Source organism: Salipiger sp. CCB-MM3 (assembly GCF_001687105.1).
Lineage (GTDB): Bacteria > Pseudomonadota > Alphaproteobacteria > Rhodobacterales > Rhodobacteraceae > Salipiger.
Map to the genome: position 1 here is coordinate 112,697 of NZ_CP014597.1, position 115,343 is coordinate 228,039.

The following is a 115,343-nucleotide window of genomic DNA, read 5'->3' on the forward strand; positions in this document are numbered from 1 at the left end:
CGTCGGTGGTCCGCAAGCAAGGACGTCACTATTTTCAGCGGTGTAGCACGACGGGGCCGAGGAAATGGTCCCACACCGGCAGATGGGCTGCCGAACAGAAAGGACCAAGCTATGACCGCAACTGCAACAAACACTCCAAACGTTTCCAGCTCGAACAGCCTGACGGATGCCCTGCGCCGCTTCGGCCGCCGCATGATGATCAGCCGTGAGCTGACCGCACTCAGCTCTATCCCGCCGCACCTGGTGGACCGTGACGTGATCGCTTCGCGTCAGAAGGCACTTCGCGACGAGTTCCAAGCTCTCTGATTTTTAGAGGCTCAGGTATCGACTGAAAGACTGCGCTGGGCGTCCTCGAGGGGGCGCCCTTGTTGCTTTCTGAGGTATTTGAGATGAGGCGATCCCAGATCAGGCTCCAGGCCGCGGAGGCAGGCTCATAGTGACCCGGGACATTCGTGCTTCTTCGTGAAGCTTCTCAAGCTTCTCCGCATCGGTCCCATCCGCGTAGACCGTCTCCTCGATCATCTCGAAGATTTCCTCGAGGTGGAACGCCCGGCGCGTGAGCAACTCCAGCGGCCCTTCAAGGTTGTTGATCTGCTCACGGATTTCCCGCGCAGCTGCGCGGCTTCCTTTTTTCGTCACGTGTAGATTTCCTTTCTCGTTCTCCGGCACGAAGCTCACGGTGAAACTTCCTGAATTCTGTATTCCCGCTGTTTTCCGGTTTGCTATGGGTGCGCGCCGGCCGGCTACTCCGCGCCATGTGCAAGGTCACGGGACGCAGATCGCGGGTCTCCGAAGAAGACTTTCTATGCTGCCGACTTCCAAGCGAGAACCGTGCGCATTGCCAGATCAGCGACCTCTTCGCGGCTCATCAAGCCGGTCTCCATCGCTTCATCCAGGTCTTCTTTGAGCAAGCGCCCCGTTGTCTCTTCCGCGTTCGCACGGAGGCCACGTTCGATTGCCAGCTCACGAATGTAGTCGCTCATATCGCCTTCTTTCTCCTATTGGCGGCCTACTCACCGACGACAGTAAACGATCGCCGGCTGACTGCCCTGTTAAGGACGCCCGCACCGATTTCTCGGCTGCACAGTGCCAGCGGTTTCGGCCGTTATTTCTTCAGATGCCGGTCGCAAGAAGTTCTCGATGACCGAGCTCGTCCGCTTGAGGTGCGGCTTGCCTTCCTCCGCCGAGCGCGCCCAAGGCTTCCTGGAGATCACGCGCAATTCGGTGGTGCAGGGTTCAGTAGACGTAGGTTTTCAGAGAGGCATACTCACCGGTGAAGATTTCGCCGGTTTCCGGATCGTAGGGAGAGAGCTTCTTCACGATATCCGTGTGACGCCCGCGCTCGTCATTGCCATCTTCGATCTCGGCGACGACGAGTTCAGCCGGGATCCGCGTCGGGTTGACTGTCAGTTCGATCGCCCCCGTGCTCGAGGCACGATCCCAATAGTTTCGCGGCAGCAGGTTGTCGGCAGCATCCCAAAGCACGTCACGGGGCTCGTGCTCCCAGCCATCTTGGAAGCAAGGCCAGTGGCTACCGGTCATTTTCCAGTTCTGGTGCTTGTGGGCTTCGGTGATCGAAGTCCAGTGGGTCCCGCTCGGGGTGAAAAGCGTGTCGATATAGAAGGTCTTGTGGTTCGCGTCCCAAAGCTCCTTGGTTCCGTCGTCGCCGAAGCCCCAGAAGCTCAGGCGGAAGTCAAAGCCGAGCCAGGCGCAGACGGGTTTTCCATCGACGCCCTTGCCAGAATACGCCGCACGATGCGCCAGCTGAAGGCGATGCATAACCATTCCGATCAGACGAAGTTCGTCTGCGATACGGTGAGCAAGAGGAGACTGGATCTTGAGACGATCAGGGATAGAGGCTTGCGCTACGGTCACGGGCAATCCTTTCTGTTAAGGATAGAATGCAGCAGCGCCCAGGTGGTGTCAACAATTGAAGGATAAACATCTGCCTTTTCTTTCAAGAGCATATTCCAGCCCCTCCGCAGGCGGTGCCTTTTCCGGTCAGGCGGACAGTGGTTTCAATCTACAACTGAGCGGATTTTTCGGGGCTATCTCGTTAGACGTCAGAGCGAAAGGCACTGCTGGGCACTAACCCCCGCCCCTACGAGTGAGCGGTTTTTCAGGCTGTCTGCAGGGCGCCCAGCGCTTGTCCGTCATCAAATAATTTGGGACCCGGAATGCTCTGCCGGTCAGGAGGGTCTGGCTCATACTGTTCGAGGTTAGGCCGCCTGAGTTCGGTTGAGCAAGCGGCGCTGGCGGATGGTGTCGGACTTGATCCTCCTTCGTTCGGCTAAGATGGCTTTGGCGCGACCGAAGTAGACGTCGGCCGGGGTGACGTTTCCGAGGCTCTCATGGACGCGTTGATGGTTGTAGTGGTCGACGAAGGTCTCGATCGCGGCCTCGAGTGCGCCGGGGAGGTAGTGGTTCTCCAGCAGGATGCGGTTTTTCAGGGTCTGGTGCCAGCGTTCGATCTTGCCCTGCGTCTGCGGATGATTGGGGGCCCCGCGCACATGCTCCATCTGCTTGTCCTCCAGCCAGATTGCGAGATCGCCTGCGATGGAGGACGAGCCGTTGTCGCTGAGAAGTCGTGGTCGGTGTAGCACGGTCGGCTGGTCGCAACCGGACGCCTCCAGCGCGAGCTGGAGTGTGTCAGTGACATCTTCGGCTCGCATGGTCGTGCAGAGCTTCCAGGCGATTACATATCGGCTGAAGTCATCCAGGATGGTGCTCAGATAGTACCAACCCCAACCGATCACCTTCAGGTACGTGAAGTCGGTCTGCCAGAGCTGGTTTGGCCGGCTCGTCTTATCGCGGAACTCGTCCGCAGCCTTGACAACGATGAAGGCAGGGCTCGGGATCAGGTCGTGCGCCTTGAGGATGCGATACACCGAAGCCTCTGAGACAAAGTACTTCTTCGTATCTGTGAAGCGCACCGCAAGCTCCCGTGGAGAGAGTTCGGGCTCCTCCAGCGCCAAGCCGACCACATCCTGCCGGACATCATCAGGGATGCGGTTCCAGACCCGACCCGGGTGGGGTCGGCGATCCTCGAGACCGGCCTCGCCAAGGGATCGGTATCGGTCGTACCAACGATAGAAGGTTGTCTTCGGAATACCGAACATCTCCAGCGTGCGCGCCGCGGGCAGATGTGATCTCTCGACGAGCCGGATAATCTCGAGCTTTTCGGATGCAGGGTACCTCATTCGTGGTCTCCCCCATCCCCGATCATACTTTTTTTGAGCAGCCGATTCTCAAGGGTGGCCTCTGCCAAGGCCTCCTTCAGCGCGCTGGCCTCAGCCCGCAGGACCTTCACTTCCGGGCTGCTCGCCTGGCGCGCTGTGTCACCAGCAAGCCGCTTCTTGCCGGCCTCGAGAAACTCTTTGGACCAACTGTAGTACAGGCTCGTCGCAATCCCCTCGCGCCGGCAAAGCTCGGCTATGCTCTCCTCGCCGCGAAGGCCCTCAAGCACGATGCGGATCTTTTCCTCCGCCGAATGCTGTTTGCGGGTGCGTCGGCGGATGTCCTTCACAACCTTCTCGGCGGAAGGCTTAGGTGTTCCGGGTTTATGTCTCATCTCCACTCCTTGGTGGTTACGATGAGCCAGAAACCCTCCTTTCCGAAATCAATTCAGATGTCCCATAGGCGCTGACGCCGGACACTCGACAAGCTCATCGACGAGCTCGCCAAGGGCAAGGCCATGGAGAAGATCCTCCGGGCACCGTAGGGGATCTAAGGCCGAAGTGCTCGCTCAGAGATTTTCATCCTCAAACTGCCGGGCGACTTTGTGGTACATCGCGGCAAATTCCGGATCGGCATCCAACTTTTCCTGAAGCTTCGCCTCATGCTCCTCGATCTCCCGTTGTATCTGCGCCTCATCCTCCTTCGCCCACTCCCTAGCGCGCTCCGCATACTCTTCGTTGAAATTTCTCATCCTCTCGTTTACCTGATCCAGCCCTGCATTTAGACGATCAAGCCCACCTTCGATCGACGCCAGCACCCCAGGGGTCGCAGTCTTCGCCTCGCCAGGCTCCAAGGGCACGTATTTCCTCGGCGTCAAAGCACGCGCTCGAGCTTTCTTGGCCAACCAGATGGAGCGCGCCTTTCGAAGCTGAGCAATTGTCTGCGCGGGATCGTACAGAGCGGTCTTCGCCGGCAGGCGTAGAATTTCATAGCCCGCGGCCGACAACGTTTGGTCCCGCGCTGCATCCCGTGCAACAGCTTCGGGTGAAGAGTGCCAACGCGCGCCATCGACCTCGACGATCAAACCACCATCAACAAGGAAATCGAGCCGGTAGTTCGGGACTGGAACCTGAAGGTCGAGCGTCAGTCCTTTGCCACCGAGCCTGCCGTTGACAGGCTTTAGGTCGAATGCAGCCACCATCGCATCCAGAAAGGCCACCTCGGCGGGAGACTCGCAAACATTCTGAAAATGGCGAAGCCAATCGGGATCCGCTTCTGTAAGTCGCTCGAGCTTGCTAGGCGTCTTCGGCTCCACCTGATCTTTCGGTCGGAGCCAGGCTGTGCATCCCCAGATGACGACGAGTTGGAGTAGAATGAGAGGAGAGGCAAAAACAAAGGCCAGGGTGAACGCTGTCCAGGCAAAGGCTACGTAAAACAACCAGTCAGGCTTCTGAAAAGCCGCCCCGAGCACCCTCGCTGCCACCAGCGACAGTGCGATCATCGCTTGAAAGCCTAACACCGCAACTGAAAGCGCTGACATCCCTCAAACTGGCACCGCCGAAAATCTTCACTCACCAACACCGGCAATGTGTCCATTCTAAGGAGCCTGGCAATGTTTACGCCCTACCTGCTTCTCTGGAACCTGACCCCCGATGGACCTCCGATCACCACTCCTTCCTCCGCCCTGCTTCCAGTCACGCAGGGCACGATGAAAGCCATGCTAAAGGTCGCGCTGACTGAAGAAGAGCGAGTAGGCGCCGACTTGATGAAATGGTGGGCCGGAGATGGTGCCGCTCGAGTTCTAGCTCAGGAAGGCGGTGCTCTCCTGCTGGAGCGCGCTGTCGGCTCCTCCTCTCTCACAGAGATGGCACAGAGAGGCCAGGATGAGGATGCCACTCGCATCCTATGCCGGGCGGTGGCCGACCTTCACGCACCGCGGGAGGCGCCTCTTCCGATGTTGACGCCTCTGGGCACATGGTTCAGGGCTCTGGGGCCCATGGCGCGCCAGCGAGGCGGCGTCTGGACCCGCTGCCATGAAGCCGCTGAAGAACTGCTGTCGAGCGGCCAGGAGGCCGTTCCGCTGCATGGGGACATACACCACGGGAACGTGCTCGACTTCGGCTCAAGAGGGTGGTTGGCGATCGATCCCAAGGGTCTGCTAGGAGAGCGCGGCTTCGATTACGCCAACATCTTCACCAATCCCGACCTCGCAGAACCAAATTACCCAGTCGCGACCGATCCCGACATTTTCGCGGCCCGCCTCGCGATCGTGACCAAGATGTCGGCCCTCCCCCGGCAGCGCCTACTGAAGTGGATCGCAGCCTGGTGCGGACTGTCGGCGGCCTGGTTCTTTGGAGATGGAGAGGGCGCGCCGGTAGACCAGAGGATCGCTGAGATGGCGATTGGGGCGCTGAAAGGTTGACGCATACTTGCTCGATCCAAAGACTTCCTTATCGCGATGGTCGCCGTTCGATCCATCTGCACTCTATCGTTTCGTCAAACCAGGTGCAGCTCTGATAAGTCTCCATGAGGTGCCATCGGCGATCAGCCCGATAGCTGAAACGACCATATGCCCTTCCTTTGCTTCCCGTGACGGCCTGCATGGCCTCAGCGACATCACCCATGGTACCTGAGCCGTTCATGGTCGTGTTAACGAAATATCGGCAGAATGCGTCGCCTTCCTCTGATCTCACACACTCCTCGAGCCTGACGCCATTGACCTCCACGCTGAAGCTGCTGGAGTTGTATTTGCCGAACCCGGTCCAGATACAATTCAGGGCTTCGATGTTGTTGCTGAGCTGACCCCATCGAGTGGTCCGGGTTAAATGCTAATGCATGGTCGGCCTTCGATCTATGGGGATGAAGGTCTCCGGTGCCGGTGTCCGATATCCAAGAGCGCTATGCGGCCGAGCGGTGTTGTAGTGCTTTCGCCATTGTTCGATGAGGATTTGCGCCTCCCTCAACGAGTAGAAGACCTCGCCATTGAGGAGTTCGTCCCTGAACCTGCTGTTGAAGCTCTCGCAATAACCGTTCTCCCAGGGTGACCCCGGCTCGATGTACGCGGTCTTCGCCCCCACCAGCTCGATCCAGTCGCGCACCTTCTGCGCGATGAACTCCGGGCCGTTGTCGGACCGGATGAACCGCGGCGGGCCGCGCTGGATGAAGAGATCGGTCAGGGCGTCCAGGACATCGGTGGAGTTCAGTCGCCTGTCGACACGGATCATTAACGCCTCCCGCGTATATTCATCGAGGATGTTGAGCGTCCGGTAGGTCCGGCCGTCACTGGTCCGGTCCTGCACGAAGTCGTAGGACCAGACGTGGTTGGGGTGCTCGGGCTTCAGCCGCACGCAAGAGCCATCGTTCAGCCAGAGCCTGCCGCGCTTCTTCTGCTTGTGTGGGACCTTGAGCCCTTCGCGCCGCCAAATGCGCGCCACCCGCTTGTGGTTCACCTGCCAGCCGGCACGCCGCAGCAGCACGGCGACCCGGCGGTAGCCGTAGCGGCCATACTCCCGGGCCAGATCGATGACGTCGGCGGTCAGCCGCGCCTCGTCTTCCCGGCCCTGTGGTGGCTTGCGCTGCGTGGAGCGGTGTTGGCCGAGCACCCGGCAGGCCCGGCGTTCGGAGATGCCGAGTGTCTGGCGCACATGCTCCACGCATTCGCGGCGGCGCGAAGGGCTTAGAAGTTTCCCTGGGCAGCCTCGGTCAGGATCAGCTTCTCGAGCGTCAGGTCAGATACCGCCCGCCGCAGCCTCAGGTTCTCCTTCTCGAGTTCCTTCAGCCGCGACAACTGTGCCCGGTTCATCCCACCATACTGCTTCCGCCACCGGTAAAAGGTATGCTGCGATATCCCGATCTGCCGCACCGCATCGGCCATCGACAGGCCCTGGCCATGCAACACCTCGACCTGACGCAGCTTGGTGACAATGTCTTCCGGCTTCTCACGCTTTCCAGCCATTCCGTAGTCCTCCTGTTCGCCGAAATCCTATCGGATTTCAGGCTTCGTGGGTGGACCACTTCAAAGGGGCTGGCTCAAGACCCCCATCTCCGCCCGCAGGTCATCCAGTGAAACCACATTCTTGGTCATCGCATACTTGCTGATCCAGGTGTCCTTCCCCGCCCCCGGCAACCCGCACATCAGGATAACGAAGGAGCGGAAGCTCTCATGCGCCTCGAAGCCAAGTTAGCGGTCCTGCTTTTCGAGGTACTCGAGGCGGGTCGTGTCGTTCGGGAAATCCCGCGGCACACCAAGGCACCCGGACTCTGAAAACATCATCTCGGCGAGATCGATGTTGTCTAGTACACGCTGGGCGTCCTGGCAAATGCGGCCGTGGATGTCGTGCCGCGCATGAAGACATAGATCGGCTGTGTTGCAGGTGAGCGAGATCTCGATCGCCTTCTTCTCGGGGTCGTCTCGCTCGAGCAGCCAGAAAGGGGCCTGGTGATGCTCGATCAGCCCGCAGACTTCTTCCCGCCAGCGGAATTGGGCCCCCGCTTCCATCAGGAAACGTCGAGCGATATTCATGCCGGTGCGTGAGTGCCCACGGGATGAGATGCGACCGTCCTCGTCGTAGACAGTCGTCGCTGGCTTCCCGACATCGTGCAGCACCGCGGTCCAGAACAGCATCTCTCGGCGGTTTTCAGGAAGTCCCCGCCAGGCTTCATCTGCGACCAGGCTTTCGACGACGAGCTTGGTGTGCGTGAGGACATCCCCTTCAGCGTGGTGAAGAGGAGACTGCTCGGTCGAGCGCATGGCCTCGAACTCATCGAAAAGGATGGCCTCAATGCCGGGCCAGTCGATCATGAAATCTCCGCTGGCGGTAGGTGCCAGCGAGCGCAGGTGTTGGAAGCTTGTTCTCATTGCTCGAATATCCTGAAATTCAGCAGGAGCCTACATCTATCCTTCTTTCAAGTCGAGATCGCCCGGTGTCACTCAACCATTTTCGCGATCAAGGCGCCCCAGGTTGCACACCAGACTGCAAGAAATCCGCACGCAGCGAGCGAGAATGACGCTAGTGCTCGAGCATCTACAGGGCGGGTGATCACATCGATGGGCGTATGAGAGCTCATAATCTGTATCCTTTTTTCGGCAACATCGACTGTACGGAATGTCCATTAATCCGAAATTAAGGGCGCCAGTTGCAAACAGCCGCACACTTTCTTCGTGTACGAAAAAGGAATACCGATATGAACGACGACATCACGGCACATGAAATCGCGCAAGAAAACACCGAGCGTCTCGGAGAGCTCTTCGAGATGCTGCGCGAGGTTCGCGAGAAGGGGCTGATTTACTGGGAGCCGAACACATCTCGCGGGGCCGACAACCTACGCGAAATGCTAGCTGGCATTGACAGGTTCATGGCTGCAGCGGTCCACGATGTCGATCAGGCTATCGACAAGACCACCGAGCTGCTTCGTGATGCGCGTGACAATGGCCTCATCTACTGGGAGCCGAACACGGACCGAGGCGCTGAGCGAAAGTCAGACATGGTGGCTCGGATCGACGCGCTGATCGAGCCCGCGCCGGCACCTGGCCCGAGGATGTGAGGCCATTGTCACGCGCAAAGACCCCGGCACAGACCCTCGAGGCGATGATCGATTGCTGCCATGCGCTCAAGGACTCCGATGTCCTGCGCATGGCGCTCCCTGGTCATGGCGTAACTCTGAATTTTCTGACGCACCGGCTCGATCGCCACATCGCCGAAGAAAACGCCGAGCCCACTGACTACCGCCTCAAGGGCATCACCGAAACTCTTCGGGAAGCGCATGAGCTACTCGAGCTCTGGGAGCCAAAAGAGCAATCTGTGGAAGCTACTCTGCGCTACATGGCGGTTTTCCTGATCGAGACCTCGAATAAGCCTGCGTTCAGGCCGGCGCTGCCCCGGGCGCCCACCATGTAGGAGTCGTGAGCAGCTACGATTTCAGAACCTGATCTCCCAGTCCTCCGGCGTCTCCTCGGGCTGAGCCGCTTTCTCTTCCGCTATCTGGCGATCGCGCTCCATTTTGGCGAATACTTCCTCTCGCGTGCGTGGTCTACTTTGAATAGCGCTGGCCCCCCCTTCTGCAAGATCGTCACGGAGGATCGTCAGATACGGAATTTGTTCCTTCCAATAATCGATGCCATGCTGGTCTGGCTCGCTGGGTATGGCGCGGATCGTTCGCATAGACTGGTTGATGATGTTGGCGCAAAGCTCATGGGTTACGTCCGGCGCCCATCTCGCATACCTAAGAGCCCGATCAAGATCGCCTAGTCCGCACCGCGGATGGTGCCCGACCTTCAAGCGCATGTCAGTGATCTTCTGAAAACTGTCGGCGCGCGCGTCATTGGGCAGATCGTTGCCTTCATCAGAGGCAAAGACGGCTAGCGCCTTCAGCCGCGGTGGGGCGAAATTGTTGTCCCCGGTGATCGCGATGCCGTGTGCCCTTTGCTGCAACGCCTTAAGCCGCTGCATGTCATTTCCGGCAATGTCATAAGCCCGCATGTATGCTGACTCCGCTCGAACGTAGTCCTCCTTCACGCGCTTGGCCTCAGCCTGCATAAGAGCGATCTCGAACTTCTGTGAGGCGCCGTCGCCCAGGATATTGGAGATCTTCTTGATGCGATCCAGCGCAGGCATCACTACCGGCCGTGGCTCTCCGTAATATTCGTCCGGTCCACTGAGCACGATCTGACGGCCCCTTGGGACCACATACCGTTCCAGGGAACCGCGATCCAAGCAATTCTGGCTTACCCTAAATTCTCGCTGCCGCAAGATCTTGAGTAGGTCTTCGATGTCCGTTTGCACGTCACCGGGCAGCCCGAGTTTATGGACCTTTCCGGCGGCCATTATCGCGCCGTCCCAATCCCAATCACGCCCGCATAGCGCCATTTCGAGGTCGCGCACAGGCGCCAACTTTTCAGGCTCGATCCCAATCTCCGGGCCTGACAGCTGCGCCTTGGTAGCCACCTCTGCAGCCAGATCACCTATGCCGGTCAAAGCTCTCGTGTCGCCAGTCAATATCCCCATCTCTGCTCGTAGCGCGGGATCATTGAGCGAGGAGTTCTCCACTAGTTTATGCAGGGACTCCCATGCAAGGTAAGCGTCGCGTGTTTGCGGGGGAAACATAGACAGAGCGACCTTTGCATCGAGCCAAAGGTTTAACGCCTTCCCGTAGAGGTCGGCTTCACGAATACGCTCGTTTTCCCGGGGCTTGTTCCAGATAGAGTTCGCCGCATCGAAGGCCTGGCGCTCCCTCAGCTCCTTGATCGAAGAGAAATCCCGGTCGGCGAGGAAGTCTTCGGCCAAGGCCTTGTAGGCATTCCGGTACCCTCTGGGGTCTGTATAGCGCAGGATCTGGACTTGCATGATGCGAAGTCTCGTCTGATCGACGACTTCGGCAGCCTCTACCCGCTCGGCGAAATGCTTTTCCAGCTGACCAGAAGCTCGCTCGCAGATCTTTGGCTCGCGGCCTTCGAAGTCTCGAAGTAACGCTTCCCTTACTTCATCCGTGACTGATGCCATCCCGCCAGCTCTCTCGCAAATTTGGCTCGATGTCGAGAAGGTCTCCCAGTCCGCGGCACCCACATACGAGGGGTACTCAATTTTCAGGAAGTTGTAGGTTTCCTCGTCAATCGGCATCACGAGAGACAGGAGCCCAAGGCGGTTTCGCTCTGTCGCCGACATGAAAACGAGTGGGTCGATCTCAGAAGTGGCCGCTTCTCCCATAGCTTTCAGTGCCACCAAGCGGTTCTTGTCACCCCCGTAATCGAGGTACCGGTTCTTAAGCAGTTCGAAATGAGGAGGAAAGCCGCTCGAGATTTTGACGATCAGTCGCTTGGCCGTTTCATCCACAATACCGGCGTCCTCTAGGTAAGTCTCGACCTCGTGGTCATAGACCGGATGCAGCTTTGTAAGCAAACCAGTGACATTGTCGAACCCATGGTCCTCCCAAGCCGGGATTTCCTTGCCTGAAATGATCCACTGCGTTCCCTTGGTCTCCTGAATGAGGTCTCTTAGCCACTGGTCGTCTCCCAGTTGCTCGAGGCTGTCGACCATGAAAGCGATCGTGAGCTCAGGCCGGCGCGTTTTCAGCCGCTGAATATCCAGCGCCAGGATATCAGGTAGAAGCTCTCGTATTTGAGTGTTCGGCATCTTCTGCAGACGCGCGAGATCGACCTTCACGTCGTGGGTCTTGATCTTCTTCACCGCCGCTTCGGCCAGCTTGAGAACGGTGCTCTTGAGAAACTTCGCGCCTGGAATTTCGCCGATAAGGTCACCCATCGTCTCTTTGACGAGCTCTCGGTCTCCAACCCAGGACAGCAACTCGTCGCCAATCTCGTTGAACTGCGAGTTGTAGATTCGCGGGTACTCTTCTTGGATATCCTTGTGAGGGTTGCTCTCCTTAAACAGAATGGCCAGGGCCGCGTCGAAGCACGGGAAAGCTGCCAAATGCTCTGACGCCAAGCTTACCCTTATTTGCGCAAGGGCCCGCTCAGGAGTACGTCGTTCTGGATCTTTAAAATCGACATGACCGACCGCCCACTCGGTCTTGTGATCGAGCCGCTCCTGCTTCATCTCAGCTCGGATATCCTCCAAGAACGCAGTCTTCCCGATGCCGGTCTTTCCGGAGAGAAATGCCAGAGCGTACTCATTTTCCCTCGACTGTTCCCACAGGAATTCTTGGATGCCCAACTTTTCAAAGAAGCGCCCAGCGAGCCCTTTCCTTGGTTGGTAGTTGGCAAATCTATTTCTTGGCTGCATCGACATCTCCCCCCGCTTTCATAAGAAGATGGCCATCAGCAAGCAAGCGAGTTCGCCACTTCTTGCCCTTCCTATGCTGCCAGCTTTTCATTGATCCTGTGCGACGCCCGCTCGGTAGCCCGGGTGAACTCACCCTTGCTGAACCGCTGGACACCGTTGTGAGCTGCGCAAAGGGCCGCTACGCCTTCCCAGTCCCTACCGAGAGCCTCGAGCCAGGAGCAGAATTCATCCAGGGCGCCGTCGTGTGTTTTCAGAGCCTTTTTCAGAGTTGGGTGCAGGAGGAGTTTTGGAATTCTTCGACGAAGGACCGGCGGGACCGGTAGCACGTTGAAGGTGTCGTCTACGTGCAGGGCGCCGCTTTCAGGGTGGTAGGCCAATAACGAGCCCGCATGGACGCTTTCGTCGGCAGAGATGTAGTCGATCCCCTGAGGCAGGGAGAACAACAGATCCTCTTCGAATTGGCCGACAACCTCGGGGCTTTCGACTGCCTCCCCCTCCCACGGGACGCCTGGGCACACGCGGCGGTGCCTTTCAGAGCCGTAGAACTTGGCGCCAGGGAAGTCTCTTGCCATGGCGTCGCAGTGCAGCGTGTGAAACGGATGCAGGTTCAGAACGGCGTCCACCAAACGGCCATCGTCGGTGAGACCCATGACTTGGTCTTTGATCTCACCGTTCAGCGTATAGCTATCGAGGATAAGGAAGCGACCCGACTTCTTGCGCACGATCGATACGTGGGTGCCAATGTTGAGAATGCCGCCGATTTTCATCGTGCAACGCACGTTCCAGAACCCGTGCCCCAGGTTCACCAATCTGCGTGTCATCTCCTCATCTCCTTCCCTACAGCCGCAAAAATCGAACGCAGCTACCTTAAGGAGGTAGCGCTCAACGCCCTTGGGACGACTTTGCGATGGCCCTCGAGACGCAACCTCGGGATCGCGACATCGGTCCCTTGTGCCCCCGCTCACTGGTCGTTCGGCTAATATGTGCCTGCTGGTTTGCCCGGTGGCATGAGAACGCTACCTCAAGCCGCGATCGTGTTTCACCGCCACTCACGGGACCGCTCTGGAGAGAGCGCCCATGTTGGTTGAGGAGCTCTCTCCTTTAACTCTCGCGACCGCTGCCTCGTAACGTGCAATCTCGACGCTTCACATCAGATTGAAACCGGGCGCCGGAGCAATGTGCTATCTCTTTGCTCAAGGGCGGCGCTGCATCCCCCAGATGATCGTGGCTTCCGCGATTTCAGCGTCCCCTCGAAGCGCGCTCATAACTCTCTTGCTGGGCGCGCTTCACAGGAACGTTCTAGCCCACTATCGTTCACAGCTGCGTATTGACCAGCGGCTTTGAACGCACGTGCCTGTGCCAACATTGACACAGAGATCGAAAGTAAATGCTCTTAAAGCTCTGATAGCATTGTAGTTTGGGCGCCTCCTCGCGAAACAGGACACCCAAACAACTACGAGCATTATTATGAATAACAGGTTTGTTTCCGCCCTCGCTCTTACTGCAGCACTCCTCCCGGTGGGGGCTGCGTCCGCGGCGGAATACTCGGCTGCCGCAACCCTCGGCTACGCACATAGCGACCTGGAGGGACTCGAACTCGACACGACTTCGCTCGACCTCTCTCTTGACGCACAGGCTACCGAAGCTCTGTCTTTCGGCATCGATGTAGCTCTGAGCAAGTCGAAACCAGAGGACGGAGAAGACTTCAATCTGCCGAGCTTCATGGCCGACATGGAGTACCGCTTCGGCAATGGCTTCTCTGCAGGGATTTACGCAGAGCGCTTCACTCTCGATACCGACCTGCTGCTCGGCACCGACATTGACTTCGATAGCTATGGCGTCACCGCAGGTTATGCGCGCGCAAACTACAAGGTAGAAGCTTTCTACGGCGAGACGGTTACCGATCCTGAATTGGATGACGTCACGATCCAGGACTTTGGAATCCTCGCAGCGATGGCGCCGAACTCGCAGTCGAGCATTGCTGCACGCTATGTGCGCAGCAACGCAGAAACCGATGGCACTAACGAAGACTGGGAGGCAATTGAGCTCGCAGGCACATACCAGATCAACGATCCCTGGGCCGTCTTCGCCGGAGCATCTTTCGGGCAGATCGACTCTCTTTCGCTGGACGTAGACACATACGGCTTTGGCGTGAGCTACAATCTCGATGCTGTCAGTGAGATTCCCGCTACCTTGTCGTTGGAACTCGCCCGAACCACACTTGATGTAGACGGCTATGGTGGCGATGCCGATACCGTTCGCGTCGGTGTGACTTTCCCGCTGGGCGCTGGCGGAGCAAAGCTCCCCTTGAACAGCGTTGCCGGCGCGGTTCAAAACGGTCGCCACAGCGCGCTCTCGAGCGCAGCTCTCGCGGCATTCTGAACCTTTCTTAGAAAACGATATGAGGTGTCTCTGCATTCTTGGAGAGACACCTCTGCTCCAACACTCGGTCGATCTTCACCCGAAATGTGCACGCTTCACGGCACCCCCCGGGCCCTTACGAGACGGCATGCTTGCTCGCCGAAAACGCCCCAGATACCCGTGGCCCCGAGCTTACTACACCACTCCGGAACGGCTCAGAGGGGCCGCGCACCTCTAAATCCCCAACGGTGCGTGCCCCTCTCTTAGCTCCTCGACGGGGCGTCAGAGATCTTCGATGAGAATGCACTGGCTCGCTGTTTAGCGCGTTCATACACATCTCGTCTGAGTGAGATCAGCACTCTCCCACCCGGCAAGCGTTGCTTATGGAACACCTTTCGTTGCCGTTCCCGTCCAGACTGCGCTCTGAAAAATACCATTTCTAGCATTGCCTTGTATCCGCCTTCATTGTGACCGAAGGTAGCCCACCAATGTGAAGACAACGTCACCTGACGCACTTCTGACACTTGGCAGAAACTCGGAGCTTGTTTTATCTTCAGAGGTAAGGAGGCACCGCATCAGCAAAGTCAGGGGACTATCTCTTGGATACTGCAAATGACGCGCAATGGGCCGGCATAGCCGGCGTAGGTAGCTACACATGGTGGATCGAAGACGACGCGCTCGAGTGGAGTGCCGGGCTTCTCGCACTTTACGGTCGGACATCTCCACCTGAAAATATCACCGCGTTCGTGAAGCTCATTCATCCCGATGACCGCCCACGCATCCGCGAAGAACTCGAGAGCGTGCTCGCGTCCGATCGCGACTACCAGTCGGAATTCAGAATCCTTCTTCCCAATGGCCAGGAGCGCATTGTGCTCGACCGCGGCGTGGTCCTGCGAGACACGACTGGGAAGCCGGTCGCCGTAAAAGGCCTCGAAACTGACACGACGTTCGCTGGCCGCCACGCAAGTACTCCATCTGCTGACAACGACGCATTCAGAGCACTCGAGATGCGGGTCACGAGGGCCGATGCTGTTCTCAAGACTGTCTTCGATGCGGCACCTGTCGGCTTGGGTGTTTGGGATCGAGACTTCCGCTTCGTGCACATCAACCGGAAACTTGCTGAGATGAATGGTCTGCCAGCCGCAGCACACATCGGGCGAACCGTCCAAGAAATGCTACCGGACCTCGATGATCACGCAGGCATCCACGAAATTTGGACCCAGGTCTTGGAGACTGGCGAGCCCAAATCAGACATCGAAGTCAGCGGGACAACTCCGGCGAACCCAGGCGTGACACGCCATTGGCGGGAGCATTTCTTTCCGGTGACGTCTCCAGACGGCGTCATAGGCGTGGCGGCGATCGCCGAGGATGTTACCGAGAGCAAGCGGGCCACTCAGCAGATCGACACGCTTTTGCGAGAGCTGAACCATCGTTCGAAGAACATGCTCACCTTGATCAGCGCGATCGCACGTCAAACTGCGCGTAGCCATCCCGACGACTTTCTCAAACATTTTCAGGATCGGCTATCTGCCATGGCTGCCGCCCAGGACTTGTTGCTGACCGGAACAGCTGGCGTTGTCGACATGGAAGAGCTCATGCACTCCCAGCTTCGTCCAGTCATCGAGGCGGCCGAAGCCCGTGTCAGCCTCAGCGGCGATGGGCCGATCACAATCGCCGCATCAAAAGCGCAGACGCTTGGGCTGGCGCTGCACGAACTCGCGACGAACGCGATGAAGTACGGATCACTGTCTGAAGAAGATGGTGAACTTGCAGTGTCGTGGAGCCTCGGCCCTGACGGGACTATCACGGTGGAGTGGAAAGAGCGCCTCGGTCCGATCGTAGCCCCGCCGAAGGCGAGAGGTTTCGGCACCAAGCTCATCGAGACGATGGTGCCCAGCCTCATCGACGGCAACGCAGTCACAAACTACGATCCCGAAGGCCTCAGCTGGACTTTAACGTTCGGCGCCGACCCGACAATTCAGAGCCCTATCGAGTAGCCCGTGCTAGAATGCCTCCGTATTTCCACAAGAGGCATTCGCGCGATTGATGATATTCCAGCCCAAGAACGCCGGGAGCATGCTCTGCACGGCCGTGCTGCTTTTGCCGATGAGAGCTGAGGCCGATCTTCTTTGCCCGGGTACCCTTGTCACCGCCCGAGCGCCGGCAGAGTCCGCTGTTGAGGAGCGCATCTGCGCAGTAGTTGTCGAAGCCGCCGCGCAGCTCAACACTTGCGGACTGCCGATCACGCGCCCTGTCCAGATCTTAGTGATCGACGGCAGCTTGGGAGATGGGTGTGTGGGTCTCTATCACTGCGGTGAAGACCTTATCGAGGTGCTCGCGCCCGATCGGCTCGAGGCCAATCGTTCACGCGACGGCATATTCGATGCGGTGCCAACCGATAGGTTCTTCGACAGCATTATCGTGCATGAGTTGGCTCACGCAGCGCACGACGCGCTCCCATGCCCTAGTGGCCTGTGCCTCGCTACCAGCGAGTATCTGGCGTACAACAGCCAGATAATGAGCCTGGAACCTGATGATCAGCGGGCGGTCATGGCAAGGATCGATATGGAAGAGACCGTAAAGCACGATGAGGTCAACGCCGCGATCTTATTCTTTAAGCCAAACGTCTTTGCAGCTCGCGCCTGGGCACATCTCAACCAGCGAGACGATCCGTGCGAGTACCTCCGCCACGTCGCGAACGGGGTCTTCACTTTCGACCGAGAGAGACCCTAGCACCGAAGGAATCAAATCATTGTACCGAGGAGCGTCACCTACTCGCAGTAGGTCTTGATGTAGTCATCGAGTTCATCGAACACAGTTTGCCCGACGAGCTCTGGGATCGTGAAGGTCGCTTCACTGAGCGACGACCTACGATGCACGTTACCTCCGCACAGAGTGATTGTCTCCGACGTGAGGCTGGAGATATCTGGGCGCCCTGAGAGAATGAATTCGGTCGTTTCGCCGTCAACCTGTGCGGAGAGCTTACCGACCGAACGCAGGTTGATATCCGCGCTTTCGCTCTTCAGGTCGCCGGAGGCCTCGCAAGTCCCCATAGCCTGCAGAACATAGGACAGCTTGCACTCGTTGATCGTCACCATAGAGACGGACGACTTGCCGCGTGTCGTCAAATCTCGGCCCAGCTTCGTAGAGGCCAGATACTCTTCACCGAAGTTTTCCGCGAACACGGGGACAGGTGCCGCCATAGCCATAGCAGCAGTGAAAATTGCCCATTTTTGCACGTGGACCCTCAACAGCGTTTTATTGTTTCGGCTTAGCTAACTCACAAATAGAACACGGTCAAAGCGATTAAGCTCCCGTTTCCTCAACCGAAGGTGAGCGTGGCGTGAGAACGACATTGTAAGACATCTTACTCTGCGGCAGCTTCGACGAGGTTCTCGGGTGAGGCGTGGCCGGTGCCGATCGTGTCGCTGATTTCGCAAAGTATCTGCTCAAGGAACCACTCGGTGAAGTGCTCGAGATAGCACAAAGACAGGTTACCACGGCCGTCCCTGTCCCCTTGTCGCGGGGTGTCCGCAAGAGCCATCTCTTCGTGGTACCGGCGGTCTTGATTTTGCCCCTCGCACAGGGCGTAACTGATCGACCACGGGCTGCGGTTGCATAGGCCAGCACGCAGCATCATGGCATGGGTCATCAACCGCGCCACGCGGCCGTTGCCATCCTGAAATGGGTGGATGTAGCTGAACCGGTGATGAGCAGCGGGGATGGCAAGGACCTTGCCGCGGTCGCCGGAGGTCAGTCCACGGTACCGCTTTTGAAAATGGGCCATGAAGTCAGGCACGCAATGCGGAGACGGCGGCAGATGGCGGCCTACGCTCACGTGGAAAAGGCGGTACTCCCCGGGGATCACATCTTGGTCGTCTAACTCCCGCATCGAAACAGGCATGCCGTAGTAGAGCTTGCGATGGACCTCACGCAGGAAGTCGGCATCTGTCGGCGCAGGGAGTTGCCCGCGATCATGCAAATCATCAATCCAAGCTTCGACATCGATGTGCGCGATCGCCGCTTGAGCAAGGTCCGCCTCCCGCCCGTGAAGGCTCTCGCCGCTTAGAGCCCGAGTGATCAGAAAGATCGGGACGTCGATGCCCTCAAGCTTCAACGAGAAGTGCGCATTCATCACCCTGACTTCGCGGCGCTCATGTTCCAGCTCAGCGCTGCTCGGCGCTGGGCGGACGGCCTTTTGCAGCATCAAAGCCAGGTCGACAGCAAGCTCGAGGCGCTCGGGAATCTCTTCCTCGAGGCCACATGGCTCCATTCGGCCTGGCGTCTCCATCACGTCTCTCCTGCCTCGTTCGCGCCCCTTCAACATGGAGCAACTCGTTTCTGGGGCGCTAAGGCCGGCCACATTCGCGAGAATCTAGACCAGGTCATCTGTGCCTTCAACGACGCGTTTACGGGATCGGCGGCATCCGGGAAGCGGCCCTACAGGACACCTTGTGAGGGCGGCCCTGCCACTTTCGGTTCAAGCACCCTCCAGGTCGTCCGGTTACCGTAGATGCGGGCGATCTCCGCGCCATCGCTATCGTCCTCAAGATCGTAGATGCAGTAGAAAGCGACATCCCTGCAGACCGCCTCCAATCCCAATGAAAACCTGTTTTGACTTCGGAAAAATGTGGACCAGCCTATCCTGACTTGCGCGCAGGTCAGCTCAATGTGCGCGCAAGTCAACATACTTTGCCTGCAAGTCAACTAAGGTCGAGACAGGTTGCCTTTTTGCGATACCTATCCTGATATCCCCGATACCTAGCTTGTGTCTTGCGATACCTAGCTCATCATTTTTCTTACGACTGATTTTCAGAGAATGAGGGAAATGAGGCTTCCAGCGACATTTTCAGAGTTTTGAGCAAGCGAAAGTACATGCAAGCATTGGACTGAGCCGTTGCACGGCAATGACGCCGGATCACACCAGAGAACAGCCATAAACAGGGAGAAGCAGAATGCTCCGCCGCTCGCAGTCGCAGGAGGCTGTTATCAGACCCGATCAGAGGTCAAAAGTCACTGGTCGCTAGAAGCGCCCGGAGGTCCTCCCGCGGTAAAGGCGGAGGGCCGAATGGCTTCCTAGGGCGCGCAATGGCTGCTCTGAAATGCCTGCCCGGCTCTCGCTGCGGAGCTCCTTATTTATATGGCTTCTTCGATTTCGCGTAAGGATTTTCGAGAGCTTCGTAACAAAGATGTTGAAACCCTCATGAGTTAGCTGGCCGAGGCTGCCTACTTCAGATCGATCTCAACATCTTTGTTACGAAATTAATCATCCGCGGTACTTAGTTAGCGAGTAATGGGGAGAGACCTACCAAAATAGAATTTTAGAGGCCCACTGGATAAGCACAGCTATCCATCACCTCCCCGAAGGGATGCTGCTCATCGCACGTCCCTTTCCATGACAGAAGTCATTCCAAAGGACAAAACGATTTCACATCGAAAGGAGCCCAGACGATGTCTGACCCACAAGACCCAAAAGGGTCCCAAACGGCCCGCCCAAAGGACGCCCCAGGCACAGGCCGCGCCGACGGCACCCGCCCCAAGGCCCAGCAGGCCCCCACCGCCTCCGGCACCAGGGACACCGCCCCGCCGTCCCGGCACGGCTCCAAGCCCAAGCTTGGCGGGCTCACCCTCCGGCCAACCCGGAAGGCCCCGGCCTCCTCCAATGTTGACACCCCCAGCCCCGCTGACGCCAGGCTCCCAACATCTTCCAATGTTGACACCAAACAAGCCCGCCCCGCCGGCCGCGGCTCAGGCTCCTCCAATGTTGACACATCTGGCCCCTCCTCCGCCAAGGCGCGGCCTCCGACAGCTCCAATGTTGACACCCAAGGCACTGGGCAGCGATCGACATCGCCGACACCCGAGCGACCGAGGCCTGTCCTCTCGAGCCTTAAGTTCCCTGGCAGTACCAGCAGCAAGGCTCCCACCGCCACGGCTCCACTCGATCCCTCAAAGCCACCCGGGCCTGATCCCGACGTGCTGGCACGAGTGAAGGCATCCAAGAAGAAACTGGAGGCAGCCCACAAGGACCTCGACCAGTCGGATGGCGCCACGCCCTCAATGAAGTCGCCCAGCGCACAGGCGCGGGAGAACACTACCGTGTCTAAAGCGACGTCCTCCCAGTACCTCGACCGCGGCCGCATGCTCATCAATCGCTACAAACGACAGCAAGGGCTTCCGCAAGACTACGATGACTTCTCGGCGACCGAGTTCGTTGCATGGCTGATCTCCAACAAGCCTGACCTGAAGTCGTCGACATGGCGCGTCTACCGACAGGCCGCGTATCACACGCTTATGGGGAAACCGGACCCGGACATCGATGTGGCTCTCGACATGCTCGACAACGATATCGTCGAAGGGGACGAGGCCTCCGGAAAGCGCAGTGGTAAACAAGACCGCCTGGCCAAGAGGACGTCGGCCATGAAGGAGAAGAAGTTTCCGAAGGCGGAAATGGACATGGTCTTCGCTTACCTGCAGTACAAATCGCGCTCGAAGATGGCGCCGATCCTGCGGGATTGGCTGGAGGCTACAGTTCACACTGGTCTTCGCCCCGTTGAGTGGAGGGCCACCGCTTTTCAGAGCTACCAGGACCCGAAGACCAAGCGTCGCTACTGCTGGCTCTATGTTCTAAATGCCAAGGCGACCAACGCGCGGGGCAACGGCGTCGTCCGAACCCTGGATCTGTCTGAGCTCCCTTCGCCGATCATGAACGCAGTCGCCCGCATGTCCAGCCGTGGTCTCGAGTGGCATGAGGAGGGTCGCTTCGACAACGTGAAGTCCCAGGTTGGCCAGCTGCTCTACACGATCGGCGAGGACATCTTCCCGCGGCGCAAGAAGCACTTCTCCCTCTACAGCTGCAGGCACCAGTTCGTGGCCAACATGAAATCGGTCCTCGAGCCGGCGGAGGTCTCGGCGCTGTCGGGACATGTGGTAACCAGAACAGCTCGTGAGTTCTATGGACGGGCCCAGTCGGCTTGGGGGATCGACGACATTGGACCGCATGCTCGACCGATCGCCGAAGAGGTTGCGACCGTTCAGCAGTCTGCAGACTTCTATGAAGCCCGGATCGAGAACCTGAAATTGGCTGGCGTGCTTCACGGGAACACAAACTCTGAATTCCCGAGTTAGCGGAGATCAGATAAATTTGGTTTGCATGCAGATCTGCGCCCAGGTGCATCGTTGCGCCCGGGTTCGCCGGGCCCGCTGATACCAACGCGATCTTCCACCGGCCGCATTTCGACTTCACGCTTGTGGAAATGGGTTATTTACTCATAATCCAGTTTTACTTGATGAGTATTATCAGGAGTATTTCATGAGTACCTCGCAGATTTTACGAGCCTTCCTCATCGCAGCTTGCAGCAGCCTATCTTTCACTGCTCAAGCTGAAGTACCTGCAAATATCAGGATCGGCCTGGGCCACCAAGTGATCACTACCGGAGGCCGCGTGAGCTTGGATGAATTTCTTGAATTGAACAGGGATGGAGCTGATCCTGCAAATCTCATGTCGCTCTCCGAGTCCTTGAGGCCGTGTCAGAAACCAGGGTACATTGTGGACATCGGAGGCGTGCCTGTGCCCGATGAACGTGCGTTCGAGGAGATCGTACGCCTGTCTGCGCTATTTGCCGGCAGTGCCCACATTACCTGTGAGATCGGCGCGCAGAGAGCATCAGCGGTCGTGAACCCGGTGATCGAAACCCGAGGCGCAACCGGTGATTGGCTGATCGACGTCAAACCATCTCCAGATGTGTTGAGCGACCTACTCGCTTTGAGCATGGAAACAGCGGTCGACTACGGCATCAACATGGGTGAGTGGCGAACTGGCGATGATCCTGACAAGATCGTATTTCTCGAGAATGGCCGGGAGAGCAGCGCCTATGAGGTACGCGACGATCACTTTGTTGGGTCGCTATTTGGAGAAGATGCAGAAGATCAGCAACTCCTCGTTGAAATTGTGAAGGCAATGGGACATGAGCCTAAAGTCGTCACAAAACTAGCTCCAGATGACTTCCCCGTTGAGATTACGTTCAGCGCGATCGACCCATTCACTTTCTTTCTCGACCTCAGGAACCACCTAGGAAATCTCTTCGCGCTGCGTTTCGTACACTCGAACTACCACATGATTGCCACCGGCCATGATCTCGACAGGATGGAAGGAAAGTCGAACGGACCAGAACCGACCCGGCAACAAATTCTCGAGGAAGCACTCCGCAACTTCGAGAAGTTGGCTGAGTTGGCCAAGTGAGGCCTGAACCACTAACTGGGAACTCGTCCTAGAACTAGAGATCGCCACCGCTCACCAGGCCGTCCCCGTCTATGAAGCCCGGATCGAGAACCTGAAATAGGCTGGTGTGCTTAACGGGAACACAAACTCTGAATTCCCAAGCTGATTATGACCCCAATGAGGCAAGGTTTTACGAATAATTTACGCGCAGAGCGTTAAGCGATTCTCAGGGTATCTGTGAGTGGTGATTGTGTGAGTGCCCTGCCTTTTGGGAAACTGGCGGAATTTTTCTTCGCTACCAGAGGGGATATCGCATTTTCGGATTTTCCATCGCCCCCGTCTCGGTCATTGGCCAAGGCGGGGGCTTTTTCATGAAGTACAGGCTCTCAAGCGAACCCACCAAACCCCATGAAGCCCACAGTCGGGTTGCTCCCGTCGCGACCGACCTGACAGCGCCATGGGGCACCGCTTGGTCCAATCCGCATGTAGACCAGGCTACCCGTCTGCGAGTTGGCGGACCCCACAACCCTCAGCTTGCCCGAGGTTTCAGTTGCGAGCTTCGCCCGGCATGCCTTCTCGGCCGCCTTGCTTGCTGCATGACTGCCCTCGACAAAGGGTGGACCTGGAAGTGGCTGCATTTGTGGCCCGCTTGGACCACAGGACCCTAGAGCGGCCAAGAGCCCCGCGGCGATCACACCCCCAAAAATCTTCATCCCTACACCTTTCGTTAACGGGTACGATCGCATCGTGAAATGCATGAGCCCAGCTCGCAACAGACTTGGGGGCTTACCGCGACACTGAGAGGCTATCCGCCGAGGCTGGACATCGGCCGACGCACTCGAGAGCTTTGGCGTGCAAAAGATCTGAGGGGACACTGGATCGATATGACGAAAGACGACGACACCAAGAACCAAGATACCCAAGCGTTCGATCTCAAGTCTGGGAGCACGGACGCCAAGACGATCTCCGCGTACTACGACAAGTGGGCCTCGACCTACGACGAGACTTTGAATTCCTGGAACTACCGTACGCCTTCTGACGCGGCCAAATTGTTGGCGCCGGAGCTCGAACCAGGCGCCTTTGTCTTAGATGTCGGATGCGGAACCGGCCTTTTCGGTGACGCACTGGCTCGCGGCGGTGATTTCAGGATTATGGGCATGGACATCTCAAGGGGCTCGATTGAGATGGCGAAGTCTCGTTGGCTGTACGACGGCTTCATCGAGCATGATCTCCAAAATCGCCCCTTGCCTGTGCTCGATAACGCGATGGATGCAGCCGCCTGCGTGGGGGTCCTGACTTACGTCGAGGATGCAGGGGCGCTTCTGCAAGATATCTGCCGATGTGTCCGACCAGGCGGCAGCGTGATCTTCACTCAGAGAACCGATCGCTGGGAGATGCTCGATTTCGGGAAGACAGTAACCGCGATGGAGGACGCAGACATTTGGGACGTCGTGAAAATCACAGACCCCATGAACTATCTTCCCGGACACGAGGATTTTGGCGATGAAATCAAAGTCCACCACGTGCTCTGCAAGGTCCTGTGACATTCCAAGAAGAGCTCCAACGGCCGCGAAGAACATCACGCGACATCACGGCGGCGTGATCTCAAACAATATGCCTGAGGCATAAAGACTCTGAAAAAATGGTACATTGGTTACCCACTTTCAGGATCTGGGTAACGAAACGACCATTTTTTCAGGGTGCATTTTTAGGGTGCGTGATCTCCCATTGGAGATTTAGGACCCTGAGCTGGGGATGGTCGGAAGCCGGTTATAGCCGGGCTCGCAGATGGAGCCCTCGCAATCTTCCTGAGGTGCGTGTGAATGTGGATTTCAGCGAGCAGCCAACGACAAACGGAACTCGCCACCGTCCAATTCAGAGATTGAGACCTTACGCTGACAAGGCTTCATCGCTCATCGAACTTTTCAGGATCAGAGCTTGGGAGGGAACTTAACATTAACGGACAGACCATCGCTTCCGTCGACAGTCAGCGTCGCATCATGCTGGAACGTTAGCGTTCGGATCATGCGCCATCCCAATGAGTTCGAACGCTCCGGTCGCTCAGCGCCGTCTGGAAGGCCTACCCCGTTGTCAGAGACCATCATCATAAGGCCAGTCTCGAAATCGCCGGAAACAGTGCAAGTGATCGTACCTGTGTCTCTCCCTACGAACGCATATTTGTAGGCATTCGTGACCAGTTCACCAACGATCAGGCCGATATCGATCGCAAGCTTGCTTTCCATCCGCAGAGGCCCGCAGTTCACTTTGATGTCGACACGGAGGCTGTCGCCGCTGAAGGCGCGCTCGGCATTCCTGGCGACCTCACTCAACATCTCATTAAGGTCGATCTCACCGGACGCGGCAGCCCTCTGCATCAACTCGTGCGCCTTTGCCAGAGAGCCAACTCTGATCTCCAACTCACCCAATACCTGCTTGGTCTCGTCTGCTTCGGCCTGAGACTTGCTCATGCGTACCAACGCAACGATGAGAGCTAGATTGTTACCGGTGCGGTGATGCAGCTCTTGCATAAGGAGCTCGTGATCCGCCAGGCTTTCCGTCAACTCTCGGTTCTTCTCAGCAAGCTCTGCTGCAGGGTCTTTGGATTTCAACTCCGCCAAGGCTAGCGCGGCCTTATCGACGAGGTTTGAGCAATCGACCTTACAGTCCGCGGATTGGAACGCGGCATCGATACGCGTCCCTTCACTGCCAGTCTTCACGTCGAACCGCGATGCGATCCTTTGCACCCCTCGCAGACCGAGCCCCATGCCTGTCGACGAAGAGGAGGCCCCCTCGGGGTCTAGGTACTGATCAGGAATGCCGGTACCTTGGTCCGAGACCGTTACTCCCAAAGCTGGCCGCCCTCTGAATTCAACGATTGAGAAGGTCGCTTTCCCTCTGTGGCCGTGCTCGATCGCGTTGCGGCCAAGTTCGACAACTGCAGTGACCGCCCTGGTTCGTTCGAAGTCTCTGAAATTCAGGACCCCCGAGAGCACCCGGGAGACTTCTCGGAGGCGCGAGATGTCCTCCGACTTTTCGAGCACGACTGTCGTTAGCTTAGAAGATTTCAACGCTCAGGCTCCTGCGTAACCCTCAAGACTATGATGCTGGCATCGTCTCGCCCCCGAAACGCCCGATCGAGGAAAAAGCCGGCAATCAGCAGTGGGCTCTTTCTGAGAAGGCCTGGTGGAAAATGCGCTTCTCTCAAAGTCTTCAGACCGTCGCTGTGCAAGATGACGAGATCGTTCGCCATCAGTTCCAAAGTCTCTTCGTAGCCACGCGTGGGCCCGGCTCCGATGCGCCCATCCCGAACGGCCATGCGTTGCACGCCTGTTTCACCGATACGGATCGTTGAGATGTTGCCAAGGCCCGCGTAGCTCATCACCATTTGCGGTTGGGCGACGTGGACGATGGCCGCTACTGCCCCACGCCTTCCAACCAGCTTTTCAGTGATTTGCCGCATTGTCTGGCCAGGCTCCGCCGAGAGGCCTCCGGCTGCCCAAGCAGCCTCGAAAACTTCTTCTGAGGCCGCGGCCGCGTCCGGACCATGCCCCAAACCATCGCACATCAGGATGTCTGTCGCGCCTTTGGTCTCTCTGATCAGAAAGTCGTCACCGCACTGCTGCTCCAAGGGATGGCAAACGCGCAGTCCTGCCAACTCGATCCCCGGTGCGGTAGGCCCAGCTGCTGCAGAAAACGTGCAAACGATCGTTGTCCCGAAGTCAGGCGAGCTGAAGATGTCGAACGTGTCGGAGAGCCTTCTGATGGCACCTAGTCCAAGGCCCGCAGAGTCGGTGCTGCTCTCGCCATCCTGGAACATCCGGTCTGCGTCCGAGATGCCAGGCCCTTTGTCGGTGAACACCAGCGCAACGCTTTTCTGGCCCCCTCGTTGGACGACATCGATCAGAGCGCGGCCGCGATCCGCATAGCGAAGGATATTCGTTGTGGCTTCGGTCGCGACGATGGCCAGCTCGTCGATGCGGACTTCCGACAACCCAATCTCCTGGCCATGTCTTCGCGCCAGTCGCCTCACGACAGCAACGGCACTTCGGTCGTCGATCTCAACCCATTGGTTCATAACTTCACGCTCATCGAAACGATGGTACCTTCCCCGGGCGTGGACCGGATATCGAAGCCATGCGATAGACGTTTGGCCCCACCCAATCCGCGACCAAGTCCACCGCGGGAAGTGTAACCATCGGACATCGCCAGTGAGATGTCTTCGATACCAGGACCCTTGTCCCGGCACTCGACAACCAGATATTCGTTGCGCTTGTCGAGATAAATCGAAATCTCGCCCCCGCCACCGTGCACAATCGCGTTTCGTGCGATCTCACTGACCGCCGTCGCAAAGCGCGTGACGCGTAAAGTGGATGCACCACGATCTTTCATAAAGCGAGCCACTGCTTGGCGCGCTGCAACAACGTCCCTACTGACCGCAAGATTGATCGACGCCAGCAGGGGACCGTTCGGCTTCCCCTGCAGATCAGTCACGTCTTAGCTGAGACAGAGCATGAGTGAGGCTGAGCGCTGTTCGGACTTCAGGCAAGTACATGCCGAGTTCCACGAGCGTCACCGCCACCGCCGGCCGCATGCCTACCACGTAGGTCTCCGCTGCCAGAAGCCTGGAGATACCGGCAAGCTGCGCGATCACGCGACCAACGAAGGTATCGACGATCTCGAGCGCACTGATGTCTAGGATGACGCCCTTCACGTCATCCTTCGCAATGCGGTTCGAGAGTGTTTCTTGGAGATCCACGATTTCAGTGTCCGTGACATCGTCCTGGATCGACACGAGAAGGGCGTTCTCGACCAGGTTTATCGATGTGACACCCGACACGTCAGGAAGCCTCTGTGGTCTTGATGACGTATCCGACTTTCAGAAGGGCATCGGACAGGGCGGTTCGGATGCTCGATCGGGTGGACACGGTACCAACATCAATGCCGAGCTGAACCATGGTCTGAGCAATCATCGGGCTGATACCACTGATGATACACTCCGCTCCCATCAGTCGCACGGCAGCGGCCGCACGCAAGAGGTGCTGAGCAACCTGGGTATCGACCGTTCCAACCCCAGTGATATCCATGATCACCACTTCGGCCTGACGTTCGAGAATGGTTTGCAGAAGGTTCTCCATGACCTCCTGGGCGCGGGCGGAGTCCAGCGTGCCAATCAGAGGCAGCGTGAGGACACGGTCCCAGAGCTCAACGACCGGGGTTGAGAGCTCGAGCATCTCCTGACGCTGACGCTCAATGATCTGATCGCGCTCGGCGATGAAGATTTCATTCGTGTAGATCGCGAACGCATCGACCAGCCGGGTCACAAGAAGGACATCACGGATAAGGATCGATTGCTCGACGTCCGGCATGGCTTCCAAGCGCTTGAAGAGCGGAGCCTTAAGAGCCAACACGAAAGTGGCCATCTCAGTCGGGGTCACACCGCGGCTTACACGTTCCTTGCTCACGTCAGCCAGCACTGCACGTAGATCGGCCCACTCATCGTCATCGAGACTGAACTCTTCGTTCGCAACGCCTGAGCGGACGCCTTTCGAAAACGCCTTAAGGAGCTCTTGGTTCTGCGTCCGGCTTTCCGCATCTGAGAAGAGGTCAGACCGCTTCACCCCTTCTTTGACCTGTGTTCCAAGCCACTCTTCCACGACCCCCGAGAAGTCATTGTCGAGGATGGTCAGTATGTTCGCCGTCGCAGATTGCGGCATCGTAGCCCCCAGCGCTGAATGATTACGCAGATAAGCCAGTTAAGGGTCAGGGAGTCAACGTCGATACCGCGTCCTCTGAGTTGAAAGTCTCGCAAGATCCGAGGCTTAGACATGCATCTTAAAGGCCGGAAAACTTGAGAGCTTAATTTCCTGAGTGTTTGCATGACGAAAGGGGTCTGCAGCGTGCCCCGCGCCCCATCAACCGCGCTCTTCGTGTCCCTTTGAGGCCACATTGTGTGATAAGCTGCGCAAGCGTGGAACCAAATGGCGTTTCACGTTGCCGATGTGGGACCCAGGTACGACGGGAGGAGGTCATACGTAATGGGAAAGCGAAAAGACAAAACCTCAATCAAGGACCGGCACAAAACTGCACCCGGGCCCGCGGTCTTCCCGACGCCATTTCTGATTATTGCTGGCTATGGGTTGGCAATCGCAATAGCGATCATCGCATCACATGCGCTTCTTGACCTATGAGCGCACACGCGAGGCCCAGGAAGCTGCTTCTGACGATTTTCAGGATTTAGCCTGGGAGAGCCGGATCGAGGGTTTGCAGCCGCTTGAGAGCTCCAATCAAGGTGCCCGGCGCCACTGGCTTCATGCAGCACTCAGCGTCGGGGAACGTGTTCGTTATGTCGCCCTTCACGAGGTGCCCCGAGTGAAAGATGATGCCGACGCCCATTTCTTTAAGCTGATCTGCGACCGGAAAGACCTCACCGTCTGCCAAGCGCACATCGAGCACCGCAAGGTCGGGCTTCATTAACGCCAACGCGGACATGGCTTTAGAGACCGAAGGGTAAGACCCGACGACGTCGAATCCGGCATCCTCAAGGATCATCTGGAGGTCGAGGGCCACGAGCGCCTCATCTTCGCAAATCAGAACTTTGGTCATTGCGGCGGCTCTCTCTCAATGCTCGACATATTATGTCACATAAGCCGGTAGCCCTGCGGTTGGTTCCCAAGTATGTCGATCGCAGGCCCAAATTTTCAGAGAGTTGCAGCCTGGCATCAGCTCTGCGCCCATCGTGCAGGCCACCGAGGCGAACGCGAAGCGACTTTCTCGAAAGCCTAGTGCGGCCTGATCAGCCTGTCGGATAGCGAATGCGACGTCACCCTGCACACGAAACACTGGGAGTGTGAAGGTCCGACAGGAGACCCAGGCGCAGGGTCGGACATCGCATTCAATCCAGAGGTAGCCTGCCCTCTTAGGCGACGGTCGGCACCGCCAAAACGGCGCCGGCATAAGCACTGTCGGTCCATCGAACGCGATTGGGAGGTGCGGGGCGTGCTCCTGGGGATACGAACACGCCCCTTAGGGGACGCCGCGAGGGCCCAATTGGGGAATTGGGGACTGGCCCTGAGCGACGAGTGTCTAACAATCTAATGAAATTGCTTGTGACGCATTGATCGTCCGCAACCAGAGAGGGATTCGCAAGGCTAAATTGACCTAAGGTCACCTTTCATTTGCGAACCAGGGCAAATGAGCACCCCGCAATTGCACGTAAAGCTGCCGAAGTGTCGTGTCCCGATCCATCCTCACCACGGTCGTATCGATATCTCGCTCTGTCATCCTAAACGAGCTCGTCAGGAAATCCATGAACTGCTGAGAAGCGATGGCGTCCGGAGAAATGACTTCTGAAACCCGAGTGTTGTACCGGTAGGTCCGCCGCTCCTTCTTAGCCAAGCGTTCGATTGAGGCCACGAACTCGTGGAAAAAGGGTGGCTCCCACCTCCTCCTGCCTTTGGTGTTCTCACCCCTGTAATTTTCAGAGTTCTCATCCAGCGGCTGGCTCAGGATCTCATACATCTCGCCCAGCGTGGAGCTCCCGTCGAACCGAACCAGCCGCACGATCTCTTCCTCAGTCCTGTCGAAATGCGTCTGCAGAAATCGGGAAAGTACGCATCCGTCGATCATTTGCGGGCTGATAACATAGTCCAAAGTCGTGGTCTCTTTGAAATGCCCAGGCCGAACCGCGGCAATCGTCTGGAGCGAACATATCATTTCGTCGAATGCGAGCATCAACCGGAGACCTTCTCAACCTAACAGACCGGTCATCCTAAGCATGCCGGGAAGAATGACCAGAGCTGGTCCTGGTGTGCCCGAGAAAGAGCCTGCCTGCGGGGAGCATTGTCCATCGCAGGCAGGCCAGATTCCTCACCAGAACGAGATCAAGATCGCGGCCATTCCGGCAGCCAGCACCGCTGCCCAAAGGCGCACGTCCATCAATTTGTTTCCGCCCGTAGCATCAGCGGCCAAGGAATTTTTGGCGCGCCAGATTACGTCTTCCGCCGGAGGTTCTGTGGTGGGGAACAGCACAGACAGCCCCCAAAGGACCAGGCAGGACAGCACAGTCATGGCAACCACCGTCACGGTGTAGTGCAGCGGCCAGAGGTCGAATTGACCCAGCACGAAGAGCAGAACGCCCAGCGCATGCATTGAGAGCAACGTCATGAAGGCAGCCTTCTCGCTCATCTTCGAGCTCAAAGCCCCCAGGAAATAGACGGCGACGATCGGCGGTACGATGATCGAAAACGCCTGCTGCAAGTAGGACCAGATGCCGCCGGCATACTGAATAAGCGGAGCGACGATCACAGCAACAAGCATGAATGTCAGGGTGCAGATCGTGCCGTACTTGCGGCTGGTCTCGGGGCTCACTGGGTCTTCCGGCCGGGTGACAAAGTCATGCACGACAAGGGTCGACGAACTATTCAGGGTCGAGTCCACGGTAGACATGATTGCCGCCACCAAGCCCGAGAGCACCAAGCCGGTCAGACCCGCGGGCAGGATTTGAGTGATCATGACAGGGAACACCATGTCTTGCTCGGGCACATCCGGAAGCAGCGGAACCGCCATCGCTCCCGGGAGCACCATGATGAAGAGCGGCAAGCATTTCAGAAGGCCGCCGACAATAGCGCCACGCTGCGCTTGCTCGAGCCCCTTCGCCCCAAGGACGCGCTGCACGATGTATTGGTTGGTGACCCAATACCAAAACCCGAGGATCCACACGCCAAAGAGAAGACCCGGCCAGGGAAGGTTAGGGTCGTCCCAAGGTTTGATCAGATCGAGGTGCCCATCTGGCAGCGCTTCCCGGACGCTGTCCCAAGAGAACCCAAGCGATTGGAACATCAGGAAAGCGGTTATCGCACACCCGACGATCAAGACGACTGCCTGGAGCACATCGGTGTAGACCACGGCCTTCAACCCACCGGTGGCTGCGTATCCGCCAGCAAATACACCGATCGTGATACAACTCACCCATAGAGGGACGTCCGGGAAGAAGGTGGTCATCACCACTCCGCCGGCGTAGAGGCCACCGGCCGTATCTACGAGCACTGTGAAGAGGACGGTGAGCCCTGAAAAGTAGAGCCGAACACGCCGCGAATATCGGCGATCCAGCCACTCAGGCGTCGTGGTGATTTTCGATTTCAGGTAGAGCGGCGCAAAGATGAACGCCAAGAAGAGAAGCGGGATGCCCGACATCCACTCAAAGGCGGAGGTGGCGATGCCCGTGGCATATGCCGACCCAGTCAGGCCAATGATGGTCGTGGTCGAAATATTCGATGCGAAAAGTGAAAAACCAATGGCTGGCCAACCTAGGGACCTTCCGGCCAGAAATAAGTCTTCGCCTGTCTTGGTCTTGCGTGACACGTACACGCCGATGGCGAGCACGATGATGACGTAGAGTGCGATGACCGCCAAATCTAATGAGGAAATCTTCGACTGAACGGATTCCACAGTGGTCTCCTTTGTGTACTAGCATCGCTCACCGACCAGACGCAGACTGCGGTCTTCGGCTTCAGGGCCCTCTGCTACGCTGGCAAGGAGCGATGACATTTTCAGTGATTAGAAAGCCCTGCTTTCTCTGCGTGCCGGCCCAGATGTCTGATTTTTGACTGCCGGGGACTTGCGCCTGCCAGGCTGCTTCGTGGAGCCTTTTGCATTCTCGTTAATGTCCGCTCTGCGATGGCCAGCAGGATCGATCTGTTGGCTCCTCTGATCGATGACATTGTCGGCGGCATCGCGATGCTCGCGTGAGTTGGTCGCCGGAAGCTCTGACATGTGCTTTCTCCCTTGGGTTGAAACGCCACAGGTCAACGCATTGTAGCTCTATGTGTTCCAAGGCCTTGCGGGCCTCCATCGGAGCCGATGGTTCGAACTCCCACACCTCACAAACAGAAAGCCCGCCGGAGCGGATCTCCGACGGGCTCAAATTCAGGATGTTTGTCGTCTTCAGGCGATGGCGGCCTGATCGTGCTTCTCGCGATGGATCGAGACGGCCTCGAGCAGCAGCTCTGGGTCTTCACCCGCCGGGCAGACCCGCTGGGCGATATCGAAATCGGACATGCCGCGTTGGAGGAGCTGCTCGATGGCGGTGGACTGCTCGGTGCTGAAAATACCCATGTGAAAGTTCTCCTTTTTTGTGCCCAGACAAGGCAGCACCAGTAGGGCGACGAATATCGTCCACTGGCAGATGCTAGATGTAAGGGTGTCCACCGGGGCAGCCGATGGGAGCCCTTTGTTAGCACAAACAGAGAACTCCACCAAGACCTTTCGGCGCCTACCCGAGAGAAACGCTCAGTTCCGGAGGCCGCTTATCCGGTCCTCTCTAAAACGACAGGAACTGGGTCTCCTCGTCTGCCGTTGGAGCTTCGCTGAAGTCGGCTTCATCTGGGATCCGACCGAAGGCAATCTTGGCGCCGACGTAACCTCCGGAAATCTCGTCCTGCGCGCCTATGGAAAGGGCTTTCGCACCGTGAAGCCGGCGCAGGTCGTCCATCAGGTCGCTCAACTTCTCCCACTTCTCGCGTGAGGCACCGCCTCTCTCCTCATTAAGCGCGCCGCCGAAGAGGTCTCCAGTGATTTCAGCATCCGAGGCCAGGCCGTGCAACATGACGCTGACAGCGCGCGGTGCGAAGGGCAGCGATCGGCGGGCCTCACGCAACCCCTTAGACAACGAGCGAATGAAGGTGTGATCGTCCCGTGCCGCGGTGAAGCTATCATTCCAGGTCCATCGAGCGTCATCAGGCCCGCGTCCTCCCCGGAAGCTCAAGGTGAGCTTGGAAGCGCGCAGGTCGTCACGCCGCAACCGTCGGGCAGCGCTCAGGAGGAGTTGTCGGGCGCAGGCTTCCACCTTTTCGGGCGTCCTGGCATCCCGAGGTAGCTCTCGCCCGTGTCCATACATGCTTTTCTTCGTCTCTGGGCGTTCGGCGTGGAAACCGTGAAATTCATTCCAGAAACGCTCCCCCTCGACATTGCCCCAGATTTTCCGCGCTTGCTTAGGTGCGAGCTTCCACAGGTCCTCGAGACCATAGACCCCTGCGGCGGCAAGCCGGGACCCAATGCCTTTCGAGATGCCCGGCAGGTCATTGAGATCGAGATGAGACAAGCACCCTGGGAGGTCCCGCGCCTCGATAAGCGCAAAGCCATCCGGCTTGTTCATCTCGGCCCCCACCTTAGCGAGCAACTCAGTCGGCGCCATGCCGATCGAGCAGGTGAGCGCGGGACTGAACGCCTCTGCCAATGCAGCCTTGATGCGATCGGACAAGCCCCTGCCCTGCGCCGCCTCGCTTGGAGAGAGGTGACAGACGACTTCGTCGATGGAGCGCACGTGCGCCACGGGGAGAATGCTTCCGATGACCTCGAGAATACGTTTGTGCAGTCGGACGTACGCGTCGTGCCGTGCGATCACAAAGATCATATCCGGGATGACCTCGCGCGCCTCACGGATCGAGGCACCGGATTTCACCCCCCGCCCTTTGGCCTCCCGGCTAACCGCGATGCAGCTCGTATGCGGTGAATCCAGTGGAACCACACCCAAGGGGCGGCCTCGCAGGCTCGCGTTGAAGTGCTGCTCCGCGGAGGCGAAGAAGCTGTCGAAGTCGAGGTACAGGCGTTCGACCTTCGGCTGGCCACTGATCCCTTCTCGCTCCGTCATTTCGATCCCCTTCCAACGCACTGATATAGGTCGATGCTGTAGCTCGACGGAGGTCCAAACGTTAGCCCTCCAGCGAAATGCACCTACATGTTAAACCGAAGAAGCGCACGGCGAGGATGAGGCCATGGACGACGACACAAAGGCCTCTGAGAAGCTTCAGGTCTACTATGACGGCTCCTGTCCGCTCTGCAGCGCTGACAGCATCCCCTAGCGGCAAGGGGGCAACTTATAAGCCTAGCGCCGGCACTTGCCCGTCTGACCGGCTCCATGCAGAATGTGTCCGTGGTTTTCTGATTTCGCGTTTGACGGGATGCAAACATGCAAAAATTCAAGTTGGTAGCGGTTGCATTCACACTCTTGGCTATGACCGGCCCCTCATTTGCCCAAGAACGCTCAATCAGCAACCTCGATCAAATCCAATTGGCGCAAGCCTACTCCTGCGGGAAGACATGTGGAAAAGTAAGTAGTTGCCGAGAAGCCGTCTATCAGTGGTGCGTCTGCGGCTATAGTCGCGCCGACGGAGACAACGACGGCATACCTTGCGAAGCAGTTTGCGGGCAAAGTACCCCCACGACTCTCGAACGCATCAAGGCTTATAAGCGTGAGCTTGGGTGCAGGTGACGGCCCAAGCGCGACCTTAGCATTGCATTGCCTAGGCCGGTGAAGCGGACCTTCATCGCGAGACCATTGGGCGACCGACGAGCGGACGAAGCCGCCATGGCCACTTAAATGGCCAACTTCCTCTTTTTCAAGCAACTTGCTAGGCATACGCATCACCTCGCAGCAAATGCAATGCAGTGGCACGCTGTTTAGCGTTTAAAGGATATCCCAGACTCCAAGAGAAATCGCATTTGTTGCAAAGCCGGTCAAAAGTGGTGCGAACGTAGTCAATACAAACGTAAAATCGTTCAGTATAAATGGCTGGATTCCATTCAGTTCAAGATAAGTACTGACTTTAACCTTGTCTGTTGATGCGCGCACCCGAGCAAACTCATATATTTGAAGATTTTTGACCAAACAAACCGGTACAAACGTAAACAAGATTATGAAACTGTAACTAAGCCCCCAATAAGCTGAGAAAGATAGCATAAACTGAGTGAACTCAATCATCTCCGTTTGGCTCGTCATGCCAGTTCGCACTACGTGATGCCAAGAAAAAATAAAGATCATCGCAGATGATATTAAGAGTGAGGATAGATAGAAGCAGAATCTTACAGCCAATAGTTTCTCTCGAATAACAATGCACGCATTCTCAGGATCAAATATCTCAAAGTTCTTCACTATCAGAGAAATGGTTGAAAGCGCCAAGCTGACGGCGCCACAGACCACAGACATTAGAGCAATAATATACAGAGCGATGAAAGCCGAGCTCGGTAATTTCCAATCCTGAATTAAAGCAGGCTGTGCGTATTCCGCGAAGAACCCAAAAGTCAACCTCACAAAGTGACCGAAACCAATTACATAGCCAAAAAGATTGTACCCAACGAATAACATGCAAAGCAGCGTAATAGCGGCTGCGAAGAACCGCGTTTCTTTTGCGTTTGAGGATATAAGCCGCAAGTTATGAATTGAAGCTACGGCGGCAGTGAACAAAAGCTGTCCGGCGTCAGCGCCCATGGGACATCTGAATTGATTTCGGAAAGGAGGGTTTCTGGCTCATCGTAACCACCAAGGAGTGGAGATGAGACAGAAACCTGGAACACCCAAGCCTTCCGCCGAGAAGGTTGTGAAGGACATCCGCCGACGCACCCGCAAACAGCATTCGGCGGAGGAAAAGATCCGCATCGTGCTTGAGGGGCTTCGCGGCGAGGAGAGCATAGCCGAGCTTTGCCGGCGCGAGGGGATTGCGACGAGCCTGTACTACAGTTGGTCCAAAGAGTTTCTCGAGGCCGGCAAGAAGCGGCTTGCTGGTGACACGGCGCGCCAGGCGAGCAGCCCGGAAGTGAAGGTCCTGCGGGCTGAGGCCAGCGCGCTGAAGGAGGCCTTGGCAGAGGCCACCCTTGAGAACCGGCTGCTCAAAAAAAGTATGATCGGGGATGGGGGAGACCACGAATGAGGTACCCTGCATCCGAAAAGCTCGAGATTATCCGGCTCGTCGAGAGATCACATCTGCCCGCGGCGCGCACGCTGGAGATGTTCGGTATTCCGAAGACAACCTTCTATCGTTGGTACGACCGATACCGATCCCTTGGCGAGGCCGGTCTCGAGGATCGCCGACCCCACCCGGGTCGGGTCTGGAACCGCATCCCTGATGATGTCCGGCAGGATGTGGTCGGCTTGGCGCTGGAGGAGCCCGAACTCTCTCCACGGGAGCTTGCGGTGCGCTTCACAGATACGAAGAAGTACTTTGTCTCAGAGGCTTCGGTGTATCGCATCCTCAAGGCGCACGACCTGATCCCGAGCCCTGCCTTCATCGTGGTCAAGGCTGCGGACGAGTTCCGCGATAAGACGAGCCGGCCAAACCAGCTCTGGCAGACCGACTTCACGTACCTGAAGGTGATCGGTTGGGGTTGGTACTATCTGAGCACTATCCTGGATGACTTCAGCCGATATGTAATCGCCTGGAAGCTCTGCACGACCATGCGAGCCGAAGATGTCACTGACACACTCCAGCTCGCGCTGGAGGCGTCCGGTTGCGACCAGCCGACCGTGCTACACCGACCACGACTTCTCAGCGACAACGGCTCGTCCTACATCGCAGGCGATCTCGCAATCTGGCTGAAGGACAAGCAGATGGAGCATGTGCGCGGGGCCCCCAACCATCCGCAGACGCAGGGCAAGATCGAACGCTGGCACCAGACCCTGAAGAACCGCATCCTGCTGGAGAACCACTACCTCCCCGGCGCACTCGAGGCCGCGATCGAGACCTTCGTCGACCACTACAACCATCAACGCGTCCATGAGAGCCTCGGAAACGTCACCCCGGCCGACGTCTACTTCGGTCGCGCCAAAGCCATCTTAGCCGAACGAAGGAGGATCAAGTCCGACACCATCCGCCAGCGCCGCTTGCTCAACCGAACTCAGGCGGCCTAACCTCGAACAGTATGAGCCAGACCCTCCTGACCGGCTGAGCATTCCGGGTCCCAAATTATGTGATGACGGACAGGCCAATGATGCGGACATTCACTGCGAGAGCACTGGACGGCAGGCTCGCGGACTTTCCGGCCATTCGGCGATTAGCTGGTGCAATTGCAGTATGACGAAAGAATTACTCGCAGCCGCAGCAAGCGGGGTTCTGCGCCGCAGCGCAGATCACGATAGCGGTCGTTCAACGCCGCACCAAACCCGGGAGCCTAAACCCACCATTCGCTGCGCCTTGCCGCAGCGCCGCCGATGCGGACTCTGCGAACATTCGCTGCATTGCGGCAACTCTTCCCCTGGAATGGAGAGTGTCGCTTTCGCTTACGCTTGGGTGCTCGGAGGTGGCAAAAGAACCGCCCACCAAACAGAGCATCAAAACTGATGCCAACTTGGAATTTAACTTGACGCAACAGCTTCGGTATCGCTCCGGCATCCCGCTTGCCCTCCCGGCGAGCCCCTCAAGATATCGGAGTATTCCATGCCTATCGGAGTCTGGGCCCTGACGGCCGCGGCGCTCGCCATCGGAATGGCGGAGTTCGTGATCGTCGGCATCTTGCCCCAAATCGCGCGCGACACCGAGGTGAGCCTCGCCACCGCCGGTCTCACCGTCAGCATCTACGCTCTGGCGGTGGCTGTCGCCGCCCCTCTTCTCACCGCCGTCACCGGGCGGTTCGACCGCAAGAAGCTCGTGCTCGGGCTGATGGTGCTGTTTGTCATCGCCAACACGCTCTCGGCCCTCGCGCCGACCTTCGGCACGCTGCTGATCGGCCGCATCCTGTCGGGCGTGGTGCAGGGCGTCTTCTACTCGGTCGCCACGGTGGTCGCCGCACAGCTGGTGCCCAAAGAGAAGGCCGGGCAGGCTATCGCCACCATGTTCACCGGCATCACCCTGTCGCTGATCTCCGGCGTGCCGGTCGGCACGTTCATCGCGAATTATTTCGGCTGGCGCGCGACCTTCGTCGCTGTGACCGGCATCGGCGTGCTGTCCTTCCTCGCGCTGGCCTGGCTGCTGCCGCGCAACATCGAACGGCCCGCGCCCTCGTCCTTCCTTGAGCAGATGTCGGTGGTGCTGAAGCCGCGGCTGGCGCTGCTCTTCGCGATCACCCTCGTTGGCTATGGCGGCTCTTTCGTGGCCTTCACGTATCTCTCGCCGATCCTCGAGCAGTTCACCGGCATGTCCCCGAACGGGATCGGCACGCTGCTGTTCTTCTACGGCGTCGCCGTGGCGATCGGGAACCTGATCTGTGCCCGTATCGCCGACCGCGTTGGCGCCATGCCGGTGCTGCTTGGCATCTATGGCGTGATGGCGCTGGCGCTGCTGCTGCTGATCCCCTTCGCCGGCAACCTGATGACGGTCGTTCCGCTGGTGATCATCTGGGGCATCGTCGCCTTCGGCTCGGTGTCGATTCTACAGCTCTACGCGGTGAACCAGGCCAGCCTGATCGCCCCGCGACTGGTGAACGCGACGTCGAGCATGAACATCTCGGCCTTCAACCTCGGCATCGCGCTTGGTGCGGGCGGCGGCGGCTGGGTTGTCGATCACCTCGGGCTTGGGATGACCGGGCCGGTGGCCGGGATTGTGGTGCTGGCGGGCCTCGTGCTGGCGCTGATCAGCGCGCGCGTCGACCGCCGCCATTGTGCCGCGCTGCGCGCCGGGAACGGTGGTACCTGTCCGGACGAGGTTGCGGCCTGATCGGCAACACCCCGCAAGCAGCGAAGCGGCGGCCCTATGCGGCCGCCGTTTCCGTGTTCAGCGCCAACTGCCGCAGCGTTTCCAGCAGCGGCGACGGATCCTCGCGCCGCCAAGCCAGCGCCACGCTGAGCGTCGGTGCAGGCTCCTCGAGATCGACGATGCGCATGTCGTCGCTGGTGGCGCAGTCGATGCGATTGGTGACGAAGCTCACGCCCATGCCTGCCTCGACGAGGCACAGGCAGGTCTGTCCCTCGGTGCAATCCTTCACTTTCGGCCGGAAGCCCGAGACCGCACAGGCGCGGATGATCTCGTCATGCACGCCGGGGTTTTCCGACCGCGGCGGGATGATGAAGGTCTCGCCCGCGAAGGCCGAGAGCGGCATCGGCCCGAGGCCGAGCGATTTCAGATGCGGGTGGTTCGTCGGCACCGCAAGGCGCATCTGCTCGGAGTGAATCTCCCGCACCTCCAGCGCGTCATCCGCCGCCGGGGCGAGCAGGAAGGCGGCGTCGATCTCGGCGGCCAGCAGCGCCTTCACCTGCGCATCGGTGGGCAGCTCGTGGATCGACACGTCGATCCCCGGATGCGCCTCGCGGAAGCCGCGGATCACCGCCGGGAAAACCGTCTGCATGGCAAGCGGCGTCACCCCGATGGCAAAGCGCTTGCTCTCTTCGGCGATGGCGTGGCGGACGGCACGCTGCACCTGATCGAGATGCGCCAGCAGCCCCTCGGCCTCGCGCCGCAGCACCACGCCGGCGGCGGTCAGCGCGACGCGGCGGGTGGTGCGGTCAAAGAGCTTCACCCCCAGCTTGTGCTCGAGCTGGGCGATGGTCTTGGTCACCACCGGCTGGCTCATGTTCAGCTGCTCGGCGGCCCGGTTGAAGTTCAGCGTCTCGGCGACCCGCACGAAGCAGCGCAATTCCTTGATTTCCATGGCGCCCTCATTGATGCGATATGAGAATATATGGCGATAGCGTATTAGAACTTAATCATTCGCCTTTGGGGCATATATGACCGCCGTAGCAACAAACGGCAAGGTCATGCACAGAAGACTCATCATCCTCGGCTCCGGCCCGGCAGGCTATACGGCGGCGATCTACGCGGCCCGCGCCGGGCTGTCGCCGCTGCTGCTGACCGGGCTCGAGCCCGGCGGACAGCTCACCATCACCACCGACGTGGAAAACTACCCCGGCTTCGCCGACCCCATTCAGGGCCCCTGGCTGGTCGAGCAGATGCGCGAGCAGGCGCTGCGCATGGGCACCGAGATCGTCACCGACATGGTGACCGAGGCACGGCTGACCGGCAAGCGCACGCTCAAGGGCGACAGCGGCACGACGTATAGCTACGACGCGCTGATCATCGCGACCGGCGCACGGGCAAAATGGCTTGGCCTGCCGTCGGAGACGCATTTTCAGGGCGGCGGGGTTTCGGCTTGCGCCACCTGTGACGGGTTCTTCTACCGCGGCCGCACCGTGGTCGTGGTCGGCGGCGGCAACACCGCCGTGGAAGAGGCGCTGTTCCTCGCGGGCATCGCCGGGCGGGTGATCCTCGTGCATCGCCGGGACAGCCTGCGCGCCGAGAAGGTGCTGCAGGATCGGCTCTTCGCCCACCCGAAAATCGAGGTCATCTGGAACGCCGAGGTTGCCGAGATCATCGGCACCGAGACCCCGCGCGTGGTCACCGGCGTGATCCTGAAAGACCGGATCGCGGGCACGGTGGAAAAACTCGACGCCGAGGGTGTCTTCGTGGCCATCGGCCACAGCCCGGCGACCGAGCTTTTCAACAACCAGTTGCCGCTCAAGCCCGGTGGCTACCTGCGGACCAAACCCGGCAGCACCGCGACGGCGCTGCCCGGGGTCTTTGCCGCCGGTGACGTGACCGACGACCAGTTCCGTCAGGCGGTGACCGCCGCCGGACAGGGCTGCATGGCGGCGCTTGAGGCCGACCGCTACCTCGCGGGGCTGCCTCTCGACCTCCCGGCCGAGCCCGCCTCGGCCTGACCCAATCCCAACCCAAAGTTCAAGCCAATGGAGACAGACATGGCAGATGTAACGACGCTCGATACGAGCAATTTCGATGGCTTCATGCAGGCGCCCGGCACCGTGAAGGTGGTGCGCTTCTGGGCCACCTGGTGCCGCCCCTGCATCGCGCTCGAGCCGACCTACAACGAGGTCGCGGGCGAGATGAAGGACAGCGCCAACTTTGGTGAGGTCGACATCGACCTCGCTCCCGAGATCGCCGGAGCCTTCGGCATCCGCTCGGTGCCGACCGTACTGGTGTTCAAGGACGGCAAGCCGGTCGACATGGTCGTCGGCCTGAACCCCAAAGACAAATACACCGCCGCCGTGAAGAGCGCGGCGTAAGAGGAGTAGAGCAAATGGCTGATATCAAAATGACCTCCACCTGGACCGGTGGCTTCAAGGGCGAAGGCAAGATCACCGGCGAGGGCTGGGACGTGGGCATCGGCATCCCGACCGAACTCGGCGGCAGCGGCGCGGGGGCCGACCCCAAGTCGCTCTTCACCGCCTCCACGCTGGCCTGCTTCACCGCCACCCTGCGCGCGATCACCGAGGGCAAGAAGGTCCCGGTCGAGACGATCTCGGTCGACACGGACGCCCAAGCCGGTGACGACGATTTCGCGATCCGTCACGTGGCGCGCGTCACCCTGACAGCAGGCTCGAGTGATGCGGACACCGCGGCCGCCGAGGCGGCCATCGAACGGGCCGACGCGATCTGTGCCGTCGGCAACATCGCCCGCAAGGCTGGCGTAACCATCGCGGTCGAAGCAGACGTGCGCGTCGCCGCCTGAGGCCGCGCCGCTCTGACCGGTCCCGGCCTCGCGCCGGGACCGGCATGCACACGAGGCGCTCCTTTCCCGGTTCAGCCAAACAATACCCAGGAGGCTTTCATGCCCAAGATCGACATCTACACCTCGCCCTTCTGCGGCTACTGCTCGCGCGCCAAAATGGTGCTCGACAAGAAGGGTGCAGACTACACGGACATCAACATCATGGTGGTTCCGGAGGGACGCCGCGAAATGCTGTCGCGCTCGGGCGGCGCCCACACCGTGCCGCAGATCTTCATCGGCGACATCCACGTCGGCGGCTGCAGCGAGCTTCTGGCGCTCGAGCGGGCCGGAAAGCTGGACGCACTTCTGGAAGGCTGAGCCAGGCCTGCCGCGGGGTCGGCGACTGATCGAAAATCGCAATCAATCGGAGCGCCGGAAAGAATTTATCTTTTGCCGCCCCGACCGATACGCCTGTGCCGCTGCGGCACCGTTCCTGTTTCCCTGTGGAGAGTTCCCATGACGTTTGACCTCATCACCTTCGTCCTCGTGGTCGGCATCGGCGCGACCATCGCGCTTGACCTCTGGGGCCTCATCACCGCGAAGATCGGTTGGATGCCCGGCACGCATTGGCCCTCGGTGGGGCGCTGGCTGCTGGGCATTCCCGCGGGCCGGCTGGTGCTCGACGGCGGTGATGACCGCGCGCACAGTGTGGGCGAGGTCCTGACCGGCTGGGTCTTTCACTATGCCATCGGCATCGCCTATGCGGTCATGTTCCCGCTCTTTTGGGGCGTTGATTTCATCTCCGCTCCGACCGTGTTTCCCTTCGTTTTGATCGGGGTGATCATCAGCACACTGGCCGGTCTCGTCATCCTGATGCCTGGCATGGGCGGCGGCATCTTCGCGCGCAAGCTGCCCAACGCCGGGGCGATGATGACCTACGTGCTCGTGGCGCATGTGGTCTTTGCCATTGCGCAATACCTGCTGGCGCTGCTGGTCGCCTGAAGATGTGCCACGCAATTGAGGGACCATTTCCTCGCCACTCAGGGCAGAGCGGCGGAGCGATTACGGAACTTCCTACCGTCCGCTGCGGTCGCACAGTTCTTGCCGAGGCGAAGGTCGCAAAAGGGCTCGAAGCCCGCGTCGGCACGTAGTTCCTCGCACGTCCGGCCTCGGCTGGCGAACGGCGTGCGCCGTTCGCCGATGGTATCAAATGTCGACCGACTCCGCGATGCTCAGAGCATCCTCAAGTTCAACGCCCAGGTACCGGACCGTACTGTCCACCTTGGTGTGACCGAGCAGGAGCTGGACCGCGCGAAGATTGCCTGTTTTGCGGTAGATTTGTGCAGCCTTGGTGCGCCTCAGCGAGTGCGTGCCGTAGCCGCTCGGCTCGAGACCGATCGCCGTCACCCACTCTCGGACGAGCCGCGCGTATTGTCGCGTCGAAATGTGCGGCCTGGCATGAAACCGGCTCGGGAACATGAAGGCGCAGCCGATCATCTCCGGCCGCTTCACCCACGCCGAGATCGAAGCTCGGGTGTTTTCCGTGACTTCAAACTGAACGGGGCGGCGCGTCTTGCTCTGGATGACCGATACGCGTTCGCGGACACGATCGCCGACAACGAGCTGGGCGACCCTCAGACCGACGAGGTCGCAGCCCCGCAACTTGCTGTCGATGGCGAGATTGAACAGAGCGAGATCGCGAAGGTTGCTCGCGAGTTCGAGGCGCGCTCGGATCGCCCAGACCTGTTTCGGCAGCAGAGGCCGTTTCTGGCCAACGAGCCTACCACGGTTCCAAGGGCGTCGCTTCGGCTTGATGGCGGGGAGTTGGATTCTGGACATGAGACTTTCTCCATCCGTCCCTCCCGGCCCAGGCGTCGACATCGCGTGACCCCTAGATATTAAGCGATGTCGCGAATGACCGGTGAAGAAGATTGGCTCCGGGCCGCCGCCGCCGCACTGCCGCATGTCTGCACCGAGCCCAGTTGTGCCATTGCCCAGCTTTGTGTTTGCTGCAAATGCATTCTGCGATTGCAAAGCCAGAATTCACCCATTCGCCTCGACTGGGCGCTCTGAGAAGTGGTTCTCTGTCATGAGAGCATAGGTGGTCAGGGGGCAGACAGACCAGCCAACTTTGGATGTACTGTATGTCAGACCACGCATTGTGAAAGATCGTCGATCAGAACGCCTTGCCAGCAGTTAGAATAGGTCGAGTGAAAGCCAAAACCCCTACAGTCGGACAACTCCGGAGCGCCATGTGTGGCTCCCTCAATTCGTCATGCCCCGAAGTGACGAAGCTTGACAGACCGTGGCACGCTCCGTACCTCGGATGTCAATTCGGAAATTCCCGAAATGAGGGCTGGGATGATAGCGACGCCGATAGCAACTGAGGTGGATTTCAATGCGCCGGGCAAGCAGCAGGGCTACCTGCGTGTCCCGCATTCGGTGCATCGCTCGGCCTATGGTTGGCTGCCCATTCCGATCACGGTGCTCCGCAACGGGGACGGACCGACGCTGGTGATCACCGCAGGCGTCCATGGCGATGAATACGAAGGGCAGATCGCGGTCGCTGAATTGGCGCGCGACCTGCAGCCCGAAGACATCCGGGGTCGTCTGATCCTTCTGCCGATGCTCAACTTTCCCGCCGCCGAGGCGGGTACACGGGTCTCGCCGCTCGACGAGGGCAATCTCAATCGGCTGTTTCCCGGGGACCCAAAAGGCAGCCCCAGTCAGATCATTGCCCATTGGCACGAGGAGGTGCTGATGCCGCTGGCCGACTATGCGGTCGATCTGCATTCCGGAGGCTCTTCGCTGCTCTATCCCGCAACCCTGCTGCGCGGGCCGGCGCATAGCCCGGAGGAGGCCGAGGCGCTGGCGCGGCTGCAGGAGGCCTTCGATCTGCCCTATGCCTGGGTCTTCACCTCGGGCGGTGGGCGCCGCAGCACGGCAAGGACTGCCATGGGCGCCGCGAACCGAAAGGGCGTGGTCAACGTCATGGCAGAGCTGGGCGGCGCTGGCGCGGTGACCCCTGACGTGCTGGCGCTTACGCGGCGGGGCCTTCGGCGCATTCTGCACGGCCTTGGCATGCTTCCGGGATACACAAAGGATGCGGCGCGGGGCACGCGCGAACTCAATGCACTGGGCTCGATCTACGCCTATGAGCCGGGCCTTTTCGAGCCGCTGAAAGACATCGGCGCGTCAGTCGCCGAAGGAGAGACGATCGCCCATATCCATCATCCAGAGACGCCGAGCCGGATGCCCACCGAGGTGGTCTCGCCTTTCACGGGGCTGGTGCTTTGCCTGCGGGCCATGGCGCAGGTGCGGCGGGGCGACGCGCTCTATCAGATCGCCAAGGAGGCGACGTCTGCATGAAGGTGCCGTTCACGCTTGATGATGTCCGCCGCGCTGCCGAAGAGCTGAAGGGCGTCGCGCTCCGCACGCCCGTGCTCGAGAACCCGGATGTGAACGCCATGCTGGGCGGGCGACTGCTGCTCAAATGCGAGAACCTGCAGCGCACCGGTGCTTTCAAGATCCGCGGCGCCTATACCCGCATGCGGAGCCTCTCAGCCGAAGAAAGGGCGCGCGGCGCGGTGAGCTATTCATCCGGCAACCACGCGCTCGGGCTCGCCAAGGCGGCGCAGATGCTGGAGTCTTCGGCGGTCATCGTCATGCCCTCGGGCGCGCCGCGCGCCAAGATCGACGCGGTGCGGGCCATGGGCGCCGAGATCGTGACCTACGACCGCGACACCGAAGCCAGCGCCGATGTGGTCGCGCGCGTGGTGGAACAGAGCGGGCGGATCGAGGTGCCTCCGAGCGCGCATCCACAGGTGCTTGCGGGGGCTGCGACCGCGGCGCTGGAACTGTCGGAGCAGGCTGGGCCGCTTGATGCCGTGGTGATCCCTTGCGGTGGCGGCGGGCTGACAGCGGCCACCGCCGGTGTCATGGCCGAGGCGGCCCCCGGTTGCGCGGTCTATGCCGCCGAGCCAACGCTCTTTGATGACACCAAACGCTCGCTCGAGGCGGGCGAACGTCTGGCCAATCCGGTCGGGCAGCGCACCATCTGCGACGCGATCATGACGCCGATCCCGGGCGAGCTGACCTTTGCCATCAATCGCGAGCTGCTCGCGGGAGGCGTCACAGCAACCGACGACGAGGTACGCGCCGCCATGCGCTTTGCCTTCACCCATTTCCGCATCGTCGCGGAGCCGGGCGCTGTGGTCGGTCTTGCGGCGATCCTGGCCGGGCGGGTGCCGGTCCAAGGGCGCTCTATTGCCACGGTCATCACCGGCGGCAACATTGACGCGCAGCGCTATGCCACGTTGCTCGGGGAGGACCCGCTGGATGTATGATTTCGACACAGAGATCGACCGCCGCGCCGTGCCAGCGCTGAAGACCCATCGCATCGTGCTGGGTGAGGATGGCAGCGACCTCTTCCCGGGCGGCGTCGCCGACATGGATTTCCCCGCCGCGCCCTGCGTGCAGCGGGCCATCGCCGAGCGTGCGGCGCATGGCATCTTTGGCTACGAGGCAGTCCCCGACGGGCTGATGCCCGCGCTGACCGGCTGGCTGGCGCGCCAGCACGGCTGGCAGGTCGATCCCGTCCACATCCTGCGGGCGCCGAATGTGCTCAATGCGCTGGCGATGGCTGTGAACGCCTTCACCGATCCCGGTGACGGCATCCTGATCCAACCGCCGGTCTTTTTCGATTTCGCCGACATCATCCGCGAAAACGGCAGGCGCATCGTCGAGAACCCGCTGCTGCTGCAGGGCGGGCGCTACGAGATGGATTTCGATGGTCTCGAAGAGGCCGCCCGTGATCCGGGCACAAAGCTGCTGCTTCTGTGCAACCCGCACAACCCGGTGGGACGTGTCTGGACCCGCGCCGAGCTGACCCGGCTGGGCGACATCTGCCGCAGGCACGGCGTGCTGGTCGTCTCCGACGAAATCCATGCCGACATCACTTTGCCGGGGCATGGCTACACACCTTTCGCCTCCCTGTCCGAAGCGGATGCCGCGAACAGCGTCACCTGCCTGTCGCCCGCCAAGAGCTTCAATCTCGCCGCCTGTTGCTCGGCCTTCACCGTGATCCCCGACGCGGCGCGCCGCCGTGCGCTGCAGGCCGCCAATTCGGCGCTGACGGTGAACAAGAACAACGCCTTCGCCAATGTCGCCATGGAGTCGGCGTGGCGCGAAGGAGATGGCTGGCTGGACGCGGCGCTGGATTATATCGCGGGAAACCTCGCGCTGGTGCGCGGCGCGCTCGCGGGCAGCCCGGTCAAGCTGATCGAGCCCGAGGGCACCTTCCTGCTCTGGCTCGACTTCCGGGCGCTGGGTCTTTCGCCCGAGGCGTTGCACCTGTGGCTGCGGCAAGAGGCTGGCTGGGCGATCACCCGCGGCGTTTCCTTCGGGCCGCAGGGCGCGGGCTTTGGCCGCCTGAACATCGCCTGCCCGAGATCACGACTGGCGCGGGCGCTCGATAGCATGGACCGTGCTCTCGCGGGTTTCGCATCGGACTCGGATAGCGCCAGGAGCCAAAACCCGCCTTAAATGCGCTGCACGTTTCTCGGCTCCGCCTGTCCCCCACACACATGAATTACCAAGCAGGCGGAGAGAACGGCCGCAAAGTCCCGCACTGCCTGCCTCGGACCGTCGGAAATGCTGCGGCCTGCATAAACGACCGGCTCGGTGAAGCTGCAGTGCTGCGCTGCCGGTCGGCATGGAAGACAGCAAAGGGCCGAGAGCGACGGGCGCGGCTGCCTGCCATGTGTAGCGCTCGCTGCTTTGCCACAAGCCTGCTCCGAGTCCAACGCGGACTTTTCTGTGCGGCTCATAGTCTTCTGAGCACCGGGGCGTCGGAACCGCACTGCCGGAGGAAGACCCCGCCGCGTCGACGTGTTGGCCGTGCGGGGCCGAATTCATTAGATTGACTTCATTCCTACTGCCCGAGAACTTCCAACAGGACCTCGCCTGCCGCTCCCGAGGGCGGCCTCGTTCCGGCGATTGTCGCCAATGTCAGCGCCACATCCACGGTATGCACCCTCCGCGAGACAACCTCCGGTTCTACGCCGAACCCGGCAAAGAGGATCGGCACGAAGGTATCATAGCGCCAGGGCGATCCATGGGTGACCGTGACCGAGAGCCCGTCCATGTCATTGATGAACCATTCGGGCTGGAACACCACGTAGATGTCGCCCGACCGATCCGGGTGGTAGTTGTTCAGCACCGCCCGCATGAGCGCGTTGTCGGGCACAGAGCCCTCGCGCAGCCGCGAACTTGGCACGGCGTATGCCACCCCTTCGAAAGCCACCAGTTCCTCTGCGATCGCGGTTTCCAGGGCCACCTGGTCAACATCGGGAGCGTTCCGCGCGGCCTCGGAGAGGAGCAGGTAGGGGTGGTCGTAGCCTTCGATCAGCGGGCCGCTGATCCCAAATCGTTCCTTGATGCGGGTCACAGCCGGAGCGGTGTCCCATTCGCCCGGGGTCACGTAGCCGCCCATCATCCCGAGCGATGTCAGATAGCCCGGCGCTTCCGGTGCGCCGTGATCTGCGGAGAGAACGATCAACGTGTTCTCCAACCCGACCTCCGCATCGACATAGGCGAAGAGGTCGGCCAGCGTCCGGTCGAGCTGCAGGAGGTTGTCTTCGGATTCCAAGCTCGAGGGGCCGAAGAAGTGGCCAGCATAGTCCGTCACCGAGAAGCTGACCCCCAGAAAGTCGGTAATCTCGTCATCGCCGAGACCCTCCGCGTCGATCAAGGTCTTCGCAAACTCGGCGGTGATCTGGTCACCCGAGGGGCTGAGCGTCAGCAGCGTGGTGAAATACTTGTCCTCCGGCGAGCCCAGAGGATGAGGGAAGGTGCGTCCGAAACCGGCGAAGTCCGGCTCCCACTCCTGATCGTCGTTCTCACCGAACATGTAGGTGTCGATGGGGTTCAACAGCTCCCAAGCTTGGCCGCCGTAGCTCTGCGGCATTTCCTTCGCATTCCATGCGTCGACCCAATCGGGGTAGCTGTCGTAATAGTAACTGCTGGTCACGAATTGACTGGCCGATTTCGAGAACCAGAATGCCTTGCCGGTATGCCCGGCCATCGAGACCGCGCCGCGATCCTTGATCGAAACGCCGAAGACTTTCGCCTTGCCATTGGTTTCGACCGACAGTTCATCCCCGAAGGTGGAGGTCAGGATCGTGCGCGGCGAGCGCCCGTCGCTCTTGGCTGCCCGCTGCGTTGGGTCGATCTCAGTGGATGCATCGACATCTGCGCCGCTGGTCAGGATCGAATAGTCCGGGTCCTCGATGTTGTAGACGGTCCGCCCGGCTGCCCGGTCAAACCAGAGGTTACCGATCATGCCATGCGCGGAGGGCGTGGCGCCGGTGGCAAGCGTCGTGTGCCCGACGATGGTCTCGGTATTGGCGTGGGTGTGATGCGCGTTGTTGTAGTGAATGCCTTGTTCGAGAAGGTAGCGAAAACCTCCGGCACCAAGGCGGTCGAGGTAGCGCGTGGGCAGATCGCCTCGCAACTGATCCACGGTGATCTGAAGGATCAGGCGTGGCTTGCTCTGGGCGAAGGCAGGTCCAACGAGCGCAGCGGTTCCGATCAACAGCGCGCAGGCGGTTCGGGAGATTCTGGTCAGCTGTGCCATGGTTCCTCCATCCCTCAAAGCACGGTGTCCCGAAAGGATACAGGATCTCGAATATTTATGTTGGCGTTTTCATCTCCTCGGCCCGCCCACCCACGCGAGTGGTGATCGCACTCATCCTTCGCCATTAGGTTGCCGCTGACTGGAGGCTTGTCTGCACCCTTGAGGTGATGTGGCATTTTAGGGTTGCTCGTCTGGACCCGTGATCGACCTCGGTGCAATCGGACCAGTGGCCAAGAGCCGACTCCGGGCGCGGCAAACACGTACCAGTTTCGCCCGCGCCGAGCGTCGCCTTCGAGAAGCTTTCGCGGCCGCAGGGGCTACGGGTGCGTTGGAGAAGGCCATCCTCTCAGGGGCCGCTCGAGCGCTGAGGTTGACCTGAGTCAATGCGGGGCCTCATGCATTCTGGCTTATGAATGTGGAGGGTGTGCAGTTGCGGAGCAGAGGAGGTTCCGTTGCATGTCCGTTCATTCCGAAGTCAGCGAGGAGGTGGAAAAAGAACCTAAGCAGTGACCGCTGCGAGACCTCCTTTTGCATAACGTCCAAAATCGTCAGAGCCGTGGCGTTGGACGAGCGCTGGAGTGAACCGGGCCCTGGTGGCTGGCGCCGGGTGATGGGTTCCCGATACGAAGGGCAACCACCGCAAGGACCGCCGAAGATTTGACTGTGCATATTTTTCAGTAACTTGGCGTCGAGCTCATGTCTCTTCAGGGGAGCAAGGCGCGCACATCTTTTCCACGCAAGATTGAAATACGTCATTCGAAGAGGAGGAGAGAATGATGGTTCGGAGAGATTTATTGGCGATCGTCGTGGCGACGATGTCGCTCGGCGGATCACCGGCATTCAGCCAGGATGCCGAAAAGCCCAATTTCCTTGTGATCTGGGGCGATGACATTGGCGTCTGGAACGTCAACGCCTACAGCCGAGGCATGATGGGCTATGACACGCCCAATATCGACCGTCTCGCCGCCGAGGGGGCGCTGTTCACCGACAGCTATGGCGAGCAGTCCTGTACCGCTGGCCGCGCCGCCTTCGTGACAGGCCAGTCGGGGTTCCGGACGGGCCTTCTGAAGGTCGGGCTGCCCGGGGCCAAGGAGGGCCTGCAGCCCGAGGATGTGACTATCGCGGAGCTGCTCAAGCCGCATGGCTACGTGAGCGGCCAATTCGGGAAGAACCACCTCGGCGATCTCGACGAGATGCTTCCGACAAACCACGGCTTCGACGAGTTCTTCGGCAACCTCTACCACCTGAACGCCGAGGAAGAGCCCGAGAACCCTGACTACCCGCAAGGCGCGGAGTTCCGGCAGAAGTTCGGCCCGCGCGGGGTGATCAAGTCCTCGGCCGATGGCGAGATCGAGGACACTGGACCGCTGACCAAGAAGCGCATGGAAACCGTCGACGAGGAAACGCTTGCCGGGGCCATCGACTTCATGGAACGCGCGGTCGAGCAGGACAAGCCGTTCCTTTTGTGGTGGAATTCCACCCGCATGCACATCTGGACCCACCTGCAGCCGGATTTGCAGGGCGTAACGGGACAGGGCGTCTATGCGGACGGGATGGCAGAGCATGACGGTCATGTGGGCCAGCTGCTCGACAAACTCGATGAGCTTGGCATCGCCGACAATACGGTGGTGATGTATTCCACCGACAACGGGGCAGAGAAGATGTCCTGGCCCGATGGCGGCACATCGCCCTTCCGGGGTGAGAAGAACGAGAACTGGGAGGGCGGCTACCGCGTGCCTCTGCTGCTGAAGTGGCCTGGCGTGATCGAGCCGGGGACAGTCTACAACGACATCATCAGCCACATGGACTGGATCCCGACCTTCCTCGCCGCCGTCGGCGATACCGAGATCAAGGACGAGCTCAAGGCTGGCAAGACCGTCGGCGACAAGGAGTTCAAGGTTCATCTCGATGGCTACAACTTCCTGCCCTACTTCAAGGGGGAGGAGGAGGCCGGGCCGCGGCACGAATTCCTCTATTTCTCGGATGACGGCAATCTGCTGAACCTGCGCTACGACGACTGGAAGGTGGTCTTTGCCGAGCAGCGGGCCGAAGGCTTCGACGTCTGGGCCGAGCCTTTCGTCAACCTGCGCCTGCCGAAGCTGTTCAACGTGCGTATGGACCCCTTCGAGCAGGCTGACGAGATGTCCTTCAGCTACGACAAGTGGCGGCTGGAACGCGCCTTCGTCCTGGTCCCGGCTCAGGCCTTCGTTGGAAACTTCCTCGACACCTTCGGGGAATTCCCGCCGCGGCAAAAGCCGGGCAGCTTCTCGCTCGATCAGGTTCTTGCGAACATGCAAAGCGCGGGGACGCAGTAACCTTTGCAGGTGCCGCAGACCAGTTCAGGACTGCGGCACCTCTTTCGTCTGCCCGCATTACAATGCGTGCCCCTCAGCGCCATAATGGCGCAAGTCGGAGACCAGGAAGATCGGCTTTCGCACCAGCAGCGAAAGTCTTGTGTGGATGGCTCCCGCATAGCAAGTCGTAAATGATCTCGTGTACCTTTTCAGAAGCGGTCTTGTGTCCGGCCTGTTTGCGCGTTTCACACCGCTGGCCCTGATGGGATCCGCAGGTCAGGTTCCTATCTGGAAAGCGGGCAATTGCGCCCTGGACATTCGGCGGAGCGTCCTGATCGTTGCGGCTGAAGGGTACACCATCACATCGTCGGTCTTGCTATCTCGCTGTTTCGGTATGTCTCAGGCTGTGTGAGGGCGGTAGGGTTCGTTTCTGGTCAGCACCGCCCACATGATCCGCGCCGTCTTGTTCGCCATGGCGACAGTCGCGAGCCGGGCCGGTTTTCTCTGCAACAGCTTCGTCAGCCAGGGATCGGCACGCTCGGGATGATTGGTGACCTGCCGCACACGCGATGTCATCCCGACGACGATAAGCTGGCGCAGGTACCGATCGCCCATCTTCGTGATCTTTCCCAGCCGCTCTTTGCCACCGCTGGAGTGGTTGCGCGGTGTCAGACCAAGCCACGCCGCAAATTCCCGACCACTCTTGAACTGGTGACCCGACCCGATCGTGGCGGCCACGGCCGAGGCGGTCACTGGTCCGACGCCGGGAATGGTCTGCAGGAGTTGCGCTTGGCGGCTGAGACGAGCCTGGATACGCATGGTGATCTCGTACCAGCGAAGGCGGTTGTGCAGTTCGACCAGCTGACGGCTGAGAACCCGCAGAACGTCTTGGGCGAGCTCGGGGAACCCGGACTGCTTGCCCTCGATGATCCCTTTCGCAAAATCGATAGCCCGCGTGACGCCCCGGGCGATGGCAACCCCGAATTCCGCGGCCAAGCTTCGGAGCATGTTGATCAACCGGGTGCGCTGTCGAACCACGAAGTCCCGTGCGCGGTGCAAGGAGAGAAGCGCCTGCTGGTCCTCGGACTTGATCTCGACAAAACGCATCGTCGGTCGCGTCACGGCCTCGCAAATGGCTTCTGCATCGACCGCGTCGGACTTACCCCGTTTCACGTAAGGTTTGACGTACATCGGCGGCATCAGCCGGACAGTATGACCGAGCTTCGTAAGCTCGCGGCCCCAGTGGTGGCTCGATGCGCAGGCTTCGATGCCGATGAGGCAGGGCGACAGTCGCTCGAAGAACGCCAGCACCTGCGCCCGACGCAAAGGCCGATTGAAAGCGACCTCTCCGGTCTGGGAAACTCCGTGGACATGAAAGATGTTCTTGGCGAGGTCGAGGCCGACAGTGGTAACTTGCATGGGGTGGCTCCTCTCAGTTGCAGATTCTGACACCTGCAGTATGGCGCATTGCGACGCCGGGAGCGGGAGCCATCCACCCCATCTGGAATCCGCCCTTTCGGTAATAACTTCGGCTCTGCGAATAAAGTACAGCGTTCTCGGCTTTGGCCTTGCAGCGGCCAAGCAGGTGGCCTCTGCCCCCAATTGGGCAGAGGCCTGTCACTCAGGGCAGATCGACGGCGTCCGGCGCCGCCTTCTTCAGCGCATCCGGCGCGAAATGACCAAGCATTGCATCGGTGGTGACGGCCTCGCCCTTGACCACGCCCTTGGAAAGGACCCACGCCGCCTCTGCCACCAGCAGGTCGGCGAGTCCGGTGTCGAGCTTGAGGCCCACGTCGACGTCCTTCCACATCGCGCCCAGAGCCTCGGGCGTCATGGCGCCCTGCATGGAGGCGCTGACCGCTTCCATCGCGGCCTGCGGATCGGCCTTCACATCCGCATCGGCCCTGGCCAATGCACCCATGAAGGCATCCAGCGCGGCGGCGCGTTCGCCGGTCATTTTTGGCGAGGCAGCGAGGATGTAGTGCACCTCGTACCCCGGTTCGCGCAGCTCCGCATAGGTGTCGCCAAGCGTGGATTCCGCCGCGCCGTAGAAGGTCGGGAAGGGCACGATGGCGTCCAGATCTCCACGAGCCAGGGCGGGCACCAGATCCGGCGGGGCAGCGCCCACGACCTCGGCCTGCACGCCGGCCTGTTTCAGCACCTCGTCGAGATAGAAGTTCACGTTGGTGCCGATGGTGGTACCGATCCGCTTGCCCGCAAGATCCTCCGGGCTGGCCACGGCACCGCCCTCCGTGTTCACGATGACGCGCGACCCGGTGTAGCGCGCCAGGTCGCCGACCACCGCGAACTCCGCCCCGGTCAGCGCCCCGACTGCGGCGGGAAACTCGGCCATGAAGGTCACGTCGACCTGACCGCCGACCAGAGCCTCGAACCCCTCGCGCCCAGTGTTGAAGGCGACGAAGGTGATGTCGAGGCCCGCGTCATTGAAGTAGCCCTTCTGGATCGCGACATCGACCTGCGGCGTCTGCGGATTGGGTGTCCAGGCAAAGGTCATCTCTTCTGCGCTGGCGGCGAAGGGCGCCAGCAGAGCGGCAGCAAAGGCAAAGGTGTAAAGGTTCATCTCAGTTCTCCTTCAGAGGGCGTCAGCAAGCATGGTCTTGGGGTGGAGGAGGCCGAGGATCTCGTCCCGGATCTCCAGAAGTTCGTTGCCCGACCGGCTGAGGGCTCGGGGCCTCTCCTGCGTCAGGTGGTAATGGCGGATGAGGCGGCCAGGCGCATGGCTCATCACCTGGACGTGGTCCGCCAGAAGCAGCGCCTCGTCGACGTCATGGGTGACGAACAGCACCGTCGCCTTGTGCTTGCGCCAGATGCCGAGCAGCAGGTCGTGCATCACCAACCGGGTCTGGGCGTCAAGCGCACCGAAGGGTTCGTCCATCAAGAGCACCTTGGGTTCCACCGCGAAGGTCCGTGCGATGGCGACCCGTTGCTTCATCCCGCCGGAAAGTTGCTGCGGATACTTGTCGGCATGTGCCTCAAGCCCCACTTCGGCCAGCGCGGCGCGGGCGCGATCCATCTCCTCCCGCTTCGAGAGGCCAAACTGCTTCAGCCCGTAGCGGACATTGTTCAGCGCCGTAAACCAGGGGAATAGCGCGTATTGCTGGAAGATCACGCCAACCTCGGGCGAGGGCCCAGTGATGGCCCGGCCGTCCAGCCGGATGGCGCCTTCCGCCGGGGTGACGAAGCCCGCAATGGCGTTCATCAGCGTGGACTTCCCGCAGCCCGAGGGGCCAATCAGAGCGGTGAAGGTGCCGGGTTCGAGGACATGGGACGTCCTCTCCAGTGCGGTCACGCGCCCCTGCTTGCCGGTAAAGCGGATCACGACGTTGTCGATCTCCACGCGACCTTTGGGTTGAGTTGCGTCGGACATCATCCCTGCTCCCAGTGAACGAGTTTCTTTCCGATCCAGTGCACGATCAGGTCCGCGAAAGCCCCGAGGATGCCCAGCAGGATCAGGAGTGAGAACATGCGGTCCGTTCGGACGTACTGCCGCGCCTCCTGAAGCCGGAACCCGATACCCGAGGACGCGCCGGAAAGTTCGGCCGCGACGAGGCTGAGGAAGGCCAGCGCCACGCCAAGCCGGATGCCCGCAAAGATGTGGGGGGCGGCGGCGGGCAGGACGACCGTAAGGAACTCCCGCAGCCTGGACGCGCCGAGAGTACGGGAGGCGCGAAGGTAGGTTTCGGGCACGTATTGCATGCCGTGGTGCGTGTTGAACCAGACCGTCAGGAAGACGGTGTAGGAGACCACGAAGTACTTCGATCCCTCGCCGATCCCGAACCAGACGATGGCCACGGGGACCAACGCGATGGCGGGGATGGGCCGCAGCAGGTTGAGGAACGGGTTCAGCAGGGTGCGGACCAGCGCCACCCGCCCGGTCATCAGGCCGAGTGTCACACCAAGCGTCCCGCCGATCGAAAAGCCGACCGCCGCCCGGCCGAGCGATTTCGCGAGGTCGGTCTGCAGCGTGCCGTTCTGCCACATCTCGACCGTGGCGGACCAGACGAACCAGGGGGCCGGGAAGATCGCCTCCTTCACCACGCCCGACAGGCCGACAAGCGTCCAGATGCCAAGGATGAAGGCGAAAGAGATCAGCGGCAGGCCAAGGGTCGCGCCGGAGCGCAGGCCCTTCGTCAGCAGTTGCGCGAAGCGCGGCGTCGCGGAGTTTTGGGTGCCGGGGTTCTCCGTCACAGCCATGACACCTGCTCCGCCGCGTAACGATGTGCGCGGAAGCAACCGTTGTGCGAACCCTTGATGAACTGGTTCAGAGGCGCCGGGTACTCGGCGAAGTCCGGGATCACGAACTCCCACGCTATCTCTCCGGCCTGCGTCACCTCGAAAAGCCGCCCGAAAGCGCTTTCGCAGATCAGCGTGTTGCCGTTGGCCAGCCGCTGCGCGCTGCCCATGAACGGAGAGAAAAAGCTGGGCGCGTTCGGGTCTGCATAGGCCCAGACCGTCTCCATCGTCTTCGGATCGAACTGAAGGGCGCGGGAATAGGGGTTCGACGATCCGACCCGCAGGTTGCCATTGTCGAAGACCAGCACCGTGCCGTCGTCCATCATGATCGGCGTGTGCTGCTGGGCGACAACATCGGTCCCGGCATGCCAGACGATGCGCCCCGTGGCCTTCTCGACCGCGATCACGCCCGACGTCGTCCGCAGGCTCATCAGGATAAGCCCGTCCTTCGTCTCGGACACGCCGTTGATCATCGGCCAATGACGGCGGTCGAAGATCGGGTGCACGGGTAGGTCTGCGGGGTCGATGTGATCCCAGATGCACCACTCCCAGACGACCTCGCCCTTCCGGTTCACCTGCCGGACGATGTCGGACTGAAAGATCCCGTCCGCGCCGTCCTTGCCGGGATCGCCGCCGCAGATGCGCTTGGCGAGATGGGCGGGCAGTTCGGCTGCTACGGTGTAGAGCAGGTCTCCGTTCGGCAGCCATTGCGCGTCGTGATGGTGATAGATGTCCTCGTGCCGCCAGACGATCTCTCCGTCGGGGGTGGCCTCGTAGAAGTCGCCGCCGTGCCAGAGATCCCAGGCAGGATAGAGTGCGGCAGAGGTCGCATGGCTGCCGTTGTAGCCGAGGTTGCCGTTCGGCAGGATCACCGCGTCGCGGCCAGGGCGGACCGGCATGGTCCACTGATGCGCGATACGGCCTTCTATATCGACCATATCGACCACGCCGCCGCCGGTCTGGCGGGCATAAAGCGTATATCCTCCGGCCGTCTTGGAGCGGTCCAGCGCGGTCAGGCCCAGCCTGCGCCGCTCCAGCGTCACGGCGCTGCTGTGTTCGGGGTCGAAAGTGCCATTCAGTTTATCTAACATTCTATCCTCCGGCTCGCAGTAAAACGTTTTAATGACTTTTCACCTTGCGCAGCGCCTGGTTAAAACGTTTTAATTACGTCAGAAGGTAGAAAATGTCGAAGCGGCGCGTCAGTGGGCGGAATTCAGGCTCAAATGCGCACAAAATAGGCGATTACTGTATGACTGAAGCACCCGTGACCCCGAAAAAGCGGGCAACCGTGAAGGATGTCGCCCAACTCGCCGGTGTATCGGCGGGGACGGTTTCCAACGCGCTCAGCGGGAAGCGGCGTGTTGACTCTGACACCCAGGCAAGGATCACGGCGGCCATCGATGCGCTCGGCTACGTTCCCAATCTCGCGGCGCGGGGCATGCGGACGGGTCGGGCGGGCACGATCGCGATCTTCTCCTCCATGCCGGTTGCGGTGGCGGCAGGCCAGTCCCGGCTTGGCTTCCTGATGGAGATCGCGGCCTCGGCGGCGGTATCGGCAATGGAGAACAACGTCGCGCTTCTGCTGATCCCGCCGATTACGGAGCCGGCGACGGCACTTGGCACCATTGGCTTCGACGGCGCGATCCTCGTCGAACCTTCTGCCGACGACCCTTATCTTGAATTGCTTGCCGCGCGAGGCGTACCAACCGTCGTGATCGGCCCGGCAGAGGACATGCCGAGCCTCGCCGTGACGCTCGACTATCGCAAGATGGCGTCACTACTCTGCGATCACCTTGTCGAAAGCGGGGCGCGTCGCTTCATGCTGGTCATCGGCCAAAGCGCCCGGGCCTCGAACATCATATTCCGGGAGGTCTACACAGAGCGGTGTCGCACCCTCGGCATGGAACCGGAAGTCATCGTCATCCCTGAAGCCGCCGGGGAAGCCGGTGCCCAGGCAGCGCTTGAGGCGCATATCGCGACCCGGGGGGCCCCCGACGGCGTGCTCGTTCCAATTGACGCAATGGCCACGGGTGTGATGGCGGCACTCCGATCGCACGGACTGGCCGTACCCCAGTCCGTGAAAGTGGCGACCCGATATGATGGGCTCCGCGCCCGCAGCGAAACGCCGCCACTTACGGCGCTCAATCTTCATCTTGATGAAGTGGCCAAGCTGGCGACGCGTCTGCTTGTGGACAGCATTGAAAGTGGCGCGTCAGCTACGTCGGTGACCGCTCCTGAGCCAGCATTGGTTGTACGTGGCGCAACAGGATCACCTTGAGGGACTCACGTTCGACACTCTCGGTACGAATGATGCATTTGGGCTCTGAGGCGTCGATCGCTGCGCTCAGCCCGAACGGCCGCTTCCGAGAAAAGAGCCCAGCGGAGCGAAGTCCGCTCTCTTCGCTTTACGCCCGGCCAGAGACGACGGTGTGAATGACGGATGCTTGGCGCGGCGCCTCGAAGGTCTACCTGAAGCATGTCTGATCGTACGGAAAGGAAAGCACCATGCTGCAAGAAAAGCGCAAAGATCTGGACTCCGAGAAACGTAAGAAGCTGCTCGAGAGCCTCTTGCAGGACATGGCGCGCGACAATCCCGACCTCTACTACCAGTCCACCAGCGAAATCGCTCAGATGTTGAAGGCACGCATCGAGCGCGGCACCGCGCTCCATCCCGAGCAGCGCGAACTGCTCTCCGGCCTTGGCCCCCATGACATCAAGCTGCTGCTCAGCCTGCACTGACGGTACGCACCGCCTAACCTACTACGGAGGTCTTCGCACGGTCGTGGGCCGGGCTCGCCGTTCGGAAAAGCTCGGCACCATGATTGAGCTCTCAAGGCCATGAGCCCGCGTCCTACAAGTTCTGAAAATGCTTCTCTTCGCACGCAGACTTGAGACGCCGGATCGCGTGCATCACTCGGCACCTTTGCTTGATTAAGAGCGGCAGCGTGTCGACCAGCATCGGCGTAGACCGTATTCCGAGATCATTGAGGCGCCTGATCGAGGCCTTTCGAACTTCCTCTCCGCCACAAGCGAACTCATCCCTCTCGAGGTAGTAGCCCTGATCCACGTGCTGGATGCGCAGCCAGGGTGAGAGCCTCTCTGGCGCCCTGCCCGGCCGCATACGCCACATTGGGCAGTAATCCCTCGAGAAAAGCACCTGCGCGCCATCTGCCTCGGTCCAGAAGCCGTAGGGAGCCCAAAGCCGCATTGGGATGAAGAGAGCCTGTGGTACCTCGGTCTCAATGATCTGCTCGTTTCCGACCGGTGCGCCATCGATGGCATCCGTGACGACTTGCGTGATTACTCCCGTGGAGGTGATGATCGCTCTGACGTTTGGCCGGCGCTCAAGCCTAATCTCAACAACTTTGCCAACCAGTGTGTCGGAGGGCTCCGAAAATTCAGAGAGTTCGAAGACGCGACTTCGCAGAGCCAAGGCGGATGCAAAATCAGGGTCTATGGCGCCAACGATCCGAGAAGCAGTGAGCGCATGCAGAACATCCCCGGCCGGCGCGCCCAGCGCGGTCGATAGCTGCGCAATTAGTTCGGCTTCTTTGCCCACGCCTGGGGGTGCGTCAGCTGGAGGTGGCGTGCTCTCAAGGTCATGCCAGTCCCGGTACCCTGAAGCCTTGGCCAGGGCCTGCTGACATTCGGAGAGCCGACGGCAACTCACCGCAGCAAGCTTCTTGCAGGCCTTCTTGGCCTGCGTCGCATTCAATTGGAGGCGCATTCTGATCCCTCATGGTGCCGGAGATCGCGTGTCCACTAAGCTGTCGGCACCGATGTGGTCAGTCTCGGTCGAGATCGATGTCGTTCAATCCTGCCCGGAAGGCTGCGCCAATGTGGACGGCACGGGGGATGCTCCGCTCCCACGAAATTAGCTCTTGCGCTGGATGACAGCAAGTCACTTAGCCTCTGTTTTTCAGCCTATTTTGGGACAGGCTGTGATATACATGGAGGCCAATTCAAACCACTCGATTCGACTTCTTGCCTTCAGGGCCGCTTGGCATTTCAGAAAATATCTTCTTGGAGTAAGAGATATGTATGCGAAAATCCTTAGGGTTTCAGAGATTACTCACATCAAATTTCGAACTGTACCACCAGTCATCGTAATTACATCAGTTGGATGGGTTCCGACAACTCGTTGGACTGACCCAATTCTCGTCCCTCGAATCTATGTGAACCCTCCGACTGATGGCATTCTGGATTTTGACTTTATAGCAAAGTCCCCCGACGGGTTCGCGCATAGAACAGACACTCAAATCACCGCGCACTGGCAAGCTCAAGCGGAAATTCCAGAGTGGTTAACTGGTGTCCGAGTTCATGCTTCCGAGAACCAGATGGAATATGATCTCCAATCACCACTGGAGATTGGCGACGCTGACGTCAGGATCGCTGGCGGTGAAATCCCTTGGCCTCTCAACGCGCTCACTCTGCCCCGCCTTAGCACTGATTGAGGGCTTATCCCCAGAACATCAGCCCTGGGCGCGCTTGAGGAACTCCATGGGCTCTTGGGTCTGCATCACGTACTCGCACCCGGCTCGAAAATCTCCCTCGGGCTCTCTGGAGACGACATTCATTGCGGCCTTCTCGAAAGCGCCAATCCCCAGCATCTCCGTGTTCAGCAGAACTGTCCGGGTGGCCTCATGCGTATTGCGATCGACCACTAGGAAGCGAACCTTCTCGTAGGACTTCAGCCGGTCGTAGGTCGCATTGGGAAAGCTATGGAGAGAGACGAATTGCTCCTGCACGTAGCTGAAAGGGGTGTCTGGTGCGATCTGCCACACCCAGTAGCCCACGCCTCCAAATGGAGTGGGGATCAGTGCGGCGACGAGGCCGATTTCTAAGTCGCCCTCATGATCCCGGATCTCAGTCGCAAGATCGCTATCGCACGCACAGACGATGGTGGCCTCGATGCCCTTCTCGGTAACCAGGTCATGGAACATGACCGCATTCGGTAGAGGCCCATCGAGTTCTTCCGGCTCTTGGTATTCGGGTTCGTCTCGTACGACACTGACCGCCTCCATAGCCATCTCGGCAACGATGCTTTGTTCAGAGAACATGCCAGTCCTGATGTCCTCGAGGATCAGCGGCGCCCCGGCGACGATACCATCTCTCGCGAGGCCAGCGTGCACCTCGACGTCCGTTGTCGACGTGTTGGACACGCCGAGAAGACGGGCACTGAAGTCCGGCTCACCATTCTCGAGGTCAGGCGCCCGGAAGACGCCGAGCATCACCAAGTTGTACCCCTTATCGAGCGCAAAATTCAGAGTGTCAGTCCCGGCGACCAAATTCAGGATCGAGCGGCCGACCGCCTCCTGATACGTGAGGCCCGGCCGTGCTTCGTCGTATTGCCTGCTGGGCCAATTGTCGAAGCCGAGCATTGCTCCGATCACGCGGACATACTGATCCCCTTCACGGGTCCCGAAGACCTTGTCGCGGCCTTCGAACGCGTCCCTTTTGAACGGAAATGAGGTGTAGTCGGTTTCACCCATGACGTGGACGATGAGCTTGCTCTCGAGGTCTGACATGGGCAACTTCCGCACATTGTTCCGTTATTCCTGTAGATTATGGCTGCGGTATCGGAGCCGCAACCCCTCCCATGACCTCCCTCAACGCCCAGGCACGGCCCGAACTAGCCTCCGCTAGCGCCCTATATTAAGGCAATAGAGCGCTAGCCGGGACTGAATTGGCCCGGCAGTATGCTTGGCTAGACCGAAGACAGCTTCCTGCTGCAGTTCATGCTACCCTCCAGTGAATTCCAATCATTGTTTCAGTCTCGGAGAGTTCCATGCGCTGTCTTATCGCGTTCGCATGCATCATCATGCCGCTAACCGCCTACGCCCAGCAACTGCCGCCCCTGAAACTCGTGCAAGAGGAGATCACGGTCTCCGGCCTATCCAGCGGCGGCGCGATGGCCGTCCAACTCCAAACTGCGTTTTCCAGTCGTATCACCGGTGCGGGCATTGTGGCCGGGGCGCCGTTCGGTTGCGCCGAGGGACGCTGGTTTGTTGCCACCGGCGCATGCATGCAACAAAGGGGACCGTCAGTCACATATCCGCCGACCGTCGAGCGTATCGCAAATGTTGTTGAAGCCGTTTCCGCCGTCATCGACCCCGTGGAGGGCCTTACAGACGACCGCGTTTATCTGTTCCACGGCACGAAGGACGAAACAGTCTCGCAAGCATCAATGGAGCTCCTGCGGGATGTTCTGGGACATTTCGGAGTGTCCGATACACAGGTCGACTACGACGACACCTTCGAGGCGCTGCATGGCTTTCTGACTGAGGAAAGCAACAACGAGTGCCTCCTGGAAAACGATAGCTACCTGAATGACTGTGACGTCGACATGGCTGGAGAGATCCTGAAGCATCTCGGCCTAGTGCAGGAGGCGGGCGAAGAGGTGTCCGCCAACCTCCAGACCTTTGACCAAGCCTTGTATTTTAAGACAGACGATGGGTTCAGCATGAGCGACACGGGGTATGTCTACATTCCTACCGCGTGCACTGACACCAACATCCCCTGCCGTTTGCACATCGCGCTACACGGCTGTCGTCAGGGAGAGACAAAGCTTGGCGACACCTTCCCACGCACTGCCGGCTACAACAGTTGGGCGGAGGCGAACCGGATTGTCGTACTATACCCTCAGGTCGGAGCACGCTTCGTCCCGAGGCCTCCCGCCTTTGCCGATTTCAATCCATTGGGGTGCTGGGACTGGTGGGGCTACTCTACAGGCTCAAGAGAGAAAGCACCCAACCTCGACTACCTTGGCAAAGACGCACCGCAAATGGCCACGATAGCCGCGATGGCAGCCGCGCTTGGGGCTCCGCTGACGGACTGAGGCAAGTGCCCGCGCGGATCCGCAACCGCCTCCCCTCACTCCAGGCGCCCTTTCAAACAACTGCTATCGGGATTTTGCCTGACGCAAGCACCTAGTGCTCATTGTTTTGGGCGCTGTTCTCCACTCGCCCAAGAATGCTCGGGACCAAACGCTCTGAAAATCCTGCAAGAAAGCTCCAAACGACCAGCTTGGAGAGGTTGGCATTCGGCGCAAACCTCCCAAGCTCCTGTTCAACTATTCCTTGCAGCGCAACGATTACGCCATCACGCTGAGCCTCGATGTTTGAAGTAGACTTGAGAATAGCTTCCAAATCTCTTTGAGCGTTCTCGCCCATGTCAGCTGCAGTACTAAGCGCTTCAAGTTGACTTCGCAAAAGGGCCCCATCCGTTTTCATACCCTTTAGGAAGGTAGAGATTTCAGCCATGCTAATAATCTGAGGAGGCTCACCTTCAACAGCAGCGACGCCGACAAGGTTAAATCCGACGTACTTCAAATCCGGAAAAAGCAGGCCATCAATGAGCTGCGACTCAAAGCAAAAGAACAGGATAGCTGCAGAGCACACGCCAACACCGAGGCGGAGGCAGATCATTGGATATCCAACTGCAGTTCGGATTTCTTCAAGATTATCAAGAGAAGTAACCGACCTCTGTGTAACCAGTGAGCTAAAAGATGCGCCCAGCAAGCCCGACGTCAAAGCCACCAGAAAGCCAGTGAAGCCTGATTTAATGTGCATAATCTCTATATAAAAAATCGTCGCTATGATGATTGTGCACAATGCGCTTACCAGCAATAATCTACTGGCATAAATTGTGGCTAAATTTCTGATCACATAGCTACGCGTAGAGCTGGCGTGGGCTGTCTCTTGAACGATAGCTAATAGCCCACGTGTAGCGTTCTCAACGCCAAGTCTACTTTGACCCTGTGCAGCGGACCTCAAATTCTCATCGTATTCTTCCCTTAGCAACTCCCATCTAGCGTTCAGTTTCTGGTAGTCCTTAGCGCGTGAACGCTCAAGGATTGTAAGCCACCTGTCTAAGGACGGCCCAAGATTCTCAAACGGCATAATTCTAGCTGCCAGAGCTTCGCATCTTTGCACATCCTGCCAGGAAAGCTCACCTTCTATCTCAGTGTTGAGCGCCGCTATTTCCCTGTCAATTTCCGCCTTTTGACTATCTCCTGATTGAGATATCAAATGATTTTTCAGAAATGCCGCACGCTGACGAAGAACAAGCTTATTTTCCGGCGGCGGATCGATAAACATCTTGGATTTAAAGGGATTCTTTATACCCATAACTTTGACCTTTTAGGATTTCATAAGCGTATGGAACCGGCCAAGAGATCTTCGCAACCAGTCCGAAGTGTCAAAAATAAGGCACCTATATCAAATGTATTTCCAGACTGGCCGCGACTATATATCAAAACTGCGGCACATTCTATATACTTTCGCTCGGCGCGCCTCATAGGTCTGGTCTACGCCACACCCCCCATCCGTCAACTCATTCCCTTTTCACCAAGAACCTTGGGCTGAGAAGCGAGTGCTATCAAATCATCCCAGCAGTTCCGCTGACGAAGGGGCCGCAATCAGTCCCCAGTAGTCACCGTCCTGGAACCAATCGTAACCGTTCAGGGTCTCTTCGACCTGGCCGCGACCATCGATTGCGACGACCTCTTCGATGCTTGAGGCCGCGATCCCTAGGTCCGTTAGAACCGATCCCGCACCGTTCGCTTCGAATGCAGCGAAGCTCAGCTGATCGAGAACCAGATAGAGTGTGTCGTTGCCCGAGCCCCCTTGGAACACATCCTGAGATGGGCCCCCACCACCCTCAAGCGTGCTTTCGACGAAGATAATGACATCATCGCCACCTCCACCTTTGACGAGATCACTGCCCAGGCCATCGATGAGTACATCATTGCCAGAGCCTCCGCGAACCGTGTCGTCGCCGCAGCCGCCACCTAGGATGTCGTTGCCCCGGTCCCCTCGCAGATAGTCATCATCTGCACCGCCTGACACGATGTCATGCCCGCTTCCGGCATACACACGGTCATCTCCTGTACCGCCGAAGACAACATCATCTCCGGCAAGCGCGACAACGGTATCGGCGCCGCCGTTGGCAAACACAGCATTGTCCCCGTTGGTCTGAAAGTTGAGCGTTCCAAAATCACTCAGGGCAGCAGTTGTTCCGCCATCCATCACGTAAGCAGCGTAGGCACCCCAAGCCTGGTGGACGGCCTCCGCGGGATGGATCGGATTCCAGAACCCCACCTGATCGCTATCAAAAGGCGCGCCGTCTATCAGGAATTCGGACCGATCGGCGATGATGCCGAAGCCGCCGGGGTCCTCCGTTATCGCGCTGGCCAAGGCGCCGTAGTCGATCATCTCGACGTCTAGGCCATCATCGCGCAGCTGTTGGGCCCTTCCCGCAAGCAAGTCGTTGTAGAGGCCAACAGCCAGATCAGAGAGCTCCGAAGTGAAGTCATCGAGTTCGTCGCTTCCGGGAAAGAATGACCCGGCTGGCAGCGTTCCAAAATAGACCGTTGCGATACCGGCGGAGGCCAGGTCCCGCGCTGCCGCCTCAAGTGCGTCAAGCAAGCTTGTAATGACACCGCTCGCGGCTGCGATCACATCCAAAACGCTCCCACCCGGCAGATCCAGAGCGTCTCCGATCGCGTCCGAGAAATCATTCCCGCCGATGAAGAGGACCGCTTTAGCATTGGGTTCGACCGCACCATCAGGCAAGGCCGCGAAGCGAGTGAGTTGAGCACCTAGATTGGAGTCATAGCCGGTACCAGTTCCGAAGGGCTCCTGGGTCCCGAGCGCTCGAGCACCAGCATTAGCGAAATTCAGCACCGTGTCACCGCTCACGTCGCCGGTATAGGTTGCATGCGTGAACTCATTGGTGACCGCGTTTTCGGGGCCGAAGCCGAGCGCTTGTGTTTCAGCCTGAGCCTGCTGCGTCGCGAGAAAGAGCGCCTGCTGTTGGGCCAGCGCGATCTCTTCAGGTGTCGGATCAGGCCCGAGGGCAGCGATCAGTCCCGGGAGTATCTGTGCCTCCAATGACTGAACCAGAGCGCCAAAGATGACCCCAACATCCGTGAGGCTATCACCGAAATAGAATATCTGTTTGCCGGACATGGACATGGGAAAATCCTATTCTGAAAAATGCGACGACCTTCAGTTGATCGCCGCCAGTCTAGCACAATCCCGCGGTTAAAGCGGCCCAGAGCTTCCGTCAGTTTGTGTCCGCTGTCCTCTGAGGCTCCGCCTTACCTGTCGAATGGTAGGCCCCTTCAGCAAGAAGCGGCAGCACCACAAGTCACCTTTCCGCCGAGCTCAGTCTGATCCATATGGGTTCAGCTCTTCAGGCCAGCGCCGAGGATATTGAGTTATCACCAGATAAACGTCAGCCCCCTCGAGGGCTTGCCGAGCATCCCGTATCATTCGCAAATTCAGAGTATCGATGTCTGCGGCCGAGACCGGGCGGCCTGGATCATAATAGACCATGACGAGAAACGTCCGTCCAAGCTTGGTCACCGACATGTCACGCAAAATGCCTCCATCTTCGGAGATCGACGGACGCAATGCCCGACGCGCCGTCGCGACATATGCAGGATTTGCGCTGGCCCCTGCCAGTTCCCCCAGCCCCCCACGGAACTCTCGGACATACGAGCCGATGGCCAGCAAACAGAGCATCAGGACGATGACGGAGTCGCCCACCGGCGCGATCGGCGCGAGGGGGCCGTCTCGGAAGTAATAGATCGCAGCAAGGCCTGCACCCGCGGCGACCGTGATGACCCCGTCGAAGAGCGCTGCCTTCGCCTCAAGGCGCAGGATTGCGCTAGCTTTGCCCGTCCGGCGCCATGTGAAATAGTGGAACGCCCAGAGGACCGCGCAAGTCAGAGCAATGATCGTGAAGTAGAAGATCATCGGGGCAAAATTAAGCGGCTCGGGGGTCATCCCAGCGATGTAGTTGTATATGTTCCTGATGGCGTTCGTGACGGCGAACAGAAGCAATCCGAGAAGTGAAAGAGCCCGGAACGTTGAAAAGATCGCCTCATCCGCTGCATACCCTAGCGGTCGAGCCTTGTCGGGCCCAGCATTGATCCGGCCGGTGATCCGCCGCGCTAGTAGGGCCGACCCGAAGCCGATCAGCGAAAACAGGCCGTCCATCAAGATCGCATTGGAGTTTGACAAGACACCTGCGACCAGCCCCGCCAAGGCCATAAATAGGTTGCCCCACATGGCGACACCCAGAGACCGGCTTTCCAGTCGTTGCTTGGTACCCAAGTTGCGCTCTGCCATCTCGTGCATCCCCGGCATGCTTTCAGCCCGGGATCGGTACCACGGCACCTAGCTTTTACCAAGGCACACGCACCCCAGCCCAGATGTCATCCCTCTTAGATGGACGAGACCATCCCACCCTCAACGACGACACCGCCAAATGTCATATTCGACGTCTTCCGGCAGCTTGAAGCAGAGCCTTCAGAGACGCTCTGGACAGCTGCGTTCTCGAGATGCCGTAGTCTCCTGGTGATTTGATGTTTTCTGATCAAGCCACTTGCCGACAGTGAGAGCATGAAGACCGCAAACGCCCCATAGATGAGCTTGTCGCCAGCGGCCTCGACCGTGACCGCGACGATACCCATGACGATTGCAACGGCGATGCTGGCGCACGTGACTATCGTATTGGCGCGCCTCAAGCCCCGCGCACTCTCGATTTGTGCCTCCAACTCTTTCGCTCGGCTCATGGCGCCGTGTCTCCATCGTTTGGACACCATCTACCAAGCGATGATTAAGGGGCCTTTCCCATGCAGGCGCCAGGCGACAAGTGCATAAATATTAAGCGATTATCTGGGCTTACCCGGCGGAATTCATGTCAGAACGATGAAATTCGTGAGCAGTACGTTGCGGTCCAGATGAGAGCTTATAGATAGCAATCGTTCGCGCGCCTCACTCCTCCTCCCGAGGCGCCGGCACATGCCAAGACGGACCTTCAATTCGGTCTCGTTTAGCGTTTGGGTCGGCCCGCACTCCTCCTCCCGCGGGTCGACCCTGCTTTTCCATCCAAGCCAATCTGCCAATCTATGGAAAAGCGATGGTCTGGTTTTCCATACCCCCTAGGATTGTGGACCAGCGTCAGGATTCGCGGTAAACTCTGAAAATTCAAAAAGTGAATTCATAAGTCAATTTGAGGCAGATTGGTAAGGGCCTGTGAGCGCAACTCAGGGGATGCGGTCATGGCTACAACCGGCACGACGAATTCAGAGTCCAGTCGTTCTTGGGGACTCCTGCGCCCAAGCAGGATCTGCATGTACGTTGGTGGGCTAGTATTTGCAGCAGTCATCAACGCCACCTTCAACCAGGAGTTTATCGGCCAGACTTGGAAAAATCTTAAAACTTGGATTTTCCCTGTCGAGCCTGTGCTGATCCCTCCTCCGGTACCACAAGTCGCCCCTCCGCTCGGAGACTTCCAGTTCGGCGACCAACTTGAAGAAGTCATGGCGGCTATGGGAAAGTCAGTGGATCACGTTTCCTCCGAATGGTCTAACGAAGACACCCTCAGCGTAAAAGGCCGAATTCAGACGCTTGCCGGACCAGCGCACCTCCAGGGTGTCTCACAGCCGCTGCGCGCCACCTACGGCTTCTGGGGCGGCGATCTCACCTACATGCGCTTCGAACACCAGTGCAGTGGTGCCAATGGAGCGCCCGCCTGCAAAGCCGAATGCGATGTGATCGCTGCGAAAGCTCAGTCTTGGTTTGAGACCGAGGTCGGCGCTCCCTTCCAGTTCCCGGCAGAAGGCACACCTAACAATAGCAGCAGCACCTTCGAGAAGGACCCAAGTGACCCGATCAAACGTGAGACAGATCGCATCACGGGGATCACCTATGAAGAGCGCGAGATGATCTGGGAAGATGTCCTGACTGCTAGCGCTGCGCACGACCCCTACAGCATCGCGGTCACTGCGAGCAAAAAGCTGTATTTCACCGAAATCCTTGGGAGCGACCACGGAGGCGCAACCCCGGGCCTAATCCAACGCGATGGGATGAAACGCGATGAAATCGGTGAAGGCGTCTGCAATGCGAAGATCGAGGTTGCCAAGCGGGCCGAGTAGGTCTCTCCTTCCAGCTATACGCTGGGGAGGTTTCCAACATGAGATTTGTCGCCGTATCAGCTTTGCTGTCTCTTGGCCTGCCGATCGTCGCGGTCGCTGATCCTGCGACAGAGTGTGGCGGGAGTAGCCAAATCGAGATTGGTGAGTGTGTCACCGACACTCTGAAGAGGGTCGACGCCGCGCTCGAGGTCTATCTAAAGTCCGCGATGAACTCTGCTCAAGAACTCGACGACGTGACAGGGCGCACTGTAGCCGTCCCGGCACTCGAGGCCTCACAGGCTGCTTGGTCGGAGTACCGGGACGCCCAATGTGAGTACGTAGGAGCTACGTTCGGTGGCGGTTCGGGCACCGGCATCGGGATCAACTCGTGCAGGATTGAGCTCGGCCGAGAAAGAGCCATCGAACTCATGCGCTACATTTCTTGAATGTGATCGTCATGCGACAGTGAAGACACCCTCAACTGCCGCATGATCTCTACTTATAGCGGGATTTCACTCCGGTTGCCTTCAAGGGTCCAAGTCATCGGATCAAGCGTACGGCCCTCAGCGATTACTTTACCATCGCGTCGGAATTGCACTCTGCCGTAGGACGCATCCTCAACAACCAGACTTCCGTCTGTGGTTTCCGCCACTTCAAGTCCATGGTCACCGGCAAAGCTGGCTAAGTCTTCTGTTTGACCCAGGCGGACGACCCAGATGCCCTGGCGCCCCGCGAGGCGGAGCTCATGACCTGCAGACCCGCCTTGCGACATGAGCTGCAAGGGTCCAGATGCTTGAATGACCATAGCGCCCTTCCCGCTCCGGGCTGAGGCTCTGTTTCCGTCAACGCTCCACTCGTCGAATACCGGCGTCGGGAACCACGCGTGCGTGAAATTTGGCTGAGGCGCGACGCCATCAAAGCGCACGACTGCCAAATCCCGATATTGCTGCACACGTGGCACACTTGCTGACCCGCCCCAGAAAGATGGTCGTCCGAAGCCGGACTGAACGATCTCACCTGGATGGTTGATGAACAGACTTGCAGACGCTTCCCGACCGATACGAGCTTGAATCAGCGTTTCTTGGTAGCCCCAGTCTTGCCAACGATAGAGCGCTGCGCTCCCCATCGCGGTCTCTGAGGTCTTGTAGTGGTAGAGTTTGCAGAAGGCATTTTCCCCCTGCCAGAACGTCCACTCCTGTGCCGTGTCCTCCCGCTCCCAATTGGCGATCTCAGTGAGGCCGGGAAACTCCAGTCCGTGATCTCTCAGTGCGAGAGACAACTGTGCGAGGCAATTCACGTGAGCACCGTATTGGCCCTGCCCCCAAAGCAGCCGCGCTAGTCCTGTTAGCTCGAGCGTATCAGCTACGCAAAGCGAGTGCTCGTAGCTTCGCCCTTGGGCACCGGTTATTACACCGTGATGCGCAGAATGCGCGACCATGGTCACCAGCCGGACGATTGCCGCGCCCGCGCGCTTTCGGATCTCGTCATCTGGAGCAAGCGCAAAGAGCGCGGTCATGCCCTTAAGGTCAATCGGGAAGTAGGTCGCTGAATTGAACTCAGCCATTTCAGCTTTTTCGAAGTGATCGAACCACTCCTTCAACCGCTCGTAGCCTACACGACTTTGCTCACGTCCAGACCGGCCGGACCTGCGGAAACGCGCGTCTGGAAGTAGGTCCCCGGCAAGATACGCCGAGGTGTGGAACAGAAGAGCGTGATTTTCAGAGAAATACCACTGAACGTCGTTACCAGGCTCGTCCATCCAAAAGCGGAATTCGAGGGTCGCTGCGTCAATCCGATCCACCAATGAGGCGGGAAGTCGGTCAGCGTAAGCGATCCGCGTCCACAGCAATGGGACAAGCGCGAAATCGGCACAATCGAAGCATTGCTCAATTCCGGGCAGAGCCGTCGTGATGATTTCCTCTGCGCGGGCAAGGGCTTCAGTGTCCCCGACTGCGGCACAGGCCAGCGCCGTCTCAGTGTCTGTCTCGGCATAGCGCGCGATCCAGCTCAATGCCTCAGCGACCCTATCCTGCTGAAGCTCTGGCGCCGGCCCGGTTTCACTGCGCCAAGTGACCTCAGCTCCGAGACGAGCCTGCGCAGTGAAGCTGCCACAGGAAAGTGAGAAGTCAAAATATCGGTAGTCTGCCGGGAAATCCGAGGAGGAAGCTATCCTAACTTGCGTTGCGCCATGTGGGATTTCGACATCAACATCATCGTGGTCGTGCGACATGAAGTGCCCAGCGACCCTAACGTGACCCTGGAATCCTTCAGGGAAAGGCACCGGCATTTGCAGAAAGATGTCCTGGCCATCATACAGTTTCTTATCGAGATGCATGCCCTCTAGAGCTGCCTCAACTCCTGCTACCAAGTCATCCGAAGCTGGGAACGTGTGACTAACTTCCGAGGACGGGCCTTCGAGCCAAGTTAGAGCGATCCGGATTACAGCATCGCGCTCCGCGAGGTCTTCGAACTGCACCGAAATCTCGTTGTGGCCCTCTGTTAATTCGGCTTCGAATTCGACTTCATCCATCGCATTGCGCGTGGCTGGGGAAAGCCACGCCACAGCACGTCCATTGACGAAGGCGCGCGCGGCACCGCAAATCCCCAGGCGTAGCCGAGCGACGCCACTGTGATTAGCCTTGACAGCAGTCCGCGCCCAGCCCCGGACCTTTGTGGCCCGGAACCAAAAGCCTGACAAATCGACAAAGGGCGATCCGAAGGGCAGCACATTGCGCGCCTCTGCCCAATCGGGGAGATCTTCCTGAGCAAGCTCCTTGCCACGGCGCTCTTCGATATAGGCTGTGCGACACGGATAGGTGTGCGGGATGAAGTTCTTGTCCTTGGTTAGGAAGAAGGTGGAATCCATCTCCCCTTCCATGGGCATGTCAGAAACGTTGTACTCGGCTTCATCGAGCCGGGTCACCTGCCAGTATGGAATCGGGGCACCGGTGGTCAGCATGGCTCAGCGCAGCTCCGAAATTTTGACCGCATCGACATCGGTGTACGCTTGGTTCTCCCCCGTCATGCCCCAAACGAAACCGTACGGCCCGGTACCGGCGCCCATGTGAATGGACCACGCCGGCGACATGACGATATCACCAGCGCCCACTACCAGATGACGCGTATTGTCAGGGCGGCCCATGAAGTGCATCACCCGATCTTCGGAGGACATGTCGAAATAGCAGTACGCTTCCATACGACGCTCGTGCAGGTGCGGCGGCATCGTGTTCCAGAGGGACCCCTTAGCCGGGTCAGTGATGCCCATCAGAAGCAGGCAGGACGGCGAGACCTCAGGATGGATATACATAGCCAGAGACCGGACGTTACTCTTTTCAGCGTCGCCCAATTCCAGCACCTTGGCCTCTGAACGGGTAATCAGGCGTGTGGGAATATCGGCCCCGGCCGGCACCGAGTTCATGTAGAACCAAGCCGGGTTTTGGGGATCGTCGCTTCCCAAAGTCACGGCCTTACTGCCGCGACCGATATAGAGGACGTCCCGGTTGGCAAGCTCGTAGCGAGTGCCATCGACCTCGATCCATCCGGCCCCACCAAGGTTTGCGACGCCCATCTCGCGGGCCTCGAAGAACGTTTCGGTCCCGACGTCTTCGCCGCCGCCAAAAGACAACGCACCTTCCGTTGGCACGGCACCGCCTACGATCATGCGGTCGAAGTGGGTGTATGCAAAACCAAGTTTTCCTGGCTTAAACATCCCCTCCACCATGAAGTTATCCCGTAGTCGATCCGTGTTCATGGCATCGATTTGATCCGGGCCAGCACCGTACTTTTGCAGCATTCCCATGAGAAAGCCTCCTTCTGCCGTTCAGCATCACGGGCAATCGCCCGCGTCGTTGCATTTGAGGAAGGAACGAAATGCCGCGACCTGCACGACCTAACGCCGTACGCAGTCCTTCGACCTCCCATAACGCGTCCTCCCGCGCTCCTTGACCGAGCCTTCCCATTAGGAAAACATTTGTGCAATATGTAAATTCATTGCACACTGAGTCTTGGATTGCACATCACTTAGACAGCGAGGCTTACGCCATGGCCGGCTCCAGCCGCCCCCGCATCAGCGATATCGCCCAGAAACTTGGAGTATCCACGGCGACAGTGTCGCGAGCTCTGAGTGGTAACGGCTACGTACGTGAGGCACTTGCGACTAAGATCCGCTCGGCCGCAATCGAGATGAACTACGCGTTGCCTGGCATGGTACCAGGTAGAAAGGCGCTGTTGGTCTCGTCGCAGGAGGCCATGATTGATTTCAAGCGCAGCCAATTCACGATGTACGTACTGGAGGGCTTACAAGAGCGAGCTGACGCTCAAGAAATCGAACTCGAGACCCACATTTACCAAGGCGATAAGGCCATGGAGAAATTACGGCTTGCTTCCGGTTCCGAAGAGGTCATTGGCCTGCTTTTGGTTTCGGTGGATGACCAGGTTTTGGACTTCGTCCGTGGGCTCAACATTCCCGCCGTACTGGTCAACGGCGATGATCCAGAAATGTGCCTAAGCTCTGTCACTCCCTGCAATCGATCAGCCGCGACGCTCGCGACCCGCCATCTGGCTCGCTTAGGACATGAGCGGATCGCTTTCTTAAGCCGCCCCGGGAGGCGCACTATCACACGTCGCCTAGAAGGATGGCGCGATGCGCTCGGCTCCAAGGCTGAACGAACTCTGGAGTTCGACGTCGAAGACTGGACCGCCGAAGCCGCAGCGGCCCGGATCAACCGGGCACTTGACGAAGGGCAGCAGTTCACGGCGGTTGTCGCGGCGGCAGATATACTCGCGGCGGGCGCAATCCAAGCATTGCAGGCCCGGGGTGTACGTGTTCCTCACGACATCTCAGTGATCGGCATAGATGGCCTACCGCAAGGGCAGTACATGTCACCGGCTCTGACGTCAGTGCGTATTCCTATGCAGGCAGTCGGTAGCCTTTCGCTCGACCTGCTTGTGGAAACGGTCAAGCTTCGCACGGCGGGCGTCCCCATGCCATCTCGACGAATTGAGCTGGCATGCGAATTGCTCCACCGTGCGAGTGCAGGCCCAGTTGCCGAGCCCTGAGACCTCAGCGCGCCATCCAGCCCCCGTCCACATTCAGAACGGTTCCCGAAACGTAGTCACTCGCAGGTGCTGCAAGGAACACGGCAGTCTCGGCAATATCCTCTGCCCGGCCCCAACGACCTGCGGGGATACGCCCCAGAATTTCCTTGGAGCGCTCAGGATCTTCACGAAGTGCTTGGGTATTGTTGGTGGCGATATAGCCTGGCGCGATGGCGTTCACGTTGATACCGCTCTTGGTCCATTCGTTCGCCAAAAGTTTGGTCATCCCAGCAACCCCGTGTTTGGCCGTCGTATAGGACGGCACACGAATGCCGCCCTGAAACGACAGGAGCGAGGCAATGTTCACGATCTTACCCGTGCCACCGCGAGCGAAGACCTCGCGCGCGAACGCCTGCGATGTGAAGAAGACCGCCTTAGCGTTGACGTCCATGACATCATCCCAATCAGCCTCGGAGAAGTCGACGGCATCGGCACGCCGAATGATCCCAGCGTTGTTAACGAGGATATCGATTTCAGCGTCTTTGAAGAGCTCCACGCCTGCCATCGGGTCGCTAAAGTCAACTAGCACCTCGCTGGCTTGCCCTCCTGTGCCCGTTATCTCCTCGATAGTTTTAGCGCAGCTGCGTCGCCCAACACAGGTGACCGCAGCGCCTGCGCGCGCCAGGGCAACGGCGATCGCCTGACCGATCCCTGTGTTCGCACCTGTCACAAGCGCATGTCGATTAGTTAGAGAAAATGCAGACATCAGAGGTCTCCCATCATGGTTGCATGAGGCCAAGGAAGCGAGGGAGCGCCATGGTGAACCAGGGGACATAGGTCACCAGCGCCAACGCAAAGCTCGTGGCGAAAAAGAAAGGCAGGATTGGGCGGATTACCTGATCGATCCGAAGCCCGGCAACTGCGCAACCGACGAAAAGTACGCTTCCAACAGGCGGTGTCATCGACCCGACCCCGAGATTGAATATCATCATGATCCCGAGATGAACTGGGTGGACCCCGATCTCCTGGGCAATCGGAAGAAAGATCGGCGTGAAGATTAGGACGGCGGGCGTCAGGTCCATGAAGAAGCCGATAATGAGCAAGCTGATGTTCATAATCAGCAAGATGACGATCGGATTATCAAATGATAAGATGCCTTCGGCGATGATGTCCGGAATACCCGCAATCGTCATGACGTAAGACATGATCCCGGATGCTGCGATCAAAAACAGGATGGAGCAGCTGGTCACGGCAGACGATTTCAGAGCCTCAATGTACTCACGCCAGCTGGCCATGCGATAGAGCAGTGACAGAAGGAAGGAATAGAGCACAGCGACCGCAGCGCCTTCGGTCGCGGTAAACGCGCCTATGGCTATGCCGCCGATGACAACGACGACCATCAAAAGCGAGGGCAGCGCTGCCCAGAATGTGCGCAGCACTTCGCCAAAGCCAGTCCTGGCCTCACTACGATAACCGCGGCGCCAGGCTATGACGGTGATTACGGTCATCACCGACAGGCCCATCAAGAGGCCGGGCCCGTAGCCCCCCATGAAGAGGGCTGAGATCGAAGTCCCACCGGAAACCAACGAGAACAAGATTAGCGGCCCAGAGGGCGGAATAAGGATGCCTGTGGGGGCGGACGCAATATTAACCGCCGCCGAGAACCGGGGGTCGTAGCCTTCCTTGGCTTGAAGCGGCCCCATCACGCCACCGACCGCGGCCGCCGCTGCGATGGACGATCCCGAAATCGAGCCGAATAACATGTTGGCTATGACGTTGGTGTGAGCGAGCGCACCCGGCATCCGACCACCCAGAAGCTTAGCGAGATTGATAAGCCGGATAGCGATGCCGCCCTTGTTCATAATGTTCCCAGCCAAAACGAAGAACGGGATCGCCAACAGTGTGAAACTGTCGATCCCGGAGAACATCTTTTGTGCGCCGACAAAGAAGATCACGTCCGTCGGCAGGTACACCATTCCGACGAGCAGAGACGATACACCGATCGCGATCGATATTGGAGTTCCAAGCGTCAGAAGCCCAAAGAACACAGCGAAGAGCACGACAGCCGCCCCCGCAGGGTCGAACATGTAGTCTATAAGAAAGTCCATTTCAGAGGGTCTCCTCGGGCAGGTCTACTGGGCTCGCCCGCCCGGTTGCGATCAGAAAGGTGTTGATCGCCTGCAACGTAATGATCAGACCAGCGGAGACCGGTACTGCGAGATAGATCAGTCCCATCGACAGCTGCATGATCGGCGAAAGCTGAGACATCGCCGATTGACTTGCCTGCCAGCCCCCCATCAGCATGACGAACCCGGCAAATGCGATTGTGACCAGGCCATTGAAGACCCCGAGTGCTTTCTGGATCAGCGGCGGGCTGACGTGCACCAAGAGCTCAAGCGATAAGTGCCGCCGTGTTCCAAAGCAATAAGCTGTCCCGAGCAGCGCCATCCAGATCATCGTGAAACGCAAGGTTTCCTCGGTGAACAGTGCCGGGGTCGACAGCACATACCGCGTGAAGACCTGCCACAGCATCAAGCACACCATGATGACCAGCAGGGCGCAAATCAGAGCCAGAAGCACGCGCTCCAAGCCCTTTTTAATTATCAGCATGTTTGCCTCCTCTCCGGCACACCGTAGGGCACAGCACTCCTCGCGTGTCCTCCCGCGGTGCAGCCCCGGCGCGACCTTGGAATGTGAAATCTTGTTGTGCAACATGAAAAATATTTCCACATGTGCACTTCACCGGCTTGTGTTCGTCAAAGGTCAGGCATGGCTTTGTGATCAAGAAAGGCGTGCATCGTACGTCTGTCTGAAATCTGCAAGCTGCGTGTCGAGTTTACCGGAAGCGCGTCATGGAAACCGTCAGAACAACTTTGGGTATGCAAATTATTTACATGTAGCAATTTCTTTGCATGGTCTGCATGTTGCAGACGTCTCCGGCAAAGCGCCGAACGACACCTCAGTGCCGCCCGATGGAGGGGGTGGCGCTTTCTCCAGGGAGGACGACATGAAACTCAAGACCCTTGCTCTTTCCGCTACCGCTGCATTGGCTTTGATAGCCGGAAGCGCGGATGCGAAAACACGCCTGCGCCTCGCGAACTCGCTTTCCGAGGACCATCCCACGAGCACCGCACTTCAGCAATTTGCTGACGAGGTTGAAGAGAAAACTGACGGCGAAGTCACGATCCGTGTTTTCCTCAATGGAGTTCTCGGATCTGAACGAGAAGTGCTGGAGCAGCTGCAGAACGGAGCCGTCGACATGACGCGCGTCAGTGCCGGCAACCTCGAGAACTTCGATCCAGTCTTTAAGGCTTTCACCCTGCCTTACATTTTTACGAGCGAGGATCAGTTCTACCGCGTTATGACCGGTCCCGTGGCTGACCAGGTCTACGCCGCGACCGAAGGGAGCGGCTTCACAGGCCTGACCTTCTTCGACAGCGGCGCCCGCTCGTTCTACACCAGCGACAAGCCTATCGAGACGCCGGCCGATCTAGAGGGCGAGAAGATTCGAGTCATGAACTCCAACAGTTCAATTCGAATGGTCGAGATGATGGGGGGCACACCGACCCCTATGCCCTATGCTGAAATCTACACCTCGCTTCAGCAGGGCGTCATCGACGGTGCCGAAAACAACGTCACGGCGCTGACCATCGGCCGCCACGGCGAGGTGGCTAAGTACTACAGCCAAGATGAACATCTGCGGGTTCCAGATTTCCTTGTCATCTCCAACGCGGCGATGAACAAGCTAACCGAAGAACAGCAGGACATCGTAAAGCAAGCTGCGGTGAATGCCACCGAGGCATTCCGTGGTATTTGGGACAAGGCCATCTCCGATGCGCGCGCCGAAGCCGAGAATATGGGCGTCACTTTCGTAGAACCGGACCAGGCGCCCTTCCGTGAGAAAGTCATGCCGCTGCTCGACGAGTATCGTGACGATCCTGATTTCGGCGACGTGCTCAGCCAAATCCTCGCAACTGAATAAGAAGCAAGCCCGCGTAGACCGATCCCCGAAGAATAGAGTAGCGACATGATGACCGATACTGTGAACCTGCAAGAAGACATCCGGGAGAAGATCGCCCTGATCGTCTCCGGGCTGCGCAACCTTAGGGATGAGGGCCGTTTCAACGAACCAAATCTCGATGGCACAGCAGGTGACTACGTCAGCTTCGATAGCTGGGAATGGCCGCAAGGCGTCGGTCTGTATGGCATTGCGCAACTCTGGAAACAGACTGGGGATACCGATGCGCGGGCACTTCTGGAGGACTGGTACAGCACCCAGTTTTCCAGAGGCTTGCCGAAAATGAACGTAAATACGACAGCGCCCATGCTGGCGCTGTCGATCCTCTGGTCGGAAACCCGCGATCCCAAATGGGAGCCTGCAATGCACGATTGGGCGCAAAGGCTACTCACAGAGGCCCCGCGCACCGCGAGCGGAGGCTTTCAGCACGACGTGTCGGACAAGATCAACGAAGGCGAGCTTTGGGACGACACGCTGTTCATGCTGGCGCTGTTCCTTGCCAGCTACGGTCAGGCTAGCGGCCGTAGCGACCTTGTGGAGGAGGCGAGCTTTCAGTTCATGGTTCATACCCATTATCTCGCCGAGCGAGAGACCGGGTTATGGTTCCACGGTTGGACGTTCGATGGGAACCATAACTTTGCGCGGGCCCGTTGGGCCCGTGGCAACAGCTGGATTTCAGCTGGCGTTCTCGACCTCTTCGATTTGGCTGAGCTCGACCCGGCTACCAAGCGCTTTCTGTCTTGGATTGTCACGTCACAGCTCGAAGCCTTGCTAAGCTACCAATGTGACAGTGGCGCTTGGCGCACGCTTGTTGATGACGAAACTTCGTACGAAGAAATCTCCGCGACCGCGGCGATCGGCTATGCGCTCCTCAAAGCTCACCGCTTAGGTCTCGGAGACGCGCGCTGGCGCGACGCTGGCTTCAAAGCGCTAAGGGCCGTTCTCAGCCACATTGATAAGAATGGCGTTGTGCAACAAGTTTCTTATGGCACGCGTATGGGTCATGATCTTCAGTTCTATCGGGACATCCCCATACAACCGACTGGATACGGTCAATCAATGGCTCTGCTTTGCTTGGTCGAGGCACTCAACCACGTGCCGAAGTAAACCTGCCAACAAATTCTGGTTCCAGAAGCGTTATGGCCCCATCATTCTGCCGTGGCGCTTCTTTTCTTTCGCGACATTACCCACATCAAAATCCTAAAAAATTCAGAAAATGAAGGCGTCGGGGCCATAAGGGGCGAATATCTCACCGTCAGCTTCGAGGATTGTGAAATCTTCAGCTGACTTTGGAACTCCGTGCGAGACCGCTGCCCGCCACTCGAGGCCGCCCTCAACCTCCTCAGTCACCGCGACCATCAGTTGGTTTCCCATGGCACCTAGCACGAGCACCAAGCTGTCTGCGTCCCCTTCCACTAGATCGAGGGCCGACACGTGATCCTTCCTCGGATCGTAGACGAAGAGGTCGTAGCCGTATTCCTCGGTACGGGCTGCAAAGTAGAGCTTCCCGCGGAACTCCGTGAAGGTGGGATCGATGCCGAGAAGGGAACCTTCTGCCCCCGGCTCAATGTCCCACACCAGACGCGTGCTCTCATCACGCAGATCGTAGGCCCATAGCTCAAGGCCATGCTCTCCGTCATGTGCGGCAAAGTAGATCTCACCTCGCATCTCTACGAAACCATATCGACCTGCGTTGGCACTCTCCGGTCCGGGACGGATGCTGTCTATCAACTCGAGGCTATCGTCGCCTGGCGAATAGACCCAGAGTTCAGCGCCAGTCGCGTCATTGAATGCATTGAAGAAGAGTTTCTCGTCGAAGACCGCCATTTCAGCGTAGCCACTGATGAACGACGGCCCATCAGGATTGATGTCCGCAACCTGCTGGGTCAGTCCGGTCTCTGTGTCATGACGGTAGAGTTCAATGTCGACTATGTAGCTCACTCCTGACGGCGCGAAGGTGGTCGCGAAGAAATAGAGCGAGCCATCTAGCTCCGTGAACTCCATGTCGAGCCCATTGAGCGATGAGCCATATGGGTTGATGTCGCTGACCGGTGAAGCGGCGTCCTTGCCCGGGTCGTACATCCAGAGCTCGTGGCCCAGCTCGGGCGTGTAGGCGATGAAGTAGAGCTTACCGGAGACGGAGATAAAATTGCTGGCGTAGGAGCTGCCCTCGGGATTGATGTCCGCTGTTAGAGAAGCGGTTCCGGATGCAAGGTCGTACGACCAGAGTTCACGGCCATGAGTACCATCATCAGCCATGAAGTAGACAGACCCGCCAAGCTTCTCGAACCCAGTTTGGCCGGCGTAAGAGCTTCCAGTGGGGTTGATATCCTCGATCCTCAGAAGCTCACGCTTCGGATCATAGAGATACAGTTCATTGTCCTCCTCGGTATCATATGCCCTGAAGAACAAGAGCCCATCAGTCTCGAAAAAGCTCGACGGCGATGATCCGATGCTGCCATCCGCAATCTCTGCCAATAGGCTGAGGTCTTTGCTATCATACAGCCACGGCTCATAGTTGAATGGAACCGTGGCGCCGACGAGAACCGCATGCTTGTCCGGTGCCCGGTCGCGCCCTTCCCCACCACATGGCCAACCACCTCCTTTGTGATGATCACCACCATGACCAACGGCGTCTTTGCGATCGAAATGGTGATGGCCCGTTTTCAGAGTCTGATGGTGACCGGATGCCTTGTGCCTACCCATGGCGCGTCCTCCCTTTAGCACCCAGACAGAAGTCAGTTCGTTCGTAGCTCACGAGAGCACATCCAGAGACGTAGCCCTATGCGCCAGATCAATGGCAACGCAGGGATGACACGCATTTCGGCGGCAAGGTGCTTGCAGGTACGACTTGGAGAGGGGGAGGAGCGGCGACCCTAGGGAGGAGGAGAAGGGCCGCCGCAGATTTCCGGGGTCTCAGGGAGGAGGAGAGAGACCCCAGGAAACTCGCTGACGCATTGCTGCGCCATGTGAAGATGAATACAGAATGCTGCATTGCAGCACAACGCCAAGCTTTGCAGACCCGTCCTGACGTGAGCGCATATCATGCACGCGTACGAGGTCTGTGTGCGCCATTTGGTTCCATGAAATCATAGTGACTCTGTGGCCTGATCCGACGTGGAACGTTGGCCGTAACTCGGTGTTGGGCAATCGGAAACTCAAACGAACCTCTTGGAGGACCTACGATGAAACGTCTGACCACCACCGCCGCCCTGATCGCGCTCACCGCCGGCACCGCCGCCTACGCGGACAACCACAACGCCGAAAAGGCAATGGAGAACGCAGAGCAGGCAGCGCAGAACACCGGCCAGGCCATCGAGACCGAGACCAAAGAAACCGTCGCGCAGGGCGAGCAGGCGATGGAGAAGGCAGCTGATGACCTCTTCGGCAATGAGAACGACGGCCTCATCCGCACTCGTGATATTACCGGCGGCGCCGTCTATGCCATGGACACAGAAGGCGAAGGCAGCGACTGGAACCCGGACATGTCCTATGACAGCGTCGAAGACGGCTGGGAGCAGGTCGGCGAGATCGAAGACATCGTGCTGAACGCCGATGGCTCCTTCAAGGGGATCGTGGCCGAAGTCGGCGGTTTCCTGGACATGAGCGACAAGCACGTGATGCTCGAGATCAGCGACGCAAAGTTCGTGCCGATCGATGATGGCTCCTATTCCGTTGTCACCAACATGACGCCGGATGAGCTCGACAGCCTGGAAGACGTGGACGAAAGCCCGATGAACTGATCGGCGTCCCGAAAATACGAAGGGCCGGGGTACTTCCCCGGCCCTTTCGCTTTTAGTGGCGCAGGTAAATGATGCTTGGCTCAGACCTCAGTGACCGCTGCGAGCCCAAAGTTCTCGGGATTGTGCTGGAGCTTCGCTGCGACTGCATTCTTCCGCTGTCAGCCCGAAGCTGCCGGTCGTCGTCGGCGCGTCATGGCAGCAAGCTCTGACACAAAGGGCGGGGAGCGGTCGTTCGCTGCGGCTTGAACCAATGTCGGCATTGTTGAGCCTCTCACGCCGAGGGGGGGGGCGACGCGCTCGGTCAGATCCTTCGCCAGATCGCGACCGTGCCGGCGCGTCGACACTAACACGTTCATTTCTTTACGACCAATGCCGGATGTCTACCTCGCCAAGATCGTGTTACATTGACGCTGGAACCACGAGGAGGAGCGGGGTTTTGCTGGAACACGCGCTTGTTCTGGATTCGCTGGGTGCGCCGATCCGGCACCAGCAGAAGACCCATTCGGCTGATTGGGACGAGGTGGAGGACTTTTGCCGGTCGGTCTACATGCGGTATCGCGTGCGGCCATTGGATCGCCTTTCCCGGCCCGATGCGACCATGATCTCGGCCAAGGCGGGTTGTGTGACTATGACCCGGTTTGCCTATGGTACGGGTATCCACCTTGACCGGTTCGACCCTGAGGCTGGAAACATCCTCGTCCTGAACACCCTCCGCGGGGCGTTGGATCACCAGATCGATGGCGGGTCTGTCGACACCGGCGCCGGGGAAAGTTTCGTCGTCGATTGTTCCCGCGCCGAATACTGGCTTGAGGGGGATCCCGACCATATGCAGCTGAACCTCACGATCCCGCATCAGGCGATGGCGGATACGGCCGAGCGGTGGTTCGGGTTTGTCCCCGATGACCGGCTATGGACCAGCCGCGTCAAGATCGGTGGCCCGAACTCGGCCTGGCCCGCGCTGCTCGACTATGCCACCCGTGCTCTGACGCACGCGGGCGAGGTTTCTGCGGACGCGGTGCTGGCGCGGCATATCGAAGAGATGCTCTGCGTCGAACTGCTGCGTCAATGGGCGTCGGCGGCGGGGATGAGCCTTGAAACGGGCGCACGCTGTGCAGCCCCTGCCTATGTTCGCGCGGCCGAGGAGATCATGGAAGCCGAAGCGCGCGAGGCACCATCCATCGGCGATGTGGCCAAGCGTGTCGGCGTGTCCGCGCGGACGCTCTCCGGTGGATTTCACAAGTTCAGGGGCATGTCGCCCAGGGCGTTTCTCGTGGCGCGGCGGCTCGAGGGCTTTCGCCGGGACCTCGAAACGAAGCCACAGGATGTGACCGTCACAACGATCGCGTCCGACTGGGGCTTTTCGAACTTCGGTGCCCTGGCCGGCCGCTATCGCGACAGGTTCGGAGAAACGCCGTCGCAGACGCGTAGCCGATCGGTGCGACGCGTCCGCCCGCACTGACTTTGCTTCCGAAACGAGACAGGCCTTGCCGGTCGCGGACAGCGCGCCCACCCGATGATCCGCATCCTTCCCTGCACGTCTTCAAGGGAGGAACCAATGAAGGACATCAACTCAAACGATCTGAAAGCCCGGTGTGACGCCGTTCTGAACGGGCTGGTCACCGGTCCGTCGCGCGTGCCGGGTGTCGTCGCAATGGCGACGGACCACAATGCCGACATCTATTCCGGCGCGGCCGGTGAGCGGCGGCTGGACGGGAACGCGATGACCGAAGATACCGTCTTCGCCATCTTCTCAACCACCAAGGCCATCGCGGGCACCACCGCCCTGCAATGTGTCGAGGAGGGTCTGCTGAACCTCGATGCGCCTGCCAAGGACTACGCCCCGGCCATAGGCAACCTTCAGGTGATCGACGGGTTCGACGCGGACGGCACCCCCCGCCTGCGCGCGCCGAAAAGCGATGTCACGACGCGCCAGTTGCTCCTGCACACGGCCGGTTTCGGCTATGATTTCTTCAACGAGGTCTACAAGCGCCTCGCCGAAGAGCAGGGTCAGCCCTCCGTCATTACCGGAAGCCGCGCCTGTATCGAAACGCCGCTGCTGTTCGATCCGGGCACCAAGTGGGAATATGGCACGAATATCGACTGGGTCGGACAGGTTGTCGAAGGCATCCTTGGCAAACGTCTGGGCGAGGTCATGCAGGAGAGGATATTCGACCAGCTCGGCATGCAGGATATCGCCTTTACCCGGACCCCCGGCATGAAAGAGCGGACCGCGACCATCCATGCGCGGGGCGCGGATGGCGGGCTGACCCCGATGGACGACTTCGCGCTGCCCGATGAGCCGGAGGTCCACATGGGCGGCCATGGGCTCTACGCAACCGTGCCGGAATACATGAAGTTCATCCGCATGTGGTTGAACGACGGTGCCGGTCCCAACGGACAGGTCCTGAAACCCGAAACCGTCGAATGGGCCGTCCAAGGTGCGCTGGTCCCGCCGCAGAAGGTCACCATGCTTCCGGGTGTCATCCCGTCGCTGTCGAATGATGCAGAGTTCTTTCCAAGCATGTCCAAGGACTGGTCCTATACTTTCATGGTCAACACTGAAGACGCGCCGACCGGTCGCCCCGCCGGTGCCATCGGTTGGGCCGGGCTCGCGAACAGTTACTACTGGATCGACCGCAAGAACGGGATCGGCGGCTACTGGGCGACCCAGATCCTGCCGTTCGCGGATGGTGTCTCGTTCCCCGGCTACATGGATTTCGAGAGCGCGGTCTACGCGGCCCTCTCGGGGCAATAACGGCATTTTCCTGCTAAGCTGAAGGACTGGGCGCTTGCGCGCCCCGTCCGACTTGCCGGTTTTCTCGCCTTAGATAAGTTAGGATTCAAAGAAGCCATTGGACGAGTTTGGACCGAACGTCCGCTCAGGGCCGACCACGTCACGAAGGAGCGATGCTGATCGGCCCTTCGCTATGGCGGCTACCTGCGCCAAGGCGACCTTTAAGGTCGACAACTCCCGAAGACCTTTTCGGGATCAGTTGTGGGACATGGCGTCGTGTCCACAAGGGGTTAACGATGAAGCTGCATCACGAAGCGCATGGCCCGACGCCCCTACCACTGGCCTGCCTCGTTTCAGCACGGGGTGTCATTTGACATTGGCGGAATGTCGCAAGCGCCGAATGATGCCCTTGCCGCAATCGTACCGCTCCGGCAGCATTCCAGCATTAGACGTCTGAGCCAAAATTCTTCGGCTCTCATTACCGATATTTTTTAGGATGGCTTTTCATATGCTCAAAGCATTTTCGGCACTCTGTCTGGTGGTCTGGACGTCGAGTGCTCACGCCTACTCAGGAGATACGTACGAAGTTTGTCGCCTAGACCCGAATGGCGACAACTTTTTGGCCCTTCGGTCAGGCCCGGGGTCATCACACCCAATCGTCTTAAAACTGGGGCCTGGCTCGGTTGTCGAAAACCGGGGGCAACAGCAGGGCAAGTGGCTCCTTGTGGTCGTCGAGCACGCCAATGGTAAGCAGTACCTTCGAGACCTGCCCAGAGGGTACGTCTACACCGATTATCTTTGCCCGATTTAACCCGAAAATTCTCTGAATTTATCTGCGAATAGGCCCCTCATGCACAACGCTCGACTGCCTCTGAAAAAGCTCGTGGCCATCACCGCGGTCTTCAACATCTCACTCGCGATAGGCGCAAACGCTGAGACGCCATCCCCCGAGGGCTCTCGTGCCCATGCAAAGCGATCCATCGAGCTTCTCCTGAATGAGGGAAACCAGGAAGCTGCCATAGCAGAGGCGCTCCTTGGCCTGCCAAGCTCGCCAACGCAGGCGGATATCGAAGCCTTCCCTGAAGCCTGGCTTGCGCTTGGACGCTCAATCGCTTCCCGCAGCATTGTCATGGACGACTTCAAGGGCCTATTCGCCTCGGGCTACATGAGCCCGGATGGCCGCCGGGTCTTGGTTACCCAACAAATAAGCGGCGATACGGATCCGGACGCACGGGTCACGGCACGCTTGGTAGATCAGGCCACCAGTGAGATCATAGCGACCTACGAGGCGTCCAAGCCCATCGGCTCACCATGGACCTCTATGGCCAGCGCTGCATTCTCACCTGACAGCACACTCGGAGTGGTATCGCTACAGGACGGGCAGGCCATTCTCTTGAATGCCGAGACCGGCGAAGAACTTGGCCGGGTACCGGGCGACGCGATCCGCATTCTCTTCTCTCCGAACGGCGAGTACGTCCTACTTCAGGCTATGCAGACGTCCTCGGTGTATGCCGTTAGCGATGGCTCGAAGGTCATAGAATTCCCCGACCCCTTCAAAACGGTGTCTGCATGGGCATCCGACGGGAGTGTGCTGGGCTCCAACATTTCTTCCGATGCCAAGAGCGCAGATATTGTAGCCCGCAATCTCGACGGATCAGAACGTATCATCTTGCAGGGCCGGGCTGTCCCATCCGCAGCCCTGATGGCGTCCCCTACCGAGCCCGTTTTTGCGGTCTCCGACAACATGCAGACCCTTCTGTTCGACCTGAACGGTGAGATGATCGCTGAACTGCCAGGTGATGTCGGCGTCATGCGCTTTGTTCGCAATGGGACTGCAGCTGCCTTTGCCGACGGTGACGACTCTCCTCGTATGTCAGACATGATGGTCAACGTGTTCGCCTTCGATGGATCGCAACTCGACGCGCAGGCGCAGGACTACGTCGACTTCAATCAAGCCATCTATTCACCGCAGGCGGAGCCAATCGGCTACATGGTGACCACGCGACATGCGGCCCCACTGGCCGGCAGCATCCCGACAGGGCTTGATCTCTATCAGACAGCTCTGTCGCTGGCGCCGAACCTAGAGACAAGCGACAGCGCACCCGAAGACACGATGTCTCCGGTGTTAGAAGCCTCGGAAAGCTATGCTCGAGAGGCGGAAAGACTGCTCCACACCGGTAACCGACAGGCAGCCATCATTGCCGCCCTGAAGGGGCTGCCCGCGGAACCGACCGAAGAGGACTTCGAGAGGTTTAATGCCGCCCACCTCCTCCTATATCGGAGCGTCGCTTCGCGCGTGCTCCGGTTGCCTCTCGAGGAACCCGCGTTCCCAGCCAAGAGTGCTAGCGGGGGCGTCGTGTCGCCAACAGGTGAAGTCATGGCGACGATGAGCGAGCATGGCGCACAACTCTATTCGATGCCCGAAGGTGAGCTTGTAGCCGATTTGCGCAAGCCGGATGGAACCACACTATTAGCAACGAGCTACCCGTACTTCACTTCCACCGGAGATCTGGTTGTCATTGCACCGATGGATGCGCCCACCCTTCATTTCTTTGACGGCCGAACCGGGGCCTATCGAGCGAGTGTCGATTTCCCGATACCTGATCCTGAACGCCTTCTACGCAGCCGCAACGCGCTGATCTGGCCAATCGGTTTCTCTCATAACGACCAAACGCTCGCGGTGAATACCGCGGTAGGACACTTTCTTGTAGAACTGGCCGACTATTCCCTCAAACCGTTGCCATTGCCTGAGCGACGCCAGTTTGAGCTATCGTGCCTTCCGGACGGGACGTTTCTCCCATTCGAAGGGTTTCGGCAGCGGGAAGACGAGGTGAACGTTGGAACCGTTTACATCTACGATGGCCAGGACCTAACCCCCATTTTTTCGATCCCGCGAGATCCGGAGTGGATACAGAGCGAGGGCGGAATGGTAGTCAATCGACAGGGGAACGCAGCCTTCACAAGGGATGGAGGCAGCGAAAGAGTGGTGATCTTCGATGGCAAAGGCACGCCGCGCCTGAAGTTCTCCGACAGCGATGGGTATCATGCATTCGTGCGTGACGGTACGGCGATCGCCTACCGCAATCCGACTGGCTCGCTGCACGAGAGCCTGAAGGTGCTATCCATAAGTACCGGCGAACAGGTTGCCGCTGAGTTTTCCGACTATCCGGTCCTTGATCAGACCCTGTTCGACTTGGACGGTAATAATCGCATGGATCAATCCCCGCACTTTGGTGTGCCCCGATACAGAGGAGAGGACATCCCAACTGGCATCGCATTGATAGAGATGGCTCTAGGCTCCGTGTCCGAGACAGAGCTCGCAGAAGTTCAAGACGAGCGCATCAATCTCAATTGAGACGAAGGGTAATCCGGTCACCTCAACCTCCCTCGAGGCGACCGGATTTTTGGAGATGACTACTCCTCCCAAAGAGCCACCTCATGACCGACCAACCTCCCAGAACGCCGGTCAAAATGTCACAGGCCACGACACAACAAGTTCATGTGAGTGTAAAGAGGGCAATTCCGCCGCAGCGCAGCGTTAGCGTCAAACAGCCCGAGGCCCGGCGCACGGCCGCCTAGGCGCTGCTGCACGGGGCACCGCAGCTGCGCGCTTGTTGCGAACTTCGGTCTGCAGGTCCAGGATGAACATGAACTGGTCCTCGGACTCTCGAATGAGATCCCAGTTCTCGACCAGCTTTGCCCACATGTCGCTGACCTCCGCCATTTCTGGCAGGCGAGCACGAAGCTCGGGAACGGCCTCCAGCAAGGCTTCGCAGCGACCGAAGTCACCACCATCGTGCGGTTATCTCCCCTGACCGGCAGGCCCATCATGTGGCGAGCGATGCAGGTTGCCGAAGCACCGGTCGAGCGGCCCAGCGCCCAGGTCGCAATTGATTTATAATCCATGTCTCGATTTCCTCTTGTGTTAGTGCGGGAGCTGCATGTCGAAGAGCCGTTCCCACCAGTTGTCCGGTCTGCGCAATCTCTGCAGCTTCGTTAGGGCTTCGTCTTCGGTGATATCACCACGCCGAAAGGATAGGCGGATATCTCGAGCCTCTTGGCTCACACGGTGAAGCCGCTCGTACTGCTTTTCCTTGCGCCTTCCCATCATAAGATGAAGAACAAGACTGAAAGCTTTTTGGTAGCGAGTTCCTGCTTTCTAAGTTCCTCATCAGGGCCCAACAATAGTAACTTCGAAACGTCCTTGCCCTCGTAGACCCGAAGAATACCACCCAGGCGACGGCTCAGGATCACTAGCTCATCTCGAACTGCCATCGAGTCCCACTCGCCCTCTGTCCACCAAACCGCCACAAAATGGCTATACACGAGCCTGAGTTCGCCCGCGAGAGCGTCTGCCAGGCTCCCCTCGTTGAATTGCTGAATAAGCATAGATGAGGCAATGTTCTCCATAAATAAAGAATAGGCTGGCGAGATTTAAAGATCAACTCGTTCCGGCGCCGAGAACCTGTAGCCGGCGGCAGCAAAATGTGCCACTGAGCCACTCTCACGAGTGTCACATATTGAAGAAAACAATGGTAAGGGTCATGTTCTCCCATTCCTTGAGCGGCAGGACTGCTGCTCCATTGGTTCCGTTCTCGAACGATCGCAGAATGGTCTTCCCATCGACGTCAGAAGTCGGACCGCGCATCTCATTTGCAAAAGCGAGCGCCTCTTCCCTATCGGATTCCGTCGCCTCGTCGCCTTCTGCCCACCACACCTCAACGCAGTGGCTGTAGTTGGGCGCCAGATCAGGTGCGTGGCATGCTGCGAGCGTGTCGGGCTCGACCTTCTGAACCTTGGTAATGAGACCAGTCATGATCATAATGTCGCCCTTCTGATTTATTTTTAAAGGATAGTCTTTAATGAATAAAACATCAAGTCATGAACGCTTTTGGAGTGCTCCGCGTCGAGCTCGATATCACTCGCACGTGCCTGCGAAGCCACGCCGCTCAAGGCACCGGTTTGAGACCTCTTGCCGAAGCTAAAGGCGTCCTTATAGTCGCTCCCCGGATTTTACGGAGTACTGAATTTTGAATGACCTCATTGGCCGCATCAGGGTTCGCTTGAACAGGCTGCTCACGCTGATCATTAGCCCGCTCAAAACAGGGGGCTTACGTACAGCCGGCACTACTGAAGGTGGCGCAGGAGATGCCGCCGAGAACGAAGTGGAGCAAGCGCGTAGGCAACTAGAGCGCATCCGCCTGGTGAGCTCCATCTTCGAGACCACCGATGCCGATCGTATAGATGGATACCACGTTCAGCCGCTCGGTTGGGTTGCAAGCGAACGCGTGGAGCGCAGCTCAGCAGAGTATGCTTTGCGGGACGAAGCCGCACGTACGCATCCCGAGGCCAATGTCCTGATCAAGCTGTCGTCGACTTCCGTCTCTGAGCGTTACGTGGCCGGAGTCGGCGCGAAGGGGAATGCCTATTACCAGAGCCGCAGAAAGACGACCTGGGAAGCCCTCGCTGCCCACGCGACCCCGTTAGCCGAGGTCGACCGCCCGGCGCGTCGTTGGCGGTCTGATCTGGCTATCGTTGATGGCTCGAATGTCATGCATTGGGATGAGCAGACACCGAAGATCGAGACCCTGCAGGCGGTAATTGATCTGCTGCTTGCCAATCGTCAGACACCGCATGTCGTCTTTGACCGCAATGCGGGTTTCAAACTCACCGGCAAGCCCGCAACCATACAGAAGATCAAGAGCTTGATGGCGCGCGATGTGAACATGGAATACTGCCCTCCCTCCGAGCCGGCCGACATCAGCATCATCTCTTTAGCGATCGATCTTGGCGCGCCCATCGTGTCCAACGACCAGTTTAAAGACAGCATCCGGGCTCGACACGTCCCCAAAATCAAAGGCTTCTCAGTGAACGGCACTACCGAGCTTCTCGACCCGCGGCCTTAAGGACCACACACGACAAAGGGCAGGGAGCGCCCTGCCCTTACGGCGAGATAACCTTCGCTTTCAGAGGTCGAAGACCATCAGGGTCAGCTTCTTTGAGAACTGAGCCCCGACGGGCGCCAAATTCTTGAACTTCTCGTCCCGCTCGGATGCCTCCAATACCTCTTTGCTCGTGAACGCTTTCAGAGTTCCCCCAACCTTCGCGTGCAGGGCCTGCAGAGATTGGAGTTCGATTTTCTCGGCGTCAAAGCTCTCAGAATGCCATGCCCCCGCATAGTGCTTCGGGCCTTCACCCACTTCATCCGCCATCAGCATAGTCGCGTAGGTCGCGCCGTTGCGGTTAATCTTGGTCGAGCTGAAAAACGCCATCTATTGGTCCTTCCTGAGTTGTCCTGAGTTCTAGTCACTTGGGCGAGTTCGGACAAGCTCGATCAGAGTTCGTCTTCCTCGTCATCGCGCCATTCGATGTTGCTCTCGGGGTGCTTTTCCCCGTCCTCGTCATAGAAGAGCTTCTCGCCCTTCCGGCTCAGTGCTTGGCATCATCGTCGTAGAGCTCACGGTCGCTGCCCGCGGCGTAATCCCAACCGATCTTCCCCTGATCCCCCTGGGAGATAGGGTAGCAGGCCTCGATGACCTCAGCGGTGCCTTTGATGACGGTGTTGGTCCCTTTTACGTAGTGCGGCATTGAATTCTCCTGGAAGTGGCCGACGCGCGGTCCGTGTTTAGGCAACCCTGCCGGGCTCGATCCGAAAGGGTTTGTTTTCAGAGTCTGCGGGTGTCGTCAGAGATCGAAGACGAGGACGCTCAACTTTTTCACGAACTGGGCGCCGACGGGCATGAGGTTCTTGAAGCGTTCGTCCGTCTTGACGACTTCAGCGATTTCTTTGCCGTGAAACTCTTTGAGAGTGCCGCCCACTTTGTCATGCAGCTCCCACATCGCGCGCCGCTCCGGGCATTCTTCCGCCGGCTGGTTGTCAGGATACCAAGCACACGCGTAGTACCCACTCTTTGCGCTCGGAACCGGCAGCAGCATTTTTGCATAGTTGACCCCGTTCCAGCCGCGGTCAATTTGTTGGAAAGCCGGCATGTCTGTTCCTCAATTTGGATGTCAACATTTATGGCATCTCACAAGCCCACACGCAAGAATAGATTGCGGTCCAGCGCCACAAAACGTGTCACCGATGTGAAGAAATGCGGAATCTGTTCTTTTCATTGCCAAGGGCTCGCGCCCGACATATCGTGGGGAAACTCTGAATCTCAAACAGGTGTTCGAATGATCGGTATCAAGGGGTCTCTGCCGGGAACATTGAGCCAGCTACTGCGAAAGCTCTTCACACTGGTGCCCCAGGCAACCAAGCAACGCGCGCCTGACCATACGCAGACGGTTCCAGCTCCTGCCTAGAGGACACCGGAAGAAATCGAGGTCGACGGTCTTCGACAGCGAGTTCATCGTGCACGCCGATACTCTCGGATCTTCGAGGTGACGTCCGCCGACTACCTCGATGGCTACAAAGTCGAACGACTGGGCGCGCTGACAGTTCAGGCGAAGTCCCGAACCAAAGCAGACCGTGCTTTGAAAGACGCCGCTTTGAATAAGCATCCAGATGTGAACGCCCTCCTAGACCTAGTGTGCGAAACACAGATTAAGGAGCTCACATCTGGCACCGATGTGGGTGGGTCTGCGAAAACGAAACGGAAAACCATCAAAATCTGGACGGCTACCGCTTGCCAAGCAATCGCGCTGGAGCGTGTTGGAGAGCCGCCGCGCTTGTGGCGGCAAGATATCGCTATTGTAGACGGTTCCAACGTGATGCACTGGGATAGCGGACAACCGAATTTGAAGCCCCTCCGCGACGTGATTGACCTGCTACAGAAGAAAGGCCGAGAGCCGTACGTAGTGTTCGATCGAGGGGCCGGCTACAAGCTTCAGGGAAAGCACCTCACCTCTACGGCGTTGGGAGAAGAGCTTGGCCGCCAAGTGCAGATCGAACTCGCGCCAAAATATGAGCCTGCAGACCACAGGATCCTCGACCTGGCGGAGCAGCTTCTTGCTCCGATCGTCTCCAACGATCACTTCCGGGATAGACCCGAGGCCCGAGACATTCCAAAGATTAAGGGCTTCAGCAAGCATGGTGTCACCGAAATCCTGAAGCCTTTACCGTAGGGAATTCAGACAACGGATTGTACCCCCGAGTGGACGCCTCTATTGGTCACGCAAACCTAGAGCCGGCAGCAGATCGGAATGGAGTACGTGTGCCTAGTATCACCGTGAACTACGATGTGAACGACGTTAAAGACCTAATAGCAGCCGACCTCCGCGCCCGGTTTGGGCTGCGCCCGCGGCGGAGTGACATCAACCCGGACACGGCCGCCGCACAAGGAGAGTGGGTCGCCTGCGTCCCATCAGGTCCCCTCGGAGCGCCCTGCTCCGATGCGGAGCCGCCAGTAAGCTTCTCATACACGGCTGACCGCATCCGAAAGCTCGTCATGCACGACATCGATCTGCATTATGGCACACCGCCGCAGAAAGATGCCGTGCAGATCGGTCCCGCAAGCCACGCGGCACACTGGACCGTCACAGTGGAAGACCACTCCACGCTCGGACGTGACCTTGCCAGGAAAGTTCTGCATAGAAATCGTGCTCGCCTCTTTCGAAGGCTGACGAAAACATTTCGGAACTCTAGCCGACGGGAGAGCATAAATCTCGGTGCGTGATCGGCCAGACCCGGCAACTCTGAACTCTCTATCCTTATTTTTTGACATCCCCTCGAAGCTGCCGCAGTCTATCCTGAGAACAACAGGAATAGATCGCAATGCCCGCTATCAGCGTCACCTATGACGAGGACGAAATCCGTGCGCTCATCGCCAAAGATGTGAGTGAACGCTTCGGAATCCGCCGCCCTGACGACGAAGACATCCAACCGGACCTGTCCCATAGTGACGGTCGCTGGGAAGTCGACATCGGCAGCGGCAATCTGGACGCCAGCAAAGCCCGCCACGTCGACGAGAGCTAATGTCGATGGCCAAGATTACCTTCAGCTATGACGAAGACGACGTGAGAGCTCTTATCGCAGCCGATGTTGAAAAGCGGTACGGGCACACAGCGAAGGCATATGATGTCGAAAGGGATGAAGGCGGGACTTCGACTTGGTCAATTTCTGTGGAAGACCAAAGCGCGAGTGGAAGAGCCATCTCAATCAAGCTACGTGAGAAGCCCAAACTCGGCGCGAAGCTGCTGGCAGCCCGCAAGCGCGTATTTGGGAGACGGCAGTCCCCTATGGCTTACAACGCTGACACGATCCCCCGCATTAGCCATTTCTACTTCTCTGACCTCATGGAATCTGAAGCATGGAAGGGCTCCCAATGATCTGCGAACACAACCGCCTGCTCTCCAAACCCTGCATCGACTGCGACCCCGTCGCGTTCTTCGAAGCCAAGCTCACAGAAGCCCTCGATGGTCCGGAGGACCAACTGCGGGAAAAAGTCACCCGTTGGCGCGACCGCGCCAAGGAAGCTGTAGCTGAGCGCGCATAGCCACCTCGAGGCTCAACTTGTCTCGACTGTTTGCATTTCGCTCACGAAAGTAGCGAAATATCGGCCCTAGGATTGCCTCGGGTTGCTCTCCATATGGCTCCGCTCGCAGATAGGTTGCAAAATGCGGTTCATTCCTCGCCTGATCGCCCACCCCAGCTAAGTGGCCGCTTGAGGGTGTGTTCTTGCCTGGGTCTAGTGCTCCTTGTTCAGCGGGAGTTGGGTGACAATTTTTGCTCCCGGCCGGAGCCCACCTCCCGCCGGTTTTTGATCACGTAGCCGGGGGTTCCTCCCCTTGCCCCCGGCTTTTCCCTCAAAGTGCCTTCAATCTATTCTTAAATTGGAGTAGGATACCTTTGACGCACCTGTTGAGTGCGCGAAGGTAAATATGAACAGACTTATCACCGATATTCTCAGAGGCGCAAAGACGCTGCCCGACTGTGGGTCTCACCCGGGCACTGGGGCCGTTGTCATCCTCACCATCCTTACTGGGCTCGCCGGCGGTCAGTCCGGTGGCTTGGTTGGGTTTGCCTTCGGAATGGCTTTGGCAGCCTTCGTCTACGTACCCATGTGGCTCTGCGGTTGCGTCAGCCGGGCGCGATACCAAGATCGGATCGATGCCAAGGCAGAAGCAAGGGAGAAAGCTCATGCTGCCCAATCCTGAAATGGCACCCGATCTTCCTGAATTTGACCCCGAGACCGGGGTGGCACTGAGCGAACTTCCCGAACGCAATTGGGTGTCGGATCACGCGGTCAAAAGGATCCGCAAACGGCTCGGTGTGCCCAAGAAGGCTGCCCAGCGCGAAGCGGAGCGGGCCCTTGATGGCGCGAAGATCTCAGATTTTGTGGGCCAGTTTCGGAGGCACCTAGACTGGCTACGGCATCGTCACGGTGTGGGAGCCACCTACCGAGTGACCAGCAACGCGATATTCGCATTTCAATATGGGGACTTGGCCACTGTTCTGCCGATCCCTGCCCAGTACAGGAACACGGTCAACGCCCAGCTCAAGCGGATGGAAAATTCAGAGTTTCTCCCCGCTTCGGCCTCAGCCTGAATCTCATTCGAAGGACACCACCACACATGCTGATCGAGAAGATCGAATTCACCGAGGACTTTCGCCTGTTCAAGAAAGGCGACACCTTCACCCTAACCGATCGGGTGACTGTCATCACCGGGGATAATGGCTCTGGCAAGAGCACCCTGGTGGGCTGCATCCGAGCCCATTTCGAAACCGCCTGGTCGCGCTCGCAGGTCATCAGCAACTTTGACAAGAGCCCGGTTGCTATCACACCCAAGGTGCCGCGCGGCACGAAGATGGCCTATATCGATCTGGCGAAGGATCACCTGCAGGTGCGGTCTGATTTTGACTTCGACAATCTTGACCTGCAGCTGTCGCTCACGAGCAAGTCCTCGGGTCAGGCCACCGCCCATCAGACTATTTCGATCGCTCGCTCTGCTACGGCGCCGATCCAGATCATCGACGAGCCTGAACGTGGTCTGTCGGTTGCAAAGCAGATTGTCGTGGGGCACGGCCTCAAGGAAATCATTGCCTCGAAGCCGGACGTGCAGTTCATTGTCATCACGCATAGCCGTGAAGTCATGAGTGCCTTGTGTGAGGAAGTCTTGGTGACCCCAAGCGGTACGCGCCTGCACTTTGACGATTACTATGGCCAGATGCAGATCAACGGCCTCGGGCAAGCGGGGAAATACATCGAGGCCATGCAGGCCGATCTCGCCGATGCAGCCAAGGAGATGAGCCAGCCCCTTTGAAGTGGTCCACCCACGAAGCCTGAAATCCGATAGGATTTCGGCGAACAGGAGGACTACGGAATGGCTGGAAAGCGTGAGAAGCCGGAAGACATTGTCACCAAGCTGCGTCAGGTCGAGGTGTTGCATGGCCAGGGCCTGTCGATGGCCGATGCGGTGCGGCAGATCGGGATATCGCAGCATACCTTTTACCGGTGGCGGAAGCAGTATGGTGGGATGAACCGGGCACAGTTGTCGCGGCTGAAGGAACTCGAGAAGGAGAACCTGAGGCTGCGGCGGGCGGTATCTGACCTGACGCTCGAGAAGCTGATCCTGACCGAGGCTGCCCAGGGAAACTTCTAAGCCCTTCGCGCCGCCGCGAATGCGTGGAGCATGTGTGCGAGACACTCGGCATCTCCGAACGCCGGGCCTGCCGGGTGCTCGGCCAACACCGCTCCACGCAGCGCAAGCCACCACAGGGCCGGGAAGACGAGGCGCGGCTGACCGCCGACGTCATCGATCTGGCCCGGGAGTATGGCCGCTACGGCTACCGCCGGGTCGCCGTGCTGCTGCGGCGTGCCGGCTGGCAGGTGAACCACAAGCGGGTGGCGCGCATTTGGCGGCGCGAAGGGCTCAAGGTCGTCCCACACAAGCAGAAGAAGCGCGGCAGGCTCTGGCTGGACGATGGCTCTTGCGTGCGGCTGAAGCCCGAGCACCCCAACCACGTCTGGTCCTACGACTTCGTGCAGGACCGGACCAGTGACGGCCGGACCTACCGGACGCTCAACATCCTCGATGAATATACGCGGGAGGCGTTAATGATCCGTGTCGACAGGCGACTGAACTCCACCGATGTCCTGGACGCCCTGACCGATCTCTTCATCCAGCGCGGCCCGCCGCGGTTCATCCGGTCCGACAACGGCCCGGAGTTCATCGCGCAGAAGGTGCGCGACTGGATCGAGCTGGTGGGGGCGAAGACCGCGTACATCGAGCCGGGGTCACCCTGGGAGAACGGTTATTGCGAGAGCTTCAACAGCAGGTTCAGGGACGAACTCCTCAATGGCGAGGTCTTCTACTCGTTGAGGGAGGCGCAAATCCTCATCGAACAATGGCGAAAGCACTACAACACCGCTCGGCCGCATAGCGCTCTTGGATATCGGACACCGGCACCGGAGACCTTCATCCCCATAGATCGAAGGCCGACCATGCATTAGCATTTAACCCGGACCACTCGATGGGGTCAGCTCAGAGAGCAACTCGTGAATCCTGAAAAGTACGCAAAGGATGTCGCGAAGGTACGCTCGGTGTGCGAGGCGCTGGGCCTCAAGTCTCAGGGGACAGTGATCTTCATCGGGTTGGATGACGAGCGCATCGGGATCCCGGCCTCGAGCGTCGACCCCGAAAATCCAGTGGCGAGCCTTCTGAAAATTGCCTTCGACCGCGGAAAGGCGATTGGAGACTCTGAAACCAAGGTCGAGGTCGAGACCCGCAAGCTGAGCGAAAGCGGCGATTTCTAATTAGGCTGATGCCCTGACAACTTGGAGTTCGCATAGCCCACTTGGGCGATGTCAGACCATCGACTCCTTGCTCTCATAGCAATTGAGAAGCTCCACGAAAGCCGGGGCATTCACAGCTGCAGGGGGCAAAATGGAACTCAACGTAGGATACGACCCTTCCTGGTCTGTCGCAGACCATCAGTCTTCAGTAGGCAAGAGCTTTTCATCGAGGTATGCCGCTCTCACACGGGACGTCTCGGATGCGAGTGCCGCTGGCCTTTGGCAATATTTCAGAACCCACGATTATCGCGTAGCTCCCAGATCGACCGTCCAGGATGAAAGCGGACGGTCCTTCGAGGCCATCAACCTCGGCTCGCAAGACTATCTCGGGCTGGCCTCTCATCCTGATGTGCATCGTCGGGCCATCCAAGCGATCACTGATTACGGCGTCCACAGCTCTGGATCGGCGCCAATGGGCGGCGGCTCAAAGGCCGGGAAGGCCCTGGCGCAATCCCTATCGGACACGCTCGGCCTTCAACACACGCTTCTCTTCCCGACAGGCTGGGCTGCAGGCTACGGCGCAATCCGCGGCATCGTGCGCTCCCATGACTACATCGTCATGGACGCTCTCGCCCACAACTGCCTTCAGCACGGAGCGCAGGCATCCACGCAGAACGTCTCGGTCTTCATTCACAACTCACCTGAAAGCCTTGCCAAACGGCTCGAGCGCATTCGACGAAAAGCTCCTGATGCCGCCATACTGGTCGTGTTCGAGAGCCTATACTCGATGGATTCAGACTGCCCGCCAATAGAGGAGCTGGTTCGCGTTTCTCGACAATACGACGCACACACAATGGTCGATATCGCGCACGACTTCGGCATTTTGGGCAAGGATGGCCGGGGCCTTCTCGCGGACCAAGGCGGCTATGGTTCCGTCGACCTGATCATTGGCTCCTTCTCGAAGGTTTTCGGCGCCATTGGTGGATTCGTGGCTTCCGGCGACCTCAACCTGATTAGGGCCATCCAAGGTTTCAGCGGATCGTACACCTTCTCGAACTTCCTAACCCCTCCGCAGATTGCGGCCGCGCATGCTGCGCTTGAGATCGCTTTTTCTGAGGAAGGACGGAAACTGCGTAACGATGCATTGCGATCATGCAAATACCTCAGAGCCTTGCTCGATGCACAGGGCCTACAGACATTCGGGATCGACTCCGGCATGGTGATCGTGAAGGTCGGCCAGGAAGCCCGCGCGCGGGAGGCCTACAAACGCATCTTGGACGATGGTGTGATTGTGAACTGCATCGAGTTCCCGGCTGTCCGGAGGGGAGAGGCAAGGTTTCGGATTCAGCTTACCCCAGAGCACACTGCAGATGACCTTCTCTACTCGGCCGGCGTGATTGCAGAGGCTCTGACATATGTTGGCCTTGTACAGGAGACCAAAAGGTCGGCCTAGCGGTTCCTATCGGCGCAGGCTCTGTGGGCTGAAGGTGACCTCGTAGTGGCCGTCGTCCACCGCGTAGCCATCTCCCTGACATCTTAAGAGCGTGCGCCGCACATTCTGAAAAGCAGTCTCAGCGGCTAAATCGTCACCGCCGGCCGCTGAGACCAGTAAGAGGTCTCGACCAACACGCCCTTGGGCCACGGTCACCCCCACAGTGACGCTGACACGCGCCGCTGCGCCTCCGACATCCACAACCCAACACTTTGAGGCTGCCTTGAGCAAGGCCTGGGCTTCTTCGCTCATTTGCGGCGTTGAGCACGTGTCGCCTTGCACGGCCAAGCTTTCACCGTTTGGGCCACTGGCATCGTGGATGACAACGTCCGCCACCAGGGGGTCCATCCAATCTTGACCGCGCCTGGTGCCGAAACGGATGTCTCGCGTCTCGCCAGGTTCGATGCCGCCTGGGATCGGAAGGCGATCCACTCCTTCTTTCGCCCAAGGCACCGCTCGGCCTTCGGTGCGGTAGGAGATCTCAGCGGCGAGGGCTGAGATGGCGACCTTGAGATGGTTTGTCACTGCCATAGAAAACTCAGCGCCGCGGCCGCCGTCGCTAGCTCTCACAGGTTCTGCGAAGATGATCGCCCCCTCCAGGCACGCTGAGACTTCGACGTCTGCTGACGAGGCTGTAGCCATGCTTGAAAGTACGAGGATGAAGGCAGAAAGGCACTGGATACGCATGCCCCCATAGGCAGATTTTTCAGAGGTTTCGTCAAGCCAACTGATCAACGAAACCTCTTGGGTGTCCCCAGACCGCTTGGCCTTGTCAAATCTTCCCTTATTCCAATCCACCGTCGTGCTGACGGATGCCCCTGATAGTCGGGTAGGGTTTCTTCGGAGTTCAAGAAGACTTCACTCTCGAGAAGCCGTGCCGCGGCGCCCATTGGGTGTGGATATTTCGGCGCCGTCAAGCAAACTTGCTGCCTGACAGCGCCACTTGCGAAGAGCGTAGCCGTAGTGGACTTCCCTGCGCCTCCCTTTTTTCAATCCTCGCGCCAGATGGCGGATGCTCTGGATACCAGGAGGAGGTTCCACCGTGGTTTCGAATAGATGAGGCACTGGACACTTGCGCATTCCGTGAAGCCTCAGCACCTTCATGGTCATGGATCACAAACTTTTGGGCATCGAACTCATATGCTTCGATCTTTTCGGCACCTTAGTCGAGATCAGGGAACCGCGCTGGCCGCATCTGAAGCTAGTGCGCGCTATGCAGGGCAAGGGCAAATGCCCGCATTACCGGATTCTGTTGACGCGCTCCATCCCTCTCGCGCACGTGCCCAGCACCTTTGACGCCCCCGTGGCTTCGGAGGCCCTCTCAGCCGCGCAGGAGGACCTCTCGCATGAACTGGCATCGATCCGCCTGCGAGATGGTGTCAGCGCGATGCTGGCCGGCCTTAGCGTTCCCTACGCCGTGTGCAGCAATCTAAGTGTCGATTACGCGCCCGCGCTGGAGATACACCCCGACCTCTCACCCGCTTTCTCGGTGCTGTCCTTTGAGGTCGGCTATGTGAAGCCGGATCCAGAAATCTACGAGATCACACTCGCCAAGGCATGCTTGAGGCCAGACCAGGTACTCTTCGTGGGCGATACGCCGGGTGCCGATATCGAAGGCCCACAAAAAGCTGGGATGAGGGCCATGCACATCGATGATTTCATGGGTGCCGTTGCGGAAGACGAGCCTTAGATCGTCATCAATAGTGCGATATATGCATCGCTTCCAGATCGAAAGAGATCCATTATCTTGGCATTTAATAGTCGAAAATCTAGGACTTAGGAACGTGTGGCAGCTCAAAGCCACGTGCAATAATTTCACTAGTAGAAGAACCCAGATGAGCGAAAAATATGTGTCCGCAGTATCTTCCAGTTGGTGGGAGAACAAACTCCACAAATCTCCCATTAGCGTCTTCATCACTACCTCGATGTTAGCTGCCCTATTCGGCCTCGCGGTTTTGGTACTCCTCTTCTGGCTATTCCCACTTTTCGCATCATGGGGTTGGTACGACGGCACATCCGTTTCGGAAAGACTGGAGCGAATGACAGCGCTAGCCGGCGCGACACTGGGGATCTCTGTTTCCTTAGCTGGTGCGCTGACCGCTGTCGTTCTGGCCCGCAGAGCAGTCACGCATTCTGATGACACAAAAGAAGTTGCCGCCCGCCAATTGCGGGTAGACGAAACAGCGTTATTCCGCGATTTCGTGCTAGAAAGCGGCGTCATTGAAAACGCGATTGACGACAGCAGGAGGGCTCTGAAGCAAATTGAACTGATATACGATGCGGCCATTAACCTTCAGAAGGTCGATCTTGAGTATGAAATAAGGATGAATAAGGCGATTGCAGATGCTCACTGGGACATTGAATTTGGCGACACCTCAAAACGTGACAGCGTGGATGAAAACTCAATCAAAGAACCCCTCGAGAAAGAGCGTCAGAGTATAATTGACTCGGAGCAAGAGAAGATTGAATCTGCGATCATTGACCTGACATACGTTATCAAGAATCTTCAGTATGGGCGCACGGAGATTTGCTCTATATTCAGCCCAGACGATATCAAAGATATTGGCACCGTCTATGTCAACTCTCCCTTCGTCGAGTGGGATATCGATATTCCGCAATACTCACTTGAGGACTTGGATCCGGACGAAAGCAAAGAGCATTGGGTTCGTGTTGAAGCTTTGTTGGATCTACTCACAACAAAGATGTGGTTTGTCTCGACAGTTCCATTCGCATCCGAGGGAGACGGGCCAGCTTGGAGCGATGTTGCCAAGCTTCACGCGGCTTACCAGGCCTACCACAGGCCACCTCATGAATACTTCCCAGGACGGAACGCCCTCCCCTTGGGTCACATCCAGCTCGACAACAACAAATGGCTTCGAGCAGACTTTGGCGGGGCTCTGATGACGGCCGTACTCCGAGCTACGGCACCGAATATTATTCGAGACTACGTTCTTAAGACTGCCGATGAAATTGAAGGCACAAAGCCATACCGCAGAATTATCGAAGAGGCGCTAAATGCAAAAATCGCCACACTGCAAAAGGAATTTCCTAAAGCCAGCATCTTGTACGAGCGAGTTGAGGCAACCAAAGCCACCCCAACCTTTATCTACCGCGAAGCGCACGATTACATGAAGGATAATAGGTTTGTACAAGTGCCTGAAATTGTCGTGCCGCTATCAGACTACCTAGACGACCCTGAAATATATTAAAATTATTGCCCGGGCTCACCTCTGAAAAATTAAGAGCCCGGGCGAAAAAGTCTGAAATCAATGACCTAAAAGGGTCGCGGTCGGCCGTCAGAAGGGTTCGAAAACCTCGATGCCCTTGGGGAGATCGTCCAGGTCGACATCGATATCGTAGTCTTTGAAGGCACGCGCCGGGGGCTGATTGTCCAGGCGCGGATCACCCACCTCGATAAGGTCCTCGCCGCTGCGGCGTTGAGTGGTCACGCGATCGAACAGCTTGTGAGCCTGAGCGTTGCCCAGCGCGCTTTGGTGCTTGAAGACGATCAGACGGCGCGCGGCCATCTCTCCGCGGGTGGCAGCGCGGTCGAAGTCGAACATGTCCCGAATTGCGACCCAAAGAAGCTGCAGGTCATCATCGTCAAAGCCGGACTTCTTGGCGCAGTTGGCATTGATGTAGCCGTGCACGCGATAGAGGCCGTATGGGATGATGAACTTGGAGCCCATCGTTCGTTGCTTTTCGCGGTCTTTTTCGTTGGTGACCGTCCCGCGAGTGATCCCGATGTTGATCGGCATGACGGGCTCGACCGACCGGGCGAAGTTGATCTGCACAGGCCCACGAACCGAACCGGCGTTGACCTCATTGGTCATTACGGCACCGAAGGCCCGAATGTCGAAGAAGGTGTCACACATCCAACGGGTGATCGCGGCCGCCTTGTCTGCTTTTTCAGGAAGCTTGGCGGGCTTGGGTTTCTCACCCAGCGCTTCGTAGGCGCGAGCATGCGCTTCGTTCAAGACGGTGCCCTGTGACTGGTAGATGCTGAACCCGTCGTCTTCACCACAGTTCTCGCCCACGAAGTTGCGGATCTTGCGCTTTAGGGCGACGTCGGAAACGAGGCCGTGCATCGTCTCGGGGTCTTGCCGTGGCATGGCGCCGGCATCCGGGTCTCCATTGGGGTTGCCGTCCTTCACATCGAAGTAGAGGACGAACTCATAGCGGTTCTGGATCGGATCGATTTCCGGCTTGCTCATCAGGCGGTCTCCTTTTCCTGTTCTGATTGGTTTTCGGCGGCTTCTGCAGCGATTGCTTCAGCCTTGCGCTTGGCTTCCTGGCGCGCCCATTTGTCGGCTTTCTGATGGTAGTAGCCGGTCGTAAAGCGCCCCTGCCCTTCCAAGCCCAGAATGCGTGGCATGGTCATTCCAAGACCGCCCTTCACCTCCGCGACCTGCTTGTCGAACCAGTGGGCGAGGTGCCCGGACCCATTGCGTCTGATGAGCTTCAGATGGTGACTGATGTTGCGCTCCAGCATTGGAAAGATCCGAGCCGGAGTCGCCGAGGCCGCGCCGAAGTACCGATCCCGAATAGTCGAGTTGAGGCCGGGCAGAGCCTTGCTCTGGATGTCTTCCAGCAGGGCGAAGAGACGGCCCAGAAGGTAGGCCTCGTCAGTTACTGTCGTGTCTAGGCTCACGGGTAGTTTCTCCTTGTAGGTGGTTTGGTTGACGACGGCACGGCAGATGGCTGCGCGGCGGGCGTTCACCTCCTTGTCTTTGCGAATGCGCTCGAGGATCTTGCTCATCAGAGAGACGGGAAGGTTTCGTCCAGTCAGGACAGATTTCAGGATTTCCCCCGACAGCATTGGATCGGCGTCGCTGAGGCTGCGGGTCCCATTCTTGCCGGCTGGGACGGTCTCCAGAACGATCGACCAAACTGCCGGGACACCCTTCCACCCCTCAGGGGCAATGGTCATCTCATCCCAAAATTTCAGAGTGTTCTCGGAAAACTCTGAAACGGTTCCCGGTTTCCAGAACCTGACCACGATGCGACTTGCGTTTGGCGCGAGGCCGAGCAGAAATACTTCGGTTTCAGGGTCTAGCCGCGAGAAATCAGAAGGTTTGCCTTGGGACAGCTTTCGCATGGTGTCCCGGACCTTGGATGCCTCATCGGCGTCTGTTGGCGGGTCCATGACCGCGCTCATGATCCAGTCGCATTCGTCGGATGCGTCACCTTCGGCCGCCTTCGCCCAAAAGGCGACGGTGGTGTCTCCCAAAAGCGCATTCCTGCGGTTTTCACCGCGCTCAGCGAGCAACGTATTCAGAGCAGTTACGTACCCGAAGGCGGCCCGTTCAGAAACGGGGGCGTTCGCTCCGTTCTTCTTGTCATGGGAACAGAACGAGGGCTTGTTGAACGAGACCATGTAGGCGCCGGATGCTTGAGAACCTCGGACGCCTTTGATCTGCATATGGTTCTGCGCCAAGGGTCCTTCCTCACCGGTCACAAGGCACTTCACAAGTTCACCCTCACCCGGCTTTTGCGCCTCTGCGACAATGGACGGGTGCTGATGCAGGACAACTTTCTCGCTTCCCTCGCCGATCTCGATCTGAAGGGTCTGCAAGAGCGCCTGCGCACTGAACTCGCGTTCGACGAACATCTCAGGCGTCCAACTTTCGAAGAAGCGCAGGACCGCTTGCAGATGCGGATCATTGGTGCCGGCAAAGAGCTCCCGGTGCCGTTCGATGAATGCGGTGTGTTTCTCGGCCGCCCGCGGAGACAGGTTTGCTTCAAACGACTTCCTTCCGCCGACTTTCACCTCTTTTGCATCGACACCGAGGACATAGGCGCAGGTGTCGGCTCCGAGCCGGGGCAGTACACCTGAGGTCCTCTGCGCGCGGGGCACAGGTTTCCGCACCGGTTGAGGGGCGTCATTCTTCAGGCTTCGAAGGTCCGTGAGACGCAGGAAGTTCCCTTCCATGTCGATCTCCAGGGCGAAGCCGACGTATTCCATCGAGAACCCGAAGTCAGGGGCCTCACCATCTGCGCGCAGGCGCCCGTAGAGGTCATTGAGAGCTCTCAGCATCGTCATGACAGCAAGCCTTCCTGGCGGGCGCCAGCGACGTCGATGACTCCGTCAGACATGAGAGCCTCATAGAAGATCGGCGTGACGCCTGCTTCGTAGTCGATATCGTAAAGCATGAGACCGAGCTCTCTTTCGCCTTCGAGAGCAGACCCCGGGATGTCGTCATCGATCAGCTCGAAGTCCGCGGCGAACTCCCGCAGACCCAGGAACGGACGCTGGAAACAGGCTCCCCGACGAGCTCGCCGGCGGAACATGCTCAGATGCTTTCCGACCGTATCCTTTTCTGATTTCCCGGTAAGCTCTATGTGGGCCTCGATGACATAGTCCACGTCTTTCAAAGCCTGCATGGCCCGCTGCTGGCGATGCTTGCGGTTCGAGACATCGTATTGAGTGAGAGATGGATCAGATGTCCGTCATCACATAATTTGGGACCCGGAATGCTCAGCCGGTCAGGAGGGTCTGGCTCATACTGTTCGAGGTTAGGCCGCCTGAGTTCGGTTGAGCAAGCGGCGCTGGCGGATGGTGTCGGACTTGATCCTCCTTCGTTCGGCTAAGATGGCTTTGGCGCGACCGAAGTAGACGTCGGCCGGGGTGACGTTTCCGAGGCTCTCATGGACGCGTTGATGGTTGTAGTGGTCGACGAAGGTCTCGATCGCGGCCTCGAGTGCGCCGGGGAGGTAGTGGTTCTCCAGCAGGATGCGGTTCTTCAGGGTCTGGTGCCAGCGTTCGATCTTGCCCTGCGTCTGCGGATGGTTGGGGGCCCCGCGCACATGCTCCATCTGCTTGTCCTTCAGCCAGATTGCGAGATCGCCTGCGATGTAGGACGAGCCGTTGTCGCTGAGAAGTCGTGGTCGGTGTAGCACGGTCGGCTGGTCGCAACCGGACGCCTCCAGCGCGAGCTGGAGTGTGTCAGTGACATCTTCGGCTCGCATGGTCGTGCAGAGCTTCCAGGCGATTACATATCGGCTGAAGTCATCCAGGATGGTGCTCAGATAGTACCAACCCCAACCGATCACCTTCAGGTACGTGAAGTCGGTCTGCCAGAGCTGGTTTGGCCGGCTCGTCTTATCGCGGAACTCGTCCGCAGCCTTGACAACGATGAAGGCAGGGCTCGGGATCAGGTCGTGCGCCTTGAGGATGCGATACACCGAAGCCTCTGAGACAAAGTACTTCTTCGTATCTGTGAAGCGCACCGCAAGCTCCCGTGGAGAGAGTTCGGGCTCCTCCAGCGCCAAGCCGACCACATCCTGCCGGACATCATCAGGGATGCGGTTCCAGACCCGACCCGGGTGGGGTCGGCGATCCTCGAGACCGGCCTCGCCAAGGGATCGGTATCGGTCGTACCAACGATAGAAGGTTGTCTTCGGAATACCGAACATCTCCAGCGTGCGCGCCGCGGGCAGATGTGATCTCTCGACGAGCCGGATAATCTCGAGCTTTTCGGATGCAGGGTACCTCATTCGTGGTCTCCCCCATCCCCGATCATACTTTTTTTGAGCAGCCGATTCTCAAGGGTGGCCTCTGCCAAGGCCTCCTTCAGCGCGCTGGCCTCAGCCCGCAGGACCTTCACTTCCGGGCTGCTCGCCTGGCGCGCTGTGTCACCAGCAAGCCGCTTCTTGCCGGCCTCGAGAAACTCTTTGGACCAACTGTAGTACAGGCTCGTCGCAATCCCCTCGCGCCGGCAAAGCTCGGCTATGCTCTCCTCGCCGCGAAGGCCCTCAAGCACGATGCGGATCTTTTCCTCCGCCGAATGCTGTTTGCGGGTGCGTCGGCGGATGTCCTTCACAACCTTCTCGGCGGAAGGCTTAGGTGTTCCGGGTTTATGTCTCATCTCCACTCCTTGGTGGTTACGATGAGCCAGAAACCCTCCTTTCCGAAATCAATTCAGATGTCCCATAGGCGCTGACGCCGGACACTCATGATCTCCGCTAGGACGTTCGCAAGAGCACGGACGTGACCATCTCTCACGCACCGCGCGCGGAGTCTGGCCTCACGCTTGTTTTGGGCCTCCTTGGCCGAGACATCCCAGAATCCATTTGCGCTTGGCGCGACCAACATGTCGAATTTGGCGTGCTCCCCGATATAGGCTCTCACCAGAAGCTCCTGTGCATTGGGGTGCGGCCGCCGGCAGGCGTATCCGCGAGCTTTCAGAACGCTCATCCATTCCCGCGTCTCGAGCTCGGCCTGCCCGAAGATCCTGATTGCCTCATCTCGCCGCCGCTCCCGATCTTTCCGATCCCATGGCGACAATTCAAAGTCGGACGGGATCGGCCTCACGCACTCGATCCTGAAAACGCGATCATCTCGTGTCGTCCAGGGATGGAAGTCACCTCCGACACGTGCCCTCGTCAGGAGGTAGTTGCGCTTCAACTTCGCCAATCGCACTTGATCCGCGACGTCGTGAAATTGCAGCTCCAGTTGCCCTTTCCGCCCGCCCAGGACCCTTTCATCATGCTCAGCCGCGATCATCTGGGCCAAGTGGTCGAGTTGCTCTTCAAGCTCGTCGGCATCACTTGGCTGCCTCCGAAGAACGATTTCACCGCGGGCCTCGATATGCTTCCGGTCTTTGGCCTGGCTCGATGTCTCGATAAGGCGCACTTGGGAGACCTCAGTGGGGTTGAGGTCGAGCACCTTAGGCATCCCATGGCGGTTCCGGTGTGAGGATGCTACGAGGAACGCCATGCCAGCTGTGAGGGTGACCTGTCCGCGAGCGGCAGAAATCTTTCCGCCCGCATCATCGCTAACAGGGTGCGCGAATTGCACTTCGATGTGATCGCCGTGCGCGATGTCAGAAAATTACAATTATTCATGTTGCCTCACCATCAGCGCACATGGCGACATGCGCACTACCTACTTTCGATAGTATTCTTATTTATTTTTGGGGGGGTGAGGAAAGCCTCAGACTACAAGTGAGCGATTTTTTATGGAAAAGCTTGCATGCGTTCATATTTTCGCCTTTTATGGCCCTACTCGAGGAATCGAGTACTATCGTATGAGGGTTGAGTTAGTGGCTGAAATTTTCAGAGTTTTTCGGTTATCGTAAATTCAGAGTTTTCTCGTCTATTCCTCTACGCACGCAATCCCAAAAATATCGAGGGACTATGAAGTACTTTATCCTAAGCGCGTCCGCACTGAGCCTCCTTGCTGCATGTGGTGGAGGCGGCAGTGACAGCGCTGCCTTCTCCGATCGGCCGGAATTTGCATCCTTCGCCGAAGCGCAGACCGAAGGCGGCGATTACCGCGCAGACGGCACTGTCACCTCCGCACGCTACGAGGTCTCCTCCGATGGCACTGTGACCATCACCGATGGCCCCGACACTGAACGTGACGCGGTCGCCGGCCTCAGCTTCGAAGACGAGGTCATCACCGCGCTGAAAGTGCGCGACTCCAACGCGGATATCACGCTCGCGGAAGAGAACGGCGACTACATGATGGTGACCGACGGGTACATCATCGCTGCGACCGAAGATGGCGGCGACGTCGCGATCGTCGGCGACACGGATCAGCTGGGCTACAACTACCAGTCCTATGGCATCTGGCAGACCGGCCTCAACGGCACCTCCGGGCGCGCCGCGGCAGGCAGCTTCGGCGCAGAAACGGCGAGCAGCGAAATGCCCGATGCCGGCACCGCCAGCTACTATGGCGAAAGTGTCGGTCAGGTCGTGACCGACGGCGTCGACTATGCCACGCAGTCTGATGTCTATGTCGAAACTGACTTCGAGGACGTCTACGTTTCGAGCGCCGGGACCTACGCCTACGACCCGATCGAAGACGAGTATGTCGAAGGTCGCTCCGATCTGGATTTCGAAGCGATCGGAAGCCTCGACGGGTCCGGCTTCAATGCTGAGATCGCGGACGCCGACATGGCAGGCGATGTCGCTGGCCAGTTCTATGGCCCGGGCGCAGAAGAAGTGGGTGGCACCTTCTCGGCAGTCACCGATGACAGCGCATACCTCGGCTCGTTCGGCGCTTCGCAGTAATCGTGAAGCTTAAGAGCACTCTCGCAGCGGCTGCCCTGGCGGCCGCTGCACTTTCTTCGGGAGCCGACGCGCAACAACAGCAGCCGGCGCCCGTTCGCATGGAAGTTGCTTTCAAGGTGGCTCTGAATTCGATCGCCACCGGTCACCCCGAGCAGGCCGTCAGGATTCTGCGAAAGATGCTTGCGGTCGATCCGGGTCTCGTCCGGGTTCGCCTTGAGCTCGCGCGCGCTCTCTACGAAGCGGGCGAGTACACGCAAGCCCAAGAACAATTCAGGATCGTCCTCTCCAGCGGTGAGCTTCCCGCTCCTGTACGTGCCAACGTCCTTCGGTTCCTGCGTGCGATTGATGAGGAGCGCGGTCTACGCACAAGTTTCTCAATCGGCCTCGAGGCGCCGCAGGGCGCTGGACGCAGCTACGATACTGATGACATCGACGTCGACTTTGGCGCTGGACCGCTGAAGTTCAAGATGGACCGAGAAGACCCGCCACTTACGGGCCTAGCTCTCGCCGGTTCCTTTCGGAAGCAGTGGCCCCTCAAGACCTTCGAGAGCGGTGTGAACCTCACCGGATACGTGCGCGGAAGCGCCGAGCTCTACGAGACAACCGGAACCGTATACGACAAGGAAACCGCTGAGGTTGCCACCGGCCTGCAGTTTACCTGGCCGCGAACCACGACCTTTGTCGAAGCCACCGCGGGCACCACTTACCGCGACAAAGAGATGTCTGAGGAATACATTGGCGTGGGCTCCGGGCTCTCGTGGCGGACCCAAGCCGGTCTCACCACCGCCATCGAAGTTGATTTTCAGGATGTTTCCCTTGGTCGATATCCTGACGTCGACGCTCAGCGCACCAATGCGTCGGTCACCGTCGTGAAACCGCTACGCGGCCGTGACCAGGTTGCGGTGAAGCTCTCTTATCAGAGGCAGAACGCTGACCGCGCCGACCTTGCCTACGACTATGCCGAGCTTCGCGTAGGGCGCCGAACCGAGATCGGAGGTGGCTTTCTTCTCGAACCATCGGTGTTCGCTGAAGGCTTTTGGCAAGAGGAGGCTACACCCGGCCTGGCGGAGCCGCGCACCGAGCACGAGTTCGGCGTCGATCTCAGGCTAGACAAGACGGATACCTTCATCTTTGGGCGGTTCACCCCATACGTTGAAGTCGGACTCTCCAAGCGCACGAGTTCGATCGAAGCATACAGCTATCGGGACACCCACATCAGTGCCGGCCTGACGAGCGCGTTCTAAGTTACCGGCCGACAAACTCGAAACCAAGGTGATCGTGGCCCTCCTCAAAGGGCTGCGATCAACCATTGCCAAATGGGGAAGCGAACTCCTGATTTGTCGGGTTGATTTTGACCACGCCAAATAGGGTGAAATTGTGTCCATCCTGATGTAGTATCCAGATCGGCCCTTCGCATATTCCGCGATCCACGGGCTACCATTTTGGATCCACACGCATTTTGAAACGATGGCCCCGTGATACAGAGCGATGATTTTTCGAGACTCACCACGACATTATTTTCAGCGGCGATGGGGGCATCTGGTTGGGATGCCTTCCTTGACGAGCTAACCCGGCAATCAGGCGGCGTGTGCACCCATATGTTCGGCTTCGACACTGAGGCTCAGATCAGCATGGGACTGACTGCGAGCGGATATGACCCCTCGTACATCGAGACCTACAACGCCCACTATGCCGAGAGAAATGCCTGGGCCCCGGGCTTCGCCGAGCATGATGCCGGCGTCTTCGTTGACTGCGAGCAGATGTGCCCCTCAACCGAGCTGGCTCAGACCGAATTCTACAATGATTGGCTTCGACCTCAGGAAGAGATCAGCACCGGTGGAGGCGTACTTCTCTTCAAAGGTGACACACGGGTCTTCCTTCTTGGGGGAAATATCCGCGCCAAGGACGAGGATAAGCTAAAAGGCGGATGGACTGAGCTTGTACGACTGATGACCCCGCACATGCAGCAGGCGTTTGAAGTCAGCCGCGCGCTGGCCGGCGCCAAGCTTGAGACGATGATGGCCACCAGCCAGCGCCTCGGAGAGGTCCCTGGCATTGTCGTCCTGACCGATATTGGCCGTATTGTGTATGCCAACGGCATAGCCAGTGAGATGATCGACCGCGGGAGCCCGATTGGAGTGGACCTGATGGGACGCCTGCGGCTTGATGGAGGACGCCTGCCGATCCACCGCCTCCGAGATCATCTGCAGATCAGCGCGAAGACCGTGACGTTCACCCTTCATGGAGAAGACGATAGCAAGGACTATGAAATACGCCTCGTCCGCCTATCGCCTGACGCCTGCCCGTCCCTGTCGTTTATTCGGGCCCTTGGCGTATCCAGAGAGTGCTCCGTGCTGCTGATTACGGGCAGAGATCATGCACCCGATCTTGCATTCATCCTGAAAACTCGCTTCCAACTCACCGATGCCGAAGCTCATGTTGCCCTTCTTCTGGCCGAAGGCATGTCAACGCGCGAGATTTCCGAACAGCGCGAGGTCAGCATCCACACAGTTCGCCACCAGGTGAAAACGATCCTCCAGAAGGTCGGTGTCCGCCGGCAGACGGAGCTGGTTAGAACTCTGAGCGTAATTTCTGCAAGCGCATAGCCCAGCTGGGCGATGAGTCCCCCGCGAGCTTGAGCTGCAATAGGTCTCATATCCCAGTGAGGAGTGCTCGGAATGAATGACCCAGTGCTGTTTGGCTCCGTGCCGGATTTTCTCGATTACACCGCGGCAGATGCTGCGATTAGGTTCGGACAACTCACTGCGTGGCTGGACGCGAGGCATGCTCAGGGGCTAGATCCGTATTCTCGCTCGACCTCCAGCCGCGTTGGGCCGCAGATCACTGCACATGGTCGTCTTGGAAGAACCTATGAGGGGGTGAACTTCGCGTCTCAGGACTATCTCAACCTGTCGACACACCCCGCAGTAATGGAGGCAGCCAAGCAGGCGATCGACGCCTATGGCGTACACAGTGCAGGCTCCTCAGCGTTAATGGGAAATACTCATGCCTCCCTTGAGCTCGAAAGGAAGCTTGCGGATTTCACTGGCTTCGCGGATTGCACGCTCTTTCCGACGGGTTGGGCCGCAGGCTACGGCATCATCAGGACCCTTGTCACTCCACAGGATCACGTAGTCATCGATGTCCTGGCACACGCTTGCCTCCATGAAGGGGCGAGAGCTGCAACCTCCATTGTCCACACCTTCCCCCACCTCTCAAACGAGGGTGTTGAACGGCGGCTCCGCAAAATCAGAGAGAGCGATGACAGCTGTTCCATAACGGTTGTGACCGAGACCGCCTACAGCATGGACTCTGACGTGCCGGACCTCCGCGGGCTTCAGACAATCTGCCGTCAGTATGGTGCCACCCTGGTCGTCGACTGCGCTCATGACCTTGGGGCCATCGGCGAGCATGGCGGGGGCTACCTGGAATTGCTGGGCATGACCGGCGGCGTCGACATCCTGATGGGATCGTTCTCAAAGACCTTCGCGTCCAACGGTGGCTTCGTGGCGACCAACCAGGCCGAGCTCAAGCTCGCCATCCGCTACACCTGTGGCCCGCACACGTTTTCCAACGCCATGTCCCCGGTCAATGCGAAGATCGTCTCTCGGTGCCTCGACATCATTCAGTCGGATGAGGGCTTTGCGCTTCGGCAAGACCTCCTGCGAAACATCCGCTTAATGCGCACTCTTCTTTCGAACAGAGGCTTCACGGTTCTTGGCCGGGACAGCGCGATCGTGCCGGTTATCCTCGGCGACAGTGCGACCTCGCGCCTGATCACCAGAAGCACACTCGAGGCCGGGGGCATCGTGAACCTCGTGGAGTTCCCCGCAGTCGCCCGTAATTCCTGTCGTTGGCGTCTTCAGATGATGGCGCGCCACACGGACGTACAAATCCGGCACCTCGTTGACCTGGCCTGCGATGCAAGAGCAGGTCTCGCGCAGAACCCGAAATATCGAGCGGCTCTGTGAGCGGGTCTCTTGCGCTCGAGCCTTTCGACGCCTATCTTCAGCGCATGGCTTAGATTTTCCCTCCTGGCTTCGCACCGAGCGCCCGCAATTCCGCGGGCCGGTCAGCTATGGAGGTTTAGCCTTTGAAGCACAGCAAAATCGACGAACGCGAGAAAGCGTTCAAGCGCGACCGTGTGATCCGGACCGCCGAATGGGTCCTCGCGCAAGCCTACCGCCACGCCTATCGCGGTGAAATCATCGCCAGCCAGCTCCGCATCCAGAAAGATATTGTCAGAGAGATGGGGCGGCGGGCCAAGTAGAGAAGCAAAGGGGCCGTCCTTCTGATGGCCCCTTTCGCGAGGGATAGGACTTCAACACTGCGCCACTGAAGGCGCATCCTGGAGGGAGTGTTGGAGCCAGCCTCATTTGCAGAAGTCTATGTGCAAGACGCTGGTTCGATTGTCGCCTTTGCGCAGGGAGCTGACATCACTTGCTGAGGAACCATGCCCGTATCGGTCGACGCACCCGGCCCTAAGCGGACGGTCGCGTGTGCCTGTGTCGCCGCGCTGCAGCTCACTCAAAGCGGTCGTTGGGCATTATTGTCAACGCGCAAGTAGTTGACGATTGGGAAATAAGGTAGGCCGCTGTTATTCCGTTGGAAATACGGACATTTTTCCCTCAAACCACCCCTGTCGATCGCCCCCTCCATATCGATTTACTGCCTTCGCTGACGGGTGTCCGGTTATCAAAAACAGGACACCCTGGTGGTCTGGTTGCAGCCTGCGGATGGCTCTCATGGGGCCGCTATCTCGGCGCCGGATGTTTAAATGAGCATCGTTAACTGGGCGGCCCAGGCCTATGACAACCCTTGCCCGGACAGTTCGGAGTTGCGCCGACAAGCGAAGAAGGTTTTCTGGAGATTCGACTTCCGACATCCGAGGTGTAGAACGCCGGTCTTGCTCACGCCACTTGGGGACGTGATGAGCATTCATGAGCGTATAGTCATCGATATGTAGAGAGCGAAAGTCAGGGGGCCGGAGACCATACATCTCCCCTTCTGCGAGTCTATTGAGCACCGCCAACAGGCTGCTGAGATTGATTCCTGATTGCCCTGCGAATGGACGCTGTGGCCTTGCCGCCGATTCCTCCTGCCCTGGGCAGGCCCCAAGCAAAACCAAATCTGGACTTGCGTCTCCGCGGCGAAAATCTACAGAGTTTTGGCACATGATTTCAACTATCCGCCCCGTAACTTTTGATCCAGTATTATCTGCTGATAGCTCTTGTAGCGTCAAGTTCGTCCCAGAGCCGACCTTCGTGCCAAGCGCGGCGGATAGCCAATCCCAGCCCAAGGTCTCGGTAACGGCGATCCACAGGCCAAGAGGAAGCCGATTTACACTAGAGTCGCTCCGAACGGCCGCTAGCGGACAAAGCACGAATTCGTTGCGACTGCACCAAAGTCTGCGTTCGACACATTTGGGAGGTCAAAAACGGTTCTTATGGGTCCAAACATTAAAGCCCCGCATTGACTTCTTCTACTTTCAGGTGTGACTGGCAAAGACCTAAATGCTAAATTGGTGACAGGTTCCGGAGGCAAGCAGGGATGCGCCGTACATTTGCAATCAGTGTCTGTTTCGGGCTGCTACTTGTGTTGGCGTCCTCAAAGGTCGTTTTGTCGCAAGATACCGTCCAAACTGATGACATTGCGGCCAGATTGGTCGAAGCTGAGAATGCCCTCACCGGGCTGCAGGGTAAGCAAAAAGACTTCTGGGACAAACTTGAAGCCGCATCAGGATTGATAACTGGCGGTCTGGTTGCAATCATCGTCTTCATCGCGACGCAATGGCTCAACCACCGGCAAGGCAAGGCAGAGAATTTGCGGAGAGAAGAGCTTGCGTCGGCCGAGCGTGTGCGGGCGGAGGAGCTAAGGGCCTCTGAGACAGTAGAGCGAGAGAGAGATCGGACCAGTCAAGAATCTCAGAGTAGCCGGGACGCCCAAATCCTCAAAGTTCAAACCATACAGGGATTGATCGTGTATTTGGCGTCGGATGATCCAAAGATGGTCAGCGCCGCTTTGGTGGCTGTTGAAGCGCTTGGCGACAGCGCGCTGTTTGAAAAGCTCGCTGTTCTGTTCCGAGGGAAGGGTTCGTTGGATGCAATATTCAGAGTGGCAGGCCAAAGAGATGAAATTTTCACAGGGCGGGCCGAGTTAGCTCTAAGTCAAGTCATCTCTGGCTATCAGAGTTCAATCGTAAAAGTCAGCGATATGGATGGCAAGCAAGTTGGTACAGGATTCTTCGTAAAAGATGGCAGCAACATTATCACAACGAAGCACGTTATTGACATGCTGCCTACTATAACGGTTGAAACCGCCACCGGAGCAAAGTTGCGGGCGCGAGCACAAGCCATAAATGAAGAGTTTGATCTAGCTCTCTTGATGGTTGATGACACCAGCAGCACACACCTTCCTGTCGACATAGATATCAAACCGAATATTTTCTCAAAAGTTGCAGTGCTCGGCATTCCCGGAGGTCGCGGCCTGACCGCAAGGTTGGGCGAGATAACATCTACAGAAGCTAACTTAACTGATTCACATCGCGGTATGATTGAGTTTCGAATGACCGCAGAACCAGGAATGTCCGGTTCGCCGGTTATCAACAGCGAAGGCAATGTGATCGGCGTCCTGATGGGTAGCGACCGGAATCGCGAACTTACCTATGCTGTTCCAATCGGTGCGGCTCAGGAAATGCTCCAGCTCGCATCGACTGATTGAAGTGGCACTCCCGGGCTGCGTCGGACCACAAAACCGTGGCGAAGACGGTGTCTTTAGGCACGAGGTGTCCAGTTCCCGTGCCCTTCATACT

Annotated in this window: 106 protein-coding genes and 2 pseudogenes; 53 read left to right on the top strand and 55 right to left on the bottom strand. The window is 58.7% G+C overall.

What is annotated here, in order from left to right:
* Window positions 1-111: 111 nt before the first annotated feature.
* Entirely contained in the window at window positions 112-306 is a 195-nt protein-coding gene (locus tag AYJ57_RS20880; protein ID WP_066110645.1) for a hypothetical protein, read from the top strand.
* Between the two features lie 99 nt (window positions 307-405).
* On the opposite strand, the gene AYJ57_RS20885 is transcribed toward AYJ57_RS20880, so the two are convergent.
* From AYJ57_RS20885 to AYJ57_RS20900, 4 genes are all read right to left on the bottom strand, one after another.
* Window positions 406-678, bottom strand: a complete 273-nt coding sequence (locus tag AYJ57_RS20885; protein WP_066110647.1) for a hypothetical protein — start codon at window positions 676-678, stop codon at window positions 406-408.
* A 125-nt stretch (window positions 679-803) separates the two neighbouring features.
* Window positions 804-983: a hypothetical protein gene (locus AYJ57_RS20890; protein ID WP_066110649.1), complete on the bottom strand. Its 180-nt coding sequence runs from the start codon at window positions 981-983 to the stop codon at window positions 804-806.
* 253 nt (window positions 984-1,236) lie between these two features.
* Complete coding sequence (locus AYJ57_RS20895; RefSeq protein ID WP_157374331.1) at window positions 1,237-1,875, bottom strand: hypothetical protein; 639 nt, start codon at window positions 1,873-1,875, stop codon at window positions 1,237-1,239.
* Window positions 1,876-2,219: 344 nt separating this feature from the next.
* Window positions 2,220-3,571 (bottom strand): IS3 family transposase gene (locus tag AYJ57_RS20900; protein WP_157374332.1). Its coding sequence is split into 2 segments (ribosomal slippage): window positions 2,220-3,235 and window positions 3,235-3,571, totalling 1,353 coding nucleotides; the frame shifts between segments, so codons are not numbered across the junction.
* Between the two features lie 78 nt (window positions 3,572-3,649).
* On the opposite strand from AYJ57_RS20900, the pseudogene AYJ57_RS25650 reads away from it, so the two are divergent.
* A pseudogene (locus AYJ57_RS25650) lies at window positions 3,650-3,721 on the top strand (DUF2200 family protein); the annotation flags it as partial.
* Between the two features lie 24 nt (window positions 3,722-3,745).
* Here the strand turns inward: AYJ57_RS25650 and AYJ57_RS20910 are convergent.
* Window positions 3,746-4,678, bottom strand: a complete 933-nt coding sequence (locus AYJ57_RS20910) for an endonuclease domain-containing protein (RefSeq protein WP_193789564.1) — start codon at window positions 4,676-4,678, stop codon at window positions 3,746-3,748.
* 111 nt (window positions 4,679-4,789) lie between these two features.
* Here AYJ57_RS20910 and AYJ57_RS20915 point away from each other — a divergent pair, with 111 nt between their 5' ends.
* Window positions 4,790-5,599 carry an aminoglycoside phosphotransferase family protein gene (locus tag AYJ57_RS20915; protein ID WP_066110657.1) on the top strand — a complete coding sequence of 270 codons (810 nt, stop codon included), beginning with the start codon at window positions 4,790-4,792 and terminating at the stop codon, window positions 5,597-5,599.
* Window positions 5,600-6,005: 406 nt separating this feature from the next.
* On the opposite strand, the gene AYJ57_RS20920 is transcribed toward AYJ57_RS20915, so the two are convergent.
* From AYJ57_RS20920 to AYJ57_RS20930, 3 genes are all read right to left on the bottom strand, one after another.
* Window positions 6,006-7,132 (bottom strand): IS3 family transposase gene (locus tag AYJ57_RS20920; protein ID WP_157374255.1). Its coding sequence is split into 2 segments (ribosomal slippage): window positions 6,006-6,868 and window positions 6,868-7,132, totalling 1,128 coding nucleotides; the frame shifts between segments, so codons are not numbered across the junction.
* Between the two features lie 60 nt (window positions 7,133-7,192).
* Entirely contained in the window at window positions 7,193-7,312 is a 120-nt protein-coding gene (locus AYJ57_RS26665) for an AAA family ATPase (protein WP_157374333.1), read from the bottom strand.
* A gap of 45 nt (window positions 7,313-7,357) precedes the next feature.
* On the bottom strand, window positions 7,358-7,978 hold the full coding sequence (locus tag AYJ57_RS20930) for an HDIG domain-containing metalloprotein (RefSeq protein ID WP_193789565.1): 621 nt from the start codon (window positions 7,976-7,978) through the stop codon (window positions 7,358-7,360).
* Between the two features lie 383 nt (window positions 7,979-8,361).
* Between AYJ57_RS20930 and AYJ57_RS20935 the strand changes: the two genes are divergently transcribed.
* Together AYJ57_RS20935 and AYJ57_RS20940 are read left to right on the top strand one after the other, a co-directional pair.
* Window positions 8,362-8,721 (top strand): hypothetical protein, encoded by a 360-nt coding sequence (locus AYJ57_RS20935; RefSeq protein WP_066110662.1) that lies wholly within the window; start codon window positions 8,362-8,364, stop codon window positions 8,719-8,721.
* Between the two features lie 5 nt (window positions 8,722-8,726).
* The gene (locus AYJ57_RS20940; protein WP_157374334.1) at window positions 8,727-9,074 is read left to right on the top strand and encodes a hypothetical protein; all 348 of its coding nucleotides are present in this window, start codon (window positions 8,727-8,729) and stop codon (window positions 9,072-9,074) included.
* A 21-nt stretch (window positions 9,075-9,095) separates the two neighbouring features.
* On the opposite strand, the gene AYJ57_RS20945 is transcribed toward AYJ57_RS20940, so the two are convergent.
* Together AYJ57_RS20945 and AYJ57_RS20950 are read right to left on the bottom strand one after the other, a co-directional pair.
* Window positions 9,096-11,915 (bottom strand): hypothetical protein, encoded by a 2,820-nt coding sequence (locus AYJ57_RS20945; protein WP_193789566.1) that lies wholly within the window; start codon window positions 11,913-11,915, stop codon window positions 9,096-9,098.
* A 71-nt stretch (window positions 11,916-11,986) separates the two neighbouring features.
* Window positions 11,987-12,736 (bottom strand): hypothetical protein, encoded by a 750-nt coding sequence (locus tag AYJ57_RS20950; RefSeq protein ID WP_066110670.1) that lies wholly within the window; start codon window positions 12,734-12,736, stop codon window positions 11,987-11,989.
* A 646-nt stretch (window positions 12,737-13,382) separates the two neighbouring features.
* Here AYJ57_RS20950 and AYJ57_RS20955 point away from each other — a divergent pair.
* The 3 genes from AYJ57_RS20955 (at window position 13,383) to AYJ57_RS20965 (ending at window position 17,009) form a co-directional block, all read left to right on the top strand.
* Window positions 13,383-14,297: a porin gene (locus AYJ57_RS20955; RefSeq protein WP_066110673.1), complete on the top strand. Its 915-nt coding sequence runs from the start codon at window positions 13,383-13,385 to the stop codon at window positions 14,295-14,297.
* A 578-nt stretch (window positions 14,298-14,875) separates the two neighbouring features.
* Window positions 14,876-16,273 carry a sensor histidine kinase gene (locus tag AYJ57_RS20960; protein WP_066110675.1) on the top strand — a complete coding sequence of 466 codons (1,398 nt, stop codon included), beginning with the start codon at window positions 14,876-14,878 and terminating at the stop codon, window positions 16,271-16,273.
* A 49-nt stretch (window positions 16,274-16,322) separates the two neighbouring features.
* Complete coding sequence (locus AYJ57_RS20965; protein WP_237220277.1) at window positions 16,323-17,009, top strand: DUF6639 family protein; 687 nt, start codon at window positions 16,323-16,325, stop codon at window positions 17,007-17,009.
* 38 nt (window positions 17,010-17,047) lie between these two features.
* Here AYJ57_RS20965 and AYJ57_RS20970 read toward each other — a convergent pair whose 3' ends face one another.
* Window positions 17,048-17,515, bottom strand: coding sequence for a hypothetical protein (locus AYJ57_RS20970; RefSeq protein ID WP_157374335.1), 468 nt, complete (start codon window positions 17,513-17,515; stop codon window positions 17,048-17,050).
* Window positions 17,516-17,643: 128 nt separating this feature from the next.
* Window positions 17,644-18,567: a Fic family protein gene (locus AYJ57_RS20975; RefSeq protein WP_066110678.1), complete on the bottom strand. Its 924-nt coding sequence runs from the start codon at window positions 18,565-18,567 to the stop codon at window positions 17,644-17,646.
* A 1,684-nt stretch (window positions 18,568-20,251) separates the two neighbouring features.
* Between AYJ57_RS20975 and AYJ57_RS20985 the strand changes: the two genes are divergently transcribed.
* The 3 genes from AYJ57_RS20985 (at window position 20,252) to AYJ57_RS20995 (ending at window position 24,040) form a co-directional block, all read left to right on the top strand.
* Window positions 20,252-21,403: a hypothetical protein gene (locus tag AYJ57_RS20985; protein ID WP_157374336.1), complete on the top strand. Its 1,152-nt coding sequence runs from the start codon at window positions 20,252-20,254 to the stop codon at window positions 21,401-21,403.
* A 184-nt stretch (window positions 21,404-21,587) separates the two neighbouring features.
* Entirely contained in the window at window positions 21,588-22,517 is a 930-nt protein-coding gene (locus AYJ57_RS20990; protein ID WP_066110685.1) for a hypothetical protein, read from the top strand.
* Window positions 22,518-23,380: 863 nt separating this feature from the next.
* On the top strand, window positions 23,381-24,040 hold the full coding sequence (locus tag AYJ57_RS20995) for a class I SAM-dependent DNA methyltransferase (protein WP_066110688.1): 660 nt from the start codon (window positions 23,381-23,383) through the stop codon (window positions 24,038-24,040).
* A 387-nt stretch (window positions 24,041-24,427) separates the two neighbouring features.
* Here the strand turns inward: AYJ57_RS20995 and AYJ57_RS21000 are convergent, their stop codons facing one another.
* The 11 genes from AYJ57_RS21000 to AYJ57_RS21040 all read right to left on the bottom strand — a co-directional run bounded on the left by AYJ57_RS21000 (window position 24,428) and on the right by AYJ57_RS21040 (window position 35,760).
* Complete coding sequence (locus tag AYJ57_RS21000) at window positions 24,428-25,564, bottom strand: sensor histidine kinase (RefSeq protein WP_083191427.1); 1,137 nt, start codon at window positions 25,562-25,564, stop codon at window positions 24,428-24,430.
* Window positions 25,561-26,571: an ATP-binding SpoIIE family protein phosphatase gene (locus AYJ57_RS21005; protein WP_066110690.1), complete on the bottom strand. Its 1,011-nt coding sequence runs from the start codon at window positions 26,569-26,571 to the stop codon at window positions 25,561-25,563. The genes AYJ57_RS21000 and AYJ57_RS21005 overlap by 4 nt, the downstream gene beginning before the upstream one ends.
* Complete coding sequence (locus AYJ57_RS25660) at window positions 26,568-26,987, bottom strand: ATP-binding protein (protein ID WP_237220276.1); 420 nt, start codon at window positions 26,985-26,987, stop codon at window positions 26,568-26,570. The genes AYJ57_RS21005 and AYJ57_RS25660 overlap by 4 nt, the downstream gene beginning before the upstream one ends.
* Window positions 26,980-27,333, bottom strand: coding sequence for an STAS domain-containing protein (locus AYJ57_RS21010; protein ID WP_066110692.1), 354 nt, complete (start codon window positions 27,331-27,333; stop codon window positions 26,980-26,982). Before AYJ57_RS21010 ends, AYJ57_RS25660 begins: the two co-directional genes overlap by 8 nt.
* Window position 27,334: 1 nt before the next feature.
* Window positions 27,335-28,210 (bottom strand): STAS domain-containing protein, encoded by an 876-nt coding sequence (locus AYJ57_RS21015; protein WP_066110694.1) that lies wholly within the window; start codon window positions 28,208-28,210, stop codon window positions 27,335-27,337.
* Window positions 28,211-28,730: 520 nt separating this feature from the next.
* Complete coding sequence (locus tag AYJ57_RS21020) at window positions 28,731-29,099, bottom strand: response regulator (protein ID WP_066110696.1); 369 nt, start codon at window positions 29,097-29,099, stop codon at window positions 28,731-28,733.
* Window positions 29,100-29,660: 561 nt separating this feature from the next.
* On the bottom strand, window positions 29,661-30,227 hold the full coding sequence (locus AYJ57_RS21025) for a hypothetical protein (RefSeq protein ID WP_066110698.1): 567 nt from the start codon (window positions 30,225-30,227) through the stop codon (window positions 29,661-29,663).
* A gap of 135 nt (window positions 30,228-30,362) precedes the next feature.
* Window positions 30,363-31,943, bottom strand: a complete 1,581-nt coding sequence (locus tag AYJ57_RS21030) for an SLC5 family protein (RefSeq protein WP_066110700.1) — start codon at window positions 31,941-31,943, stop codon at window positions 30,363-30,365.
* A 495-nt stretch (window positions 31,944-32,438) separates the two neighbouring features.
* Window positions 32,439-32,609 carry a hypothetical protein gene (locus AYJ57_RS26250; protein WP_193789567.1) on the bottom strand — a complete coding sequence of 57 codons (171 nt, stop codon included), beginning with the start codon at window positions 32,607-32,609 and terminating at the stop codon, window positions 32,439-32,441.
* Window positions 32,610-32,814: 205 nt separating this feature from the next.
* The gene (locus AYJ57_RS21035; protein WP_066110703.1) at window positions 32,815-34,143 is read right to left on the bottom strand and encodes a Y-family DNA polymerase; all 1,329 of its coding nucleotides are present in this window, start codon (window positions 34,141-34,143) and stop codon (window positions 32,815-32,817) included.
* A gap of 816 nt (window positions 34,144-34,959) precedes the next feature.
* Window positions 34,960-35,760 carry a hypothetical protein gene (locus AYJ57_RS21040; protein WP_066110705.1) on the bottom strand — a complete coding sequence of 267 codons (801 nt, stop codon included), beginning with the start codon at window positions 35,758-35,760 and terminating at the stop codon, window positions 34,960-34,962.
* 64 nt (window positions 35,761-35,824) lie between these two features.
* Between AYJ57_RS21040 and AYJ57_RS21050 the strand changes: the two genes are divergently transcribed.
* Together AYJ57_RS21050 and AYJ57_RS21055 are read left to right on the top strand one after the other, a co-directional pair.
* A protein-coding gene (locus tag AYJ57_RS21050) for an IS3 family transposase (RefSeq protein ID WP_157374337.1) occupies window positions 35,825-37,176 on the top strand; the annotation gives its coding sequence in 2 pieces (ribosomal slippage) (window positions 35,825-36,161 and window positions 36,161-37,176; 1,353 coding nt in all).
* A gap of 526 nt (window positions 37,177-37,702) precedes the next feature.
* Entirely contained in the window at window positions 37,703-38,917 is a 1,215-nt protein-coding gene (locus tag AYJ57_RS21055; protein ID WP_083191429.1) for an MFS transporter, read from the top strand.
* 34 nt (window positions 38,918-38,951) lie between these two features.
* Here AYJ57_RS21055 and AYJ57_RS21060 read toward each other — a convergent pair whose 3' ends face one another.
* Window positions 38,952-39,848: a LysR family transcriptional regulator gene (locus tag AYJ57_RS21060; RefSeq protein ID WP_066110709.1), complete on the bottom strand. Its 897-nt coding sequence runs from the start codon at window positions 39,846-39,848 to the stop codon at window positions 38,952-38,954.
* 106 nt (window positions 39,849-39,954) lie between these two features.
* On the opposite strand from AYJ57_RS21060, the gene trxB reads away from it, so the two are divergent.
* The 5 genes from trxB (at window position 39,955) to AYJ57_RS21085 (ending at window position 42,704) form a co-directional block, all read left to right on the top strand.
* Complete coding sequence (gene trxB / locus AYJ57_RS21065; protein WP_066110713.1) at window positions 39,955-40,914, top strand: thioredoxin-disulfide reductase; 960 nt, start codon at window positions 39,955-39,957, stop codon at window positions 40,912-40,914.
* A gap of 39 nt (window positions 40,915-40,953) precedes the next feature.
* Entirely contained in the window at window positions 40,954-41,277 is a 324-nt protein-coding gene (locus tag AYJ57_RS21070) for a thioredoxin family protein (protein ID WP_066110715.1), read from the top strand.
* Between the two features lie 14 nt (window positions 41,278-41,291).
* Complete coding sequence (locus AYJ57_RS21075) at window positions 41,292-41,723, top strand: OsmC family protein (protein WP_066110717.1); 432 nt, start codon at window positions 41,292-41,294, stop codon at window positions 41,721-41,723.
* A gap of 99 nt (window positions 41,724-41,822) precedes the next feature.
* Complete coding sequence (gene grxC / locus AYJ57_RS21080) at window positions 41,823-42,080, top strand: glutaredoxin 3 (RefSeq protein WP_066110718.1); 258 nt, start codon at window positions 41,823-41,825, stop codon at window positions 42,078-42,080.
* Between the two features lie 138 nt (window positions 42,081-42,218).
* Entirely contained in the window at window positions 42,219-42,704 is a 486-nt protein-coding gene (locus AYJ57_RS21085; RefSeq protein ID WP_066110720.1) for a DUF2938 family protein, read from the top strand.
* A 204-nt stretch (window positions 42,705-42,908) separates the two neighbouring features.
* On the opposite strand, the gene AYJ57_RS21090 is transcribed toward AYJ57_RS21085, so the two are convergent.
* Window positions 42,909-43,541, bottom strand: a complete 633-nt coding sequence (locus tag AYJ57_RS21090; RefSeq protein ID WP_066110721.1) for a tyrosine-type recombinase/integrase — start codon at window positions 43,539-43,541, stop codon at window positions 42,909-42,911.
* Between the two features lie 522 nt (window positions 43,542-44,063).
* Here AYJ57_RS21090 and AYJ57_RS21095 point away from each other — a divergent pair.
* Genes AYJ57_RS21095 through AYJ57_RS21105 form a run of 3 tightly spaced genes read left to right on the top strand, consistent with a single transcriptional unit; the run spans window position 44,064 to window position 47,246 of the window.
* Window positions 44,064-45,071, top strand: a complete 1,008-nt coding sequence (locus AYJ57_RS21095; protein ID WP_066110722.1) for a succinylglutamate desuccinylase/aspartoacylase family protein — start codon at window positions 44,064-44,066, stop codon at window positions 45,069-45,071.
* The gene (locus AYJ57_RS21100; RefSeq protein WP_066110723.1) at window positions 45,068-46,048 is read left to right on the top strand and encodes a threonine ammonia-lyase; all 981 of its coding nucleotides are present in this window, start codon (window positions 45,068-45,070) and stop codon (window positions 46,046-46,048) included. The genes AYJ57_RS21095 and AYJ57_RS21100 overlap by 4 nt, the downstream gene beginning before the upstream one ends.
* Entirely contained in the window at window positions 46,041-47,246 is a 1,206-nt protein-coding gene (locus AYJ57_RS21105) for a MalY/PatB family protein (protein ID WP_066110725.1), read from the top strand. The genes AYJ57_RS21100 and AYJ57_RS21105 overlap by 8 nt, the downstream gene beginning before the upstream one ends.
* 388 nt (window positions 47,247-47,634) lie before the next feature.
* Here the strand turns inward: AYJ57_RS21105 and AYJ57_RS21110 are convergent, their stop codons facing one another.
* Window positions 47,635-49,338: an alkaline phosphatase family protein gene (locus AYJ57_RS21110; RefSeq protein ID WP_066110727.1), complete on the bottom strand. Its 1,704-nt coding sequence runs from the start codon at window positions 49,336-49,338 to the stop codon at window positions 47,635-47,637.
* A 773-nt stretch (window positions 49,339-50,111) separates the two neighbouring features.
* Here AYJ57_RS21110 and AYJ57_RS21115 point away from each other — a divergent pair.
* Complete coding sequence (locus AYJ57_RS21115; protein ID WP_066110729.1) at window positions 50,112-51,653, top strand: arylsulfatase; 1,542 nt, start codon at window positions 50,112-50,114, stop codon at window positions 51,651-51,653.
* Window positions 51,654-52,031: 378 nt separating this feature from the next.
* On the opposite strand, the gene AYJ57_RS21120 is transcribed toward AYJ57_RS21115, so the two are convergent.
* The 5 genes from AYJ57_RS21120 to AYJ57_RS21140 all read right to left on the bottom strand — a co-directional run bounded on the left by AYJ57_RS21120 (window position 52,032) and on the right by AYJ57_RS21140 (window position 56,977).
* Window positions 52,032-53,051 (bottom strand): IS110 family transposase, encoded by a 1,020-nt coding sequence (locus tag AYJ57_RS21120; protein WP_066107743.1) that lies wholly within the window; start codon window positions 53,049-53,051, stop codon window positions 52,032-52,034.
* A 202-nt stretch (window positions 53,052-53,253) separates the two neighbouring features.
* A complete protein-coding gene (locus tag AYJ57_RS21125; RefSeq protein ID WP_066110731.1) occupies window positions 53,254-54,213 on the bottom strand; it encodes an ABC transporter substrate-binding protein in 960 nt (319 codons plus the stop codon).
* A gap of 12 nt (window positions 54,214-54,225) precedes the next feature.
* Window positions 54,226-55,023 (bottom strand): ABC transporter ATP-binding protein, encoded by a 798-nt coding sequence (locus AYJ57_RS21130; protein ID WP_066110734.1) that lies wholly within the window; start codon window positions 55,021-55,023, stop codon window positions 54,226-54,228.
* The gene (locus AYJ57_RS21135) at window positions 55,020-55,847 is read right to left on the bottom strand and encodes an ABC transporter permease (protein ID WP_083191432.1); all 828 of its coding nucleotides are present in this window, start codon (window positions 55,845-55,847) and stop codon (window positions 55,020-55,022) included. Before AYJ57_RS21135 ends, AYJ57_RS21130 begins: the two co-directional genes overlap by 4 nt.
* Window positions 55,838-56,977: an aryl-sulfate sulfotransferase gene (locus AYJ57_RS21140; protein ID WP_066110737.1), complete on the bottom strand. Its 1,140-nt coding sequence runs from the start codon at window positions 56,975-56,977 to the stop codon at window positions 55,838-55,840. The genes AYJ57_RS21135 and AYJ57_RS21140 overlap by 10 nt, the downstream gene beginning before the upstream one ends.
* A 158-nt stretch (window positions 56,978-57,135) precedes the next feature.
* Between AYJ57_RS21140 and AYJ57_RS21145 the strand changes: the two genes are divergently transcribed.
* Together AYJ57_RS21145 and AYJ57_RS21150 are read left to right on the top strand one after the other, a co-directional pair.
* The gene (locus tag AYJ57_RS21145) at window positions 57,136-58,164 is read left to right on the top strand and encodes a substrate-binding domain-containing protein (protein ID WP_066110740.1); all 1,029 of its coding nucleotides are present in this window, start codon (window positions 57,136-57,138) and stop codon (window positions 58,162-58,164) included.
* Window positions 58,165-58,391: 227 nt separating this feature from the next.
* Window positions 58,392-58,625, top strand: a complete 234-nt coding sequence (locus AYJ57_RS21150; RefSeq protein ID WP_066110741.1) for a hypothetical protein — start codon at window positions 58,392-58,394, stop codon at window positions 58,623-58,625.
* Between the two features lie 112 nt (window positions 58,626-58,737).
* Here the strand turns inward: AYJ57_RS21150 and AYJ57_RS21155 are convergent, their stop codons facing one another.
* Both AYJ57_RS21155 and AYJ57_RS21160 read right to left on the bottom strand, forming a co-directional pair.
* Entirely contained in the window at window positions 58,738-59,613 is an 876-nt protein-coding gene (locus tag AYJ57_RS21155; RefSeq protein WP_066110742.1) for a hypothetical protein, read from the bottom strand.
* A 745-nt stretch (window positions 59,614-60,358) separates the two neighbouring features.
* Complete coding sequence (locus tag AYJ57_RS21160; protein WP_066110743.1) at window positions 60,359-61,414, bottom strand: hypothetical protein; 1,056 nt, start codon at window positions 61,412-61,414, stop codon at window positions 60,359-60,361.
* Between the two features lie 260 nt (window positions 61,415-61,674).
* On the opposite strand from AYJ57_RS21160, the gene AYJ57_RS21165 reads away from it, so the two are divergent.
* Window positions 61,675-62,724, top strand: a complete 1,050-nt coding sequence (locus tag AYJ57_RS21165) for an extracellular catalytic domain type 2 short-chain-length polyhydroxyalkanoate depolymerase (RefSeq protein WP_066110744.1) — start codon at window positions 61,675-61,677, stop codon at window positions 62,722-62,724.
* Window positions 62,725-62,815: 91 nt separating this feature from the next.
* Here the strand turns inward: AYJ57_RS21165 and AYJ57_RS26015 are convergent, their stop codons facing one another.
* The 4 genes from AYJ57_RS26015 to AYJ57_RS21185 form a co-directional block, all read right to left on the bottom strand.
* The gene (locus AYJ57_RS26015; RefSeq protein ID WP_157374338.1) at window positions 62,816-64,015 is read right to left on the bottom strand and encodes a hypothetical protein; all 1,200 of its coding nucleotides are present in this window, start codon (window positions 64,013-64,015) and stop codon (window positions 62,816-62,818) included.
* A 255-nt stretch (window positions 64,016-64,270) separates the two neighbouring features.
* Entirely contained in the window at window positions 64,271-65,863 is a 1,593-nt protein-coding gene (locus AYJ57_RS21175) for an SGNH/GDSL hydrolase family protein (RefSeq protein ID WP_083191433.1), read from the bottom strand.
* Between the two features lie 192 nt (window positions 65,864-66,055).
* Window positions 66,056-67,024 carry a cation transporter gene (locus AYJ57_RS21180; protein ID WP_193789558.1) on the bottom strand — a complete coding sequence of 323 codons (969 nt, stop codon included), beginning with the start codon at window positions 67,022-67,024 and terminating at the stop codon, window positions 66,056-66,058.
* Window positions 67,025-67,119: 95 nt separating this feature from the next.
* Complete coding sequence (locus tag AYJ57_RS21185; RefSeq protein ID WP_066110751.1) at window positions 67,120-67,470, bottom strand: hypothetical protein; 351 nt, start codon at window positions 67,468-67,470, stop codon at window positions 67,120-67,122.
* A gap of 561 nt (window positions 67,471-68,031) precedes the next feature.
* On the opposite strand from AYJ57_RS21185, the gene AYJ57_RS21190 reads away from it, so the two are divergent.
* Both AYJ57_RS21190 and AYJ57_RS21195 read left to right on the top strand, forming a co-directional pair.
* Complete coding sequence (locus AYJ57_RS21190; RefSeq protein WP_066110753.1) at window positions 68,032-68,835, top strand: hypothetical protein; 804 nt, start codon at window positions 68,032-68,034, stop codon at window positions 68,833-68,835.
* 38 nt (window positions 68,836-68,873) lie between these two features.
* Window positions 68,874-69,260 (top strand): lysozyme inhibitor LprI family protein, encoded by a 387-nt coding sequence (locus tag AYJ57_RS21195; protein ID WP_066110755.1) that lies wholly within the window; start codon window positions 68,874-68,876, stop codon window positions 69,258-69,260.
* Between the two features lie 53 nt (window positions 69,261-69,313).
* Here AYJ57_RS21195 and AYJ57_RS21200 read toward each other — a convergent pair whose 3' ends face one another.
* Entirely contained in the window at window positions 69,314-71,773 is a 2,460-nt protein-coding gene (locus AYJ57_RS21200; RefSeq protein WP_066110757.1) for a hypothetical protein, read from the bottom strand.
* Window positions 71,774-71,776: 3 nt separating this feature from the next.
* Window positions 71,777-72,613 (bottom strand): 5-dehydro-4-deoxy-D-glucuronate isomerase, encoded by an 837-nt coding sequence (kduI, locus tag AYJ57_RS21205; RefSeq protein ID WP_442974848.1) that lies wholly within the window; start codon window positions 72,611-72,613, stop codon window positions 71,777-71,779.
* Window positions 72,614-72,855: 242 nt separating this feature from the next.
* Here kduI and AYJ57_RS21210 point away from each other — a divergent pair, with 242 nt between their 5' ends.
* Window positions 72,856-73,872, top strand: coding sequence for a LacI family DNA-binding transcriptional regulator (locus AYJ57_RS21210; protein ID WP_066110758.1), 1,017 nt, complete (start codon window positions 72,856-72,858; stop codon window positions 73,870-73,872).
* 4 nt (window positions 73,873-73,876) lie between these two features.
* On the opposite strand, the gene kduD is transcribed toward AYJ57_RS21210, so the two are convergent.
* Genes kduD through AYJ57_RS21225 form a run of 3 tightly spaced genes read right to left on the bottom strand, consistent with a single transcriptional unit; the run spans window position 73,877 to window position 76,461 of the window.
* Window positions 73,877-74,620 (bottom strand): 2-dehydro-3-deoxy-D-gluconate 5-dehydrogenase KduD, encoded by a 744-nt coding sequence (kduD, locus tag AYJ57_RS21215; protein ID WP_083191458.1) that lies wholly within the window; start codon window positions 74,618-74,620, stop codon window positions 73,877-73,879.
* A gap of 10 nt (window positions 74,621-74,630) precedes the next feature.
* Window positions 74,631-75,959 carry a TRAP transporter large permease gene (locus AYJ57_RS21220; protein WP_442974849.1) on the bottom strand — a complete coding sequence of 443 codons (1,329 nt, stop codon included), beginning with the start codon at window positions 75,957-75,959 and terminating at the stop codon, window positions 74,631-74,633.
* Between the two features lies 1 nt (window position 75,960).
* The gene (locus AYJ57_RS21225; protein WP_066110761.1) at window positions 75,961-76,461 is read right to left on the bottom strand and encodes a TRAP transporter small permease; all 501 of its coding nucleotides are present in this window, start codon (window positions 76,459-76,461) and stop codon (window positions 75,961-75,963) included.
* 397 nt (window positions 76,462-76,858) lie between these two features.
* On the opposite strand from AYJ57_RS21225, the gene AYJ57_RS21230 reads away from it, so the two are divergent.
* Both AYJ57_RS21230 and bglB read left to right on the top strand, forming a co-directional pair.
* A complete protein-coding gene (locus AYJ57_RS21230) occupies window positions 76,859-77,833 on the top strand; it encodes a TRAP transporter substrate-binding protein (protein WP_066110763.1) in 975 nt (324 codons plus the stop codon).
* A gap of 45 nt (window positions 77,834-77,878) precedes the next feature.
* On the top strand, window positions 77,879-78,976 hold the full coding sequence (gene bglB / locus AYJ57_RS21235) for a beta-galactosidase BglB (protein WP_157374339.1): 1,098 nt from the start codon (window positions 77,879-77,881) through the stop codon (window positions 78,974-78,976).
* A gap of 102 nt (window positions 78,977-79,078) precedes the next feature.
* On the opposite strand, the gene AYJ57_RS21240 is transcribed toward bglB, so the two are convergent.
* A complete protein-coding gene (locus AYJ57_RS21240; RefSeq protein ID WP_066110764.1) occupies window positions 79,079-80,347 on the bottom strand; it encodes a hypothetical protein in 1,269 nt (422 codons plus the stop codon).
* A 72-nt stretch (window positions 80,348-80,419) separates the two neighbouring features.
* On the opposite strand from AYJ57_RS21240, the gene AYJ57_RS26255 reads away from it, so the two are divergent.
* The 5 genes from AYJ57_RS26255 to AYJ57_RS21260 all read left to right on the top strand — a co-directional run bounded on the left by AYJ57_RS26255 (window position 80,420) and on the right by AYJ57_RS21260 (window position 87,701).
* Window positions 80,420-80,593 (top strand): hypothetical protein, encoded by a 174-nt coding sequence (locus AYJ57_RS26255; RefSeq protein WP_193789559.1) that lies wholly within the window; start codon window positions 80,420-80,422, stop codon window positions 80,591-80,593.
* 461 nt (window positions 80,594-81,054) lie between these two features.
* Window positions 81,055-81,612, top strand: a complete 558-nt coding sequence (locus AYJ57_RS21245) for a PRC-barrel domain-containing protein (RefSeq protein WP_066110766.1) — start codon at window positions 81,055-81,057, stop codon at window positions 81,610-81,612.
* Window positions 81,613-82,048: 436 nt separating this feature from the next.
* Window positions 82,049-83,071: an AraC family transcriptional regulator gene (locus tag AYJ57_RS21250; RefSeq protein ID WP_083191437.1), complete on the top strand. Its 1,023-nt coding sequence runs from the start codon at window positions 82,049-82,051 to the stop codon at window positions 83,069-83,071.
* 96 nt (window positions 83,072-83,167) lie between these two features.
* Window positions 83,168-84,367 (top strand): serine hydrolase domain-containing protein, encoded by a 1,200-nt coding sequence (locus tag AYJ57_RS21255; RefSeq protein ID WP_066110771.1) that lies wholly within the window; start codon window positions 83,168-83,170, stop codon window positions 84,365-84,367.
* An 862-nt stretch (window positions 84,368-85,229) separates the two neighbouring features.
* On the top strand, window positions 85,230-87,701 hold the full coding sequence (locus AYJ57_RS21260; protein ID WP_157374340.1) for a WD40 repeat domain-containing protein: 2,472 nt from the start codon (window positions 85,230-85,232) through the stop codon (window positions 87,699-87,701).
* 752 nt (window positions 87,702-88,453) lie between these two features.
* On the opposite strand, the gene AYJ57_RS21275 is transcribed toward AYJ57_RS21260, so the two are convergent.
* Together AYJ57_RS21275 and AYJ57_RS21280 are read right to left on the bottom strand one after the other, a co-directional pair.
* Window positions 88,454-88,735, bottom strand: coding sequence for a hypothetical protein (locus AYJ57_RS21275; protein ID WP_066110779.1), 282 nt, complete (start codon window positions 88,733-88,735; stop codon window positions 88,454-88,456).
* Window positions 88,736-88,859: 124 nt separating this feature from the next.
* On the bottom strand, window positions 88,860-89,168 hold the full coding sequence (locus AYJ57_RS21280) for a hypothetical protein (protein WP_066110781.1): 309 nt from the start codon (window positions 89,166-89,168) through the stop codon (window positions 88,860-88,862).
* Between the two features lie 208 nt (window positions 89,169-89,376).
* Between AYJ57_RS21280 and AYJ57_RS21285 the strand changes: the two genes are divergently transcribed.
* Complete coding sequence (locus AYJ57_RS21285; RefSeq protein ID WP_066110783.1) at window positions 89,377-90,252, top strand: NYN domain-containing protein; 876 nt, start codon at window positions 89,377-89,379, stop codon at window positions 90,250-90,252.
* A 60-nt stretch (window positions 90,253-90,312) separates the two neighbouring features.
* Here AYJ57_RS21285 and AYJ57_RS21290 read toward each other — a convergent pair whose 3' ends face one another.
* The 3 genes from AYJ57_RS21290 to AYJ57_RS21295 form a co-directional block, all read right to left on the bottom strand.
* A complete protein-coding gene (locus AYJ57_RS21290) occupies window positions 90,313-90,618 on the bottom strand; it encodes a hypothetical protein (RefSeq protein ID WP_066110784.1) in 306 nt (101 codons plus the stop codon).
* A gap of 157 nt (window positions 90,619-90,775) precedes the next feature.
* Window positions 90,776-90,934, bottom strand: a complete 159-nt coding sequence (locus AYJ57_RS26020; protein WP_157374341.1) for a hypothetical protein — start codon at window positions 90,932-90,934, stop codon at window positions 90,776-90,778.
* 96 nt (window positions 90,935-91,030) lie between these two features.
* Window positions 91,031-91,336: a hypothetical protein gene (locus AYJ57_RS21295; RefSeq protein ID WP_066110786.1), complete on the bottom strand. Its 306-nt coding sequence runs from the start codon at window positions 91,334-91,336 to the stop codon at window positions 91,031-91,033.
* Between the two features lie 393 nt (window positions 91,337-91,729).
* Here AYJ57_RS21295 and AYJ57_RS21305 point away from each other — a divergent pair, with 393 nt between their 5' ends.
* The 9 genes from AYJ57_RS21305 to AYJ57_RS21345 all read left to right on the top strand — a co-directional run bounded on the left by AYJ57_RS21305 (window position 91,730) and on the right by AYJ57_RS21345 (window position 98,476).
* Window positions 91,730-92,413, top strand: a complete 684-nt coding sequence (locus tag AYJ57_RS21305; protein ID WP_157374342.1) for an NYN domain-containing protein — start codon at window positions 91,730-91,732, stop codon at window positions 92,411-92,413.
* Window positions 92,414-93,062: 649 nt separating this feature from the next.
* On the top strand, window positions 93,063-93,263 hold the full coding sequence (locus AYJ57_RS21310; RefSeq protein WP_066110796.1) for a hypothetical protein: 201 nt from the start codon (window positions 93,063-93,065) through the stop codon (window positions 93,261-93,263).
* A gap of 5 nt (window positions 93,264-93,268) precedes the next feature.
* A complete protein-coding gene (locus tag AYJ57_RS21315; protein WP_157374343.1) occupies window positions 93,269-93,616 on the top strand; it encodes a hypothetical protein in 348 nt (115 codons plus the stop codon).
* Entirely contained in the window at window positions 93,613-93,783 is a 171-nt protein-coding gene (locus AYJ57_RS26025; protein ID WP_157374344.1) for a hypothetical protein, read from the top strand. The genes AYJ57_RS21315 and AYJ57_RS26025 overlap by 4 nt, the downstream gene beginning before the upstream one ends.
* A 644-nt stretch (window positions 93,784-94,427) precedes the next feature.
* Entirely contained in the window at window positions 94,428-94,835 is a 408-nt protein-coding gene (locus AYJ57_RS21320) for a hypothetical protein (RefSeq protein ID WP_157374345.1), read from the top strand.
* A 26-nt stretch (window positions 94,836-94,861) separates the two neighbouring features.
* A complete protein-coding gene (locus AYJ57_RS21325) occupies window positions 94,862-95,551 on the top strand; it encodes an ATP-binding cassette domain-containing protein (RefSeq protein WP_066110805.1) in 690 nt (229 codons plus the stop codon).
* Between the two features lie 60 nt (window positions 95,552-95,611).
* A protein-coding gene (locus tag AYJ57_RS21335) for an IS3 family transposase (RefSeq protein WP_157374189.1) occupies window positions 95,612-96,741 on the top strand; the annotation gives its coding sequence in 2 pieces (ribosomal slippage) (window positions 95,612-95,876 and window positions 95,876-96,741; 1,131 coding nt in all).
* Between the two features lie 45 nt (window positions 96,742-96,786).
* Window positions 96,787-97,044 carry a hypothetical protein gene (locus AYJ57_RS21340; protein ID WP_066110807.1) on the top strand — a complete coding sequence of 86 codons (258 nt, stop codon included), beginning with the start codon at window positions 96,787-96,789 and terminating at the stop codon, window positions 97,042-97,044.
* A 130-nt stretch (window positions 97,045-97,174) separates the two neighbouring features.
* A complete protein-coding gene (locus AYJ57_RS21345; protein WP_083191438.1) occupies window positions 97,175-98,476 on the top strand; it encodes an aminotransferase class I/II-fold pyridoxal phosphate-dependent enzyme in 1,302 nt (433 codons plus the stop codon).
* A gap of 6 nt (window positions 98,477-98,482) precedes the next feature.
* Here the strand turns inward: AYJ57_RS21345 and AYJ57_RS21350 are convergent, their stop codons facing one another.
* Window positions 98,483-99,250 (bottom strand): hypothetical protein, encoded by a 768-nt coding sequence (locus tag AYJ57_RS21350; protein WP_066110812.1) that lies wholly within the window; start codon window positions 99,248-99,250, stop codon window positions 98,483-98,485.
* 373 nt (window positions 99,251-99,623) lie between these two features.
* Here AYJ57_RS21350 and AYJ57_RS21355 point away from each other — a divergent pair, with 373 nt between their 5' ends.
* Window positions 99,624-100,205 (top strand): HAD family hydrolase, encoded by a 582-nt coding sequence (locus AYJ57_RS21355; protein WP_193789560.1) that lies wholly within the window; start codon window positions 99,624-99,626, stop codon window positions 100,203-100,205.
* Window positions 100,206-100,350: 145 nt separating this feature from the next.
* On the top strand, window positions 100,351-101,724 hold the full coding sequence (locus tag AYJ57_RS21360) for a hypothetical protein (RefSeq protein WP_066110816.1): 1,374 nt from the start codon (window positions 100,351-100,353) through the stop codon (window positions 101,722-101,724).
* Between the two features lie 87 nt (window positions 101,725-101,811).
* Here the strand turns inward: AYJ57_RS21360 and cas7c are convergent, their stop codons facing one another.
* The 5 genes and pseudogenes from cas7c to AYJ57_RS21390 all read right to left on the bottom strand — a co-directional run bounded on the left by cas7c (window position 101,812) and on the right by AYJ57_RS21390 (window position 107,183).
* A complete protein-coding gene (gene cas7c, locus AYJ57_RS21365; RefSeq protein ID WP_066110818.1) occupies window positions 101,812-102,729 on the bottom strand; it encodes a type I-C CRISPR-associated protein Cas7/Csd2 in 918 nt (305 codons plus the stop codon).
* The gene (cas8c, locus tag AYJ57_RS21370; RefSeq protein ID WP_066110820.1) at window positions 102,729-104,558 is read right to left on the bottom strand and encodes a type I-C CRISPR-associated protein Cas8c/Csd1; all 1,830 of its coding nucleotides are present in this window, start codon (window positions 104,556-104,558) and stop codon (window positions 102,729-102,731) included. Before cas8c ends, cas7c begins: the two co-directional genes overlap by 1 nt.
* Window positions 104,555-104,914, bottom strand: a pseudogene (locus AYJ57_RS21375) (type I-E CRISPR-associated protein Cas5/CasD); the annotation flags it as partial. The pseudogene AYJ57_RS21375 and the gene cas8c, both read right to left, overlap by 4 nt.
* A 117-nt stretch (window positions 104,915-105,031) precedes the next feature.
* Window positions 105,032-106,383 (bottom strand): IS3 family transposase gene (locus tag AYJ57_RS21380; protein ID WP_157374205.1). Its coding sequence is split into 2 segments (ribosomal slippage): window positions 105,032-106,047 and window positions 106,047-106,383, totalling 1,353 coding nucleotides; the frame shifts between segments, so codons are not numbered across the junction.
* A gap of 53 nt (window positions 106,384-106,436) precedes the next feature.
* Window positions 106,437-107,183: a hypothetical protein gene (locus AYJ57_RS21390; RefSeq protein ID WP_157374346.1), complete on the bottom strand. Its 747-nt coding sequence runs from the start codon at window positions 107,181-107,183 to the stop codon at window positions 106,437-106,439.
* A 470-nt stretch (window positions 107,184-107,653) separates the two neighbouring features.
* Here AYJ57_RS21390 and AYJ57_RS21395 point away from each other — a divergent pair, with 470 nt between their 5' ends.
* The 5 genes from AYJ57_RS21395 (at window position 107,654) to AYJ57_RS26030 (ending at window position 112,802) form a co-directional block, all read left to right on the top strand.
* Window positions 107,654-108,532: a transferrin-binding protein-like solute binding protein gene (locus tag AYJ57_RS21395; protein ID WP_066110826.1), complete on the top strand. Its 879-nt coding sequence runs from the start codon at window positions 107,654-107,656 to the stop codon at window positions 108,530-108,532.
* A gap of 2 nt (window positions 108,533-108,534) precedes the next feature.
* On the top strand, window positions 108,535-109,776 hold the full coding sequence (locus tag AYJ57_RS21400) for a tetratricopeptide repeat protein (RefSeq protein WP_157374347.1): 1,242 nt from the start codon (window positions 108,535-108,537) through the stop codon (window positions 109,774-109,776).
* A 231-nt stretch (window positions 109,777-110,007) separates the two neighbouring features.
* Complete coding sequence (locus AYJ57_RS21405) at window positions 110,008-111,138, top strand: helix-turn-helix transcriptional regulator (RefSeq protein ID WP_157374348.1); 1,131 nt, start codon at window positions 110,008-110,010, stop codon at window positions 111,136-111,138.
* A 72-nt stretch (window positions 111,139-111,210) separates the two neighbouring features.
* Window positions 111,211-112,503: an aminotransferase class I/II-fold pyridoxal phosphate-dependent enzyme gene (locus AYJ57_RS21410; RefSeq protein WP_066110831.1), complete on the top strand. Its 1,293-nt coding sequence runs from the start codon at window positions 111,211-111,213 to the stop codon at window positions 112,501-112,503.
* A gap of 122 nt (window positions 112,504-112,625) precedes the next feature.
* Window positions 112,626-112,802 (top strand): hypothetical protein, encoded by a 177-nt coding sequence (locus AYJ57_RS26030; protein WP_157374349.1) that lies wholly within the window; start codon window positions 112,626-112,628, stop codon window positions 112,800-112,802.
* Window positions 112,803-113,129: 327 nt separating this feature from the next.
* Here the strand turns inward: AYJ57_RS26030 and AYJ57_RS26670 are convergent, their stop codons facing one another.
* Window positions 113,130-113,708: a uracil-DNA glycosylase family protein gene (locus tag AYJ57_RS26670; RefSeq protein ID WP_083191440.1), complete on the bottom strand. Its 579-nt coding sequence runs from the start codon at window positions 113,706-113,708 to the stop codon at window positions 113,130-113,132.
* Between the two features lie 374 nt (window positions 113,709-114,082).
* On the opposite strand from AYJ57_RS26670, the gene AYJ57_RS21420 reads away from it, so the two are divergent.
* The gene (locus AYJ57_RS21420; RefSeq protein WP_066110834.1) at window positions 114,083-115,252 is read left to right on the top strand and encodes a S1 family peptidase; all 1,170 of its coding nucleotides are present in this window, start codon (window positions 114,083-114,085) and stop codon (window positions 115,250-115,252) included.
* The last annotated feature ends 91 nt before the right edge of the window (window positions 115,253-115,343 follow it).

Coding starts and splice junctions, on each gene's coding strand:
- AYJ57_RS20880 (WP_066110645.1), top strand. CDS start 112: ATGACCGCAACTGCAACAAACACTCCAAACGTTTCCAGCTCGAACAGC.
- AYJ57_RS20890 (WP_066110649.1), bottom strand. CDS start 983: ATGAGCGACTACATTCGTGAGCTGGCAATCGAACGTGGCCTCCGTGCG.
- AYJ57_RS20910 (WP_193789564.1), bottom strand. CDS start 4,678: ATGATCGCACTGTCGCTGGTGGCAGCGAGGGTGCTCGGGGCGGCTTTT.
- AYJ57_RS20915 (WP_066110657.1), top strand. CDS start 4,790: ATGTTTACGCCCTACCTGCTTCTCTGGAACCTGACCCCCGATGGACCT.
- AYJ57_RS26665 (WP_157374333.1), bottom strand. CDS start 7,312: ATGTGCGGGTTGCCGGGGGCGGGGAAGGACACCTGGATCAGCAAGTAT.
- AYJ57_RS20930 (WP_193789565.1), bottom strand. CDS start 7,978: ATGATCGACTGGCCCGGCATTGAGGCCATCCTTTTCGATGAGTTCGAG.
- AYJ57_RS20935 (WP_066110662.1), top strand. CDS start 8,362: ATGAACGACGACATCACGGCACATGAAATCGCGCAAGAAAACACCGAG.
- AYJ57_RS20945 (WP_193789566.1), bottom strand. CDS start 11,915: ATGCAGCCAAGAAATAGATTTGCCAACTACCAACCAAGGAAAGGGCTC.
- AYJ57_RS20950 (WP_066110670.1), bottom strand. CDS start 12,736: ATGACACGCAGATTGGTGAACCTGGGGCACGGGTTCTGGAACGTGCGT.
- AYJ57_RS20955 (WP_066110673.1), top strand. CDS start 13,383: ATGAATAACAGGTTTGTTTCCGCCCTCGCTCTTACTGCAGCACTCCTC.
- AYJ57_RS20965 (WP_237220277.1), top strand. CDS start 16,323: ATGATATTCCAGCCCAAGAACGCCGGGAGCATGCTCTGCACGGCCGTG.
- AYJ57_RS20975 (WP_066110678.1), bottom strand. CDS start 18,567: ATGGAGACGCCAGGCCGAATGGAGCCATGTGGCCTCGAGGAAGAGATT.
- AYJ57_RS20990 (WP_066110685.1), top strand. CDS start 21,588: ATGAGTACCTCGCAGATTTTACGAGCCTTCCTCATCGCAGCTTGCAGC.
- AYJ57_RS20995 (WP_066110688.1), top strand. CDS start 23,381: ATGACGAAAGACGACGACACCAAGAACCAAGATACCCAAGCGTTCGAT.
- AYJ57_RS21005 (WP_066110690.1), bottom strand. CDS start 26,571: ATGAACCAATGGGTTGAGATCGACGACCGAAGTGCCGTTGCTGTCGTG.
- AYJ57_RS21015 (WP_066110694.1), bottom strand. CDS start 28,210: ATGCCGCAATCTGCGACGGCGAACATACTGACCATCCTCGACAATGAC.
- AYJ57_RS21020 (WP_066110696.1), bottom strand. CDS start 29,099: ATGACCAAAGTTCTGATTTGCGAAGATGAGGCGCTCGTGGCCCTCGAC.
- AYJ57_RS21025 (WP_066110698.1), bottom strand. CDS start 30,227: ATGCTCGCATTCGACGAAATGATATGTTCGCTCCAGACGATTGCCGCG.
- AYJ57_RS26250 (WP_193789567.1), bottom strand. CDS start 32,609: ATGGGTATTTTCAGCACCGAGCAGTCCACCGCCATCGAGCAGCTCCTC.
- AYJ57_RS21035 (WP_066110703.1), bottom strand. CDS start 34,143: ATGACGGAGCGAGAAGGGATCAGTGGCCAGCCGAAGGTCGAACGCCTG.
- AYJ57_RS21040 (WP_066110705.1), bottom strand. CDS start 35,760: ATGGGCGCTGACGCCGGACAGCTTTTGTTCACTGCCGCCGTAGCTTCA.
- AYJ57_RS21055 (WP_083191429.1), top strand. CDS start 37,703: ATGCCTATCGGAGTCTGGGCCCTGACGGCCGCGGCGCTCGCCATCGGA.
- AYJ57_RS21060 (WP_066110709.1), bottom strand. CDS start 39,848: ATGGAAATCAAGGAATTGCGCTGCTTCGTGCGGGTCGCCGAGACGCTG.
- trxB (WP_066110713.1), top strand. CDS start 39,955: ATGCACAGAAGACTCATCATCCTCGGCTCCGGCCCGGCAGGCTATACG.
- AYJ57_RS21070 (WP_066110715.1), top strand. CDS start 40,954: ATGGCAGATGTAACGACGCTCGATACGAGCAATTTCGATGGCTTCATG.
- AYJ57_RS21075 (WP_066110717.1), top strand. CDS start 41,292: ATGGCTGATATCAAAATGACCTCCACCTGGACCGGTGGCTTCAAGGGC.
- grxC (WP_066110718.1), top strand. CDS start 41,823: ATGCCCAAGATCGACATCTACACCTCGCCCTTCTGCGGCTACTGCTCG.
- AYJ57_RS21085 (WP_066110720.1), top strand. CDS start 42,219: ATGACGTTTGACCTCATCACCTTCGTCCTCGTGGTCGGCATCGGCGCG.
- AYJ57_RS21090 (WP_066110721.1), bottom strand. CDS start 43,541: ATGTCCAGAATCCAACTCCCCGCCATCAAGCCGAAGCGACGCCCTTGG.
- AYJ57_RS21095 (WP_066110722.1), top strand. CDS start 44,064: ATGATAGCGACGCCGATAGCAACTGAGGTGGATTTCAATGCGCCGGGC.
- AYJ57_RS21100 (WP_066110723.1), top strand. CDS start 45,068: ATGAAGGTGCCGTTCACGCTTGATGATGTCCGCCGCGCTGCCGAAGAG.
- AYJ57_RS21105 (WP_066110725.1), top strand. CDS start 46,041: ATGTATGATTTCGACACAGAGATCGACCGCCGCGCCGTGCCAGCGCTG.
- AYJ57_RS21110 (WP_066110727.1), bottom strand. CDS start 49,338: ATGGCACAGCTGACCAGAATCTCCCGAACCGCCTGCGCGCTGTTGATC.
- AYJ57_RS21115 (WP_066110729.1), top strand. CDS start 50,112: ATGATGGTTCGGAGAGATTTATTGGCGATCGTCGTGGCGACGATGTCG.
- AYJ57_RS21120 (WP_066107743.1), bottom strand. CDS start 53,051: ATGCAAGTTACCACTGTCGGCCTCGACCTCGCCAAGAACATCTTTCAT.
- AYJ57_RS21125 (WP_066110731.1), bottom strand. CDS start 54,213: ATGAACCTTTACACCTTTGCCTTTGCTGCCGCTCTGCTGGCGCCCTTC.
- AYJ57_RS21130 (WP_066110734.1), bottom strand. CDS start 55,023: ATGATGTCCGACGCAACTCAACCCAAAGGTCGCGTGGAGATCGACAAC.
- AYJ57_RS21135 (WP_083191432.1), bottom strand. CDS start 55,847: ATGGCTGTGACGGAGAACCCCGGCACCCAAAACTCCGCGACGCCGCGC.
- AYJ57_RS21140 (WP_066110737.1), bottom strand. CDS start 56,977: ATGTTAGATAAACTGAATGGCACTTTCGACCCCGAACACAGCAGCGCC.
- AYJ57_RS21145 (WP_066110740.1), top strand. CDS start 57,136: ATGACTGAAGCACCCGTGACCCCGAAAAAGCGGGCAACCGTGAAGGAT.
- AYJ57_RS21150 (WP_066110741.1), top strand. CDS start 58,392: ATGCTGCAAGAAAAGCGCAAAGATCTGGACTCCGAGAAACGTAAGAAG.
- AYJ57_RS21155 (WP_066110742.1), bottom strand. CDS start 59,613: ATGCGCCTCCAATTGAATGCGACGCAGGCCAAGAAGGCCTGCAAGAAG.
- AYJ57_RS21160 (WP_066110743.1), bottom strand. CDS start 61,414: ATGTCAGACCTCGAGAGCAAGCTCATCGTCCACGTCATGGGTGAAACC.
- AYJ57_RS21165 (WP_066110744.1), top strand. CDS start 61,675: ATGCGCTGTCTTATCGCGTTCGCATGCATCATCATGCCGCTAACCGCC.
- AYJ57_RS26015 (WP_157374338.1), bottom strand. CDS start 64,015: ATGGGTATAAAGAATCCCTTTAAATCCAAGATGTTTATCGATCCGCCG.
- AYJ57_RS21175 (WP_083191433.1), bottom strand. CDS start 65,863: ATGTCCATGTCCGGCAAACAGATATTCTATTTCGGTGATAGCCTCACG.
- AYJ57_RS21180 (WP_193789558.1), bottom strand. CDS start 67,024: ATGGCAGAGCGCAACTTGGGTACCAAGCAACGACTGGAAAGCCGGTCT.
- AYJ57_RS21185 (WP_066110751.1), bottom strand. CDS start 67,470: ATGAGCCGAGCGAAAGAGTTGGAGGCACAAATCGAGAGTGCGCGGGGC.
- AYJ57_RS21190 (WP_066110753.1), top strand. CDS start 68,032: ATGTACGTTGGTGGGCTAGTATTTGCAGCAGTCATCAACGCCACCTTC.
- AYJ57_RS21195 (WP_066110755.1), top strand. CDS start 68,874: ATGAGATTTGTCGCCGTATCAGCTTTGCTGTCTCTTGGCCTGCCGATC.
- AYJ57_RS21200 (WP_066110757.1), bottom strand. CDS start 71,773: ATGCTGACCACCGGTGCCCCGATTCCATACTGGCAGGTGACCCGGCTC.
- kduI (WP_442974848.1), bottom strand. CDS start 72,613: ATGGGAATGCTGCAAAAGTACGGTGCTGGCCCGGATCAAATCGATGCC.
- AYJ57_RS21210 (WP_066110758.1), top strand. CDS start 72,856: ATGGCCGGCTCCAGCCGCCCCCGCATCAGCGATATCGCCCAGAAACTT.
- AYJ57_RS21220 (WP_442974849.1), bottom strand. CDS start 75,959: ATGGACTTTCTTATAGACTACATGTTCGACCCTGCGGGGGCGGCTGTC.
- AYJ57_RS21225 (WP_066110761.1), bottom strand. CDS start 76,461: ATGCTGATAATTAAAAAGGGCTTGGAGCGCGTGCTTCTGGCTCTGATT.
- AYJ57_RS21230 (WP_066110763.1), top strand. CDS start 76,859: ATGAAACTCAAGACCCTTGCTCTTTCCGCTACCGCTGCATTGGCTTTG.
- bglB (WP_157374339.1), top strand. CDS start 77,879: ATGATGACCGATACTGTGAACCTGCAAGAAGACATCCGGGAGAAGATC.
- AYJ57_RS26255 (WP_193789559.1), top strand. CDS start 80,420: ATGCTTGTCCGGTGCCCGGTCGCGCCCTTCCCCACCACATGGCCAACC.
- AYJ57_RS21245 (WP_066110766.1), top strand. CDS start 81,055: ATGAAACGTCTGACCACCACCGCCGCCCTGATCGCGCTCACCGCCGGC.
- AYJ57_RS21255 (WP_066110771.1), top strand. CDS start 83,168: ATGAAGGACATCAACTCAAACGATCTGAAAGCCCGGTGTGACGCCGTT.
- AYJ57_RS21275 (WP_066110779.1), bottom strand. CDS start 88,735: ATGCTTATTCAGCAATTCAACGAGGGGAGCCTGGCAGACGCTCTCGCG.
- AYJ57_RS21280 (WP_066110781.1), bottom strand. CDS start 89,168: ATGATCATGACTGGTCTCATTACCAAGGTTCAGAAGGTCGAGCCCGAC.
- AYJ57_RS21290 (WP_066110784.1), bottom strand. CDS start 90,618: ATGGCGTTTTTCAGCTCGACCAAGATTAACCGCAACGGCGCGACCTAC.
- AYJ57_RS26020 (WP_157374341.1), bottom strand. CDS start 90,934: ATGCCGCACTACGTAAAAGGGACCAACACCGTCATCAAAGGCACCGCT.
- AYJ57_RS21295 (WP_066110786.1), bottom strand. CDS start 91,336: ATGCCGGCTTTCCAACAAATTGACCGCGGCTGGAACGGGGTCAACTAT.
- AYJ57_RS21310 (WP_066110796.1), top strand. CDS start 93,063: ATGCCCGCTATCAGCGTCACCTATGACGAGGACGAAATCCGTGCGCTC.
- AYJ57_RS21315 (WP_157374343.1), top strand. CDS start 93,269: ATGGCCAAGATTACCTTCAGCTATGACGAAGACGACGTGAGAGCTCTT.
- AYJ57_RS26025 (WP_157374344.1), top strand. CDS start 93,613: ATGATCTGCGAACACAACCGCCTGCTCTCCAAACCCTGCATCGACTGC.
- AYJ57_RS21320 (WP_157374345.1), top strand. CDS start 94,428: ATGCTGCCCAATCCTGAAATGGCACCCGATCTTCCTGAATTTGACCCC.
- AYJ57_RS21325 (WP_066110805.1), top strand. CDS start 94,862: ATGCTGATCGAGAAGATCGAATTCACCGAGGACTTTCGCCTGTTCAAG.
- AYJ57_RS21345 (WP_083191438.1), top strand. CDS start 97,175: ATGGAACTCAACGTAGGATACGACCCTTCCTGGTCTGTCGCAGACCAT.
- AYJ57_RS21355 (WP_193789560.1), top strand. CDS start 99,624: ATGGATCACAAACTTTTGGGCATCGAACTCATATGCTTCGATCTTTTC.
- AYJ57_RS21360 (WP_066110816.1), top strand. CDS start 100,351: ATGAGCGAAAAATATGTGTCCGCAGTATCTTCCAGTTGGTGGGAGAAC.
- cas7c (WP_066110818.1), bottom strand. CDS start 102,729: ATGAGCAAGCCGGAAATCGATCCGATCCAGAACCGCTATGAGTTCGTC.
- cas8c (WP_066110820.1), bottom strand. CDS start 104,558: ATGACGATGCTGAGAGCTCTCAATGACCTCTACGGGCGCCTGCGCGCA.
- AYJ57_RS21395 (WP_066110826.1), top strand. CDS start 107,654: ATGAAGTACTTTATCCTAAGCGCGTCCGCACTGAGCCTCCTTGCTGCA.
- AYJ57_RS21410 (WP_066110831.1), top strand. CDS start 111,211: ATGAATGACCCAGTGCTGTTTGGCTCCGTGCCGGATTTTCTCGATTAC.
- AYJ57_RS26670 (WP_083191440.1), bottom strand. CDS start 113,708: ATGTGCCAAAACTCTGTAGATTTTCGCCGCGGAGACGCAAGTCCAGAT.
- AYJ57_RS21420 (WP_066110834.1), top strand. CDS start 114,083: ATGCGCCGTACATTTGCAATCAGTGTCTGTTTCGGGCTGCTACTTGTG.